Source organism: Solibacillus sp. FSL R7-0668 (assembly GCF_038006205.1).
GTDB lineage: Bacteria > Bacillota > Bacilli > Bacillales_A > Planococcaceae > Solibacillus.
The window spans coordinates 2,208,405-2,323,747 of the sequence record NZ_JBBOUU010000001.1; the positions used below are offsets into that span (position 1 = coordinate 2,208,405).

General features: G+C 37.3%; 135 protein-coding genes and 4 pseudogenes (2 of these 139 cut by a window edge). 43 read left to right on the forward strand and 96 right to left on the reverse strand.

The window, feature by feature from the left end:
- Positions 1-1,516 carry the 3' portion of an ABC transporter permease gene (locus MKX47_RS10785; protein WP_340773913.1) on the forward strand. It extends 89 nt beyond the left edge of the window, so the window shows 1,516 of its 1,605 coding nt (coding positions 90-1,605); its start codon lies off the left edge, out of view; its stop codon occupies positions 1,514-1,516.
- A 65-nt stretch (positions 1,517-1,581) separates the two neighbouring features.
- Here MKX47_RS10785 and MKX47_RS10790 read toward each other — a convergent pair whose 3' ends face one another.
- From MKX47_RS10790 to MKX47_RS10800, 3 genes are all read right to left on the reverse strand, one after another.
- Entirely contained in the window at positions 1,582-2,631 is a 1,050-nt protein-coding gene (locus MKX47_RS10790) for a 2,3-butanediol dehydrogenase (protein ID WP_340773915.1), read from the reverse strand.
- 498 nt (positions 2,632-3,129) lie between these two features.
- On the reverse strand, positions 3,130-3,843 hold the full coding sequence (locus MKX47_RS10795) for a hypothetical protein (RefSeq protein WP_340773917.1): 714 nt from the start codon (positions 3,841-3,843) through the stop codon (positions 3,130-3,132).
- A gap of 123 nt (positions 3,844-3,966) precedes the next feature.
- Entirely contained in the window at positions 3,967-4,305 is a 339-nt protein-coding gene (locus MKX47_RS10800; protein ID WP_340773921.1) for a hypothetical protein, read from the reverse strand.
- A gap of 134 nt (positions 4,306-4,439) precedes the next feature.
- Here MKX47_RS10800 and MKX47_RS10805 point away from each other — a divergent pair, with 134 nt between their 5' ends.
- Positions 4,440-5,072 (forward strand): LysE family transporter, encoded by a 633-nt coding sequence (locus tag MKX47_RS10805; protein WP_340773922.1) that lies wholly within the window; start codon positions 4,440-4,442, stop codon positions 5,070-5,072.
- 311 nt (positions 5,073-5,383) lie between these two features.
- Here the strand turns inward: MKX47_RS10805 and MKX47_RS10810 are convergent, their stop codons facing one another.
- From MKX47_RS10810 to MKX47_RS10825, 4 genes are all read right to left on the reverse strand, one after another.
- Positions 5,384-5,761, reverse strand: coding sequence for a peptidylprolyl isomerase (locus MKX47_RS10810; RefSeq protein WP_340773924.1), 378 nt, complete (start codon positions 5,759-5,761; stop codon positions 5,384-5,386).
- Positions 5,762-5,805: 44 nt separating this feature from the next.
- Positions 5,806-6,099: a hypothetical protein gene (locus tag MKX47_RS10815; RefSeq protein ID WP_340773926.1), complete on the reverse strand. Its 294-nt coding sequence runs from the start codon at positions 6,097-6,099 to the stop codon at positions 5,806-5,808.
- 66 nt (positions 6,100-6,165) lie between these two features.
- The gene (locus MKX47_RS10820) at positions 6,166-6,555 is read right to left on the reverse strand and encodes a hypothetical protein (protein ID WP_340773928.1); all 390 of its coding nucleotides are present in this window, start codon (positions 6,553-6,555) and stop codon (positions 6,166-6,168) included.
- Positions 6,556-6,596: 41 nt separating this feature from the next.
- Positions 6,597-7,103: a DUF4871 domain-containing protein gene (locus MKX47_RS10825; protein ID WP_340773930.1), complete on the reverse strand. Its 507-nt coding sequence runs from the start codon at positions 7,101-7,103 to the stop codon at positions 6,597-6,599.
- A gap of 244 nt (positions 7,104-7,347) precedes the next feature.
- Between MKX47_RS10825 and MKX47_RS10830 the strand changes: the two genes are divergently transcribed.
- The 7 genes from MKX47_RS10830 to abc-f all read left to right on the forward strand — a co-directional run bounded on the left by MKX47_RS10830 (position 7,348) and on the right by abc-f (position 14,419).
- Positions 7,348-8,322 (forward strand): phosphotransferase, encoded by a 975-nt coding sequence (locus MKX47_RS10830; RefSeq protein WP_340773934.1) that lies wholly within the window; start codon positions 7,348-7,350, stop codon positions 8,320-8,322.
- On the forward strand, positions 8,319-8,717 hold the full coding sequence (locus MKX47_RS10835; RefSeq protein ID WP_340773936.1) for a hypothetical protein: 399 nt from the start codon (positions 8,319-8,321) through the stop codon (positions 8,715-8,717). Before MKX47_RS10830 ends, MKX47_RS10835 begins: the two co-directional genes overlap by 4 nt.
- 168 nt (positions 8,718-8,885) lie before the next feature.
- Positions 8,886-9,914 (forward strand): ABC transporter permease, encoded by a 1,029-nt coding sequence (locus MKX47_RS10840; RefSeq protein ID WP_340773939.1) that lies wholly within the window; start codon positions 8,886-8,888, stop codon positions 9,912-9,914.
- Between the two features lies 1 nt (position 9,915).
- The gene (locus MKX47_RS10845) at positions 9,916-10,596 is read left to right on the forward strand and encodes an ABC transporter ATP-binding protein (protein WP_340773941.1); all 681 of its coding nucleotides are present in this window, start codon (positions 9,916-9,918) and stop codon (positions 10,594-10,596) included.
- A gap of 36 nt (positions 10,597-10,632) precedes the next feature.
- On the forward strand, positions 10,633-11,307 hold the full coding sequence (locus MKX47_RS10850; RefSeq protein WP_340773943.1) for a response regulator transcription factor: 675 nt from the start codon (positions 10,633-10,635) through the stop codon (positions 11,305-11,307).
- Complete coding sequence (locus MKX47_RS10855) at positions 11,304-12,683, forward strand: HAMP domain-containing sensor histidine kinase (RefSeq protein WP_340773945.1); 1,380 nt, start codon at positions 11,304-11,306, stop codon at positions 12,681-12,683. Before MKX47_RS10850 ends, MKX47_RS10855 begins: the two co-directional genes overlap by 4 nt.
- Before the next feature lie 281 nt (positions 12,684-12,964).
- Positions 12,965-14,419 carry a ribosomal protection-like ABC-F family protein gene (abc-f, locus tag MKX47_RS10860; protein WP_340773947.1) on the forward strand — a complete coding sequence of 485 codons (1,455 nt, stop codon included), beginning with the start codon at positions 12,965-12,967 and terminating at the stop codon, positions 14,417-14,419.
- 64 nt (positions 14,420-14,483) lie between these two features.
- On the opposite strand, the gene MKX47_RS10865 is transcribed toward abc-f, so the two are convergent.
- The 5 genes from MKX47_RS10865 to MKX47_RS10885 all read right to left on the reverse strand — a co-directional run bounded on the left by MKX47_RS10865 (position 14,484) and on the right by MKX47_RS10885 (position 16,988).
- Entirely contained in the window at positions 14,484-14,885 is a 402-nt protein-coding gene (locus MKX47_RS10865; RefSeq protein ID WP_340773950.1) for a hypothetical protein, read from the reverse strand.
- A gap of 77 nt (positions 14,886-14,962) precedes the next feature.
- Positions 14,963-15,940: a HAMP domain-containing sensor histidine kinase gene (locus MKX47_RS10870; RefSeq protein WP_340773952.1), complete on the reverse strand. Its 978-nt coding sequence runs from the start codon at positions 15,938-15,940 to the stop codon at positions 14,963-14,965.
- Positions 15,937-16,329 carry a hypothetical protein gene (locus MKX47_RS10875; RefSeq protein ID WP_340773955.1) on the reverse strand — a complete coding sequence of 131 codons (393 nt, stop codon included), beginning with the start codon at positions 16,327-16,329 and terminating at the stop codon, positions 15,937-15,939. The genes MKX47_RS10870 and MKX47_RS10875 overlap by 4 nt, the downstream gene beginning before the upstream one ends.
- Complete coding sequence (locus tag MKX47_RS10880) at positions 16,310-16,447, reverse strand: helix-turn-helix domain-containing protein (RefSeq protein ID WP_340773957.1); 138 nt, start codon at positions 16,445-16,447, stop codon at positions 16,310-16,312. Before MKX47_RS10880 ends, MKX47_RS10875 begins: the two co-directional genes overlap by 20 nt.
- Complete coding sequence (locus MKX47_RS10885; RefSeq protein WP_340773959.1) at positions 16,440-16,988, reverse strand: response regulator transcription factor; 549 nt, start codon at positions 16,986-16,988, stop codon at positions 16,440-16,442. The genes MKX47_RS10880 and MKX47_RS10885 overlap by 8 nt, the downstream gene beginning before the upstream one ends.
- Before the next feature lie 329 nt (positions 16,989-17,317).
- Between MKX47_RS10885 and hmpA the strand changes: the two genes are divergently transcribed.
- Complete coding sequence (hmpA, locus tag MKX47_RS10890; protein ID WP_340773961.1) at positions 17,318-18,526, forward strand: NO-inducible flavohemoprotein; 1,209 nt, start codon at positions 17,318-17,320, stop codon at positions 18,524-18,526.
- Positions 18,527-18,813: 287 nt separating this feature from the next.
- Here hmpA and MKX47_RS10895 read toward each other — a convergent pair whose 3' ends face one another.
- The 4 genes from MKX47_RS10895 to MKX47_RS10910 form a co-directional block, all read right to left on the reverse strand.
- Positions 18,814-19,806, reverse strand: a complete 993-nt coding sequence (locus tag MKX47_RS10895) for a hypothetical protein (RefSeq protein ID WP_340773963.1) — start codon at positions 19,804-19,806, stop codon at positions 18,814-18,816.
- A 232-nt stretch (positions 19,807-20,038) separates the two neighbouring features.
- Positions 20,039-20,458 (reverse strand): RDD family protein, encoded by a 420-nt coding sequence (locus MKX47_RS10900; RefSeq protein WP_340773965.1) that lies wholly within the window; start codon positions 20,456-20,458, stop codon positions 20,039-20,041.
- A 284-nt stretch (positions 20,459-20,742) separates the two neighbouring features.
- Positions 20,743-21,588 (reverse strand): aminoglycoside phosphotransferase family protein, encoded by an 846-nt coding sequence (locus MKX47_RS10905; RefSeq protein ID WP_340773967.1) that lies wholly within the window; start codon positions 21,586-21,588, stop codon positions 20,743-20,745.
- A gap of 40 nt (positions 21,589-21,628) precedes the next feature.
- Positions 21,629-22,108, reverse strand: coding sequence for a hypothetical protein (locus MKX47_RS10910; protein ID WP_340773969.1), 480 nt, complete (start codon positions 22,106-22,108; stop codon positions 21,629-21,631).
- Between the two features lie 246 nt (positions 22,109-22,354).
- On the opposite strand from MKX47_RS10910, the gene MKX47_RS10915 reads away from it, so the two are divergent.
- From MKX47_RS10915 to MKX47_RS10925, 3 genes are all read left to right on the forward strand, one after another.
- Positions 22,355-22,678 (forward strand): hypothetical protein, encoded by a 324-nt coding sequence (locus MKX47_RS10915; RefSeq protein ID WP_340773971.1) that lies wholly within the window; start codon positions 22,355-22,357, stop codon positions 22,676-22,678.
- 161 nt (positions 22,679-22,839) lie between these two features.
- Entirely contained in the window at positions 22,840-23,226 is a 387-nt protein-coding gene (locus MKX47_RS10920) for a membrane lipoprotein lipid attachment site-containing protein (protein WP_340773973.1), read from the forward strand.
- A gap of 270 nt (positions 23,227-23,496) precedes the next feature.
- Positions 23,497-24,723, forward strand: coding sequence for an IS110 family transposase (locus MKX47_RS10925; RefSeq protein WP_340770271.1), 1,227 nt, complete (start codon positions 23,497-23,499; stop codon positions 24,721-24,723).
- Between the two features lie 117 nt (positions 24,724-24,840).
- Here MKX47_RS10925 and MKX47_RS10930 read toward each other — a convergent pair whose 3' ends face one another.
- Positions 24,841-24,966, reverse strand: a complete 126-nt coding sequence (locus MKX47_RS10930; RefSeq protein WP_340773975.1) for a hypothetical protein — start codon at positions 24,964-24,966, stop codon at positions 24,841-24,843.
- Positions 24,967-25,212: 246 nt separating this feature from the next.
- Here MKX47_RS10930 and MKX47_RS10935 point away from each other — a divergent pair, with 246 nt between their 5' ends.
- Positions 25,213-25,536, forward strand: a complete 324-nt coding sequence (locus tag MKX47_RS10935) for a hypothetical protein (protein ID WP_340773971.1) — start codon at positions 25,213-25,215, stop codon at positions 25,534-25,536.
- Between the two features lie 161 nt (positions 25,537-25,697).
- On the forward strand, positions 25,698-26,084 hold the full coding sequence (locus tag MKX47_RS10940; protein WP_340773973.1) for a membrane lipoprotein lipid attachment site-containing protein: 387 nt from the start codon (positions 25,698-25,700) through the stop codon (positions 26,082-26,084).
- Positions 26,085-26,123: 39 nt separating this feature from the next.
- On the opposite strand, the gene MKX47_RS10945 is transcribed toward MKX47_RS10940, so the two are convergent.
- Positions 26,124-27,902, reverse strand: a complete 1,779-nt coding sequence (locus MKX47_RS10945) for an IS1182 family transposase (RefSeq protein ID WP_340773977.1) — start codon at positions 27,900-27,902, stop codon at positions 26,124-26,126.
- Between the two features lie 417 nt (positions 27,903-28,319).
- Between MKX47_RS10945 and MKX47_RS10950 the strand changes: the two genes are divergently transcribed.
- Positions 28,320-28,754: a DUF6526 family protein gene (locus MKX47_RS10950; RefSeq protein WP_340773979.1), complete on the forward strand. Its 435-nt coding sequence runs from the start codon at positions 28,320-28,322 to the stop codon at positions 28,752-28,754.
- Positions 28,755-28,960: 206 nt separating this feature from the next.
- On the opposite strand, the gene cdaS is transcribed toward MKX47_RS10950, so the two are convergent.
- Positions 28,961-29,587: a sporulation-specific diadenylate cyclase CdaS gene (gene cdaS / locus MKX47_RS10955; protein WP_340777792.1), complete on the reverse strand. Its 627-nt coding sequence runs from the start codon at positions 29,585-29,587 to the stop codon at positions 28,961-28,963.
- A 254-nt stretch (positions 29,588-29,841) separates the two neighbouring features.
- Here cdaS and MKX47_RS10960 point away from each other — a divergent pair, with 254 nt between their 5' ends.
- On the forward strand, positions 29,842-30,792 hold the full coding sequence (locus tag MKX47_RS10960) for a methyl-accepting chemotaxis protein (RefSeq protein ID WP_340773980.1): 951 nt from the start codon (positions 29,842-29,844) through the stop codon (positions 30,790-30,792).
- 48 nt (positions 30,793-30,840) lie between these two features.
- Here MKX47_RS10960 and MKX47_RS10965 read toward each other — a convergent pair whose 3' ends face one another.
- From MKX47_RS10965 to MKX47_RS10980, 4 genes are read right to left on the reverse strand one after another with little or no spacing between them, the layout of a single operon-like run.
- Positions 30,841-31,059, reverse strand: coding sequence for a DUF4083 family protein (locus MKX47_RS10965; protein WP_340773982.1), 219 nt, complete (start codon positions 31,057-31,059; stop codon positions 30,841-30,843).
- Positions 31,037-31,600 carry an AAA family ATPase gene (locus tag MKX47_RS10970; protein WP_340773984.1) on the reverse strand — a complete coding sequence of 188 codons (564 nt, stop codon included), beginning with the start codon at positions 31,598-31,600 and terminating at the stop codon, positions 31,037-31,039. The genes MKX47_RS10965 and MKX47_RS10970 overlap by 23 nt, the downstream gene beginning before the upstream one ends.
- Before the next feature lie 48 nt (positions 31,601-31,648).
- Entirely contained in the window at positions 31,649-32,212 is a 564-nt protein-coding gene (locus MKX47_RS10975; protein WP_340773987.1) for a hypothetical protein, read from the reverse strand.
- Complete coding sequence (locus MKX47_RS10980) at positions 32,209-33,003, reverse strand: hypothetical protein (protein ID WP_340773988.1); 795 nt, start codon at positions 33,001-33,003, stop codon at positions 32,209-32,211. The genes MKX47_RS10975 and MKX47_RS10980 overlap by 4 nt, the downstream gene beginning before the upstream one ends.
- A gap of 218 nt (positions 33,004-33,221) precedes the next feature.
- Here MKX47_RS10980 and MKX47_RS10985 point away from each other — a divergent pair, with 218 nt between their 5' ends.
- Both MKX47_RS10985 and MKX47_RS10990 read left to right on the forward strand, forming a co-directional pair.
- Entirely contained in the window at positions 33,222-33,692 is a 471-nt protein-coding gene (locus MKX47_RS10985) for a hypothetical protein (RefSeq protein WP_340773990.1), read from the forward strand.
- 219 nt (positions 33,693-33,911) lie between these two features.
- The gene (locus tag MKX47_RS10990) at positions 33,912-34,598 is read left to right on the forward strand and encodes a response regulator transcription factor (RefSeq protein WP_340773993.1); all 687 of its coding nucleotides are present in this window, start codon (positions 33,912-33,914) and stop codon (positions 34,596-34,598) included.
- 148 nt (positions 34,599-34,746) lie between these two features.
- Here the strand turns inward: MKX47_RS10990 and MKX47_RS10995 are convergent, their stop codons facing one another.
- The 10 genes and pseudogenes from MKX47_RS10995 to MKX47_RS11040 form a co-directional block, all read right to left on the reverse strand.
- Positions 34,747-35,685, reverse strand: coding sequence for an anti sigma factor C-terminal domain-containing protein (locus MKX47_RS10995; protein WP_340773996.1), 939 nt, complete (start codon positions 35,683-35,685; stop codon positions 34,747-34,749).
- The gene (locus MKX47_RS11000) at positions 35,678-36,184 is read right to left on the reverse strand and encodes an RNA polymerase sigma factor (RefSeq protein ID WP_340773999.1); all 507 of its coding nucleotides are present in this window, start codon (positions 36,182-36,184) and stop codon (positions 35,678-35,680) included. The genes MKX47_RS10995 and MKX47_RS11000 overlap by 8 nt, the downstream gene beginning before the upstream one ends.
- A 285-nt stretch (positions 36,185-36,469) precedes the next feature.
- Positions 36,470-36,730 (reverse strand): annotated as a pseudogene (locus MKX47_RS11005) (SDR family oxidoreductase); the annotation flags it as partial.
- A 51-nt stretch (positions 36,731-36,781) separates the two neighbouring features.
- Positions 36,782-37,177, reverse strand: a complete 396-nt coding sequence (locus tag MKX47_RS11010; RefSeq protein WP_340774002.1) for an NUDIX hydrolase — start codon at positions 37,175-37,177, stop codon at positions 36,782-36,784.
- Positions 37,178-38,107: 930 nt separating this feature from the next.
- Positions 38,108-38,389, reverse strand: a complete 282-nt coding sequence (locus MKX47_RS11015; protein WP_340774003.1) for a hypothetical protein — start codon at positions 38,387-38,389, stop codon at positions 38,108-38,110.
- A gap of 354 nt (positions 38,390-38,743) precedes the next feature.
- Complete coding sequence (locus tag MKX47_RS11020; protein WP_340774005.1) at positions 38,744-39,274, reverse strand: AAA family ATPase; 531 nt, start codon at positions 39,272-39,274, stop codon at positions 38,744-38,746.
- Between the two features lie 696 nt (positions 39,275-39,970).
- Positions 39,971-40,363, reverse strand: coding sequence for a RidA family protein (locus tag MKX47_RS11025; protein WP_340774007.1), 393 nt, complete (start codon positions 40,361-40,363; stop codon positions 39,971-39,973).
- A gap of 347 nt (positions 40,364-40,710) precedes the next feature.
- Positions 40,711-40,998 (reverse strand): hypothetical protein, encoded by a 288-nt coding sequence (locus MKX47_RS11030; protein ID WP_340774009.1) that lies wholly within the window; start codon positions 40,996-40,998, stop codon positions 40,711-40,713.
- 356 nt (positions 40,999-41,354) lie between these two features.
- On the reverse strand, positions 41,355-41,654 hold the full coding sequence (locus MKX47_RS11035) for a hypothetical protein (RefSeq protein ID WP_340774011.1): 300 nt from the start codon (positions 41,652-41,654) through the stop codon (positions 41,355-41,357).
- A gap of 271 nt (positions 41,655-41,925) precedes the next feature.
- Positions 41,926-42,777: a LysR family transcriptional regulator gene (locus MKX47_RS11040; protein WP_340774013.1), complete on the reverse strand. Its 852-nt coding sequence runs from the start codon at positions 42,775-42,777 to the stop codon at positions 41,926-41,928.
- Between the two features lie 99 nt (positions 42,778-42,876).
- Between MKX47_RS11040 and MKX47_RS11045 the strand changes: the two genes are divergently transcribed.
- The 3 genes and pseudogenes from MKX47_RS11045 to MKX47_RS11055 form a co-directional block, all read left to right on the forward strand.
- The gene (locus MKX47_RS11045) at positions 42,877-44,004 is read left to right on the forward strand and encodes a YbfB/YjiJ family MFS transporter (RefSeq protein ID WP_340774015.1); all 1,128 of its coding nucleotides are present in this window, start codon (positions 42,877-42,879) and stop codon (positions 44,002-44,004) included.
- Positions 43,997-45,040 carry an NAD(P)H-dependent flavin oxidoreductase gene (locus MKX47_RS11050; protein WP_340774016.1) on the forward strand — a complete coding sequence of 348 codons (1,044 nt, stop codon included), beginning with the start codon at positions 43,997-43,999 and terminating at the stop codon, positions 45,038-45,040. Before MKX47_RS11045 ends, MKX47_RS11050 begins: the two co-directional genes overlap by 8 nt.
- 151 nt (positions 45,041-45,191) lie before the next feature.
- A pseudogene (locus MKX47_RS11055) lies at positions 45,192-45,398 on the forward strand (PhzF family phenazine biosynthesis protein); the annotation flags it as partial.
- On the opposite strand, the gene MKX47_RS11060 reads toward MKX47_RS11055, so the two are convergent.
- Positions 45,395-45,886 carry a Crp/Fnr family transcriptional regulator gene (locus MKX47_RS11060; protein WP_340774017.1) on the reverse strand — a complete coding sequence of 164 codons (492 nt, stop codon included), beginning with the start codon at positions 45,884-45,886 and terminating at the stop codon, positions 45,395-45,397. The pseudogene MKX47_RS11055 and the gene MKX47_RS11060 sit on opposite strands and share 4 nt — an antisense overlap.
- Positions 45,887-46,029: 143 nt before the next feature.
- On the opposite strand from MKX47_RS11060, the gene MKX47_RS11065 reads away from it, so the two are divergent.
- The 3 genes and pseudogenes from MKX47_RS11065 to MKX47_RS11075 all read left to right on the forward strand — a co-directional run bounded on the left by MKX47_RS11065 (position 46,030) and on the right by MKX47_RS11075 (position 47,644).
- The gene (locus tag MKX47_RS11065) at positions 46,030-46,281 is read left to right on the forward strand and encodes a hypothetical protein (RefSeq protein WP_340774019.1); all 252 of its coding nucleotides are present in this window, start codon (positions 46,030-46,032) and stop codon (positions 46,279-46,281) included.
- Positions 46,282-46,306: 25 nt separating this feature from the next.
- A pseudogene (locus MKX47_RS11070) lies at positions 46,307-47,002 on the forward strand (insertion element protein); the annotation flags it as partial.
- A 207-nt stretch (positions 47,003-47,209) separates the two neighbouring features.
- Positions 47,210-47,644 (forward strand): hypothetical protein, encoded by a 435-nt coding sequence (locus tag MKX47_RS11075; protein ID WP_340774024.1) that lies wholly within the window; start codon positions 47,210-47,212, stop codon positions 47,642-47,644.
- Positions 47,645-47,849: 205 nt separating this feature from the next.
- Here MKX47_RS11075 and MKX47_RS11080 read toward each other — a convergent pair whose 3' ends face one another.
- The 8 genes from MKX47_RS11080 to MKX47_RS11115 form a co-directional block, all read right to left on the reverse strand.
- Entirely contained in the window at positions 47,850-48,371 is a 522-nt protein-coding gene (locus MKX47_RS11080; RefSeq protein ID WP_340774026.1) for a general stress protein, read from the reverse strand.
- A gap of 427 nt (positions 48,372-48,798) precedes the next feature.
- Entirely contained in the window at positions 48,799-49,059 is a 261-nt protein-coding gene (locus tag MKX47_RS11085) for a cell division protein FtsK (RefSeq protein WP_340774028.1), read from the reverse strand.
- 353 nt (positions 49,060-49,412) lie between these two features.
- The gene (locus tag MKX47_RS11090) at positions 49,413-49,733 is read right to left on the reverse strand and encodes a DUF6572 domain-containing protein (protein ID WP_340774031.1); all 321 of its coding nucleotides are present in this window, start codon (positions 49,731-49,733) and stop codon (positions 49,413-49,415) included.
- A 104-nt stretch (positions 49,734-49,837) separates the two neighbouring features.
- Positions 49,838-50,230 carry a hypothetical protein gene (locus MKX47_RS11095; RefSeq protein WP_340774032.1) on the reverse strand — a complete coding sequence of 131 codons (393 nt, stop codon included), beginning with the start codon at positions 50,228-50,230 and terminating at the stop codon, positions 49,838-49,840.
- A 597-nt stretch (positions 50,231-50,827) separates the two neighbouring features.
- On the reverse strand, positions 50,828-51,508 hold the full coding sequence (locus MKX47_RS11100; RefSeq protein WP_340774034.1) for a hypothetical protein: 681 nt from the start codon (positions 51,506-51,508) through the stop codon (positions 50,828-50,830).
- Positions 51,509-51,767: 259 nt separating this feature from the next.
- Entirely contained in the window at positions 51,768-52,367 is a 600-nt protein-coding gene (locus MKX47_RS11105) for a DUF2812 domain-containing protein (RefSeq protein ID WP_340774036.1), read from the reverse strand.
- Positions 52,354-52,677: a PadR family transcriptional regulator gene (locus MKX47_RS11110; protein WP_340774038.1), complete on the reverse strand. Its 324-nt coding sequence runs from the start codon at positions 52,675-52,677 to the stop codon at positions 52,354-52,356. The genes MKX47_RS11105 and MKX47_RS11110 overlap by 14 nt, the downstream gene beginning before the upstream one ends.
- Positions 52,678-53,218: 541 nt before the next feature.
- Positions 53,219-54,166, reverse strand: a complete 948-nt coding sequence (locus MKX47_RS11115; RefSeq protein WP_340774039.1) for a c-type cytochrome — start codon at positions 54,164-54,166, stop codon at positions 53,219-53,221.
- A gap of 300 nt (positions 54,167-54,466) precedes the next feature.
- Between MKX47_RS11115 and MKX47_RS11120 the strand changes: the two genes are divergently transcribed.
- The 3 genes from MKX47_RS11120 (at position 54,467) to MKX47_RS11130 (ending at position 56,188) form a co-directional block, all read left to right on the forward strand.
- The gene (locus MKX47_RS11120) at positions 54,467-54,886 is read left to right on the forward strand and encodes a hypothetical protein (RefSeq protein WP_340774042.1); all 420 of its coding nucleotides are present in this window, start codon (positions 54,467-54,469) and stop codon (positions 54,884-54,886) included.
- Positions 54,887-55,069: 183 nt separating this feature from the next.
- Positions 55,070-55,435 carry a GNAT family N-acetyltransferase gene (locus MKX47_RS11125; RefSeq protein ID WP_340777794.1) on the forward strand — a complete coding sequence of 122 codons (366 nt, stop codon included), beginning with the start codon at positions 55,070-55,072 and terminating at the stop codon, positions 55,433-55,435.
- Positions 55,436-55,624: 189 nt separating this feature from the next.
- Positions 55,625-56,188, forward strand: a complete 564-nt coding sequence (locus MKX47_RS11130) for a TetR/AcrR family transcriptional regulator (RefSeq protein ID WP_340774044.1) — start codon at positions 55,625-55,627, stop codon at positions 56,186-56,188.
- Between the two features lie 60 nt (positions 56,189-56,248).
- Here the strand turns inward: MKX47_RS11130 and MKX47_RS11135 are convergent, their stop codons facing one another.
- Both MKX47_RS11135 and MKX47_RS11140 read right to left on the reverse strand, forming a co-directional pair.
- Positions 56,249-57,739 carry a class I adenylate-forming enzyme family protein gene (locus tag MKX47_RS11135; RefSeq protein WP_340774046.1) on the reverse strand — a complete coding sequence of 497 codons (1,491 nt, stop codon included), beginning with the start codon at positions 57,737-57,739 and terminating at the stop codon, positions 56,249-56,251.
- 23 nt (positions 57,740-57,762) lie between these two features.
- Positions 57,763-59,358: an acyl-CoA dehydrogenase family protein gene (locus tag MKX47_RS11140; protein ID WP_340774048.1), complete on the reverse strand. Its 1,596-nt coding sequence runs from the start codon at positions 59,356-59,358 to the stop codon at positions 57,763-57,765.
- Positions 59,359-59,914: 556 nt separating this feature from the next.
- Between MKX47_RS11140 and MKX47_RS11145 the strand changes: the two genes are divergently transcribed.
- Positions 59,915-60,115 (forward strand): cold-shock protein, encoded by a 201-nt coding sequence (locus MKX47_RS11145; protein WP_274310091.1) that lies wholly within the window; start codon positions 59,915-59,917, stop codon positions 60,113-60,115.
- A gap of 98 nt (positions 60,116-60,213) precedes the next feature.
- Here the strand turns inward: MKX47_RS11145 and MKX47_RS11150 are convergent, their stop codons facing one another.
- Both MKX47_RS11150 and MKX47_RS11155 read right to left on the reverse strand, forming a co-directional pair.
- Positions 60,214-60,771: a DUF402 domain-containing protein gene (locus MKX47_RS11150; RefSeq protein WP_340774056.1), complete on the reverse strand. Its 558-nt coding sequence runs from the start codon at positions 60,769-60,771 to the stop codon at positions 60,214-60,216.
- A gap of 152 nt (positions 60,772-60,923) precedes the next feature.
- On the reverse strand, positions 60,924-61,934 hold the full coding sequence (locus MKX47_RS11155) for a hypothetical protein (RefSeq protein WP_340774058.1): 1,011 nt from the start codon (positions 61,932-61,934) through the stop codon (positions 60,924-60,926).
- Between the two features lie 293 nt (positions 61,935-62,227).
- Between MKX47_RS11155 and MKX47_RS11160 the strand changes: the two genes are divergently transcribed.
- Both MKX47_RS11160 and MKX47_RS11165 read left to right on the forward strand, forming a co-directional pair.
- Positions 62,228-63,910, forward strand: coding sequence for a methyl-accepting chemotaxis protein (locus tag MKX47_RS11160; protein WP_340774060.1), 1,683 nt, complete (start codon positions 62,228-62,230; stop codon positions 63,908-63,910).
- Between the two features lie 132 nt (positions 63,911-64,042).
- Positions 64,043-65,458, forward strand: coding sequence for a phospholipase D-like domain-containing protein (locus tag MKX47_RS11165; RefSeq protein WP_340774062.1), 1,416 nt, complete (start codon positions 64,043-64,045; stop codon positions 65,456-65,458).
- A 311-nt stretch (positions 65,459-65,769) separates the two neighbouring features.
- On the opposite strand, the gene MKX47_RS11170 is transcribed toward MKX47_RS11165, so the two are convergent.
- Genes MKX47_RS11170 through MKX47_RS11180 form a run of 3 tightly spaced genes read right to left on the reverse strand, consistent with a single transcriptional unit; the run spans position 65,770 to position 67,257 of the window.
- Entirely contained in the window at positions 65,770-66,129 is a 360-nt protein-coding gene (locus MKX47_RS11170) for an SLAP domain-containing protein (RefSeq protein WP_340774064.1), read from the reverse strand.
- 15 nt (positions 66,130-66,144) lie between these two features.
- The gene (locus MKX47_RS11175) at positions 66,145-66,876 is read right to left on the reverse strand and encodes an alpha/beta hydrolase (protein ID WP_340774066.1); all 732 of its coding nucleotides are present in this window, start codon (positions 66,874-66,876) and stop codon (positions 66,145-66,147) included.
- A 12-nt stretch (positions 66,877-66,888) separates the two neighbouring features.
- Entirely contained in the window at positions 66,889-67,257 is a 369-nt protein-coding gene (locus MKX47_RS11180; protein WP_340774069.1) for a rhodanese-like domain-containing protein, read from the reverse strand.
- Between the two features lie 141 nt (positions 67,258-67,398).
- On the opposite strand from MKX47_RS11180, the gene MKX47_RS11185 reads away from it, so the two are divergent.
- The 5 genes from MKX47_RS11185 (at position 67,399) to MKX47_RS11205 (ending at position 71,398) form a co-directional block, all read left to right on the forward strand.
- Positions 67,399-68,040, forward strand: a complete 642-nt coding sequence (locus MKX47_RS11185) for a hypothetical protein (protein ID WP_340774072.1) — start codon at positions 67,399-67,401, stop codon at positions 68,038-68,040.
- A 165-nt stretch (positions 68,041-68,205) separates the two neighbouring features.
- Positions 68,206-68,748 (forward strand): copper resistance CopC family protein, encoded by a 543-nt coding sequence (locus MKX47_RS11190; protein ID WP_340774074.1) that lies wholly within the window; start codon positions 68,206-68,208, stop codon positions 68,746-68,748.
- 71 nt (positions 68,749-68,819) lie between these two features.
- The gene (locus tag MKX47_RS11195; protein ID WP_340774075.1) at positions 68,820-69,827 is read left to right on the forward strand and encodes a copper resistance D family protein; all 1,008 of its coding nucleotides are present in this window, start codon (positions 68,820-68,822) and stop codon (positions 69,825-69,827) included.
- A 168-nt stretch (positions 69,828-69,995) separates the two neighbouring features.
- Entirely contained in the window at positions 69,996-70,514 is a 519-nt protein-coding gene (locus MKX47_RS11200; protein ID WP_340774077.1) for an RNA polymerase sigma factor, read from the forward strand.
- Complete coding sequence (locus MKX47_RS11205; protein WP_340774078.1) at positions 70,487-71,398, forward strand: sigma factor regulator N-terminal domain-containing protein; 912 nt, start codon at positions 70,487-70,489, stop codon at positions 71,396-71,398. Before MKX47_RS11200 ends, MKX47_RS11205 begins: the two co-directional genes overlap by 28 nt.
- Positions 71,399-71,560: 162 nt before the next feature.
- Here MKX47_RS11205 and MKX47_RS11210 read toward each other — a convergent pair whose 3' ends face one another.
- The 7 genes from MKX47_RS11210 to MKX47_RS11240 all read right to left on the reverse strand — a co-directional run bounded on the left by MKX47_RS11210 (position 71,561) and on the right by MKX47_RS11240 (position 77,741).
- Positions 71,561-71,863 carry a hypothetical protein gene (locus MKX47_RS11210; RefSeq protein ID WP_340774081.1) on the reverse strand — a complete coding sequence of 101 codons (303 nt, stop codon included), beginning with the start codon at positions 71,861-71,863 and terminating at the stop codon, positions 71,561-71,563.
- 106 nt (positions 71,864-71,969) lie between these two features.
- Positions 71,970-72,590, reverse strand: a complete 621-nt coding sequence (locus tag MKX47_RS11215) for a LysE family translocator (protein ID WP_340774084.1) — start codon at positions 72,588-72,590, stop codon at positions 71,970-71,972.
- Positions 72,591-72,708: 118 nt separating this feature from the next.
- The gene (locus tag MKX47_RS11220) at positions 72,709-76,134 is read right to left on the reverse strand and encodes a hypothetical protein (protein WP_340774086.1); all 3,426 of its coding nucleotides are present in this window, start codon (positions 76,132-76,134) and stop codon (positions 72,709-72,711) included.
- 221 nt (positions 76,135-76,355) lie between these two features.
- Entirely contained in the window at positions 76,356-76,958 is a 603-nt protein-coding gene (locus MKX47_RS11225) for an SCO family protein (RefSeq protein WP_340774088.1), read from the reverse strand.
- A gap of 107 nt (positions 76,959-77,065) precedes the next feature.
- Entirely contained in the window at positions 77,066-77,206 is a 141-nt protein-coding gene (locus MKX47_RS11230; RefSeq protein WP_340774093.1) for a YvrJ family protein, read from the reverse strand.
- 63 nt (positions 77,207-77,269) lie between these two features.
- Positions 77,270-77,491 (reverse strand): DUF2922 domain-containing protein, encoded by a 222-nt coding sequence (locus MKX47_RS11235; RefSeq protein ID WP_340774095.1) that lies wholly within the window; start codon positions 77,489-77,491, stop codon positions 77,270-77,272.
- 31 nt (positions 77,492-77,522) lie between these two features.
- Positions 77,523-77,741 carry a DUF1659 domain-containing protein gene (locus MKX47_RS11240; protein WP_340774097.1) on the reverse strand — a complete coding sequence of 73 codons (219 nt, stop codon included), beginning with the start codon at positions 77,739-77,741 and terminating at the stop codon, positions 77,523-77,525.
- 322 nt (positions 77,742-78,063) lie between these two features.
- Here MKX47_RS11240 and MKX47_RS11245 point away from each other — a divergent pair, with 322 nt between their 5' ends.
- Positions 78,064-78,498 carry a DUF2621 family protein gene (locus tag MKX47_RS11245; RefSeq protein WP_340774099.1) on the forward strand — a complete coding sequence of 145 codons (435 nt, stop codon included), beginning with the start codon at positions 78,064-78,066 and terminating at the stop codon, positions 78,496-78,498.
- A 35-nt stretch (positions 78,499-78,533) separates the two neighbouring features.
- Here the strand turns inward: MKX47_RS11245 and MKX47_RS11250 are convergent, their stop codons facing one another.
- The 36 genes and pseudogenes from MKX47_RS11250 to MKX47_RS11425 all read right to left on the reverse strand — a co-directional run bounded on the left by MKX47_RS11250 (position 78,534) and on the right by MKX47_RS11425 (position 108,513).
- Positions 78,534-79,025 (reverse strand): CcdC family protein, encoded by a 492-nt coding sequence (locus MKX47_RS11250; RefSeq protein WP_340774100.1) that lies wholly within the window; start codon positions 79,023-79,025, stop codon positions 78,534-78,536.
- A gap of 27 nt (positions 79,026-79,052) precedes the next feature.
- Complete coding sequence (locus MKX47_RS11255; protein ID WP_340774102.1) at positions 79,053-79,418, reverse strand: response regulator; 366 nt, start codon at positions 79,416-79,418, stop codon at positions 79,053-79,055.
- A 55-nt stretch (positions 79,419-79,473) separates the two neighbouring features.
- Positions 79,474-80,184, reverse strand: a complete 711-nt coding sequence (locus MKX47_RS11260) for a cytochrome c biogenesis CcdA family protein (protein WP_340774104.1) — start codon at positions 80,182-80,184, stop codon at positions 79,474-79,476.
- 112 nt (positions 80,185-80,296) lie between these two features.
- A complete protein-coding gene (locus MKX47_RS11265; RefSeq protein WP_340774107.1) occupies positions 80,297-80,674 on the reverse strand; it encodes a hypothetical protein in 378 nt (125 codons plus the stop codon).
- 472 nt (positions 80,675-81,146) lie between these two features.
- On the reverse strand, positions 81,147-81,836 hold the full coding sequence (locus tag MKX47_RS11270; protein WP_340774108.1) for a hypothetical protein: 690 nt from the start codon (positions 81,834-81,836) through the stop codon (positions 81,147-81,149).
- Between the two features lie 42 nt (positions 81,837-81,878).
- A complete protein-coding gene (locus MKX47_RS11275) occupies positions 81,879-82,676 on the reverse strand; it encodes a DUF2268 domain-containing putative Zn-dependent protease (protein ID WP_340777795.1) in 798 nt (265 codons plus the stop codon).
- Between the two features lie 300 nt (positions 82,677-82,976).
- Positions 82,977-83,438, reverse strand: coding sequence for an NUDIX domain-containing protein (locus tag MKX47_RS11280; RefSeq protein WP_340774110.1), 462 nt, complete (start codon positions 83,436-83,438; stop codon positions 82,977-82,979).
- Positions 83,439-83,543: 105 nt separating this feature from the next.
- Positions 83,544-83,747, reverse strand: a complete 204-nt coding sequence (locus tag MKX47_RS11285) for a hypothetical protein (RefSeq protein ID WP_340774113.1) — start codon at positions 83,745-83,747, stop codon at positions 83,544-83,546.
- 30 nt (positions 83,748-83,777) lie between these two features.
- On the reverse strand, positions 83,778-84,287 hold the full coding sequence (locus tag MKX47_RS11290; RefSeq protein WP_340774116.1) for a GNAT family N-acetyltransferase: 510 nt from the start codon (positions 84,285-84,287) through the stop codon (positions 83,778-83,780).
- A gap of 63 nt (positions 84,288-84,350) precedes the next feature.
- A complete protein-coding gene (locus MKX47_RS11295; protein WP_340774119.1) occupies positions 84,351-85,202 on the reverse strand; it encodes a hypothetical protein in 852 nt (283 codons plus the stop codon).
- 40 nt (positions 85,203-85,242) lie between these two features.
- Positions 85,243-85,773 carry a GrpB family protein gene (locus MKX47_RS11300; RefSeq protein WP_340774121.1) on the reverse strand — a complete coding sequence of 177 codons (531 nt, stop codon included), beginning with the start codon at positions 85,771-85,773 and terminating at the stop codon, positions 85,243-85,245.
- 357 nt (positions 85,774-86,130) lie between these two features.
- Complete coding sequence (gene cbpA, locus MKX47_RS11305) at positions 86,131-86,772, reverse strand: cyclic di-AMP binding protein CbpA (RefSeq protein ID WP_340774124.1); 642 nt, start codon at positions 86,770-86,772, stop codon at positions 86,131-86,133.
- Positions 86,773-86,982: 210 nt separating this feature from the next.
- On the reverse strand, positions 86,983-88,320 hold the full coding sequence (locus MKX47_RS11310) for a hypothetical protein (RefSeq protein WP_340774126.1): 1,338 nt from the start codon (positions 88,318-88,320) through the stop codon (positions 86,983-86,985).
- Between the two features lie 12 nt (positions 88,321-88,332).
- Positions 88,333-88,959 (reverse strand): serine protease, encoded by a 627-nt coding sequence (locus tag MKX47_RS11315; protein WP_340774128.1) that lies wholly within the window; start codon positions 88,957-88,959, stop codon positions 88,333-88,335.
- 145 nt (positions 88,960-89,104) lie between these two features.
- Complete coding sequence (locus MKX47_RS11320) at positions 89,105-90,292, reverse strand: NAD(P)/FAD-dependent oxidoreductase (protein WP_340774130.1); 1,188 nt, start codon at positions 90,290-90,292, stop codon at positions 89,105-89,107.
- 38 nt (positions 90,293-90,330) lie between these two features.
- A complete protein-coding gene (locus MKX47_RS11325; RefSeq protein ID WP_340774133.1) occupies positions 90,331-90,753 on the reverse strand; it encodes a DUF1641 domain-containing protein in 423 nt (140 codons plus the stop codon).
- Positions 90,754-91,177: 424 nt separating this feature from the next.
- Positions 91,178-92,077: an EamA family transporter RarD gene (gene rarD / locus MKX47_RS11330; protein WP_340774135.1), complete on the reverse strand. Its 900-nt coding sequence runs from the start codon at positions 92,075-92,077 to the stop codon at positions 91,178-91,180.
- Positions 92,078-92,211: 134 nt separating this feature from the next.
- Positions 92,212-93,351 (reverse strand): hypothetical protein, encoded by a 1,140-nt coding sequence (locus MKX47_RS11335; RefSeq protein WP_340774136.1) that lies wholly within the window; start codon positions 93,349-93,351, stop codon positions 92,212-92,214.
- Between the two features lies 1 nt (position 93,352).
- Positions 93,353-94,579, reverse strand: a complete 1,227-nt coding sequence (locus MKX47_RS11340; RefSeq protein WP_340774139.1) for a hypothetical protein — start codon at positions 94,577-94,579, stop codon at positions 93,353-93,355.
- A gap of 5 nt (positions 94,580-94,584) precedes the next feature.
- Complete coding sequence (locus tag MKX47_RS11345; RefSeq protein WP_340774141.1) at positions 94,585-95,454, reverse strand: ABC transporter ATP-binding protein; 870 nt, start codon at positions 95,452-95,454, stop codon at positions 94,585-94,587.
- A complete protein-coding gene (locus MKX47_RS11350) occupies positions 95,448-96,203 on the reverse strand; it encodes a hypothetical protein (protein ID WP_340774144.1) in 756 nt (251 codons plus the stop codon). Before MKX47_RS11350 ends, MKX47_RS11345 begins: the two co-directional genes overlap by 7 nt.
- Positions 96,200-96,754, reverse strand: coding sequence for an RNA polymerase sigma factor (locus MKX47_RS11355; RefSeq protein ID WP_340774146.1), 555 nt, complete (start codon positions 96,752-96,754; stop codon positions 96,200-96,202). The genes MKX47_RS11350 and MKX47_RS11355 overlap by 4 nt, the downstream gene beginning before the upstream one ends.
- 893 nt (positions 96,755-97,647) lie before the next feature.
- Positions 97,648-97,737, reverse strand: a pseudogene (locus tag MKX47_RS11360) (helix-turn-helix transcriptional regulator); the annotation flags it as partial.
- Between the two features lie 161 nt (positions 97,738-97,898).
- Positions 97,899-99,161, reverse strand: coding sequence for a group II intron reverse transcriptase/maturase (gene ltrA, locus MKX47_RS11365; protein WP_340774149.1), 1,263 nt, complete (start codon positions 99,159-99,161; stop codon positions 97,899-97,901).
- A gap of 645 nt (positions 99,162-99,806) precedes the next feature.
- Positions 99,807-100,106 (reverse strand): hypothetical protein, encoded by a 300-nt coding sequence (locus MKX47_RS11370; protein WP_340774151.1) that lies wholly within the window; start codon positions 100,104-100,106, stop codon positions 99,807-99,809.
- Positions 100,107-100,213: 107 nt separating this feature from the next.
- A complete protein-coding gene (locus MKX47_RS11375) occupies positions 100,214-100,600 on the reverse strand; it encodes a hypothetical protein (protein WP_340774153.1) in 387 nt (128 codons plus the stop codon).
- Positions 100,579-100,887 carry a hypothetical protein gene (locus tag MKX47_RS11380; protein WP_340774156.1) on the reverse strand — a complete coding sequence of 103 codons (309 nt, stop codon included), beginning with the start codon at positions 100,885-100,887 and terminating at the stop codon, positions 100,579-100,581. The genes MKX47_RS11375 and MKX47_RS11380 overlap by 22 nt, the downstream gene beginning before the upstream one ends.
- A 455-nt stretch (positions 100,888-101,342) precedes the next feature.
- Positions 101,343-102,557, reverse strand: a complete 1,215-nt coding sequence (locus MKX47_RS11385) for an MFS transporter (protein WP_340774159.1) — start codon at positions 102,555-102,557, stop codon at positions 101,343-101,345.
- Positions 102,558-102,617: 60 nt separating this feature from the next.
- Positions 102,618-103,211 carry a TetR/AcrR family transcriptional regulator gene (locus MKX47_RS11390; RefSeq protein WP_340774161.1) on the reverse strand — a complete coding sequence of 198 codons (594 nt, stop codon included), beginning with the start codon at positions 103,209-103,211 and terminating at the stop codon, positions 102,618-102,620.
- A 156-nt stretch (positions 103,212-103,367) separates the two neighbouring features.
- Positions 103,368-103,832, reverse strand: coding sequence for an NUDIX domain-containing protein (locus tag MKX47_RS11395; RefSeq protein ID WP_340774164.1), 465 nt, complete (start codon positions 103,830-103,832; stop codon positions 103,368-103,370).
- Between the two features lie 176 nt (positions 103,833-104,008).
- The gene (locus MKX47_RS11400; protein WP_445683589.1) at positions 104,009-104,365 is read right to left on the reverse strand and encodes a hypothetical protein; all 357 of its coding nucleotides are present in this window, start codon (positions 104,363-104,365) and stop codon (positions 104,009-104,011) included.
- 109 nt (positions 104,366-104,474) lie between these two features.
- Positions 104,475-105,512 (reverse strand): DUF1835 domain-containing protein, encoded by a 1,038-nt coding sequence (locus MKX47_RS11405; protein WP_340774167.1) that lies wholly within the window; start codon positions 105,510-105,512, stop codon positions 104,475-104,477.
- A gap of 13 nt (positions 105,513-105,525) precedes the next feature.
- Complete coding sequence (locus MKX47_RS11410) at positions 105,526-105,702, reverse strand: Fe3+ hydroxamate ABC transporter substrate-binding protein (RefSeq protein WP_340774168.1); 177 nt, start codon at positions 105,700-105,702, stop codon at positions 105,526-105,528.
- A gap of 408 nt (positions 105,703-106,110) precedes the next feature.
- On the reverse strand, positions 106,111-107,388 hold the full coding sequence (locus MKX47_RS11415; protein ID WP_340774170.1) for an IS110 family transposase: 1,278 nt from the start codon (positions 107,386-107,388) through the stop codon (positions 106,111-106,113).
- 324 nt (positions 107,389-107,712) lie between these two features.
- Positions 107,713-108,183 carry an HAD family hydrolase gene (locus tag MKX47_RS11420; RefSeq protein ID WP_340774172.1) on the reverse strand — a complete coding sequence of 157 codons (471 nt, stop codon included), beginning with the start codon at positions 108,181-108,183 and terminating at the stop codon, positions 107,713-107,715.
- Positions 108,184-108,246: 63 nt separating this feature from the next.
- Positions 108,247-108,513 carry a hypothetical protein gene (locus MKX47_RS11425; RefSeq protein WP_340774174.1) on the reverse strand — a complete coding sequence of 89 codons (267 nt, stop codon included), beginning with the start codon at positions 108,511-108,513 and terminating at the stop codon, positions 108,247-108,249.
- A 298-nt stretch (positions 108,514-108,811) separates the two neighbouring features.
- Between MKX47_RS11425 and MKX47_RS11430 the strand changes: the two genes are divergently transcribed.
- The 5 genes from MKX47_RS11430 to MKX47_RS11450 all read left to right on the forward strand — a co-directional run bounded on the left by MKX47_RS11430 (position 108,812) and on the right by MKX47_RS11450 (position 111,008).
- Positions 108,812-109,015 (forward strand): helix-turn-helix transcriptional regulator, encoded by a 204-nt coding sequence (locus tag MKX47_RS11430; RefSeq protein ID WP_340774176.1) that lies wholly within the window; start codon positions 108,812-108,814, stop codon positions 109,013-109,015.
- Positions 109,005-109,511, forward strand: coding sequence for a DUF3278 domain-containing protein (locus MKX47_RS11435; RefSeq protein WP_340774178.1), 507 nt, complete (start codon positions 109,005-109,007; stop codon positions 109,509-109,511). Before MKX47_RS11430 ends, MKX47_RS11435 begins: the two co-directional genes overlap by 11 nt.
- 30 nt (positions 109,512-109,541) lie before the next feature.
- On the forward strand, positions 109,542-109,949 hold the full coding sequence (locus MKX47_RS11440; RefSeq protein WP_340774180.1) for a hypothetical protein: 408 nt from the start codon (positions 109,542-109,544) through the stop codon (positions 109,947-109,949).
- A gap of 111 nt (positions 109,950-110,060) precedes the next feature.
- Positions 110,061-110,240: a hypothetical protein gene (locus MKX47_RS11445; protein WP_340774181.1), complete on the forward strand. Its 180-nt coding sequence runs from the start codon at positions 110,061-110,063 to the stop codon at positions 110,238-110,240.
- A 54-nt stretch (positions 110,241-110,294) separates the two neighbouring features.
- Positions 110,295-111,008: a DUF5694 domain-containing protein gene (locus MKX47_RS11450; protein WP_340774183.1), complete on the forward strand. Its 714-nt coding sequence runs from the start codon at positions 110,295-110,297 to the stop codon at positions 111,006-111,008.
- Between the two features lie 550 nt (positions 111,009-111,558).
- On the opposite strand, the gene MKX47_RS11455 is transcribed toward MKX47_RS11450, so the two are convergent.
- Both MKX47_RS11455 and MKX47_RS11460 read right to left on the reverse strand, forming a co-directional pair.
- Positions 111,559-112,404: a copper amine oxidase N-terminal domain-containing protein gene (locus MKX47_RS11455; protein WP_340774185.1), complete on the reverse strand. Its 846-nt coding sequence runs from the start codon at positions 112,402-112,404 to the stop codon at positions 111,559-111,561.
- A gap of 73 nt (positions 112,405-112,477) precedes the next feature.
- Entirely contained in the window at positions 112,478-113,185 is a 708-nt protein-coding gene (locus MKX47_RS11460; protein ID WP_340774188.1) for a hypothetical protein, read from the reverse strand.
- Positions 113,186-113,351: 166 nt separating this feature from the next.
- Here MKX47_RS11460 and MKX47_RS11465 point away from each other — a divergent pair, with 166 nt between their 5' ends.
- Positions 113,352-113,573: a DUF2651 family protein gene (locus MKX47_RS11465; RefSeq protein WP_340774190.1), complete on the forward strand. Its 222-nt coding sequence runs from the start codon at positions 113,352-113,354 to the stop codon at positions 113,571-113,573.
- Between the two features lie 201 nt (positions 113,574-113,774).
- Here the strand turns inward: MKX47_RS11465 and MKX47_RS11470 are convergent, their stop codons facing one another.
- Together MKX47_RS11470 and MKX47_RS11475 are read right to left on the reverse strand one after the other, a co-directional pair.
- Positions 113,775-114,233, reverse strand: coding sequence for an EbsA family protein (locus tag MKX47_RS11470; protein ID WP_340774192.1), 459 nt, complete (start codon positions 114,231-114,233; stop codon positions 113,775-113,777).
- Positions 114,234-114,268: 35 nt separating this feature from the next.
- Positions 114,269-115,343: the 3' portion of an ABC transporter ATP-binding protein gene (locus tag MKX47_RS11475; RefSeq protein ID WP_340774195.1), read on the reverse strand. It continues 704 nt past the right edge of the window; the window shows 1,075 of its 1,779 coding nt (coding positions 705-1,779); its start codon lies beyond the right edge, outside the window — the gene reads right to left on this strand; its stop codon occupies positions 114,269-114,271.

Genomic DNA, 115,343 nt, shown 5'->3' on the forward strand with positions numbered 1-115,343 from the left:
TTTGACACTGCTGACATTTACGGTTGCTCTTTCATTTTCAGAGCTTTTCCCTACGAAGCAAGAGCAGCAGGCATTAGCGGAAACGATGAAAAATCCTGCAATGACGGCGATGGTAGGTCCTGGATATGGCCTAGAAAATTATACGGCTGGCGCTATGATGGCCCATCAAATGCTACTTTTTACAGCGATAGCCGTTGCCATTATGAGCATTTTACAGGTGACGCGCCATACAAGAGCAGCTGAAGAGGATGGGCAAATTGAAATGATCCGCTCCCTTCCAACAGGGCGTTTATCTCCTTTACTCGCCGCCATGCTCGTATTATTTGCTACAAATATTGTGTTAGCGTTTGTCATTGGTTTTGGATTATCGGCTTTCACGATTGAAGGCATGAGCTTAGAAGGTTCACTGTTATTTGGTGCTGCTTTAGGGGCTACAGGTCTTTTTTTCACCGCGCTTACCGCCGTATTTGCGCAGCTTTCAGAAAGTTCTCGCGGGACAATTGGTTTATCCTTTGGCGTATTAATTTTCGCTTACCTCCTACGTGCGATTGGAGATATTAGCAATGAAACACTGTCTTGGCTTTCCCCATTTGGTTGGGTAGTCGGCTCACAAGTATTTGTCAATAATGTTTGGTGGCCCATTGCACTTACGGTTGGAATCACCATCCTTCTTGCACTGCTCGCGCTTTATTTAAATGCGACCCGTGATTTAGGTGCCGGCTTACTACCAGCCAAGCCAGGGAGCGCGCATGCATCCGCCTTTTTGCAAGGTCCACTTGGATTACTGCTCAAACTGCAGCGAACAGCACTCATTGCATGGGCAATCGGCATTTTTATACTCGGTGCCTCCTATGGCTCGGTGTTAGGTGATTTAGAATCCTTTATGGAAGACATTGATATTATGGGCGAAATTTTAGCACCGATGAAAGGCGGCTCATTAACAGAGCAATTTGTGATGATGATTCTTTCGATTATGGCCATGCTCTGTACCATTCCCGTTTTGATGACCACGCTCAAGCTCATTGGAGAAGAACGAAAGAAACGTACGGAGCATTTTCTCAGTCGCGCCATCTCTCGTACACGGTTAATGGGCAGTGCCTTAATCATTTCGATACTGACGAGCTTTGGCATGCTGTCACTTGCTGCGATTGGACTTTGGTCAGCGAGTGCCGTCGTTTTGAAAGATGGGATTTCATTCGGTGACATTTTCAGTGGGGCCATCGTTTATTTCCCTGCGCTTTGGGTGATGATTGGACTTGCGGTACTGCTCATTGGCGTGCTACCAAGAGCAACAGGCTTTATTTGGCTCTACTTAACGTATTCCTTCCTCGTTGATTATTTACAAGGGCTGCTAAATTTACCGCAATGGATGCGTGATATCACGCCATACGGGCATATCCCTCAATATCCGATGGAAGATCTGAATGTATGGACACTAGCTGTTCTATTCTTCATCGGCGCTGGTCTTATGCTGATTGGTTTTATTGGCTATAATCGACGGGATATTGAAGGGTAATCCGATTTTAAAAAAATCTAGCAATTCCCTTGTTCATGGGATTGCTAGATTGATTGAAGTGCTTCTTACATTTCTCCGCTTAATTCTACTAAAATTTTAGCTTGCGTTTTATCATTCGTTAAGGCTTCAAAGCCGCCTTCAACTATGTTATCTAACTTAATTTGAGAAGTTACAATACCTTGTGGTTTTAATTGACCTGTACCCATTAAATCCACTGTTTGTTGGAATGTTGTTGGTGAATAAGCAATTGTTGAAGTTACTTTTACCCCAGTATTTGTTAACATCATTGGATTCCACTCAATTGGGCGAGCAAAAATTGATACAATAACAACCGTACCACGTGCTTTTGTTACGTCGATTGAAGATTTAAATGTTGGACCTACGCCAGCAACTTCAAATGTTACATCTACGCCATCTGGCACTTCATTACGAACTGCTTCTGACGGGTTAACTTGTCCTGAATTAAAGATATGTGTTGCACCTAATTCTTTCGCTTTTCCTAAACGATAATCCGATAAATCGAAAACTAGGATTTTACTAGCGCCAGCTGCTTTGGCTGCAATAATTGTTAATAAGCCAATTGGACCTGCACCAAATACAGCTACCGTGTCACCAAATTTCATATCGGCTTCTTTTACAGCTTGAACTGCTACTGCTGTAGGCTCTACTAAAGCACCATCTTGAAGAGATAATGTTTCTGGTAATTTATAAATATTGGCCTCAGGAGCATTCGCGAATGTAGCAAAACCACCGTCACCATGTAAACCAATGAAACTAAAACCATCGTAAATATCTACATCTTCATGTTTGATACCATGAGTGAGTGTTGGGTTTACGACTACGCGATCGCCTACTTTATATTTTGTTACATCTTTACCTACTGCTTCAATCACACCCGCAAATTCGTGCCCCATAGTTAATGGTGCAATTTCCCCTGTTAATTCATCAGGAGCGTTTACTGGTACGAAAACTGGTCCTTCTTGATATTCGTGTAAATCAGATCCACAAATACCTGCCCATGCTACACGAACGGTTACTTCGTTATTTTTAAGAGCTTTTAACTCTGCTTCTTCAACACGAATATCCTTAACCCCATGCCATACTGCTGCTTTCATTTTTCATTCCTCCAACTACATCATATGTGTTAATCGTTTTAAACAATAAGGCTATTCCATTGCCTTACATTGCATATAGTAATACTGTGTTTTAAGAAAAACAATCATTTTGTTTACCTTTTTTCTGTATTAATACAGTTTTTTACTAGTAGAAATGAATGATATCAATGGTCAATCTATTGAAAAAAATATTAAAATATTTTTTGGACAATAACTTTCTAACTGTATTCATACACATCTAGTTTTTTGAGAATTTTTAGGAGATCCTGGCCACATGTTATATTTGAATGACATAAAAATAGCACCTCCCTCTATCGTACCGGAGATGCCTGATAGTTTTTATGCTTTGTTGAATGATGAGCTTACATATCCACGTGAAGTGCTAAATAATACCCAGATTACAACAGCTGAGCTCATGTAATCTATTATGCAAAATCCGATATATAAAAGTCCCACTAAATAGGTAGGCTAGACGTCTATTGCTTTTTGCATTTCCAATTATTTCACTATATCTTGCCCATCCCGCCTTACCCAAACCGTGTCATCTTTTGTAATTTGCACAATATCAATATTTCCGCCAACTGTTTGCTGCTCCTTACTTTTATCCACGTTTTCTTTCATCACTTCCGCAATGACGTTATAAGTAAACGCAATGAGCTCGTCGTTACTTTTTTGTATGAGTGCGGCTGCCATCTCGTCATAACTTATTGTTGGATGTTGCTCGCTACATTTAATCATACTCCTAAAAATTTGCTCATGGTCACTCCCGCTAAATCTAAAACCGTACTCATCTATAGGAATTGGGTAATTTTTAATATGCTCGCCGTTTTTGAATTCCATTGATACGAACACTAATTTCCCTTCCTCCGCTCCACCTAAATGGATTTGAGTCGTAAATCCCACAAAATAACTGCAAAATTTCCTGATGACATATTCAATCGTATCAGCGATTGTCATGTTTTTACTATTCGGATAATGCGCCAAGCCGTAAACGATATCATTAATATCCATATAGCGAGAAATTATCTCGTTCGTTTCTTTATTGAAAATCACACGCGTTAAGCTGCCAGAAAAAGAAATCGCCACTTTATTCGGTAAAATGAATATTTTCCGACATTGATCATTGTGGACTGGGCTATTTTTTCTTGATGCCCTACTATCAATTGCCATAATGATGGAATCCTTGCCCTTTATGTTTAACGCCACAGTCACTAAACCATTCCCCTTTCTCAGAAGGTATGGCTATTTTATGATTGAGCGTCAATAAATATCATCAAGTCTATACTGGAGCAAGTGAAATTGCTCACTATTCAGGTGAGCTTCCCCCTCTACTCCTCACCATAGCATAGCGTTTGTTTCCCTAATTTGCTTTTGCAATCTCATTCTGACAACAAAATAGATTAGAAAACTAATAAAAGCTCCAAGCGCAGCTGCATTGCCTGATAAAAAATAAGGTGGAAGCAGTACTAACCCAGCAATCATATTGTAGGAATAGAAAAGAATAATGCCAACTAATGCACCATTCAGTATGCCTAGCTGTGTCATTAATTTTTGTTTGATTGCACGATTCATGGAAGAATTTTGGATTTTTCGTTTATATTCAGTGTGTTTAAAATAGGCAAAAATGAAAGCGACAATAATAGCAATAACGACGAAAATTTCTATTATGTTCATATTAACCTCCTAGATATATCCTTTATGTAAATTATATCGTATTTAGAAATAATTTGCAGACTCATAATTATTCATCTATAATAATTTTTATAAACGGACGTATGAAAAGATGTTTTGTTGAAAGAAGTGTTGAAATGAGTACGTATTTTGCATATGTCATGATCGGACTGGCCATTGCAATGCCTGTTGGTGCGATGACGGTGGAAATGACAAAGCAAGGATTGAAAAATGGATTTTTACATGGCTGGGCAGTTGGCATTGGCGGGATGACCATTGATGCATTATTAATTGTGGCGCTCTATTTAGGTTTAGCAAAATTTTTAGCGTTGCCCTATATTCAAATGCCACTATGGATTATTGGCGCAATCTTCTTATTTATGCTTGCCTATGATTCCATAAAAAATGCAGATAAGGATATTAGTTTAGCCGGTGAAAAAGTGCAAAAATCATTTTTCTCCACCTATCGAAATGGTTTACTAGTGGCGGTATCGCCTGGTAATTTAGTGTTTTGGATTTCCGTATTTGGCGCTGTTTTAGCGGATTCCTATGCGGTGAACGGGGCAACTCAATTTCTCGTTGTGGCATTAGGAATCTTATCAGGGATTTTGCTGCATGATATTGGCTTACTGACCCTTGTTTCTTTAACAAGAAAAGTGATGAATCGAAATATGATTAAATGGACTTCGATCATGGCAGGAATTCTATTATTCGGATTCGCCTGTTATTTTCTTTATGAATTTTATGTGGATGTTAAAAATTTCATCTAATGTTTGAGAGGGGGTGTCCGAGAAGTGATTCTGGGACACCCCCTTGCGCCGAGGATGGAGGCCAGCACGATGCTGGTCATGAATGCGTTGTCACACGACGTGACGGTTTTAGCATTTGTACCTATTTCAACCACCGCGAAAAGCAGCCTGCAGCGGATAATTAATACACGAACGAAGCACTGCGCTAAAAGTATTTACTTTTGGCGCAGCCCCCTCTTTTTATGATATTCAAATATGTTTTTACAATAATTTATACAGGCTATATCCAATAAAAATGATTGGGGTTATTAAAGGTTCATTGATTTCTATCCTTAAAAACTCGTGCTATTATCTATAGGTGTATTTTCACCATTAACTAGGATAATTACTGTATCATACTCTGCATCGCCACGAGTAATTTTATATACGTACTGTTTTAATGCATTCCCTTCTTGTTTTACACTATCTAACTTTATGTTTAATACGTTCTCTCTTTTTTCAAGTTCGGCTGTAACTGTCTCTGTAGAATGAAATATAATATAAGTGTTGTCCTTATCACTATCATAAATTGATTGCAGTGTGTAATCAGTGTCAATCAGAGCTTGTATTCTATTCGGAACATTTTGAATTTCACTAATGCTTAATTCAGATGGAGTACAGGCTGCTACGATTATTGTGACAACTAACATTAAAGGAAATAATTTTTTCATTTTAAATTCCTCATTTCATTAGTAATTTGATTAGCTTAAAATATTTAAACCTCACTAATCCCCATTGCTAGTAATAATAGATAAGCCGCAGCTAAAACGGCTACATTTGGGGTTAACCCGACCAATCCGATAAATAATTTGCTGATGCGTCGTTTGGACATCCACGCTGATATGACAGCAAGTACAATGCCGATAATGGACAAAATGCCGAAAATAGCAATGATTAAATAAACATCCGCATTAGGTCCTCTTAGTATAAAAAACGCAATGATACTTACGAGCACGGGCAAGATTGATAACATCCCTAAGATGGTACCTGTTTTACTGTTATCCACCATGATTCCCCCCATATCTACTTTTACTCGCAACAGCTGTTAGAGTGCCTATCCCTCACTAAGCCTCCGTTAGTTCAGTAAAAGGTCTAGTAGTTCATTTGCTTGTTTATTGTTGATTTTATAGTTGTCGCGTACATCACTAACGAAAAGTGTTATGTTTTTCCTAAAATTTTCATAAACATATAAAACTTCTATCTGACCGTCTTTATACTTCAGTTGAATTTTGTAATAGTATTTATATTCCATTTCGTAATCACCGGTAACACGATTTGACCGATTAAGGATTCTAGTAATGGGCTTTATTTTTTCTTTATCAGTAGTGATTTTCCCATCATTAATTGGTTCATCATATTGTTGTATCGTTATACTTTGAATGCCTGAAAATCCGTTATAGAAAAATGAAAATACTAATACAACGATAAGAATAGCGATAGACGGGTAGATAATCGTTTTTTTCATTAAATTTCCCCTCACAGAAGTCCAGGGTAGTTGGAGTCGATTCAAAAATCTTGAACATTTATCACAAGTTCATCAAACAATTCCTCATCAAAATAAACGGCTAATTTCCAGATGCCACTTGTAGGAAACAGCATTTGCGAGGGAATGTGAGAATCGGCACCATTATTAGGGCTAATGGAAATATCAGAGTATTGCCATACGGTTTCATTATCCATTAATAATACCGGCTGCTCTTTTCCCTTTGCGTCCGTGCCAACTATTTTAAAATCACCGCTAATTATCTCGGGATTTCCCCAAAGATGCCACATATACTTATTTGCCTGATTGGCGATAATCGGTTCTGCCACTGCCTCCCCTTTTTTACCCGTTCCAACTAAAAAGCCGATTTTCCCCTCTTTCCCTAGTAGCAAATACTCTCCATCTGTCCCATCACTTAAGGTAACGGGTAATGCAAAAGTAGAATTAACCTCCAGCGTTTCACTGTTTTCACAACCAACGAGGATTGCTAATAAAACGAACGAAATCAACAGCATAAGCTTATTTCTCACAGAATTCCCCCTTTTTTTGAATGTAGGATTTGATTATTAGGAATTAAATTGTGATTCGCAAATATATTACACATATCCAATTCACTTGTGCAGACCTCATGCACATCCGCTCACTTGTGCCCTTCAAGTCATCATAGAAAATAGAAAGCCACTGTCTCCTCGGTAATACTTATGATAACATTAACATAATTATCCAAAAACAACCGCTTTATGCGATGATTTTTCTCAGGGAGTGAACGAGCATATGGAATTTCAAGAGCTACAGCCATTTATCGAAAAAACATGGAATATTACCATACAAGACGTGACAACGATTCGTAATGCAGACAAGCATATTTTTGAAATCAACACGTCCGCGCAATCGTATATTTTAAAAGGGGAAAAGCAAATAGTGCAGGAAGTCGAAGCCTATTGTCAGTTTGCCAATGCTCTTCAAAATGCACTTCCAGTTTCCGCTTATTTGCCAACAACCAATTTAAACTTCGCGGCACAAAAGAATGATTTTGTTTATACGCTTGAGCAAAAAGGCATGGGGGAAGAAATTCAGCAGCTAAACGATGCACAAATCGAAGCAATGGGCGCGCTGCTTGGTAAATTGCATGCCTATTCATTAAAACATCAATTAGCCTTACAAAAAGCAACATCCTGGTCGATGTTTGGCGGCAATGCAACAATGGCAATTGGCGACTATGATGAAAATGAATTAAGCTTTCTCGATTTTAAAAAAGCATTTCAGCATGACGAAGCCTTTCCAGCCATTGAACAATTGTATAATGCACATCGAAGCTTATTAAAGCAGCATTGGGCTACTTTACCAAAGGCCGCAACACAAGGTGACTTTTGCTATTACAATATGCTATTTGAAAATAATAATATTAGCGCCATTTTTGATTTCAATCTAGCCGGTGATGAGGTTTTAGTAAATGAATGTATCGCGGCAGCCATTTATTGTTGCTGGCATACGGCGTACCAAGGGAAGCTTTGCGCAGAGGAAAGATATCAATTATTCATAAATGCCTATCAGCAATTCCGGCCATGGACTTCGTTAGAATTTGACCTTGCCTCACCCCTTTTTGCCATCATCCGCGCCTTTCGCTACGACCGTGTTGAACAAGGCATTGCCAACAGCGCACAGCATGAACAATTTTTACAACAAACGAAGGGGATTTTAGACACCGACCATTCAAAACTAATCATGAGCATGGAGGACTATAAATGAAGTCATTTTTTTCGGTTATTCTTTTGATTGGGTTTTTCCTCCTTTCCGGCTGTTCTGACGCCAAGACACAAACGCTCGAAATGTTTTTTAACGACGCGGACATTCAAACGATTGACAAAGTCATCCTTGTCGATGGATCTACAGGCTATTCAAAAACAATGACTGATTCGGAGCAAATTGATGAGTTTATCGCTTTGATTAAGGACATCCTTTATACGCCACAGAAAAACCAAGAAGAACGCTCTGGCTGGAGATATGGTATTAAGGTTGTGGATGGGGAGAAAGAATTTGGTTTTTCATTAATGCAAATTGGTGAAACATATTATGATTCGGAGCCAGATATTCACCCGATTGTGGATGCCTATTATCAAAATTTAGACATTGAAGAAAAATAATTAGGCTCGTTTTGCCTATTGCTTTATTACAAAAAGACAATTCCCACTTGATTGGCATTGTCTTTTTCCCCTTTGGTAATCCGCTAAAAATTATTCTTCCCCCTCGTTCATCCTCCGTTCATATTCGTTTTTTATACTAAGTACATCAAGTCAACGGAGGTTTTAGATATGAATTTAGCTTTTAAAGAAATGAAAAAAAATAAGAGTAAATTTTTGATTTTTGGCGCTATCGTTTTTTTAATTAGTGCCCTTACTTTTATGATTGCCGGATTGGCGAACGGGCTTTCGCAGGACAATGCCGCCCTTATTAAGGAAATGCCAGATGGACATTTTTATATGGCAACGGATGCCGAGGATAATTATGCATTATCCACCATTTCACCCGAGCAGCAAGACAGCATTTTAAATAAGTATGAAGATGCAACAGCCCTGTCGATTCAAATGGGGATTTTCTTTAATGAAGAGGGTAAACAGCAAAGTGTGGCCTTTGCAACAACAAGTGATTCCGAGCAATTTCCACAAGTCAACAAAGGCGAAATTATTGTCGATCAATCGTTACAAGAAGATGGCTATGAAATTGGTGATATTTTAACAAATAATCAATATAGCGGGCAGTGGAAAATTGTTGGCTTTTCAGAGCAAACGAAATTCAACCATGCGGCGGTAGCCTTTATTCATCCAGATAATTTTGCCGAAATGTATCGCACATTCGATAAGCAATTAATGTATATGCCGGGGGATGCAGCGGCAATTGATGGACTGACTGCCTACTCGAACAAGGATTTTTTAAATACGATTCCAAGTTATTCAGCAGAGCAATTAAGCTTAAATTTAATTATTTGGTTTTTAGTCGTTATTAGCGGTTTACTGTTTGCGATTTTCTTCTATATGATGAACATTCAAAAAACAGGCCTATTCGGTATTTTAAAAGCAATCGGTGTTAAAACAAAAACGTTATTCGTCATGATGTGGGTACAAATGCTATTCATTACAGCTTTGGCACTCCTACTATCAATGGGCTTAAGTCAGCTCATTCAACAAATTGCGCCAGCAGGTATGCCGTTCCATTTAACACTTGATACGACATTGCTATTTGCGGTAATTTTCTTAGTAATCGGCTTTATTGGTGCAACACTATCAGGCTTACAAATTAAAAAAATTCAGCCACTTCAGGCCATTCAGCAAGGAGAGATGTAAGATGGAAATGTTTAAATTACAGCAAATCAAAAAAACCTTCTCCTTTGGGGATCAGGAAGAAGTCATTTTAAAAAATGTTGATTTAACCTTAAATAAAGGGGAATTAACGGCTTTAGTTGGTGCATCAGGCTCTGGGAAAAGTACATTATTAACCATTGCGGCCGGCTTACAGGATGCAACAGACGGACAAATTTTCTTTAATAATCAAGACTTAGCTAAATTATCCGCCGAGCAAATGCGTGCCATTCGTGCCAAAAAATTCGGCTTTGTGTTCCAGTTTTCACATCTTGTCCCCTTTTTAACAGTGGAAGAACAGCTGACATTAATGCTAGATGTGGCTGAAAAAAAGGTCAATAAAGCTGAGGTTACGCGTGTCTTACAGCTTGTCGATATGGAACATCGCAGAAATGCCTACCCCTCTTCCCTATCCGGCGGTGAAAAGCAGCGTGTTGCCATTGCCCGCGCCATCATTCATCAGCCTGAAATTATTTTTGCTGATGAACCGACAGCGAGCCTGGATTCGAAGCGCACAGAGGAAATTATGGCGCTATTAAAAAATTTAACAAAAGAGCTCAATTTAACAACTTTACTTGTCACACATGACCAAGAAGTGCTACATTTTGTAGATAATATCGTAACGATGCAAGACGGAGAAATAATTCAAGCTCCAGTCAAGGCGTAACGATGTCAAATTTTATACGATGAGGTGTTTTTATAAATGACAACTCTCCTAATAGTAGATGACGACCCAAAAGTTCGGGAAGTCATCTCCATTTATTTTTCACAAATTGGCTATACCATTGTTCAGGCTCAGCACGGCGTTGAAGCGCTCGAAAAATTAAAAGCGGGACAAATTGATGTAGCAATCGTTGATGTGATGATGCCCTATTTAAATGGTATTGACGTTGTAAAGGAAATTCGACGACGGTATAATTTGCCGGTGATTTTACTAACGGCAAAAGGACAAATTGAGGATAAAGAACAAGGCTACCGTGCTGGAACAGATGATTATGTCGTGAAGCCGGTCGATCCAAAAGAGCTGCAATTTCGTGTGGAGACATTATTGCGGCGCTATGACACGACCCCTACAGAGAGTTTGCAAATGGGGCCACTGACGATTCATCCAAAGCGCTATGAAATTCAAATTGGCGAGCAAACATTACTATTTCCATTGAAGGAATTCGAGCTATTAAGCTTTCTTGTGGCAAATCAAGGGCAGGTTTTAACGCGTGAGCAAATTATTGAGGAAGTTTGGGATCTGGATTTTGCGGGAGATGAACGTACGGTGGATGTGCATATTAAACGTTTACGCGCGCGACTGTCCCAATTAGCACCGGAGCTTCATATTAAAACTGTTCGCGGTGTTGGTTATTCCATTGAGGTAAGCAAATGAAAACATTGTATACGAAATTCGTCGTCACAACGATTGCTATAATAATTTTTAGTAGTTTAACGGCTTTTTTCCTTTCGAATTTATATTATCAATCTTCATTAAAGCCTCAAAACGATGCAAAAACAACCGGCCTTGCTGTGGAAATGGTGCAATATATCGAAGCACATCCAGAGCTCCCCTTACAAGATTACTTACAGCATAGTGCGGCGACTGGCTATCACATTATACTAATTGATAGCCAGTTTAACACTTCTATGTACGGGGAGCCTTTTCGTGACACGTCGCTTGACCAAACAACCTTGGAAATGGTGCTGAATGGGAACATCTATCACGGTATCGCAGAGTTTCCACATCAAACATTTGTCACAGGCTTTTTTGCCAATGAGGTGAAAAATTCGATTGGCGTACCTTTACAATATGGGAATGAAACCTATGCCTTCTTCTTAAGACCGAATATTAAGCTTGCCTTTAACGAAATGCATTATCTATTTGCTGCGCTCATCATCTTTACGATTTTGCTAAGTATTATTCTCGTATTATTGAGTACGAAATTCATCGTAAAGCCAATTAAAAAATTGAAAGCAGCTACATCTTCCATCGCCAACGGGAATTATAATATTCAATTAGCTACTCGCAAAGATGAGTTTGGCCAGCTGTCGGAAAGCTTTATGCATATGGCCAATAAGCTGTCTTATGTAGATGAACAGCGCAAGGAATTCATCTCGAATATTTCGCATGATATTCAGTCCCCTTTATCGAATATTAAAGGCTTTATGACATTAATCGAAAAAGAATATCATCTTGATACACCTTATACAGCTTCGATTCATGCGGAGATTGATCGACTTTCAACGCTAACAAATCAATTATTACAGCTGACGACATTGGATCAACAGGAACGTAGCGCCACATTCAAAAGCTATTCATTGGACGAGCAGCTCCAAAAGCTCATTCACCAATACCAATGGCAATTTCAGCAAAAGGAGCTTATGGCTAGTTATTCCCTACCCGCAACAATGATTTACGGCGATAGTGAATTATTAAATATGGTGTGGGATAACTTACTGTCCAATGCCATTAAATATACCAACGAATTTGGTATGATTAGCATTCAAATACAGCAAAATTCAGATAGTATTTCAGTCATTTTCCGTGATAGCGGCATTGGGATTCCCGAACAGGAGAAGCAGCGCATTTTCGATCGCTTTTACCGCGTCGATTCTGCCAGAACACGCACAATCGAAGGGACAGGCCTAGGCTTAGCGATCGTCCAACAAATCGTTCAACTGCATAATGGCACCATTGATGTAGAAAGTACACTCGGTGAAGGGACAATAATTACAGTGACGATTCCGCAGCATGACACGAATGACTAGTTGTAAAATTATGTTTGAATTTCACCTCATAACATGCCATAATAGCATTATCTAATTTGAAGGGACGATGAATGGCCAATGAATTTATAATTCTATTTTACACGTAAAATGTATACGCATTTTCACTTAAAATAGGATTAGTCTGCCCATTTATACTACCTTGATAATGCCGTTTTTTCGGCTTATTTACGTATACCTACTAATCCTTCTGATGATTCAGGAGGATTTTTTTATTTGAATAATGCGTATACTTTCAAATTTAATCTTTGGAGGTATGCTGAATGCCAATAGAAATGAAACATGTAACGTTTAGCTATGACACATTAGATCAAGCACTTTTTTATGATGTAAATCTGACATTTGATACGAAATGGAAATTAGGGCTGATTGGGCGCAATGGTCGTGGGAAAACGACGCTACTACAATTATTGATGAACAAGCGCCCATTTAGTGGAGAAATTTTTAGCGACGAGGAATTTGTTTATTTCCCACAAACGATTCACGATCCGACAAACATTACCTATTATGCAATTGATGAAGTGACGCCAGTGGAATTGTGGCAATTGGAGCGTGAATGTCAGCTGCTTGGACTAGGTAAAGAGCTGTTATGGCAGCCGTTTGAGCAGCTTTCAGGTGGTGAGCAAACGAAAGTATTACTTGCCGCGCTGTTTTGCGATGATAGCCGATTCCCCCTACTTGACGAACCAACGAATCATCTTGATATGAAAGCCCGTACTACTGTTGCGAATTATTTAAAAAGGAAAAAGGGCTTTATCGTTGTTAGCCATGACCGCGCGTTTGTTGATGAAGTAGTAGATCATCTGTTAGTTATTGAAAAGAGCGACTTGAAGCTCTATAAAGGCGATTTCACAACCTATGAGCAGCAAAAGAAACTACAAGATGAATTCGAAATGGAGCATAATCGTTCGTTAAAATCAGAAATCGACCGCCTACAAAAAACGGCGCGAGAAAAAGCCGATTGGGCGAATCAACGTGAAAAACCTTCTGGAAACGACCCATTTGGTAACGCCATCGCCAAACGCATGAATAAACGGGCTAAAGCCATCGAAAAGCGCACAACTGAAAAAGTGGAAGAAAAAACAAAGCTACTAAAAAATATCGAAACGGTCAGCGATTTAACGATCAACTGCCAGTTCAGCCACCGTAACCCAGTGCTGCGTGTAAGGAATTTTACATTAAGCTATGACGGTATTCCCCTTTTCAAACCACTCACGTTTGAAGTTCTACAAGGTGAGCAAGTGGCGATTGTTGGACCTAATGGTAGTGGCAAAACGTCGCTATTATCGTATTTGCAAGGAACATTTACCGGCGAAGTACATGGTGAAGTTACGATGCCTCAAGGACTGACACAAAGCGCAATTCGCCAGCAGCATCAAGACAATGTTGGGGTGCTGAAGGATTTCGCGGATACACAAAGCATTGATTACACATTATTTTTAAATAACTTACGCATTTTAGGTTTTGGTCGTGATGTATTTAATGTTGCCATTGAGCAGATGAGTAATGGCCAGCAGAAAAAGGTTGAATTCTCAAAATCACTTGGCTTGCCTGCCGAACTGTATATCTGGGATGAGCCGCTGAACTACTTAGATGTCTTTAATCAGCAGCAAATCGAGGCCATGCTTACACGTTTTAAGCCAACACTGCTATTCGTTGAGCATGATTATTCCTTTGTAAAGTCTGTTGCGACGAAGATTATCACACTAGAAAATTAAATTTCAAAAACTATATACCCATACTAAAAGCCTACTTATTTTTCGCAAGTAGGCTTTTAGGCGTTTATTTGTCCTCCACTGCCTTCAGTGTAAAGGTAATCCAAATAAAAATAACATAGCTAATTAATAAAATCGAACCGCCAACGATGAAGAAAATCATTGTGAATGTTTCGTTGAAGTTAAATGGATTGACATTGTAAAACAGCATGCCGACCGTTAAGCCAATTGTTCCTAGCACTGCTGTCCAACCATGCAAATGCACTAATTTTTTTGATTTCACAGTAAATGTTCGATAAAACAATGCCCAAACAGCAAGTGATAGCCAGCCGACAACAAGGATATGTGCGTGTACAGGGCGCAATGCATAGTTCCCACTGCCTGACATATCTGAACCAATGACCGCACCAATTAATCCAAAAATTGCGGCTAAACGAATGTAATGAATACTCCACTTTTTCTCTACCATATAAATACCCTCCATAAAATTGATTTATAGAAAGTATAGAATGCGTATCTGAACTCAATCTGAACAAGCAGGAATTTTCAATAAATCGGAAATGTTAATGTAAATTTCGTACCCACGCCCTTTTCACTTTGCACAGCAATTGTTCCATCATGCATATCCACCACCTGCTTCACGATAACAAGCCCTAAACCCGTGCCCGTTGTCGATCTTGCTTCATCCCCCCGGTAAAATGGCTCAAAAATCCGCGTGATCTGTTCCTCACTAATACCTTGCCCCTCATCTTGAATGACGAGCTCGATTTCTTTGTCACACACTTTTCCTATCACATTAATTTCCGTGTTTGCCTCGCTATATTTCACCGCATTACTTAGTAAATTGTCGATGGCATGGACGATAAATGGCTCACTGCCGTACATTTCTAGTGACTCAAGGTCCAGCCAGACAGAAATATTTTTTCGCTGAAGCAAAAACTGTTGCTCACTCACAATCTGTTTGACAATGGCGTCAAGCAGGAGCTTTTCTTTTTGCTCTGCTAGCTTTGTTGCACTTTGCCATAATAAGAGCTGCTTCGTTAAATGCGATAGCCGCTCACTTTCTCGCTCAATAATTTCCCCATAGTGCTTCGTGCGCGCAGCATCTGCATTTTGCTGCTGAATAAGTGACGCGTAGCCACTAATACTTTGCAGTGGCGTTTGAAAATCATGCGACACATTGCGAATAAACTCTTTACGAATTTCCCGCTGCTTTTTTAATTCCTTCGTCATTAAGTTAAAATTCGTCGCGAGCTGGCCGATTTCATCTGCACGATCTATATCAATATGCGCATCAAAATTTTCTGAGGCGACTAATTTTGTTGCTTTTGATAGGCGCTGAATCGGTTTGACTAAGTACCACGCCGCTAAAATCATTGCAATAATACTTACAGCTGGAATAAAAATGAAAAATCCGCCAATAATAAAGTGCATTTCACTAAATAAGAGCTTAATATCTAAACGCATAAACAAGGCATATTTTTGCCCTTCATATTCAAATGGCAGCCCAACTGTATTTTTCAAATCATTTGAAAAATAGCCTGTAATGAAGAGCTGCTGTGGGTATTCCCAACTCCGTGATATATTTCGCCAGCTAAAACGCGGTCGATTTCAGCTGTTGCTAACTCCTTTAATCGGTATTCCTCCCCATAAAAGGCACGATTTCCAACTTCATCTGCTAAATAAATTTGATAGCCAATTTGACCAAGCTGCGTTAAATACGCGTCTAGCGAGTCTGGCGTGTGCGTTTCAATGTATGTTGTAATATCAGTTGCAATCTGGACGTAATTGGCATCGTTTTTTTCCTTCATCACCTGGTGGTAAAATGCGTTCGTTATTAAAAAACTAAACATGGCGCTAATGACAAAGGTCGCCAGTGTAAAGATAATAAATTTACTGTAGAGTGTTTTCATGAATGACCTCAGTTTGATAGCCGACATTGCGAATCGTTTTAATGGACACATTGCTTTGTAAGCGCGTCAATTTTTCTCGTAGGCGCTTAATATGGGTGTTTAATGTGTCATCACTCACAATATCCCCCCCATACAAGCTCCATAATATGGGCGCGTTCATATACACGGCTTCGGCTACATAAAAGCTCTAGCAGCTCAAATTCTTTATTCGGCAGCACAATGGAAATATGTCCTTTGGCAACCTCAAACTGTGCTCGATTTAATGTTAAATCACCTATTTCTAACTTGGCAATCGTTAATTTATCGTAACGTCGCAAAATCGCCTGCACCCGAAAAAGCAGTTCCTCGGATTCAAATGGCTTGACAATGTAATCATCCGCACCTGCCGAAAACCCTTCCCGCTTATCCTGTAATTGGCCTCGCGCGGTAAGCAGTAGCACCGGTATTTCCCAATCTTCCTTTAAACGCTTCGTCAATTCAAAGCCGTTTAAAACTGGCATCATCACATCAACAACAGCAATATCCACCGTTTCGTCCATCAAATCCAGTGCCTCTCCCCCGTTGCTCGCCATAATTGTTTCATAATGCCATTGCTTAAAATATGTCGCCAATAAATTTAATATTGCTTCATCATCATCGACTAATAAAATCTTTCTCATCTATGCCAGTCTCCCTTTTCGAGTTGTGCACTGGGCGCAAATACAATAAGAATCGCGCTTATTACTGCTAAATCTATTTTTCACATTAGCATGACAAAATTTGGATTGCAACTTCCATCTAAGCATTTTTTGCATTTAGTTGGATATACTATGCTCGATGCCATTATCAACTATATCAAAATAATAAATTAGGCAATGTAAAGTGACATCTTTTAAAAGAAGTATTTTTCATACACCTTTGTGTCTATTTCGTTAAAGATGTATTTTGTATATTGCTTTAAAAAAGGAATAGGCATATATTTTAGTTATCACGAAAGGACGTGTTCAGCATGTTAGACAAACATACAATCGACGTTATTAAATCAACAGTACCCGTTTTAGAAGTACACGGCGTAGCCATTACCAAAACTTTTTATAGTAATTTATTTAAAGACAATCCGGGTTTATTAAATATTTTCAACCATACAAACCAATCACAAGGTCGTCAACAAACGGCATTAGCCAATACGGTATATGCCGCTGCCAAACATATCGACAACTTAGAGCCAATCGTTCCTGTTGTTGTACAAATTGCACATAAGCATGTAAGTCTGGGCGTTTTACCAGAGCATTACCCAATCGTTGGGAAATATTTACTTGCAGCAATTAAAGAAGTATTAGGCGATGCCGCAACAGATGAAATTATCGAGGCATGGGGCAAAGCATACGGGGTGATTGCGGACATCTTCATTTCTGTTGAAGAGGATTTATACAAGGCAGCTGAGAATAGTGGCGGCTGGCGTGCATTTAAGCAATTCAAAATAGCGCGCACAGAAGAAGAAAGTGATGAAGTAACATCCTTCTACTTTGTACCTGTGGACGGCTCAAAAGTACCAGCGTATAAGGCGGGGCAATATGTATCGCTCCGTGTAACAGTACCTGGTGAAGAATACATGCTAAATCGCCAATATACATTATCTCAACCAAGCAATGCACAGGAATTCCGTATTTCTGTCAAGCGTGAAAATGCTGATCATGTAAAGGGGAAAGTATCCAACTTCCTACATGACGCCGCTGTTGGCACGATTGTTGATATCAGTAATCCAGCAGGTGTTTTCATTTACGAGCCGACACAAGCACCTGTGTTATTCATAAGTGGCGGGATTGGTGTAACGCCTTTAAACGCAATGTTCCAATCAATCGACCACAAGGAAAATGTAGCATTCATCCAATGTGCTCGTAACGAAAAGGTTTTGGCATTCCACGAGGATATCCAAAACAAAATGAACGCATTAAATGGTCCAACTGGCTTAAAGAAACTATTTAGCGCATTCAAAAAAGACAGTAACGCACATCATAAAGTATTATACTCAGATAACAATGAGTTCATTAATGCTAATGTATTACGTCCGACTTTAGCAAAGGATACACAAGTCTATCTGTGCGGACCTGTGCCATTTTTAGAAGCATCGATTAACGCATTACATGAATGCAACATACCTGACAGCCAAATTCACTTTGAATTCTTCGGCCCAGCGATGCAATTGAATACAAAATAAAAATCGAAAAAGTATACTAGGGCACTCATTTCTTTGTGCTAGGAAAGATATTTGCGACTTTTGGATTTTATTTGGGAAAAATCTAGGATATTTGCGATATTCTAAAGTTATTTGCGAAAATATGAAGATATTTGCGATTTTCTCCATATATTTGCGAATACCCAAAAATACCCATTATCATTTAATAAAACGGCATGCTATCCCCAATTTATGGTGATGACATGCCGTTTTTGTGGGTATGCAATTTACATAGGAAAAGACAGTAGCTTCCTAATTAGCTTTCCCCATCACTTCTCTTCCAAACACGCACTTCGAATTGCTTTTACTTCCTTAACCGTTTGCTTGGCAACATTGGCAATCACCTCATCGGTAAAGCCATTTTCGATTAAGCTGATAATTATTTGTTTAATGCCTTGTTCTATTCCTTTTTCTATTCCTCGTTCAATCCCTAACTCTATCCCTTCTCGGCGCTCCATTTCCAAAATCCCGGCCAATGTTGGGGGTAAATCTTCTTTATAGGATTCTAACATGATTGCATCCTCCTTTCGTATTTCTGTGCGCATTTCTTGTTGTAGCTTCTCTGACATTTCCTTTGGGAGTCTCAATAGGTAATCGACAAAATAAAGCAACGCACTCATTTCTTTACGGTTGATATTTTTCAAGGACCAAACCTCTCGCAATAAGGCTCGTTTGTAGTTGCTTCGCAGGCTCATCTTTTTATTCGAGCGATTCATGTAAATTGAGGCTAGTAGCGCTTTACTAAATAATTTTGGTGAATTTTTTAACTCTTCTTCGTCAAAATCCGCAATTACATATTTATTAAAAGTATATGATAATTCTGTGCCGAAATACAAATAGTTGTACGTGTTTGTACTAATTTTACTTGGCCTAGTAAACAGTACAATCGCAACAATTTTCTTGTCGTAACGATCAAAAATGCGGTAGTAATATTGGAACATGCGCTGTGGGAAATCCTCGGAATCATTGGTTTGCACTTCAGTATGCACCAGCACCCACTGTTCCTGTCCATTTTTTAATTGAACCTTCGCAATTTGGTCGGCCATTTTGCGCCCTTTTCGTTCGTCAATAATTTCTTTGAAAAGCTCTTGTTGCAAAAAATCGATGGGCTTCGAAAAGTCGACTTCCGAATGAAATTCTGGTAAGAAAAACAACAAAAAATCTTCAAACAAATCCGCAATTACCTTTTTCCATAAATCATCCTGGTTGACATGCATCTGGACATAATCTATTGGCTTTTCTAACACTTGCGATAGTACCAATGAATAACCTCCCCTCCATTTTTATAAGCATAGCCAATTTTAATAGAAAAATCAAAGTGCGTTTTGAGCTGAAAAGCCGCTAGAAACAGCCGAAATAGACGGTTTGATAGGTTTATGAATTGCAAAGTGACAGTTTCGCGTGTAAAGTATTGCGAAAAAAATTTTTTGAGCGTAGTTTCTATTGATCTATCGTGCACAGGATGCAAACGATGATTTTATTTAAAAAGATCATTTAGTCTCTACTCACATAGGTTCCACCAATGAAATCATGAATGCCTCTCTTGTCTTCGCGAAAGATAACCATAAGTCCACTAATTATTACTGAAAGTCCAAAGGTAGCCAATACAACGATAAATTTACCAACCACTTCTCGCATAATCATATTAAGTATTGTAACGTTTTCATCGTCGTTAAAACGTTTGATTTTAATCTTGCAAATTCGCTTACCGATGATGTAGCCGCCCCATAAAACCGGGAGTACCGTCAAATACAAAGTATATAAAAGCTGAAAAGTTAATCCATTCGTCCATTCACTAGAATAATTACCGTTCATAATATAAAACACGATACCAAGTAGTGACGAAATAATAAAAAAATCAATAATACTTGCTAAAAACCTTATAACAAATCCTGCTGGTCTCTTTGAATTCATCTAATTCCTCCAATGAAATTAAGTACTAAGTCCACTTCTATCTACTTACCTTTATTTTTGATAATTAAATATGTACATACTGCCACTACGCTTGCTAAATACAAAACTGAGAAACCGATAAAACCTAAATAGGAACTTCCGATTTCAGGTGCACCCGAACTAAAAATATTTGAGAGAAAGATACTTAATATAAGCCCTATTAATAATGTTCCAATCCCGATACCCAATCATTTCAAAATATCCACCTCCCTTTGATTTCAATAGCATAATTTTTATATCCCCTTCTAAAAAGCTATCGATTCACGATACCACCTCGGCACAACGCGCGTAAATCCATCATGGTCTGCAGTAAAACGGTTGGCATGTTGTAATAAATTTGCGCCATCCTCCATCTGCTGTCCCCACACAATAGCCGAAAACACACTCATCGCTAAATAGAGTGCGTATAGCTCCCAGAACGCCTCGCTCGGCTGCCCTCCATAATAGCCCTCAAGCAAGCCTTTGCAAAACGGCACACTGAGTTCAGCACTAAACATCCCAAGCTTGATAAAATCATGCACAGGATCGCCGTAATCAAAGTTACCGAAATCAATAACGCCGTTGTAGTGCCCATCACGCACAATCAAATTCGGTAGATGAAAATCATCGTGCTGCAATACACTCGGGCGGTATTTCATCAAATGGATTCGCTCCTCAATAAACTGCATAATTTGCGTATCCCCTTCAATTTTCAATGGCAGTTCCTGATAACGCGCTATGTATCGGCGATATTTCGCGACCTGACCTTCATACCAAGTATTTTCACTCGCCTCAATCGTATGAATTTTACGTAAGTCCGCACTTGCTACAACACCAAGATCATACTGTTGCTGAGCGGATAGTGTATGTATTGCTTCTTCCCCATCGATTCCTTCTATAAAAGACGTCATCATTTTGCCTGTCTCAATTGTAATCGGCTTCGCACAAGTTACACCACGTCGATATACCTCTTTCATAACCGCATATTCTCGTTCTTTACGTTCCTGATTATCAAACAAGTGGACCACTACTTTTTCATCATTCAACTCTGCAACATATTTTTTATCCTTCGAAAAGCCTTTCGTAATATCATAGAGCTTTGTTTCGGTCATCCCTTCCCCCCCAATGTCTTTCAATAGAATTATTGAATACTCACATCGAAATTTCTTTATTGCCATTACGTTCTTCAAAAAATTGTTTATAAATAGCGGATACTTCGATTTTCTCTGGCCGTATCCAGCAGTCTCGCATATCATGAAGAATATCATAGTCGAGCAAGTTGAATAGACGCATTTGTGCCGTATTACATAGTTGACCTCGCTTGTTTTGATACGTCATATCTTGTTCCCATTTTGCATAGCTCTCTAATAATTCAACCGCATCCATCACACGATAATTCATACCAATCGCTTCAGTAGCCATCTCTATTTGGATCGATGGATAGTTTGAGTCATGCAATAATTCATCAATGATTGATTGAAATACAAGAGGCTCTTGGGCTAGTTCTTTAAAAACCTCGCGTGTAAGCTTTGAATAGCTTTCTCCTGACTCCTCAAAACGGTGCAGTTCATTCAGTTTTTCAACCTCATTCATTAACTGAATAATCGTTGTTATGTATTTGCTTCTCTTCATTTCACAAAATCCCTTCTGCCAAAGCTGAATATGCTTGGTAAATGATGTTAGATATGCTTATAGCTATAGTTTATCATGCCAAAATATGCTCCAGTGTAGGAAAAATGAAAATCCATTACAGCAAAGCAGAAGCGTCATAAAAATTATCCGCAATTAAAAAAACTGCAAGCCCTTTGAAAGTCTAGGTTGGAATAACATCCCATCATATACTATTTTGAGATTTATTTTATAATGGAGGTGAGTATTTTGACATATTATTCGCGACAAAATAGAATGCCTATGCCTGGGCAGCAATTTGGTCCTCCCCCATTGGCTAGACAACCATTTGGCTATCCAATGCAAAGTCCTTATCAGCCACCGAGGAGTGCTAATTATCCAATGTATCCGCAAAATCCTTTTCGTTATGGGCAGGGACAGCAGCCTTTTGCGCCCTATCAGCAATTGCCTATGCAACGTCCTGCCGAAAGACCCGATCATTTAAATACGATTATCGGTCATATGGGAACTATTAATAATGGGCTGAATATGATTAAGCAAGTTAGTTCGATTATGAGTCTATTTAGAGGTTAGTTTTTCACAATAAGTGAATTGTCTAGAATATGTTAGCAATTACACCTCGGCATATGAAATGAATGGATTTCATATGCCTTTTCTCAATTTGACCATGAATGGTTTTTAGTAGCATGTATTTCATAAGTTATGGTAGCTTTATGCTAAGGTAGGTGACAAAAATGAAAAAATGGCTATTCGTACTGACAACCGCCCTATTACTCGCGGCATGTAGTGAAAAAGAAACACAGGGCCCCACAATTGAAATCGTAGAAAAAGTCAATGAGGACGTGCAAGCATTAGTCGATATTACAGAAGATGATAAATTTGCGTCATTTATTTACAGTGCAACTGGCACGAGTTACTTATTACTCAATGCAACAGGCACAGTATCCGTTGACTTAGAGCCAGCAGATACGATTTTAAATGTACAAATTACGCAAAAGGACGATCAAACTCCAGATGAAATAGATGATCTTGTCTATGCGCTCGAATTAGATCGTGAATATGAAACGATTCATATCTTTGAAAATGGCAAGGAAATTGAATTTGAAGTTTGGTATGAGTAAGGGCACATTGGATTAACCGCGCATACAAAACATACTAACATTAGTAGTACAAACCAAGGCCATGGTTTGTGCTACTATTTTTTATAGTAGAAGTGAAGGAAAGCCGAACAGCCCCTGGGATCATATCAGAATCCGTATTAAAAACCGGCTAACTTCACACCCTTATGTGAATCAGTTTAGTATGTTGGGTCCAAGAGATCGTGTATAAGAAAATGGAATCGATAAGGCAATGTGAAGACTTCTATGATTGGCTAAAAAGGAGAAATCTTAATGAAACATGTTGTGGCGTTAGATGTAAGTAAAGGAAAAAGTACCGTTGCGATTTATGATCAATATCGACAATGCGAGTTTGAAGGTGAACTCAATCATTCACGTATTGACTTTGAAAAATTGCATGAACAAATGAAGGAAATTAAAGTGCGAGATGGACAAGCTCCTGAAATTGTTTTCGAAGCAACAGGTGTTTACTCAAAACCAGTGGAAACATTTTTAATTGATTATGGCTATACATATTGTCGGATGAATCCACTTGAAGCGAACCTACAAATGGCTTCAATGCGCCGAAATAAAACAGATATTAGTGACGCGCATGAGCTAGCGAAAACCCATTTTAAAATGGAACGTGAGCCAACTTATGTACAAGATGATTATTATGAACAGATGCGTGGACTTACACGTTATTATGACGAGATGGATGAGGAAATCACATTATTAAAAAGCAGAATGCATGCGCTTTTACACCTTAGTTTTCCAGAGCTTGAACAATTGATCACACCACGTTCAGCGCTCTTTTTAAACATTGTTCAGTTGTATCCTCATCCAACTTTTTTATTAGCACATTCAAAAATGGTGATTAAAAATCGGTTAAAGGCCAATACACGAAAAAATTTGTCATTAGCACGTGCTGAGGAAAAAGCTGTGCTATTACTAGAGGCAGCTAGGAATAGTTATCCAGCGATTAAAGAGACCGATATTCGCTGCGATCAAATTCGTGATTACGCATCTCGTATATCCGATTTAGTGGAGAAAAAAGAATTACTTGTGAAACAAATGACGAAGATGTCGCAGGAACGTAATGAATATCAAGTGCTTCATTCAATTCCTGGTATTGGGGATACAACGGCCTGCCGAATCATTGGTGAACTAGGTGATATAAAACGCTTCAAAAACGCGAAACAATTGAATGCATATGTAGGGATTGATATTATGCGCTATCAGTCTGGTAACACACAGTATCGTGACCGCATTAATAAGCGGGGCAATAAAAAGTTGCGAAAAATCCTTTTCTTTATGATTCAGACAATGATTACATTACGAAAAAAGACAAGGAATCACCTTGTAGATTATTACGATAAATTAAAAACGCAACCTCAGAGGAAGCCTCACAAGGTCGCGATTATTGCTTGTATCAATAAGTTTCTGAAAATGGCTTTTCAGTTACTGACACAAAACATTCTGTACGATTATGAGTCCGCACTACCAGCTCAGAAATCGTAACTACAGTAAATTAACTATAGCATACAGACCTTTCGAAAAAAAGAACATTCGCTAGGTCTCTTTGGTATGCGCAATTTTTTTGTGAGGGTGGGGGTACCCCCACCCTCACAAAAAAATCTATCCAACATACAAATTATTTTCATAAAAACTATTGACTGGAGGTAAGAAACGGTGCAGTTCATTCAGTTTTTCAACCTCATTCATTAACTGAATAATCGTTGTTATGTATTTGCTTCTCTTCATTTCACAAAATCCCTTCTGCCAAAGCTGAATATGCTTGGTAAATGATGTTAGATATGCTTATAGCTATAGTTTATCATGCCAAAATATGCTCCAGTGTAGGAAAAATGAAAATCCATTACAGCAAAGCAGAAGCGTCATAAAAATTATCCGCAATTAAAAAAACTGCAAGCCCTTTGAAAGTCTAGGTTGGAATAACATCCCATCATATACTATTTTGAGATTTATTTTATAATGGAGGTGAGTATTTTGACATATTATTCGCGACAAAATAGAATGCCTATGCCTGGGCAGCAATTTGGTCCTCCCCCATTGGCTAGACAACCATTTGGCTATCCAATGCAAAGTCCTTATCAGCCACCGAGGAGTGCTAATTATCCAATGTATCCGCAAAATCCTTTTCGTTATGGGCAGGGACAGCAGCCTTTTGCGCCCTATCAGCAATTGCCTATGCAACGTCCTGCCGAAAGACCCGATCATTTAAATACGATTATCGGTCATATGGGAACTATTAATAATGGGCTGAATATGATTAAGCAAGTTAGTTCGATTATGAGTCTATTTAGAGGTTAGTTTTTCACAATAAGTGAATTGTCTAGAATATGTTAGCAATTACACCTCGGCATATGAAATGAATGGATTTCATATGCCTTTTCTCAATTTGACCATGAATGGTTTTTAGTAGCATGTATTTCATAAGTTATGGTAGCTTTATGCTAAGGTAGGTGACAAAAATGAAAAAATGGCTATTCGTACTGACAACCGCCCTATTACTCGCGGCATGTAGTGAAAAAGAAACACAGGGCCCCACAATTGAAATCGTAGAAAAAGTCAATGAGGACGTGCAAGCATTAGTCGATATTACAGAAGATGATAAATTTGCGTCATTTATTTACAGTGCAACTGGCACGAGTTACTTATTACTCAATGCAACAGGCACAGTATCCGTTGACTTAGAGCCAGCAGATACGATTTTAAATGTACAAATTACGCAAAAGGACGATCAAACTCCAGATGAAATAGATGATCTTGTCTATGCGCTCGAATTAGATCGTGAATATGAAACGATTCATATCTTTGAAAATGGCAAGGAAATTGAATTTGAAGTTTGGTATGAGTAAGGGCACATTGGATTAACCGCGCATACATAACGGGGCTGTCTAATAAGTCCCTAAAATAAACAGGTGTAGAAAAACGAGTCGTTTTTCTACACCTGTTTTTGTGTTTTTATCCAGATCTCTTGAAAGTAGCTGGCGGATGCCCGCTACTTTCAAGAGATTGTGAGCCAATGCCACTATCCCAAATTCTGTGGAAACCTTATCGATGCCCCGCAGTAAAAATCTGCGGAACGACCGATTGCCCTTGATGTGACCAAAAACACTTTCTACGTCGATTTTACGTTGCGCGTAGATTCGTGATTTCTCTTCACATTCAAGGGCTACTTTTGCCTTTGCTTTCATTTCTTCAAAAATCGGATTCCATTGTACTTGGCGATTGCCTTTGGCTTTTGTACAGAGCGCCTTCAATGGACATTCAGAACAGTCTTCACATTCATAAACTTTTAGACTTTGTTCAAAACCTGAGGCATTTTTTTTATTTAGATATTTTTTAAACGTAACTTTTTGCCCATTTGGACAAATAAAATGATCTTCTTGTTCGTTGTAAGCCCAATTTTTCGCATGCTTGATATTCTTTTTATAGCTACGTGATTTTTCTTTTAAATACATGCCATATGGGATTAAAAAATCGAATCGAGGTTCTATTTCGTCACCTATCGCATAAAGATAATTTTCTTCACTTCCATAACCAGCATCCGCTATGACTGTTTTCGGCATCGGCAAACTAGACGCTGCTAATTTCTCTAAGTGTGGAATAAAACAGCGCGTATCAGTTGGACGTTGATGCATGGAGTAAAATAAAATAAATTGATTTTCTGTAGCCATTTGAACATTGTAAGCTGCTTTTAGTTGCCCATTTTTCATGTGATCATCTTTCATCCGCATAAAAGTTGCGTCATGATCTGTTTTCGAAAAGCTATTACGGTCACCAAAGATTTCATGTTGTTTTTTGTATTTGTCCAAGCGAGGGAGGAAATCTTCGCGAATTAATTTGAGTGGTTTCTTTAGTACACTACGCTGTGAACGGATTTCTTTACGTACAGTGACATTTTCTTCAGCTTCAATTGCGTCTGTTAAGGCATTTACTTGTGCTTCTAATTCCTGCGCTATCGTTTCTAATTGTGCTGGTGTCGCGTCTTCTTTCAAATTATCGACAGTAGATTGTATGCATTCAGATTCTGTTATTTCTTGAATATGTAGAATGGTTTCTCGAATCTTTTCTTTTAGTTTCTCTTCAAAATTTTTAGTCGATTTCTTCCATACAAAAGAATACTTATTGGCATCAGATTCAATTTTTGTGCCATCCAAAAAGTAATTTTCCATTGTAATATAGTTTTGTTCGATAAGAAGGTGAATCATTTGTTCAAATAGCGAATCCATCATATTTTTTAATTGATGTGAACGAAAACGATTAATTGTACGATGGTCTGGTTTCTGTCCTGCCGCCAACCACATTGCAGGTAAATTCTCATGAAGCAATTTTTCAATCCCACGAGAAGAGTACACCTTTTGTGAATACCCGTAGAGAATCACTTTCGTCATCATTTTTGGATGAAAAGAGCTACGACCGCCACCTTTGTAGTGAGAGAAAAAGACTTGGTCATCTATCAGTTCAATCATTTCGTCAATTACACGTGATATATGTTTTGTAGAAATCGTGTCTTGAATATCAAAAAGGGAAATCCCTTGTTTATTGTTATAAGGAATAAATGTAGGAATGGAATGACCTGTTTTAGGAACGGTAGTTTCTTCTGAAAGCTGGAGTGGAAGTGATGTTTGTTCAGTGTTATAATTTTGGTTAGTAGTTTTAGGATTACTCATAAAAATCGTCCTCTCTGTAAATGGTGTTGTGGTGACTTCATTTTACAATAACGGACGATTTTTTTGTGCTTATTTTTAAATTTAAAATAGGGCTGCCACCAAAAGTCATTTCAATGACTTTTGGGACAGCCCCGTTTTTTCTGTTTATGGTTGATCACCGAAGTATGGGGTGGAATTTTACAGCGGCAATGCTGGAAATTTTTTGCGTGCGAATTTTCCGAGTTTATGTGCGGTTTTGCGTCAGATACGTGCGATATTTTAATTTTACGTGCGTTTTTTGAGAAATGCGTGCGTTTTTGGACTATTTACGTGCGAATTCCCAAAAATAACCACAAAAATCCCAATACAAAAGCATATTCATCGCATCGAATAATCAAAACCGTTACAATACCCCTATTGGTATATGGAGGTGATAACATGAAACAACAATCTGCAAGCAATCATACACGCTATCAGCCATTACAGCAGTTTATTTGGTTGCCATTAAGCGTGATACTACTGCTTTCAACAATCGGCTATCTAATTTATCGCATTGCGAATGGAACATTTTCTGCTGCGCTACTCTTACTGCTCGGCGCGGTTGTGTTAGCGATTATTCCAGGCATGCTCGCACGTATTTATGCGCTTACATTGCAGGATCGATTAATTCGAACAGAAGAGCAATTGCGCTACTATATGCTTACCAATCAGCGCATCGACTCCCGAATTACAATGAAGCAACTCATCGCATTGCGTTTTGCATCGGATGAGGAGTATGTGGCATTAGTTGAAAAGACAGTGAAGGAAGACCTATCTCCAGAAGAAATTAAAGCCGCCATCATAACATGGCGTGCTGATCATCAGCGTGTGTAATTGGCGTTTATTTATAGGGTGCTTAGGGGATTTTATTGATTTCTCGGCACCTAACTTACTTGCTACATATTCCAGTTATCGCTTAACCTAGCATCAAGAATAGAATTGGAAAATTAATTTTGTATAAGAAGAGCCGCAAGCTGACCTAATGATAGCTTGCGGTTTCATTGACTTTAAAAGAAGTCTACCCGTTCCGTTGTTCAACTCTAAATAGCCCCAGGTACATGAGAATTGATGGGGTGAAGCTCTCCATTTATCGCAAAAGAAACTTTTCCCGTTTCTTCAGATACTACTAGTACCAGAGCATCACTCTGTTCTGATAAACCCAATGCCGCACGATGGCGAGTACCGAGTTTTTTACCACCTGTAAATTTCCCTGATAACGGTAAAACATTGGCTGCCGAGACAATTTGATTTTGATTGACGATTACCGCACCATCATGAAGTGGATTTCCCGGGAAGAAAATGGATTCTAACAAGGGTTGTGTCAATTCTGCGTGAATCGAAACGCCGGACTTCACCAAATTTTCAAGCGCATCCTCGCGTTGAAATACAATTAAGCCCCCATGCCTTTGCTTGGACATCGTTTGTATGCCTCTCGAAACATCTGGATATTTTTCTGTAAAGGGTGACAGATAACAGTTCAAATAGAAGGTAGCCGCCTTCATTTCAATTTTCAAAAAGTCTTCTTTAATTTTCTCTAAATCCGTAAGAAGACAATAGGTTTCATTTTCCATCGATGCCACCTTATGTTGCAATGCTATAATTACTTGACGAATATCCTCTGTTAATATTTTATGCATCGGCGAAAAGTCACAATTTATCTTATCTATGGAGACGCACCTCCCCTTTTTTTCATCATTCTTCGTTATAAATTTACTCATTTAAAGTTTGTACCTTTGACAGTTTATTATTCCTTTTAAGTCTGAAACAATCTATATTGGCGCGTTTTTTAAAAAATAGGTTCGTATATTTTTTGTCACAAAATTTATAAATGGTTTATCAATACTTCCGCCTCTACTAGGTATTATGTGGTATACTTTTTCTAAAAAGATACATCGAAAATACATCTTATGGAGGTACGGCAATGGTTTCTATTTTCACATCAAAAAAAGAGGATATCGCATTATTTAAGCAAAAAATTGATGATTTAAATGCCCAATTGGACGAAAAGGATCATGCCTTTCAAATTTTTTTGAACGACTTACATAAAGAACTGATTAGCGCGATTGAGCAGCATGATAAAGTCAATAGCCAGCACATTACATTGGGTGCAATGGTGAAGGATATTCTAGCCGAATTTAACCGTGTGGAGCAAAGTACGATTCAATCCAATGCCATTTCATTGAATGCGCTCGATAAAGGCAGCAATCTTATCGATGTATCGAAAGTCATGGTCGATGTCTCACAAAAAAGTCGAGAGGCGGTGGCTGATGTCAAAACGATCATTGATGAATTGGGCCAGGAATCGAAAAAGAATGCGCATAATATGGACGAATTAAGCACGCGCTCAAAGGAAATCGAGGATATCGTTACGGTCATTAGTACTATTTCAAACCAAACAAACTTGCTAGCGCTAAATGCGTCGATTGAGGCTGCACGCGCTGGGGAGCATGGCAAGGGCTTTGCGGTTGTGGCAGAAGAGGTGCGAAAATTAGCGGAAAGCACGAAGCAAAGTGCGGAGAATATCGTGAGCCTGACAAAGGACACGCAGCTCCAAATTGCCAAAGTCTCTGACAATACCAATCGCAATATGCAGATTGTGGAGCAAGGCATGCAGACAACCTCTGAAACGTCTGATAAAATCGAGCAGTTACTTTCGATGATTGACAATGTACAAGGCGAAATCCAAGCATTGCTCAATTTAATTGCTAATCAAAAAACATCCAATGAGGACGTGCTCAATAATTTCAAGCGCTCTACCGCAATTTTTGACGAAACAAACACCATCCTTACACAACATATCGAGGAATCTGATGTCGTAACGGTCAAGCTTTTAGATGCAGTGGATAAGGTGAAGAAGTTTACATTAGCATAAATTATAAAGGGGTGTCTGAGAATTTATGAGACACCCCCATCCTTCATGCTACGAACGGTTATTCATTTTCTTTAAAAGCTCAATAATCTCCTCATTTTGCTTTTGAATAGTTTGTAGTGTTTCCTCAACATTTTGCGTGCTTCTTTGCTGTTGGCTACTGCGTTTGATCATATTTTTTATAAAGAGAAAAAATGAGATAAATAGCAGGACCCACAATGCCAATACTACGAAAGTAGCAATGATATCACCGAGATTTACTTGTGTCATTATTGTCCCCTCCTGCCTCTTTTTGAACATATTCCATTACGATATTAATATAATTATGTAACTGTTCCCCGCTATTCACCAAAAGAAAATCGTTCGGTGCTAGTTTTTTACTTTGGGTAAGAGTTGCTTGAAAAACCTCGGTTGATTTCACCTCTGCAATTTGACTTAATCGCTTTTGACGACTTTTCAAACGACGATTGATTTCGGAAAAATCAGCAAGATAACATTCGATATATTTATAATTCGCTCCGTATTTGCGAGAAATTTCCGTGCCTCTTACAATAATCTCCTCGTATAAACAGGGACTATCTAAAATAACACTTTTCCCTTGGGCTAAATAAAAATCCACTAATGCAAAATCAACGTTATACGCTATTTTTCCAGTAGCCCTTTCGTCGATTGCCCCTTCCTTAGCCGACTGCAATAAGGCTGTTTTCGTAACGTCATGATCGACAATCACACAGTCTGTTCGTTTGGCAATTTCGAATGCGAGTGTAGATTTCCCCGAACCAGGAAAACCAGACATTTGAATAAAAAACATCGTGCTGCTCCTTTACATAGCTATTTCTAAATAATAATTCAATCTCGCCTACAGCAAATCACTCGGCACGGGCTGTTCGTCTTTCTTCTGAAGCTCCAGCTCGATATATTCCCGTCGCCACAAAAAGCCACAGAAATAGAGATAGAAAAGAAAATAAATGCCGAACCAAATAAGAAGATAGTCTTCCACATCATTGACATTCAAATGGATGCCTACCGAAATAAAGAGCAGTGTCAGGATATGCATGCCGATAAATAGCTTGGGGAAAATCGATTTTTTGGTTTGTACAAGTTCTTTTGACACGCTGAAAATGCAGGCTAAAAAAACAATATAAAGTAATCCCATTACACTCATCACTAGCTGCATCCATAACGAGGTCGGCTCAACTATTGACAGCCCCAGCGCTTTTGGCTGAAACATTTCGAAAAATGCATTCACCGTCAACAGCACCGCGCAATACATCCCCATTGTCGCGTACGGAACTTGCACCTTTGAAAATGCAAAAACCGCAATCAAAAACCCAATAACATCCGGAATGATATCGATGCCGTTTAAATCAATATCAACGAACTGAAACACCATGCCAATTAAAATACGTCCGTGAAAATTCATCGTGCCCCACGCTCCTTCACGATTTCCTCTACCCACTCCGCACTTGGAGGACTATTCAAACTATCGGTGTACGTTAACACCACTTCTTGATTATGTTGATCTAAGCCGACCAATTCAATTGTAAATTGATCCATTTGAAAGCGTGCCATGCCATTTGTTGTCGCAATATAAATCGTATCTTTTCTTTGTAATTCAATCGGTTTGGTTAAAGGTAGTGGCACTTCCTTGTTATTAATTTGGAAGTTTGTCAGTTCAACTCGATCGTCTACTACCCTTACATCTGTTAACGTCAACGCTTGACTTAGCCGATAGCGTGCATCCGTGCCATCTAAACCAGTAGAGCCCCTAATAAACTCAAGATAATCATAATACGTTGATTTGTGATAGGTTAGTGTCACTTGCTCTGAATGCCCATCTGTAAAAGTAACATTGGCCTCTGTTGCGTCCGCTAAATGATTGGCTACTTCTTCCGATTGTAGCCCAATAACAGATGCAACAATCGTATAATACGCATACTTGGCATAGCTTAGATCTTGAATGGGCTGCATTGAAAGTTGCTGCCCAAACCAATCAAAATTTCTCGGATAATACTGCACCCCGTCAATTTCAAGTGATTGCAGCTCACTCGGACGCATCGAATTCGTAATATATGAGATATTTATTTGATTTAAATCGCCATTCACTACACTTGCAATGATAATCGGCTTCTTCAGCATTTTTGATTCATAATATACAATACTCGCCATTTGAAACAATCCTACAACAGCGAGAATTATCAGTAATTTTTTCACCCTACTCCCCCCAGTCTGAATTGGAATTATTCAGCATTAAACAAAGCCCTTAGTGAAAATTATATTCTTATTTCACAAAAATTCAAAATAATTACAAATCATTGTATACCAAAATTTGGTTTTTCGCATTCCTTCCCACTGCACCTACCACAATAATTGTAAACAAATTTCCAATATTACCGATACTATTTTTAGATAGTAGTGAAAGGATGATTCCATTGATTCAGCAAATTGGCAGTAACCAACAAGCAATACACGCGGCAACAAAGCAACCCCAGCAAGCGACAACGACTTCTTTTGAACAGGTACTCACTACGAAAATCGAACAGGCGCAATTAGATGAAACGATTTATAGCGAACTAGCGAATGATTATGACATCCGCAATGCGACATTTGATGAAGTAAAAAAAATCGCCAACAAATTATATGATGCGGGTGCCATCAAGGTGAAGGATTTAATGACATTAACGTTTGATTACGGTAGAGCTACGCAGGACATAAAAGCTGCCGCGAATGGCCAAGCCTCACCAAACTTCTCGATGTACGAAACAGCAGCAGATGCAGCAGGCAAAAGAGATTGGTTAGCGGAATTTGAGGCGCGTGCCGCAAAAGATCGACAATACGGCAATCTCATTGGGCACGCCAATAAAACGAAGATTATTCAGATTTTGCAGTTGATCGAGCGTTAGGTGAGAGAAAAAATACAAATCCGAAATAAGTGGTTAGGACAAAAGAAAATGTTAAACCAAACGTGTACATGGTCTAACATTTTTTTGCATTATCTTTCGTAAAAATGACTAATTCCCTATCCCCTCCCCCTTATATCCTAAAAATTAACTCTTCTAGGAAATGGATGAATTATTATGGTAGACTAGTCAAAAGCTTATGAAATAAATGAGGGAATTATTATGCAACAGCAAATTTTATTAGTGGACCCGGATAAACAATGGACCGATACATTGGCGGCTTTTTTATGCGACAATAATTTTACGGTTATGGTGACGACCTCTGCGGAACAAGCGATGGACGTATTTCATCAAACTTATCCGTGCATGGTGATCATGGAGCTAAACTTGCCGAATGGTTCGGGTGAGATGCTTTGTGAATGGATTCGTGCCAATCAAACGGCCGATGTGTCGATTGTTATGGTGACCGAAAAAAATCATGTTGCCGATAAAATTAACGGCTTAACAATCGGTGCAGATGATTATTTGACCAAGCCCGTTCACCTAGAGGAATTGCTGGCACATATGCATGCGGTGCTGCGCCGTACAGGATTGTTTTGCCAAAAAATCATACATAATGGGCTATGCATGAAGCCGCGCAAAGGTGAGGTATTATTAAACGGTGAAGTTGTAAAATTAACGAAGCATGAATTTATGCTGCTCTATTTTTTCATGGATCACCCCAATCAGGTGATATCCCGTGCATCCTTAATCGAGCAATTATATCCAAATACTGAAAAGGACATTTTCGACCGTACGATTGATGCGCATATTAAAAAGCTGCGTGCCAAAATTGAAGTTGACCGCAAACAGCCAAAGCGCATTGTTACGGTGCGCGGGGAAGGTTATAAATACATACCTGATGAATAGGTTGTTATTAACATGTTAAAAACGAACTCCCATTTATCGGAAGTTCGTTTTTAGTTTTGCTATTTCAACTACCTAGGAATACCATTCACCCTCTATTAGCATGCTTTTTTAATACTTGATAAAGCAAAGCAATCGAATTTATTTTATCCTAATAATTCTCAATAACTCCGCCTAATGATGAAGCTTTTATAATTGGCTCGTTTAAGATTTCTTCTAATTCTTCCTTTGTTCCATAAACGACTGCTCCTAATATTTCTACATCCTCTAACTTAACATCTTTCATCTTGTAAAAAGCATTCTGGTGATCCGAGGAAATACTCATTGGCAGTAATTCTAAAAACTCTTCATACTCACCTTTTAAATCATGGATTGAAATATAAGGCCTGTTTATGGAGAAGCCTAGCGCATCATATTCACGTATAAATGTTGAAGACCAATCGTTTTCTTTTGCCTTTTGTTGAAACTCATTTAATTGCTCACTACTATAAGTGTCTATCCAAAACCATGTCATTTCGGGAAACTGCATGAACAGTTCCCTTGGTTTGTAAGGCTGATCAAAGGAAAGGGCCACTTCATAAATTTTATCTCCTTGCATACGCTCAATCAGTTCTTCCTCATCCTTATATTTTTGATAAGATACATTCGGATGGAAAAACATCATTTCCCGCCAACCATTTTCTTTATAGCCAAATTGCCAATCATCACCTGTACTACCTATTTTACTACCTCTGAATCTAGATGTTAAAACAGGTGAATTCAGACCAAATGAGTATTGTTTTCGTTCAATAACAACCGGTTTAATTTTAAAGTCTTTCGAAATTTCATAGTTACTTATTCCACCCAAAATACCTTTGGAATCTACGGTTTCACTTATGTAACCATTTGGCGTGCTGAGACGGACATAAGCATCCCATTGCTTAAATGCCTTTTGACTATAATGTACCGATATTGCAGTATTTGCTATGTTTAACACTACGAATACTACGATAGAAATCATAATAACGGTCATGATTGTCTTCCATTTTCCTTTTCTTACGGCTTTCTTGATTTTCTTTTCATCAAAAAGATCATCAGAAAAATCATTCATGTAGCTCCCTCCACTTCTTTTGAAATTCTTTTCTTGCCCGAAACAAATAAGTCCTAACCGTTTCTTCCTTCATACCCAGTAACAAAGCAATCTCCTTATAACTAAGTTCCAGCTCATATTTTAGTAGTAAAAGCTGCTTAAAGATTTCTTGAATACGGTCTAAAACAAGTGCGATTTCATGATTCATTTCGTTCGTTAATACAATTTGTTCCGTATCCTGATCATTAGCAAAATTGTTCCAAAAGTGAGCATTGTCAATCGATATGGATTGTTCCTTGCCCCGTTTCCTTAACAGTTTTTTAAACTCATTCATGGAAATCGTAAAAATATAGGACAGCGCTTTATCGGAAGGAACACCACTCCTACAAGCAATGAATTTCGTATAGCTTTCTTGAACAATATCTTCTGCATCTTCATGACTGCACCCGTTCTTTTTTAAATAATAATAAATCAACTTTGCTTGCTTTCTGTAGATTTCCAACAAAAGATGCGAATCCATAGGCACTCCTTTCTAAAGCCTTCATTAATACAGAGTCTATTTGGAACAAAAAGTTTACACTAAAATAAAAAAAGCTACTCTTCTAGTGAAGATAGCTTCCGTTAGTAACTTTTTTAATCCAACTATTATTGAATCCATTGCATCACAAAAATTTTTTGTTCCTCCGCATTTGAAATTGCCAGGATGTAGCTATTATCTTCTTCCGATTTATAAAAGTATTGATCCTTAATATCGTAAGTCACGGGGTGCTCTTGAAATAATTCATTAAGATTCTGCGTATCCAGATGCATCTTGTTGAGTTAAATCCAACTCCATATATGATACCTTAATACCTTTTTTTATTAATTCTTCTTTTAATGTAACGGGTTCATCTAATTCAATGCTCCATGGCATTTTTTTATCATATTCCGTCCAATAAGTAAAAAATATATGATAACCTGAATCAGCTAACTCCTTACAAATAGCAGCTCCAATCCCTTTCAGACGGCTTACACCTGTAACAATAGCAATTTTCCCCTTTAATTGGCTCACTATGATCTCTCCCATGTCTAATACTTTACCATTATTAACCGAATTATTTATTTAACTAAAGTGAGGTTAATTGAGTATGTAATGTATCATCTTTGCAATTTCTTTAGGTCTGACATCTATTAATAAAAGTCTTTCTATGTCTACCCACATCGGCTGATACGTACCTCTATTTCTGTTTTCATCTGTATATTCTTCACCTTGCCCAGTCCCAAAAGAACCATCAATAATTTCAGCTAAGAAAAAGTATTGTATACCGTTAAATTCAACTTTTGCAATGCACTCATTAACTTTTACTTTAACACCCAATTCTTCAAAAGCCTCTCTTTTTGTAGCTATTATAGGCGTTTCACCATTTTTAATCCCACCACCAGGAAAGACAAAATAAATTGAACCTTCTCTAACTCTTTTAATTAGTGCGACCTTATTATTTTCTATAAGTACTACAGAGCCTCTATCTCTCAAAATGAACCTCCTAACCCATAGTCTAATGATTTATCGTTCACAATTATCTAAAATAACCCACTTTTCCCTTTTAAGAAGAAATTAGATGATTCCTTTTAATGTAGTCTATTTATATTTTATTTAGTTTCAAATCGTCATTTCATTAGGTAATGATATTTAAGTTTATTTCGTAAACGTTATAAATTCTTATTTCACAAAAGGACACCGTTACTTTGAAATGTAATATTCCGCAAGAAGCATTTACTACAGTCAAAAAATAAAGATTACATCTAAGGGAATTCATTACATCATATTTGGAATAAATACATCTATAAATAGGTAGTATCCTAAAGCACCAATGGCTAAGCCAATAAGGATTAAAACAATTGATAAAGTTTTAGTTTTCATGATTTCCACCTCACCTAAATTTAAACAATATATTTTTATAATTATCTATTTTCAAGGATAATTAAACTGCCCCGTTAGTTGATGTCTAACCTTCCCGAAGCGTCGTTTGATCACATTTCATTGTAATTCTATTGAACCCAATAAACCTCATTTAGACTTAGTTTATGCTCCTCTATAAAATAAATATTTCTAGGAAATTGCGTATATTCTTGAATAAAAGGTTCGATGTTTGCGTACATGTCAATATTTTGTAACTCTAAAATAGGTATTCATTTAACATCTATTTGATTTAAATGTGGGTTTTCTGGGAATCTTGGTGTACTAGGGCTTTTTATTTTGCATTCAAACATCATAACGAATATATATGTTTCCAAACTTCGCAGCGTTAAGATGAGGTGATATTTATAAACCTCTTAAGTAGATATATTATTGATTCTAGAAATTGCTAATGAAATCCTTTATATATTGTCAAATCGATGTTTGGTGACCTATTTTAAAAAGCAACCAAGACAAGATAATCCTGTTTGCTGGATTAATAAGTAATTATTTTTTATTTTTTAACTCTAAAAGTATCGGTGCTATATTTAGTAAGATAGAAACCATTGTCAGAAACCAAAACGCCTTATTCATATTAGGTACTTCGCTTAAAGCGGACCAATCTTCATTTTTTATCCAAGTAGAAACTAGACTTTGTTCTACACAGAGTGTTAATGCTGTAAACGATAACCCCATTGCCATTGCCAATTTATAATCTTTGCCTGTCCCGTACAAATATAGATTTATAAAAGTTGCTACGATTGCTATAAGGCCTAAAATTACCCACATAATAATGTCTCCTCCTTTTCAATATAGACATAAATTGTAATTATATGGTTCCCGGACTGTCATTTGATTACATCTTTTAATTCAGCATTGTATATCCCGCATTTACAACGTTAAGAAATATAGATGATTTTATGGAAAGTGAGGGACAAACTAGACAAGTGAAAAAAATGCTACATCAACCGTTTGCGCCACTTGTATAAAAAGACGTATAAATAATATTCATAAGAAAAGCCACGAAACGTTGATTTAACAACATTCGTAGCTTAATGGTGTATCCCCAAGTTTTGATTTGGGAACGTTATTTGTAATTGATATGTATAAACAAATTACCAATTGATTTAGTAATAACATAGTTTAAAAAAGATTTAATTTTTCTTTTATTTCTTGAACAATAACATTGATACCAACTTTTTCAGTATCTATATAATCTCCAAAATCATATTTATTGTAGGCTTTCAAGCATTTATCTGTTTGTTGAAAACACCAATTGCCTTCTTCCTCGCCACGCAGTCTTAACCTATCGTAAATTGTCTCTTTACTTGCACTCAAACAAAAATGATAGGTTTGTTCATCAATACTTTTAAATCCGTTGTGCATGTAATGAAAGTATTCTATTTTCCGAATCGTCATCGGCACGATTAGATTAATTTTATATTTTGTTATTAACCGTTTTGCCACATCAACGGTTAACTCTTTCCATAAATCTAAATCTTGAAAATCCCCTGTAGAGGATTCTATTCTTTTTATATCCATTGGAATAACATTTCTTAACATATAACCTATCTCTTCAGGGTCATATATCATACTATTTTTAATTTCGTTTTGAAGTATATTTGCAATAGTGGTTTTACCCACACCAAAAGCTCCATTTATCATTATAATCATTTCACCATCTCCTCGCATTTTTTAATATAAATTTGAACTGAAAAGCTACTATAGCGTTGTTTGGGGACATACTGATTATAAGCAGCCAAAGCCCCCATTTAATTGAATGAGTGGCTTTGATTCCCTAACTTTCATTTAGTAACGTTTATTAGGTTTATAATGTATAGCTTATAAATCCTTGTTGCACTAAAGAACCCCCGTTAGTAAAAAATAGAGTTAAAATTTTCTTTTCAATAAATTTATTAAGTAGTACATGAGTGAAATTAAAAATGATAGAAGTATAACAATTATTGTACCGAATGTATAGACTGCTGTTTCTGCAGGATTACCACCGTCAAACAAATTAGCAAATAGAAAAAAGAAAATTAGACTAATCATTAAAGATAAGAAAAAAATACTAATATATTTTGACATGTCCTCCCCCCCCTTTACAAATCCCAATATACTATAAAATAACAATATTTACTCAACTATTCTGCCTCGTTTATTGAAGTAAACAAGTTACCAAAGCGAGTTGGGAAGGTTTGATACGTTTTATCCAATTGCCAATAACTAGTGTTATGTTAACAAAAAAATGTATCGGATTGTATTAGATCTACTCATTAGGTAAGCATCCAAACAGCGTAGGTTAACTTAAGTAGAAACAAGAGCAGAATATGAAAAAGGAACAGTGTTTTACTGTTCCTTTTTTTGTCATTAACTTTTAGCACACCAAAGCTCAATTTCTATTTTTAATTCAGGTAATCCTAATGCTGATATATATGCAATTGTCATTGAGGGGAACTCATTATCAAAAAACTCATTCCATTTAAGGTCGAAATAATCCCAGTCTATCTCTTCAGTCGCCCAGATATTAACCTTAATAACGTTCTTTTGAGACAACTCCTCTGATTCAAGAACCTTTTTCATGTTTACAAAAGTATTAGTTATTTGGTCGTTTAAACTCTCCGGAATATTGCCTTTCATATCTGTTCCTATTTGACCCGATGTTACTATTAATGCTGCCCCTCTAGGCACTCTAGTGATATGACTGTAGTCACCTACTGGTTTTGGCATTAACGTAGGGTTTTTTCTAATAATTTCTTTCATTCAATTACCTCACTTTTTATAAATTTTCTGCATATCTTTTTAAATAATTAGGCGGACTCCACCAATTACTATTTTTCTAAAAGAAAACTGCAGTCGAGTACCCATACCCCATAGATAAATGCACAAGTATTTTCTTTTTCATGGTATGAACACTCCCTTTCTTTATAATGTGAGCGAAATTATATATTACAAATTTGGTAATATTTTTAATATAATCAATTTTACCATACTAGAGTATGTGGTAACAATTAAATAGAATCTGAATGAAATGTTACCAAAGTTAATTTGGGAACGTTCTTTCAACTACCTATGTATATTTATTCTTCCTATTTTTTTCAAAGTATAAGCTACTCACCTGTGTGTGAATCGAAAAGCTTTCCTGTCTTTAAATCGTAAATTTTATAATCCACTGTCCACATATGATCTTTGGTCACTGTAACCTCACAATAATAAGGAATTGATTTGCCATAAGCATCGAGTTCAGGAATCTCATTGAAACTAAATTGTTCGTCTGTTTGAAGCATATTGAAAGTCGAATCAGAAGAACGACCAGATGAAGATATTTCTATCGTGCATTTACCATTAACAACATCGAAGTCTTTCGTTATTACATATTTTAAACTTGGAACAGTCATCCATAAAATTAGGAGTCCTATTAAAAAACCGCTCAGCATTTTAATCGTCGACCAAAACTTAATTTCTCTCTTTCTATATATAAGAATTAAAAAAATCGCACTACCTATAACTATTAACACACCTAAACTAAATAAAAAATAATAATCAAAAACAATAACCGCCTCCCTACAATAAGTCATTACTCTATTTACTTTAATTCAATTATAAAAGTTTCAAAAGTTATCCTTATAACATTTCCAAAGCGTTTTTGGTAACTTTTCATTGGATTCTATTTATATGTTACCGCCATTCAGAACAAGTGGATCGAACAGTCTTCTTTAAAATGATTTCTCACAGCTTAACCATAGGAAATACATTAGTCAGCTTTTTTCAAAGGTAATATAGGTTCTTCTTCACTATATCTTGAATAAGTCGAACCTTCATTCGAAACGTCTGTACAAGCTTTATCCGTACAGCTAAAAATATACGTCTGCTTTTCCGTTTTTACATAAATTTCATAATGATAAATAGACGATGGATTCGCAACATTAAATCGATTAACCCCTTGTTTAATGGCATAAACCGTTTCTCTTAAAGCAATCTCCTTATATTGTTTACTTTGAATGACCATGCTTGTCATTTCCGCTAAAATGTCCTGGTCATCTAAGTTCGGCATATATGTACTTTTGATATAACTGTTAATTCCAGAATATAAATTTAATACTAAGCTGATGACAAGTAGGATAAAAATTAACTTTGATTTTTTTTTGCATTTATACACCTCATTTCAAAATTACATTTACACCAAATTTAACATGATATTAATTAAAACTAAGTAAATGGAGTAAAGTGCCCAAAGCAATGTTTGGACACTTTCTTTGCTTAACGTTGTAAATCCGCATTTTTCTGACGGGACTCCCTAAAAGATTAAAATTCTAAGTGTGAATTTACTTTTTTAAATTCTCAAGTTTCTCTATAAAAAATCGCAATGCAACAGATGGGTTGTCCATTCTGTAAATAAATTCGGTTGGAATTTCTTTATACATGTCGGACGTTTTTTTATATTGTAAATCAAAGTAACGTGAATAACGTTCAAAGACCGATTTTGGCAATAATGTTGCGCCAAGCCCTGCCTGTACACAGCCTAAAATTGCTTCAAGAGAGCCCATTTCCATTACTTGATATGTTTTAATATGCTGTTCGCGTAAATATTTTTCCATTTGAAAGCGGTATGAGCAGCCAGAGCGGAAAACTAAGATTGTTATGTTTTCTAATACTGGTTCTTTTCCATGTGCAAATATAAAAACAAGTTCCTCATTCACAACTATTTTTTTACTAAGTAGACTATGCTCCAGAGGCCCAGAAATAAAAGCGCCATCTAGCTGATAGTTTAGTACTTGCTCAATTAGCATCGCTGTAGGTTGTGTGCACACATTTAACGACACCTTTGGATAGTCTTCGTGATAATCCATTAACACATTCGGTAAATGAATGGCTGCGGTCGTTTCAATGGAGCCGATTTGCAGCGTCCCTTTAGGCAAATGTTCTTCTAGCATTGCATTTTCTGCCTTCTCCATTAGCAGCAATATTTGAAGTGCATACTCATACAATTCCTTTCCTTTATCGGTCACCTCACAGCCTCGATTATGTCGATGTAATAATTTCGTCTGCAGTTCGTTTTCAAGCTTTGCCAGTTTCGTTGTTAAATTGGACTGAGAGTAATTTAGTTTTTCGGCTGCTTGTGAAATTGTACCTAGCTCTACGATATATCGAAATGCCTTCAATGCTTCAATATCCATAATAACCCCCTTGTTATCGATTTCATTTATACCTATTATATATTATTTGAATTTTTATTTATATCCAATAATTGTTAGGATATGTTAAGGGGGATTCACATGAGGGAGATTTTTGGAGGAATCTGTTTATTAGCAGTAGCAATGGGTATTGGGCGATTTTCGTATACGCCACTCTTGCCATGGATGCAAGCTGAGTTACATTTAACAAACAGTATGGCAGGCTTTATTGCTTTAAGTAATTATGTCGGTTATTTAGTAGGCTCATTGCTTTGTACTTTTAAAGTATTTAAAAATCAGCGAATGACACTAATATGGATGATTGTAATCAGTACGCTGTCATTATTTATCATGGGCATGACAGATCGAATATGGTTAATCGTTTTCGCTCGATTGGTGTCTGGTGTAACAAGTGCAGTGCTTTTCATTTTCACGACACAAATAATTTTGACGTATATTCAAACGATTCAAAAGCATCATTTTGCTGGGTATTTATATAGTGGGGTCGGGGTTGGCATTGTCGGCTCAAGTCTATTAATTTTGTTGTTTTCACCTCACTTACATATGAAGACACTTTGGATCCTATTAGCGGCTACAAGTTTAGTCATAGGGATATTAGGCTTTTATTTGATTCAAGTGGTTCCTACTATGCCTTTACAGAAAAAAACGAAGGGTAAAACGCCGCCAATTTTGTACTTGCTATACATTGCCTATTTTTTAGAGGGGCTCGGCTATATTATTACAGGTACTTTCATTGTGAATGTTGCCCAAAGCTTATCAACGATCGATTTCGATAGTGCACTTATTTGGATCATTGTAGGCACTGCAGCTATTCCGTCCTGTCTGTTATTTGTATGGTTAGCAGAAATATTTGGTTATTCGAGGATTTTGAGTTTCGCACTCCTCTTGCAAGCAATAGGCATTGTGTTACCCGCAATTAGCATCACAAACTGGAGCTTCATAGTGAGTGCTTTTTTGTTTGGTTTTACTTTTATGGGGATTACGGCGTTGACCAATGCCATCGTTAAACAAATCAATGTGTCGGCAATCGGCTTTTTAACTGCACTATATGCATTAGGACAAATTATAGGCCCAGTTGTAGCAGGTTTTCTGTTAGATCGTACACATTTTAGTGTGGCATTTATAGTTGCAAGTGTTGCCGTATTATTAGCAAGTTTATTCGTTGTTGTTTATTCCATTATGGAAAGGAAGGGGAGCGTACATGTTTAAGCATTTCAAATATCCAATTATTCAGGCACCTATGGCAGGAGGTGTATCTACTGTTGATTTAGCGTTGACAGTATCGAAAAATGGAGGACTCGGCTTTTTAGCTGCCGGCTACAAAACGCCAGAGGCACTAGAACAAGAAATTGTAACATGCACTGCAGCAGCATTACCATTTGGTGTGAATATATTTGTGCCGCAAAACGATGTCGAAGATGCCACGCTAGAGCTGTATCAGCAGCGACTAGAGGAAGACTTTCACATGAAATTACCACTGCAAGAGCCACATGATGATTTTTGGATAGAAAAGCTAGCAATTGTGATGAAATATAAAGTACCTTACGTTTCATTTACGTTCGGTTGTCCATCAACAGCAATTATTAAGCAATTAAAAAGCTTTGGTAGTCAGGTCATTGTAACTGTGACAAATTTGTTAGAGGCGAAGGTTGCAGTAAGTTACGGAGCGGATGCGATTTGTTTACAGGGAGTGGAAGCTGGCGGACATCGTGCAACATTTGATAATGTAGGCGAAGCGTCTTATATTTCGTTAATGAATTTAATTCATACGATTCGTAAGGAAGTGACGATTCCGATAATTGCTGCAGGTGGCATTATGAATGGGAAGGATATTCACCTTGCGCTCTGTGCAGGAGCGGATGCTGTACAGCTTGGAACAGCTTTTCTATGTACAGAAGAAAGTGGAGCAAACCAAGTTTATAAGCAAGCACTTTTATCCAATGAATTCTCAGAAACTACACTGACACGAGCCTTTACAGGTCGACTAGCACGTGGCTTGAAAAATGATTTTATATCGACATATGAGCACATAGCACCGGCAATTTACCCAGCTGTCCATACATTAACGCAGCCAATTCGAGCAACAGCGTTAAAAAATGAAAATCCACAGGCGATGTCGCTTTGGGCTAGTGTTCATTTTAAAGAAATAAAGCAAGGCTCGGTAAAAGACGTGTTGGAGCAGCTCATAACCGAATTAAGCGTATATCAATCACCATCAAAATTCGGGTGCAATAGCTATGAATAACGATTTTTTAAGTTTCATAATAAAGGAGAACAACTAATTGAAATACTATATGATAGACGCTTTTACGAACGAAAGATTCGGTTGTAATCCTGCTGGTGTTGTCATTTATCAACAGACAGATGAAGCTTTTATGTAAGCATTTGCTAAAGAGGTTGTTTTTTCAGAAACAGCCTTTGTGAAACAGCTCGACAGTGATACGTTTGACGTACGCTTTTTTACGCCAAATACAGAGGTAGCGCTTTGTGGGCATGCAACAATTGCTACATTTAAAGCGTTACTCCACGAGAAAAAGGTGCAAGATAATCACACCTATTTCATGATAACGATCGCAGGCACATTGCCTATTACTATTCATTAATCTTTAATCGTCATGGAGCAAGGTAAATAGCTTGCCAATTTAACATCTGCCTCATGTAATAGGTGAAAAGAAAGTGTCGATGATTTCGTTAAAAATTTTCGACTAATTGATTGGAGTAATACCTCATTAAAAACGGTATCCTTACGCCAGCTACGTGCTATTGCTAATGGTAGTATAGCGATATAAACGGGTGTCACGGCTTCAATCGTATGCAAAGTATCCACTTGTTGAATGAGCTCTACATCCCCAAATAATTCAATCGGTTTGTTAAAGGCGACAATTAATTGTTTTCCTTCTTCTGAAGTCGTGTGTATTTTGACCTTTCCCTTTACGAGAAAAGATAGAAAGGGCAGTGGGAACCCTTGTTCATAAATACATTCTCCAGGAGAAAAAGAACGCCACTCAAGGGCAGTCATTTCGATTGGATACTTTTTATGAATTTGTTCTTTGTATTGTGTAATCACGTTTTGATCGTTTAATAGTTTCACTGAAATCCCCCCTTTTTACCATACGTTATTTCTATCATATCAAAAAGGACATATGTCCAAAATGAAATATAGGGTTGTTGGGTGATGGGGAAAAACATAAAAAAACAAACTAATTGGGGACACAATTCACAAATGAATTGGTGATGAAGTTCATTAAACCCAAAAATCACAATGCAGAGAAGGTAGATTGGCTCGTATCGGAAAGGGCAAGGAATATCGTGAAAAACTATGCAGAGTACACAGAGCATAGTGAAAATGAAGTAGTTAAATTATTTCTTCTCAATCTTGTGGAGGACGAAGACTTTATCGCTTGGATTGAACAGAAGAGGAATAACAGAAGGATAGTGATACAACTCGGGATTGAAAATTTAGTAGGTGACGAAAAGATTGGCTAAATTAAAGCGTTTGGCTACCAAAGAAGATAAGTGGCGTTTCTTGACGGATGAAGATAGTTCTCTTATGACTTCGATTAATCGGGTATTCTCAAAGGAAATACGACTTTCTGACGCTCATCATTTTCTGTGTCAAACAGATAAGACTAAAACCCGAAAACAGGCTCGTGAAGAATTTGAACAAGCGAAATATGATTTAATAAATTGGGGAAATATGAGAGGTTATCGAACAAGGTCATTAAGAAAATTAGCCTATTTACAAATGGCGGAACTATTCAAAACGCATACATTCCACAAAGAAGTGATTACTGCATTAGGGACACACCTAGAATATGCCGACAATCCCATTCTACACCCCCTTGCTACAATTGATAGAGGACTGCGATCTGTTGATTGTACAACAAACCTCTCTACTTTGGAGCCGAAAGACGTCGCTGCTTTAATGATGAATGTGAATGACAATGCAACGAATACTTTTATTCAACAAATACGCAGAAGGTTATCCATTTTAGAAAGACCTTTAACTACTGCTCGTCGTGACGGGAAAAGTTATATTTATTCCAATTTCAATCCGAAATATGCTCAAATGGCGATTACTATCCTGCAAACGTATTACAATTTTTGTTTCGCCTTTAAATCAAATGGAGAAATGAAAACACTTGCACAACGATTGGGAATTACAGATAAAAAATTCGATTTAAAAGATATTATTTATTTAAGGTAAAATTTATGTTAAAATAATCATATGGTAAAATTGAACAAATTTGAAAAATATTAAAATGGAGTGAGGTGATAATTCTGAAAAAAATAGTATTAGCGTTCGGGTGCATTTCCCCATCAACTGAACCTATTACTATTTTATAAATCTTTTTTGCTTTGAAACTCGTATAACAGATAAGTAAAAATATAAAAAAAAGAAAGAGGGATGAGAATGTCGAAAAAAACATTGGTTATATTGCTTGGTGGGATAATTTTGATTTTAATTTTGATATTTACTTTTCTGCAAAAGAACAATAATGTTACATCGGAATGGGAAGGATTTTATCTAGAACAAACAAGCAAAACCAGTGCTACGCAATACGCAATCTATTCTATTGATGGGACGCTCGTAATAAAAAATTCATTTATGGCCTCTCCTCGTATTATTGGTTCTACCAAAGAAGATTTCAACAAGCATATTACAATCACTGAAACGGAACTAATTCCTGGAGAGTATAAAAAATACAGTGTATTAAAGAACAAAGACACTTATACGATTAAAGTGAAAGGAAATCCAAATTTTAGTTATACTTTAAATAAAGTTGCACCAAGAAAATATATAGGTGAAGATGGGATTGAATATTCAACTAGTTTATATTTGGAATAACTGCCTCCAGATAATTCATCACTTCCCATCGGGTAGATGAAATTCAAATTAGCTAATAAAATACAGCATAAAACGCTCAGAAACTGAGCGTTTTTTATTGTCAATTATAGTGTTAGTGTGCTGTTGAAATATACGCTGATTAACCTGTTATTTACGTGGTTAATTGTACTTTTCTCCCCATCAACCGAACCTGTTACTTTTAAAATCACAATTTTTTAATTCGGTTAAAATCCTTATTCATACATGAAGTCTTCAATTTTCTATTTCTTAACAAATTTTCAATACTAGAGATGTTGTATGAGAGTTGAATATAAAAATAATTAATAAACTCTAAAATTGCAAAAACATATATAAGGAAAGCAACTATTAAGCCACCTATTGGCAAAGATGGATAAAATCTTATGAGATCAAAGGCAAATACTATAATTGTGATTACAATTATAATCAGATTAACTGTTTTTAAATTATGTAATTGTCGCACAACCTTAATCGGAGTTGTAGGGTTATTCCCGTTTCTAAATCCTTTAAATTTTACATACCAATAAATTGTTCCTTGTAACAAAAGAAACTCTAAAAGGATAAACGATATCCAAAATGAATATAGAGAATATAAATGTAGATTGGGAAATGCATAATTTATTAGATAACTAGTAGGAATAAAAGTGATTATAGAAAATAATTCTCCTGTATATAAATAAGTCAACCTATTTTCTAATGTTTTTTTCAAAGTTATTCCTCACCTCTTTCTTAATAAGAAAACTACTTTTCAATACGAATATACCAAGAAAAAGTTCTATTTTCCCATAACTATTATTTACAAAAATAGTATTCAATTACTTATCGCACCCAACCCCCGTTTGTTAAAATTTCAGTGAATGCACCTGGTCAGTCCTTCTTCTCACTTTTTCTTTCGCTCGGCCTTCACTCATTTCACCCGGGAAAACTTTTGCACATGATACACCTCCTTCCGAAAAAGGAGTCAGCTGAAAAATGCTGCCTACATATTGTAGCATGAAAGGTTTTGAAATAGAGGGTTTCAATCAAAAGGAAATAGGCTATCCGATTCTGGAAATCGGTAATAAAAAGAAGTTTGCTAACAAACTTGATTTGGGAATGTTATTTAACTATGAGGTGTATAGGCTATTATCATAAAATCAAACTATGATTTCGTGTGTTTCGCCTGTAAAAAACAACTTTAATCCAATCAATGAAATTATGATACCAATATAAAATGGCCATGGGTTATCTTCTTTTTCTTTATCAAATGTAAAGTAGGTAAGTATACAAAAAATCAGAGTAATTATGGATAGACCGTATTTCGGGAAAAGAAATGCCAATATACTAAGAACAAGCGCTATCATGCCATATGGATTTTGGATTCGAATATGCTTCATTTGTTCCTCAGTTAATTCCACATCTGTGTCTCCCCAAATATCAAATTTTTTCATTTTGTTAAGAAAATCAATTATTTTTTTAAAGATATGCATAATTCTCCTTTACATTAATAATTATTTCTTACCTACATTACGAAATAACAAATATAAAAGTTTCAAAATTTTAGGATTTATATTATGAATACAAGCGTCCAATCTCGTTCCCAAATTCGTATTTGGAACGTTATTTAGTATGGATGTGTATTATTTACTAATCAAACTTTCTTTTTCACGAATCTTCAAAAATACCTTAATCACAATATAATCTGGTGGACTAATTCGAGAAGGTAAGTCTGTTAAATCGAAAAAATGGTGCAACAAATTAAATCCTTACTTTACACGTTAATTATTTTTATACCAATATTATATAAAAATAATTGATTAGAAATAATATCAATAAATTTCAAACAATTAATAGTTGTATGATACTTAAAATGAATTTCGATAATGAATTCCTCGTAATTTACATCTTCGTATAACTCGGCATACTGTTTTGACTCAATGTAACCTAAATAGGCATTGATTTTATCCTGTAGCAAACTTAAATGTTCATATTCATTTTCCCAACTTAGATGATCCGTAATTAATAAAATTATCTTTTTGTCGTCCTCACTTTTTGCTATACCATCAATTATATTAGCCTCTAATATTGACATGGATCTACTCCTATTCAATTGAATGAGTGTGGTCGTTCCCTAAGCAGTGTTTGGGGAATTTTTTAAACTATTTGTTACACTAAAGCACCCCGTTAGTTGAGTTATTACAAACTAATTTCTTCACCTATACTTATAGCATGAAAAGGATTTCTTTCCTTTGATTTTACCGATTCAATGAAGTCTGAAGTTAAGTCCTCTTTGTTAATAATTATTCTTGTAGAACCAGATACTCCACCGTTAAAAAAAATGGGTTCAATAGATTCTGGATTCTTAAGTCGTTGATAAAATAAACTGTCTAAAACAATAGTAGCATAACTAAAATTGCCTGTATTGTTAGTAAATTGATAGTTAACTTCAAAAATAAGTTCGTCATTATTTTCCTCTATCTCATAGGTGAAACTTTTTACTTCTGCACTATTATTAGGAAATAAAATCCACAATAAGCACAATAAAAAAATCACAGATATAATGAAAATTATTACTTTGTTTCTTTTCAAAATTTCACCCCCATTTTATTTTATTAAACTGCTGCGTTAGTTAAAGTACAACCTTCCCAAACCCTCGTTGAACGATTTTTAAAATGTTTGTTACACTAAAGCCCCCGTTAGCCATCCCGAAATAATCAATCTTTATTATAAAAACCAAACTATATAAAAAAAAGAAACCAAGCAATTCCATATGACTTCTGCTTGTTTCAAAAAGATAAGACGGACAGTAAAATCAAATTGTCCATTGATTTACTCAGCGCTTTACTACAAGTACCGCAACCTACATATGTGTTATGCGATAGCTGGTATGCATGTCATTGGTGCAATCAGAACAAACCGTTTTATTTACCCCAGTGGTATTCGAATACAAGTCAAAGAAGTTGCGACACATATAGACGAAAAGAATACCGATCTCATGACGGTCGGAAAAGAACAAGATCGTGTGTATCACTACGAGGGCACTTTAAATGCTCTTGAGCTCGGCGAAGTTGTTCTCTATTGATTTGCAAATGAACTGTTGAAACTAAAGAAGTTACATTGTTTTTTAAACACGGATACGGAATTAACTACGCAAGAAATTTTGAATTATTACAGCGAAAGTTATTTTTAAAATTTTTCGTAGAACATGTTCACTGTTCGTAAACTCCATTCTACTTTCTGTGGTAAAGCATCTCCGTTTTTCAACGTCACTCCGTTGAATGTTTTATTACTTACTTCACAAGTTACGCTTTTCCTTTTAGGAGCGCATTCGAAGCTTAAATGAACGTTACCTTTTACGTCTTCATCCATGTATTTAGTTTCAAAATTATACTCGTATTCGAAAAACACTTTTTTCATCGCTACTTTTTCATCAGCAGCGAACTCTAATTCTTCTTCTGAATATGTCCCTTTTACCAGCTCTAATTTTGAATCTGAGTTCTTTTCGCGGAACTTTTCGTCAATTTCCGACACTAGTTCCTTTTCACTTCCGAAAATCTCAATTAAGCGTTCGTATTGCTTTTCTTGACTTAATAATTCATTTTGTGGCGCAACCATTAAACCAAATAGCATGTACCCCGTTGCAAGCGTTACATACAAATAAACGATGTTATTCTTAGTTTTCGCGCTATTCTTTAGCATGAGCGCGATTATTAACAAAACAGCGGCTATACCTAATAGAAGTAGGTTCGTTCCCATGACGAGCATGAAATCCATCCCTTTAGCACTCGGCATACTCAGCAGTACTCTGTAAAAGCCGAATATAGACATGATGACAGTTAATATGATAGCAATTATCCTTTTCTTCATATTCCCTCCTAATCTCCGTTTTAGTTTTAAATTTTAATCCTTTTACATATTTATTTAAGGATTATATTTATATGTTACCGCTATTCAGAACAAGTGGATCGAATCGTCTTCTTTAAAAATATTTTTCGCAGCATCACAGAGCATTATTTTCTATTTAATTTTATTTTGCATACGTTATAAATCCATTGGTGAAATAAAAACTCCATTACCAATCTGGATCATCATTTCCCCCTAAAGTATATGACTAATATAGTTTATATTAAACAACCTTGTCTATTTCCTTTTTGTATTTAAAGTACGTATTAAAAAAGATGACAGCAAAGATTAGTGTTAGCCATGGTGAGCCAAATCTTATAAGGGCAAAGGGTGTTTCGAATAAAAAGGCACTCCAAAAATCAAAGCCATTTTTGTTCCATAATCCTGGTGTCAAATAAGCGGCTTTAATATTTGTAAACTGTGATGAATATTGAAATATACCAAATGTAAGTAAAAGGAAAAAGGCTGCACATGTCCCGTAAATTTTGCTAAGACGTTGTAAATAATGATTTTGAGATGATTGATCGGAAAATAACGCATCGTCTTTATTGCTTGGGTTTAACCAGTACTGTAGCAGAGATGAACGCGAGCCATCTACATGTACCCAGCCAAACTCTTCATAAAGAGCCTTATATTGCTTAAATTTTTCATTAGACGCAAATGATTGGCAATCTATTCGTAAAATTTGCTGCTTGTTTGATGTTTTTTCAAATGAATACACATTAATACCATTTACACTTTTAAATTGCCAACCTTTTTGAAGCATTTCATTTAACCATTGCTCTTCTTTTTGAGCATTAGTAAATATTTTAAGCTTTTTCATCATTTACCCCTCCTTCATAAAGTGAAAGAATATGCATGAATCGTTTCTTTTCTATTTCTAAAATGCCTAAACCTTCTTTTGTAATGCGATAGGTTTTTCTACGTGGATCATCTGAAGGAACAAGGACAATCCAGTTGTATTTTAGTAAGTTTTCAATCGCGCCATATAATGTGCCAGCAGCTATACGTACTTCTCCATTGCTCATTATTTCAATTTCTTGCATGATGGCATAACCATGCAAAGGTCTTCTCAAAGCGAGCAATATATAGTGCATGGTTTCCGTTAATGGTAATAACTTATGTCTTTTCATTACATCCTCCTTGTAAATATACAGTTCAACTATATATCATTATATACAGCCCAACTATACATTTCAACTGTATATAAAATCAAGAGCTTAGAATGTGAGACATTGTATTAAATTATAGAGCTTTATAAACATTTACTTGACTTTTAATAAAATAATTATTAAATATTTGGCTCATCACCATAAGTTGGGGATGACATGCAAATCCACTCCTCCTCTGTGCATTCAATTCGTTTTCAAAAATATTTTATTGGTACGTTAATACTGAAAATATTGGTAAAATAAGGGTAATCGAGCGTAAATTTAAGAAATCGAGCATAAAGTTCCCAAAAACGAGCATAAAACTAAACACTCGAGCATAAATCACTTGAAATTGAGCATAAAAATCAAATATCGAGCATATTTCCACTTAAAGTACCCATTCATACCGCCTGTCTATAAATAATGGTGAAAAACAACCCCAGAATTCAGTGATGAATCAAATATTTTACTTTAATAAAAAAAAAGGCTGTGCAACCAATTTCGCACAGCCTTTCACCATATTTTATTGATAATCCGCTAAAACTTCTGACCAATCAATTGTGCCGCTTTGCGCTTGCTCACGGCGTTCTTTTGTCATAATATCTGACGGTCTATCCCCTTTTGGCCAGTCTTTATCATGCTTGCCCCATTCTGGACGATCCTGCATTAAAATGTAGGCTGCTAAATCCGAAGCTTCTTGATCCGTTAATGTCATTTCCTGACCAATTGGCATATACGCTTGGATGAAGCCGGCCATTTTTGACATACGCGCCATACCTGCTCCGTCATTAAAGGAATCCTCACCCCATAATGCTGGACCTGTATTGGCGCCAATGCCTGAACCATCTGCTGCGTGACATGAGATACATGATTTATTGTATAATTTTTCACCATCTTGCACGTTTGGTGTTGGGACTTGTTTCATATCAGCTGATTTTGCCCATGGACGTTTTTGCCCTTTTTCTACATCCTCCGAAATGTAATCAAAATACGCGACCATTGCGTTTAACTCCTCTGAATCTGCCTCAAACGCCTCACCATTCATACTACGCACCATACAGCCGTTAATACGTTTTTCAATTGTCACAATATCCCCTGCTCGTGCAATATATTTAGGATAATCAGCCGTTACACCGACTAACGATGCTACCGTATCTTGTAAGCCAGCACCCGCGTGACAGCTCGTACAAGATAAATTCGCGCCGACCTTATCTTCCGCATAGACATTTGTTTCATTCGTTAAATTATAGCCATAAATAATCTCATCGTATTTTTCATGATCTTTTGGAATGTCATCCATATTAATTTCGGGGAATTTTGGTTCTCTTTCCTGTGCCAACGCCATTGCATTTTTCGGCGCATCTTCTTCAGAAACCGGTGCTGGGTCCACACTAACAAATTCTTTGTACACTCCTACACCTAAACCGATGGAAATAAAAACACCTATGATTGCTGCAACTACACTCTTCATTGCGCTCCCTCCTTTGACTATATTGTACGAAAGGTACTCACAAAAAGGGGGCATATTTCAAAGTCGTCGCAATGCCTTCAAGAGAATATTACAAACTCATTTCAATTACAAAATTTTCATCATATTTTCACATTGGGGGTGTATGATTTATCGGATAGACTGTTATTTTTCGTTTTAATGGGTATTTTTGAGGAATCGCACGTATCTTTCATAAAACCGCACGTAAATTCACAGCACGAGTCATTTGTAAATTTTTTTCCATTTCCAATCGTAACCTAGATAGCATAGGAGGAGATTTTCATGAGAAAGAAATCAGATTGGCAGCTATTCGCCAAAATTAGTTGGATGATTGGATTTTTACTCGTCATTTTCGGAAGTACGACCATCAACAACCAAGCGAAAGTCTTAGCTAGTGCTACATATAACCTCGCTCCGTATTTATGGACGTCTGCGATTACTTCTATTATTATTGGAGCCTATATTGCCCTTCTTTTTCTAAAACAATTAAAGCTAAAATTCAATCTGGGCTTATTTGTTTGCGTAACGATTCCATGCCTTACTTTGACATTGTACTATCCAATCCTTGCCTTCACCCCAGCGTTTTTAGAAAACCTTGAATTTTTAGCATTACCGCAATTACTTGGCTTAACCTCCGAAACCATTTTCGGAGTAGTCGCTGGATTGACGCTTATTTTGAGTTTGTTTCAATGGCGAGAGTAGAAATGGTAGCCTATATTATCTATTGATATAACATTCAAAATATTGTAAAATAAAAGTATCAAATACCTTTTGGAGGTAATGAACGATGTTGTTATTTTATTGAGATCACCTTCTATTTCAAAAAATGAATAGGAGCTGATTTACTTGAATTATCAAACACATACTGAAACGATTACAGAAAACATGCTAAATGGCTTTTTCGTTGATTGGCCAAATCCACCAAGTCCTACTACACATTTGAAGCTTTTACAAAACAGTTCACATATTGTCTTAGCGATTGATCCTGAAACGAATCAAGTTACTGGCTTCATCACAGCTATTAGTGATGGTGTGCTAAGTGCCTATATTCCGCTGCTTGAAGTGTTACCCGCCTATCAAAATAGAGGCATCGGGAAGGAATTAGTGGAGCGAATGCTTGAACAGCTAAATGAGTTGTACATGATTGATTTATGCTGCGACGAAGATTTAGTCCCTTATTACAAAAATTTTGGCATGACGCAAACGAACGCTATGATGAAACGCAATTATGCAAGACAGTCTGGAATATAATAAAGTATAACGAAACAATCCAGTATGGCTTTGGTAAAACAACGCTTGCTGGGTTGTTTTTTTGCACAAAATTAATGACATGCAAGATTGTAGCTCTAATTTTGAAAATGATTTGATACTTTCAGAATAATACTCTTCTACCCGTATTCTAAATATTTGCTATAATGCTCATAATGAGGTGAATACAGGATGTCTAAAAGGGAGTTAAAAAAACAACAAAATCGCCAGCAAATGATTCAAGCTGCTATCGAATTATATAGTAAAAAAACGTTTTCAGAAGTAAGTGTGCGTGACATTACAAAAAAGGCAAATGTTTCCCCCGCACTCCTTTATCAATATTTTGATGATCAGCAACACTTATTTTTAATCGCCATGCAGCATGAAAATAAAAAATTATTACAGGAGCTCGCACAATACACAACCATTGATGAAGTAGCAAAAGGTTATATCACCTTTTTTTTTGAGCATGAAACACTGTTCCAAATGATGTCACACTTTATGCTTCAACCAAAGGGCGACGAAACTTCACAAATTTTTGTTGAGGAGTCCTCCAAGTTATTTCAGGTATTTAAAGAGGCCTTATCAAATGTTGCAACAAAAGAACAACTTCAAGTCGAAACACAGCTGCTATTTTCAACTTTAAATGGTCTGCTGATTACTTATAAAAACTTACCACAGTATTCAAAAGAGCAATCCTTGGCACATATATTATCGTTAGTGAAGCATACTCTTCGAAAAATCCCCACTAAATAAGCCTGAAGAATATTTTCAAAAATAGAGGATGTGCAGCAAAATGACTGCACATCCTTCACATCAAATATTTTGTAAATCCTTTAACTGCATTTTCAAAATTTTCCCTACTGCATTGCGTGGTAATGTATCGACGAACACAACATCCTTCACTGCTTTATAGGAAGCGAGCTTGGATTTGCAATGCGCAACAATGTCCTCACCGCTTACCTCGCTCTCTGCCTTTTTCACAATGTAAGCAACAGGTACTTCTCCCCATTTTTCATCCGGTCTACCAACAACCGCAACCTCTTGAACGGCTTCATGTTGGGCAAGGACAAGCTCTAGCTCAGCCGAATAAATATTTTCACCGCCACTAATAATCATATCTTTTACGCGATCCACCACATATAAAAAGCCATCCGGATCTAAGTAGCCAACATCACCTGTGTAAAATTCATTGTTTTCAACCACAGTATGATACGCTTCATCATTTTTATAATAGCCAACAAAAACTTGCGGACCCGTTAACACAATTTCGCCAATTGCCCCTATCGGTAATACGTTTTTTGTTGTTAAATCTTTAATTTGAACCGTCCCTTGCATCACTACTTTGCCCATCGAATCGAATTTTTCTTCCCCTTGACTCGGCTTCCAAAACGAAACCGCTCCTGTATATTCCGTAATGCCATATACTTGTTGCACTGGAATACCAAGCTGACGGCAGCCTAAAATAAGTGGTGCTGGAACGGCTGAAGCGCCACAAGTAATATAACGTAACGATGAAATATCGGATTTTACCATTGGATACGTTTGTAGTAAAAACGCAAGCATTGCCGGAACAGTCATGGAAGACGTCACTTTTTCCTTTTCAATTAATTTCCATGCTTCAACTGGGTGGAAATCTTCCATTAATACCATTGTTGCACCGGTATGGACATTCGTAATTAATGGTGCAAAGCCTCCAATATGGAAGAACGGCGCAACCATTAAAAAGCAATCCTGCTCCCACCAATCAATCGTATGGGATAAGCCAATTGAAGCCGCCTGTAAATTATTATGCGAAATTAACGCACCCTTTGGACGACCTGTCGTGCCTGAAGTGTACATCATTAAAATCGGGTCAAACGAAGAAGTATGCTGAACCGGTTCAACGGCTGCTTCTTCATAAATCTCTGCTAAACTCGGTGTAGATTGATGTGAAATGGCCTGTGATACAACGGTTAATTGGTCAACAATCTCCTGAAACGCAACATCATGGATTAATAGTTGCGCATCACTATGCGAATAAATATAATCCAGTTCCTGGGGTTGTAAGCGATAATTCATTACGACCGTCACTACCCCAATTTTGGCCGCGCCGAAAAACGTTGCGACAACATCTTCATTGTTTTTGCAAAGAAGTGCGATTTTATCTCCGCTTTGTAAGCCTTGTCTTTGCAAATAAGCCGCAAACGCATTGGCACGATTGTTCATTTCAGTAAATGTAATATGCTTATCTCCGTTAATAAAACCAACTTTTCCCCCTGTTAATGAAGCGCGACTTGCTAAAATTTGTCCAATATTCATTCCCATCTAAATACACCCCTTAAATGAATTTAAATTTGTGCTAACAATTGGTCTGGCAAAATCGATGTTTCTTCTAAGTTCTCTACAATATTTTGTTGATAGGTTAAAAATAAAGCTTCCCAAACTTGTTCCCATCTTCGTGCTGCTTGGCGATTTTCCTTTGTAGGCATTGCCGTTAAATCAATTTGCATAATACTTTGCAATTCCTGTTGTGCTGCTTGTAATTGCTCCAGCGATACATTTGGAAACATCGCTTGTAAAATTCGTTGCAATGAGATTGTTTTCGTTATTTTGTGTAAATCACGATAGATTTGTGCGAGCAATACATTGCGCGGCCCTTCCCATAACTCATTGACCATACTATCTCGGAATAATCTTGGAATCGAAGAAAAGTCTTCAATTGCGCCATGTCCCCCAAAGATAGAAATGGCAAGACGTAATTTTTCAACGGCTTCTTTTGAGGCAAATATTTTTTGTAGTAAAATAATTTCACGTGTGGCAAACGCTTGAACGGCATCCTCATTGTCCGTTTGTAAAAAGCGCTCATAGATCGTAAAGGCTGTTGCTGCCATACGTTTTGCCGCATCTTGTAAATCCTCTAGCTGAGCTGCTGCCATTGGAAATTCATCAATTTTCCGGTCAAATACTTGGCGGAATCGCGCGTACAGCATCGCTTCACGTGCTGCTCGCATCACAAAGGCTGCACTCGAAAAACCAATATCTAAACGAGAGCGTGTCAATACAATACTTACCGCAAGCGCAACCCCACGATTTTGCGGCCCGATGCGATAGGCAACTGCCCCATTATAATCAATTTCCCCTGATGGCAATTCACTCGTGCCAAGCTTCCATTTCAAACGATTAACCGTATGATGATTGCGTCGCTCGAGTTCTTTATCCCCCGGTAACCAAGTCGGTACAACAAATACGGCGATATCCTCGGTTCCTTCGATTCGTGCCGTTACTACAGAATAGTCAGCATGAACAGCAGAACAGAAAAACTTATTGCCATATAATAAATAATGGTCATCATGCGCAACCGCGCGTAATACATTTGCTGGGATGTTCGACCCGCCTTGAATTTCGGACATAAACTGCGCTCCAATTGCAAATTGTCCATTACGTCCATTTTTCGCATGTTCATAAATATCTCTCACCGCTTGCGGCACCTCATCATAAAACATTTCAATTAACGCAATGAGTCCATCCGTACAAGCAAGTGGACATGTAATGCCCGTTTCCCCATTGCCGTGTAAAAAATAGCGTTTCACGATACCCTTATACGGCTGCTGATGTGCACTAAATAAGCCATCATTGAAAATTTCTTCGGTTAATTGAATTGCCTCTAACGGACGTACAATTCGGTCAATTCGCTCATTGTAGGCATTATAATGGCGAATGGTTGGCGCATTTTCAGGTCGTGCAATTTCATTTGTTGTATTGCGCCATGTTGTAGACAACCTTTTTATATACGGCTCTAAGTCCGTTGCAAATTGTTCGTAATCCTGTTGCAGTAATTGTTGGAACAGCTTTTGTAAAAAGGGATTATCCCAATCATTCAAGCTATTTCGGAGTTTTAAAAATTGCTTAAAGGAATAATCCTGTACTTTCGTTGCCATTTCCATTGAACCCACCCCCTATTTTAAAAATAGTTTAACAATATAAACAGAAAAAGTAAACACTGTTTATTTTTATTTTTCTGTTTTACAACATAATTCTCTTCGAATAAACTCAAAATTACTCTCTACAATAAAATTACAGGGGTGAAGCATTACGTATTCAATGGGAATTATGCCGTTAAATTCTCAAATATTATCGATGATTTCATGTACACAATCTGTACAATTCAAAAATAAATGAAAGGATGATGGTTTTTTGGTTTAATAACGGAACCGTCACTAGAATAAGCAACATTTGAATGTGCCGGAGTTATTTTATACAATGAAAAATATAGGAAATGTAATACAAAACCACTACTAAAGCACTATTTCGGTTTTTATAGTAGACAATTCCTCTTTTTAAAGGTATACTGAAATCAATAAGTCAGCTATCCAATATTGATAAATTCACCTATTACAAAGAGTATTCGCGTTTTAGTTGGTACTTTTTGCAATACGTGAATTTTTTTCTTTTTAGAAGCAAATGATCTTATTAAATAAAACAATATGGAGGTCATTTACAATGGCACAAGGTACAGTTAAATGGTTTAACGCAGAAAAAGGTTTCGGTTTCATCGAAGTTGAAGGCGGAGCAGACGTATTCGCACACTTCTCAGCTATCCAAGGTGAAGGTTTCAAATCACTTGAAGAAGGTCAAAAAGTTGAGTTTTCAGTAGAAGACGGTCAACGTGGACCACAAGCTGCTAACATCGTAAAACTTTAATTTTTATTGAAGTAACGACAAAAGAGGTTCTCTTTCATTAGAGAGCCTCTTTTTTTAATTCTTGCGCACTACCGTAATTTAATAGGTGTAATTTATCGCTAAACTTTCTTTGATGTAGGATGATTTTGCAACAAATACTCTCGATGCTTTTTACTACTTGCTAAAAGTTCGAGCTCCCCTTGCTTTATCTGTTTTAGTAGTTGATTAAACGTTGCATAAGCAAGGTCATATTGTGCTTTTGAGATCCATCCGTTTTCGAGTGCCTGCTCTATTTCATCCTCATCCTTCTTAATCACTTCCCTTGTTGGAAGTACGATAATGTCTAAAAACAAATCTTCCATATAGGGCTCGCCTTGATCGACACCATTCTCATTTGTTATATCGATATACCACTGAATAACTTCCCCTTTGTCATTGAACATTGTCGTTACCGCAAAGTTCTCATTTAATGGGAGCTGCTGTAGCCATGAGTAATCTTTGTCTACAATACGTAGCTCTTGCCCTGCTTGCGTTGTCACAAGAGGTGCTTTTACTTCATGCATTTCGATCAGTGAAACATAGCCTGTAAAATCAGGTTCCTCTATCCACTGCTGAAAATAATGATGACTTGTTATTCTACTCCAATCATTGCGATGCAAATAACGTTTTTTCAGCATACTATTATCCCCCTATTTTTGTTGATACATATAAGAATGCCAGTCTGTTTATTTTCAAGCTTTAATAGCTCTGCTTATTATGCCTATCAAATCTAACTCAACCTAAAAAAAATCCAGAAAACACGAACATGCATATTTCCTGGATTTATAATTTACCTATAGCTTTCTAACTGCTTCCTTAACCCGTGTGCATCATCTGCGTACACACCTAAATAGTTCACCTTTTTCTCAAAGCCACCGACAAAATGAATGGTTTGTGGTGATTTGAATTCCAATACAAACGCAGGCTTTTCATCGGTATTGCCGAGCACCTTCATTTGGTAAACCTCTTTCAAATCGAGCACATCATGGATTGCCTCGATATGCCCTACATAAATTTCAGCACGCTTCATCAATCCGTTTGAAAGGTAGAGCTTGTGCCCATCTACTTTTGTTGGATTTAGGATCAATGCACGTGCATCTGCAAGTAAAAAAATCAGCCCGTAAATTGACAAAATCGTATGTCCCCACGCAAGTATTGGCATACGGTCATGGAAAAACCAATGGAACGCCACCGCTTCAAACGTCGCCGCATGAAATACCATAATTAGCATTGCCATATACATCGTATTTTTATAGACGGTATGCCCTTCCGAACTAGGCTTTTTGCGCCAACTTAAGCAGGCATAGTAAAATACTAGCATTTCGGATGCCAGCACCTGAATAATCGGATTGCCCTTTGCCTTTTCGGCTACTAACTTCGGAAAGGCAAATAGTAATGGTTCCTTTTGTGCTTGAACCGATTGGATGATTGCAGGAATATATCTCAAAAAAGTACCGATTATAAGCAGCTCCACCGCGATTAAACATCCCTCAATTGCGAAGGCCGTCCATGTAATACTTTGAAAGGGTGCAATCAGATTAGCCGGAATGATGAATCGCGCTATCACAATCCCACTTGCTGCAAAAATAATGGCTTTTTTTATGGACCAGTTTTTTATATGAAGTAATACTAGCGCTGGTGCTAGAATCGCACAATCAATTAATGAGCCAATGACCATACCAAATGCCTGCTCCTCTGATAACGTCTCGATAAATGACAATTGATACACGATGATATTCCCTACTAAAATAATCAAACTAGCAATAAGCCATTTATAATGTCCTATTTTATCCAGAATCATCTTATTCCCCTCTTTTCTCATACTTTAAGTCAATTATAAGCGAATCCACTAACCATACTTTTGTAATTCTAACAAATTATTGAACAAAGGAAAATTAAATTTCCATTATTTTTCAATTTTTAACGTTATTTTCTGCTTAGCGTAAATTATTCACACGTTTCTGTAATTTTCTGCTTCACCTGGCAATTTTCTTTTAAATTCGCTACATTGCTTATTTTTTATTCTTTTTCGACAAAAATCTACACCCCTATGTCATAATGAAAAAAAATACAAAAATAGAAAGGATAATTTTTATGAGTATTGGAAAAAAATTAAATTTGGTGCTTGCGCTATTAATTACCGTAATTGCACTATCCACAATTATTAGCTTTATCAGCTACAATACGATCCAAAATCGTTCAAACGAAGCGACGGATAAGCGTATGACACAGGTAGCAATGATTGATGATATGCGCTTTAATTTATCGATGCAAGGCTTATATGCGCGCGCAATTATTATTGACCCAACTCAAACGAACGAAGAAAATTTACGCACCTATGCTAAAAAATTAGATGATAATATTGCGTACTTGCAAGCGCACGCCGATACAGATGAAATGAACAAGCTTATGCAGCAGGTCAGTACATTCAATGATGAGTTTAATGGACAGGCTGAGCAAGTGATTGCCAATTATAAAACAAATACCAATGAGGCAAAGGATATCGTGAACAACAAGCTACAATCCGCGAATGTTGGTATTTTAACAACTGCTTTAAAAATGTCTGAAATTGAAAAACAGCGTCTAGAAGATATCAAGGCAGAAACAGGGAAAGCCATTCTGAATGCAAAAATCGCATCGCTTATTGTATTAATCATCAGCTTGATCATTAGCGTAGCGGTCGTTGTATACATCCGCAAACGAATTACACAGCCACTTGTTCAAGTATCCGATGAGGCTGCAAAAATTTCAGAGGGCGATTTAACAGGTCAGGATGTTGAAGTACGCACGAAGGATGAAATTGGCAAATTAACAAGCTCATTCAACACAATGCGTTCAAATTTACGTAGTTTAGTGCATAATGTCCAGCAAAATACCGAGCAATTAAGTGCTGCGTCTGAAGAACTCTTTGCAAGCACACAGGAAATTACAGCAACAACGAATGATGTCACACATCGCGTGTTAGATACTTCGGAGGCTGCACAAAATTCTAGCCAAATCGCCGGAGATAGCGCAACCGCGATGGAAGAAACCGCGATTGGCGTACAGCGCATTGCCGAAGCAACACAAACCCTACACAGCAAGGCATTAACGGCAAGTGAAGTAGCCGCAAATGGTCGTAAAATTATTACTGAAGCAAAAGATCAGATGACAACGATTGACGGTTCGACTGTCACAGTGAACGCATTAGTGACGAAATTAGCAAAGCAAACGGAAGAAATCAACAGTATTTCACAAGTCATTACGGATATTACCGATCAAACCAACTTACTCGCTCTAAACGCTGCAATTGAAGCGGCACGTGCGGGTGAACATGGTAAGGGCTTCGCAGTCGTAGCCGATGAGGTGCGTAAACTTGCTGAGGAATCGAAAAATTCAGCTACATCCATCGTTGCTTTGACACAGGAAATCAAGCGTGACACCGCAGAAGTTGAAGAGGCCGTTCGCCATTCATTAGCCTCTGTGAAAGAAGGCGTTGCGATTATCGAAAAAGCTGGCGAATCATTCAATCAAATTGAATTTGACGTAGAGGATATGAAAAATTCAATTCAAGATGTGTCCGCAACGTCCGAGCAATTATCCGCAAGCGCAGAGGAAGTGACTGCATCGGTGAATGAAATTGCCATTGGTGCAAACAAAGCCTCAGAAAGCATCGAAATGATTGCGGCCGCGATGGAAGAACAGTCTGCAAGCATGGAGCAAGTCAATGATGTAGCAGCAGCTGTCACAGAAAACTCGCAGCAGTTACAAACACAAATTCAGCAATTCCGCGTATAATAACAAATATGCACCTCCCCTATGCTATTGGGAGGTGTTTTTTATTTGAAAAAAATGCAACCTTTTTTCGTTTCATACGTATTTTAGTAGTAGGTATTAATAGTAATTACTTATTTTGAAATGAGGGATTTTTTGAAAACTTTACGAAAAAAAATTATTGCACTTATCGCACTCCTACTCATCATCCCACTTATTGTTGGTATCGTTTATGCGCAAAAACAACTCCCCATTGATGTATCGGTCGATGGCGTGCTGCATGCCGATAGCGATGTGCGTTTCGTCTACGATTTAACGTACGACAACAACGGCCGCGTGATGGAGCACCATTTATATGATGAAATGCTGCGAATTATTGAGGAAGCAGAGCATACATTGGTCATCGATATGTTTTTATACAATGATGATTACGACCGTTCTAAAGGGGACTATCCAGCACGTGCCAACGATATTACAAACGCGGTATTAGCGGCACTTAAAGACAATCCAGCATTAAATGTTACGATCATTACCGATGCCATAAATACAGTGTACGGCTCGACAATGCCTGAAAACTTTTCGAAATTACAGGACGCTGGTGTAGAGGTCATTTTCACTAATATGGAGCCCCTGCCTGATTCAAATCCAGTGTACTCAAGCGTTTGGCGCACGTATTTACAATGGTGGCCGACATCTCAAAATGGCTTTTTACCAAATGCCTTTAACCCAGACGGTGCAAAGGCTTCGTTCGGCTCTTATTTCGACATGCTCAACTTTAAAGCGAATCACCGCAAAGTTGTGTTAAATGAACAGCAGGCACTTGTAACATCTGCTAATATTACCCATGACGGCAGTAGCTATCACTCCAATATCGGCTTTGTGGTAACAGGTGCTATTTTAGAGGATTTGTACGCCTCTGAGCAAGCTGTCGCCAAGTTATCTAATATTACACTTGAAGATGTTGAGTGGAACTATCAAAACGAGGTATCTGATATTCAGACGAAAATTGTAACAGAGGGTAAAATAAAAGAAACAATGCTTGCGATGCTAGGTGACGCAGATGCAAACAGTGAAATTAATATCGGTGTGTTTTATTTGGCTGACCGTGATGTTGTAAAGGCAATTAAAAAGGCTGCGAAACAAGGGGCTACGGTCGAGGTAATTGTAGATCCAAACAAGGACGCATTTGGCTTAGAGAAAAACGGCATTCCCAATCGTCAGGTAGCGGCAGAGCTTGAAAAAAGTGGCGTCGCCGTTCGTTTTTACAACACGCAAGGCGAGCAATACCATAGTAAATTTCTATATGTAAAATCAGGTAACCAAGCCGAGCTACTAGGTGGTTCAGCTAACTTCACCCGCCGAAACATTGCCGACTATAACTTAGAAACCAATTTGTATATGACCATGCCGGCAACAAGCGAACTGGCGACAACGGTAGAAGCTTATTTTGCGCGGTTATGGCAAAATGAAAATGGACAATATACGGTTGATTTTGAAGTGTATGAGGATCAAGCACTGTGGAAAAAAGTCTTCTATCGCATTCAAGAAGCGACAGGGCTATCCACGTTTTAGCTGATAGTGAATATTTTTTAATTCGAGGCCAATAGGTGATTTCCTAAAGTAATAAATATGCTCCTGTCGCTGGTATTTTCGCTGGATACAAAAGGTAAAATATGGTTAATCGATCATATTTTTTGAAAATCGATCACAAAACGTGGAAAATCGAGCATAAAATTGAAAATTCGATCATAAAACAAAAAAACCGATCACATTTCACACACCAGTGTGCTAGAGTGCATATCGAACTTTTTATGCTCCTTTACACGGTGGGAATTATAACAGATAAAAGGCATGGTTTTGTACAATTTACAAAACCATGCCTTTTAAAATTGAATCGCCAGTACTTCTTCCACTGCGACGTCAATATTTTTGAAAATAAATGTCCATGGCATGCTTGTTTTACCTAGCACAATGAGCTTTCGTTCCGTAAAGCTTTGTGTGTATGTAGCTTGCTTCGTTTGCAGTGTGACCGCGCGATCCACCCACTGCATATCATGGTCGCTTTCATTATGAATCAGCACCGTTACAAGCAGCTCCCCGCGGTGATTGTAAGCCGCACGAATAATGGCTGCATGAACTGTCCCCTCCTGAATGATACGTTGCTCAAATGCTTGGGCAATTATCAGCCGGTCTTGCGCACTAATCGAGCGCTCCCAGGTTTGTTCAAATTGCAATGTTTGCATGAGCGATTCCCCCCCTTACAACTTCTTTAAAAACGCAAGAACATCCTGTGCAAGCTTGTCCCGTTCCTTGCCGAGCGTTAGTAAATGACCACTTTTTTCGTAGCATTTTTTTACAATTACTTCACTTTGCGCGGCATCGGCAATGAGGTCGATGCTTTCCTGAAATACAACATCATCCAGCATCCCTTTCGCTAAAAACAACGGCTGCTTGAGCTCACTCATTTCGCGCTGTGAGCCGACGATGAATCGCTGCAGGGCAATCATTTTTTCTGCTGGACGAGGGAAATGTTCACTTAGAAAATCGGCAAGCTCCTGTTCTGTTGCGCCATTGTTTTGCAAATAACGCTGTGAATAAAATTTCACACGTTTTTCTAAACCAGCAATTGGACGCTCCAAGACGGGGGATGATAGGATTGCCAATGCATGACACGTCATATAGCGGTTCGCGAGGCGCATCCCTAGCACGCCACCAAGCGATTGCCCAATGACCGCAATTTGCTTATAGCCGTCATCAATAAGCTGCTCAAAAGCTTGCTGTGCCCCCTGCCAAACATGCTCCATTGACGAGGCGAATAATCGCTCTGGCGCGGCACCATGCCCTGCTAAATTGGGCGCATACACCGTGTAGCCCGCTTCAAACAGTACCTGTGCCAAATGCTTCATTTCTCTGGCATTACTCGTAAAACTATGTAGTAATAACACCGCCTGTTTCCCGCTGTGCTTGTAAATATCTTCAACCTGTTGCATCTAAAAAACCCCTTACTTTTCTTGTAACCCGCGCTCTACATATGCGCTGATACCACCGCGCACGTTCGTTACTTTTTGAACTCCAAGCTTTTTCAGCTTTTTGCACGTTTCGAGCGAGCGCATACCCGAACGGCACATCACGACAATTTCCTTATCCTTTGGTAATGCTTCAATGCCCAGCCCATTCGGATCATTAATAAACGGGGCGACATGCATTTTATTGAAATCACGCGCACTCCGCACATCAATAAAAATTTTATCATCGTCACGTAGCATCGTTTGTAGTTCATCTGTTGAAATCGTGTGAATCCCTTCAACCGGACGCTTTTTCCAAATAACAACCGCCGCACAAATGGCGATCAGTATAATTGTTTCAAACATAATGTTTTCTCCTTTTTTGTCTGTTCCCTATAGTTTAGCACGAAATAAATTTATCGTAATATAGTAACTGCATATTTTATATCACCAAACTTTGATATGGATAAAAATTACAGTATAATAAAATGAAATGAGGTGATAAAATTGGCGATTCACATATTAGATTACGCCGTTATTATTTGCTTAATCGCACCAATGCTAATTATTGCAGCGAAATTCTATCACGATAAATCTGTACCAATGAAATGGTTTACATTGGTGATTACTACTGAAATTTTGCTTCAAAAAGTAATCTTATTAAATGAGGGCGAATGGTTTTTACCAAATTTTTTGATACATATCTTCTTCATTTGGCCTTTAGTACTCGCCTTTTACATGCAAAAGGCTCAACTTTCGACACTAAAAGAGCTTATCGTTTTTACAAAGTCTATGAATCAAACCGCACTTTTTGTCATTTTGGCACCGATTGTTATATATGCCGCGACTGTGCCATTTATTTCGCAGCAGGTAAAGGAACAGCACAAAGAAATGCTAGACCTACTCATCATGTCAGACAATCCTTATGAACTATTACTGACATCCAATGCGGACGCATCATTAATTAATCTCCCGCAAAAAGCACCGTTATTAAAGGATGCGAAAACACGAGTCCTCGTATATCCACATATGGCACTTGTTATCGTTACTGGCGATAACTGGCGTGAGGAAATGACGTATTTTCGTTCCTACGACCAATGGCAACTGACTAGCAATTCTGGCAGTAGCTTTATCAATCCATCAGAATGACTGATATTATTTCATCCTTTATACAATTCTTACCTTTCATTCGTTTCTCGGGTCATAATATTATCATAAGCAACAGGTTTTCAATACGTGAATGATGAAAACTAGCACAAAATTCGCTACAATGAAACAGGTGGAATTTTTATCTAGAAAGGACTAAATTTACGTATGAAAACAATGTTATTTTCGATTTTAGCTGCATTATTACTATTCGTGCCAAATGCAGCGGCACACACGTATATTAGCGAAACAACCCCACAGGACGGCTCAACGGTCACAGAAAATGTACAGCAGGTTGTGCTTACGTTTGAAGGGAAAATTGAGGAAGGTAGTACGTTTAAAGTAATCGCAGCGGACGGTACGGCATACACACCACAATCGATTACACTCGTAGATGGTGTGTTAACAGGGACTTTTGAGCCGGCACTGCCAAACGAAACGTATACGGTAAAATGGGATACGATTAGTCAGGACGGTCACCCTCTATCCGGTGAATTTGGCTTTACCGTCAATGCCCCTGTAGAAGAACAGGTCATTGAGAAGGAAGAAGAGAGCACCGAGCAAGAGGCGGCTCCATCTGTTGAATCGACACAGCAAGCAAACGATGAGGATGCCGAAAAGTCGACTTCTCCGTTACTGCTTGTCGGTGGTCTTTTAGTTATCATTATCATCGTAAGTATCGTTGCCTTAGCAAAGCGTAAAAAAGCGTAATGATGGCGCTCATTGTAGGAAGTCAATTTCTTTTATATGCAAGCTTGAGTGTCGTAATGGGGGCAATGATCATGCAATGTATCCCGACCATCTACCGCCCAGGCTTTCAAATCGCACCGAAATGGCTCGTATTCAGTGTAGTTGTCATTCCGATTGCAGCCTTTCTTCCTAATTTACAGCTGCTTTCGATTTTAATGCCACAATTTGGGCTAGCGGATTCGTTATGGATGATTGTTTCGAAGTATAAGGTGGGACATGCTTGGCTAGCGATTTTTGCCTTTTCGTTACTGCTCCTCGTACTTGTGCGCCTAGCCATTAAAAAAGCATCCACTTCGCTTTATGTTAGTTCTATTTTCGTCTTAATGGCGATCATGGCGGCAATCGGCTATGCCAGTCATGCGGGTTCGATGGCTGGAATCGCGGGCTCGTTTCTCGATTTCATTCATTTACTAGCGGTCAGTGTGTGGCTTGGTATTTTAGTCATCGTTGGTTATTTTTCAACGGACACAAAAAATTGGAGTGCCTTTTTGCAATGGTTCTCCCCTACTGCCCTTGCTGCCTTTACGTCGATTGCGATTAGCGGTGTGCTGATGATGGAAGTTATCGTCCCGAAATATGTCACAAGCTGGGCCGGTACTTATGGCCAATTTTTATTTATTAAGCATGTGTTACTCGTTCCATTAGCCATCATTATTTTAGCCAATGGACTACTGATAAAATTAAAAATCAATCAGCCGTTATTTGAACCGCGCACTTGGGTAAAAATCGAGCTGACATTACTTGCGGCGATCCTAGTAGTAACAGCGATTTTTACCGAGCAACAGCCGCCAAACTTTACGGTTGAAGCCATTTCACCGTTTTTCGAGTTATTTTACCAGAATAGCGTTGCAACGGGTATGCATGCTTATTTACAAATGACGGGGATTGGCATTATGTTCTTCGTATTAACAGCTGTATTTATTGGATTGACGATGGTCAGCTATCTAAAGCAATTGCCAACCATCTTTGCAGCGGCGATGATTGTTGCGACCGCGCTCTGCTTTTACATGAGCTTTATGTCGATTGTGTTTTTTAAATAAGTTGAAGATTTTTTAGAAAATTAGAGCCCTTTTACGAACAAGATTGTTCAAAAAGGGCTTTTTTTCATAATCGAAATTTTTCGCTCCACGTTGGATCAAAATATTAAATTATTTTATTTTGTCTACTTTTTCAACACGCCAATCGTTGTATTAATGAGGGGGAAAAATATGAATCCAAAAGACACGTTCACCTCCTATCTAATACAAGTTGGAAAGGAAGTGTTTCTAGTTTTGCGCTCAAAAGGGGCATCAAAAGAAGATGCAGAAGACATTATTCAAAATACATTTTACAAAATCTACTCAATGTTAGGAGACCTGGACGAAAAAACCGTTCGCCCATGGTTTTACCGAGTTGCCTTGAACGAATTTATTGATCTAAGGCGAAAAAAATTTCAGCATCATCTACCGCTATCAGATGAAATCCAATCAAAGTTAATTAGCGGGAATGCCGATTTTGAACAACTTTTTAATCAAGATGAAATTATGCATTTATTAAAAAATGTAAAAAAGGAGTACCGTGAGATTTTTGTTTTGAAATATTATTATGACTTATCTTACGAGGAAATCGCTCAATTACTCCATTTGCAAGTGGACAATGTAAAGCAAAAACTATACAGAGCAAGGAAATCAATTCGTACAGAAGCTGGAGGGATTATGGCATGGATTCATCGATTCAAAAAGCATTAAAGAAAGCAAAAAGAAAACAATGGGTTATGATTACCCTTATTTCTATGGTCGTTTGTATCATTCTACTTTTTACTTTCAATAGACTTGGAAATTATTTATCAGCTCAAAATACAGCTAGATTACACGACAGCCTATTTTTACAACACAGTATATCTCAACCAAATGTGAATATTGACTCTCAGGTAACAGCCAATTCTTCCATGTTTGGCGGTAATATTGTTACAAACCGTTCCAAAAATATAAATGGTTATCTAATTCCTTGGAGTACATTAACGAGTTCTTATTCGTGGTTTGGTGCTTCCATCGACCACAATGAACTGATTCCTGGCTTTCACTCCAGTGGGAATAATAATTATGAATACGATAAACAAACGAAGCAAAAAGTGGCAACATTTTATCATCCAGCTATTAAAGAATATTATGACGGGGTTCAAAATCAACTTGAAGCTGTTGTTCAATTAGAAAACCATGTAGCTGAAGTAGCAATATCCTTCAAGGAACCTTTAACAATGGATCAAGTACGTGAAAGCATACCTGAAAATTTAAATATAGCGTGGCTTTATATGACGTCTAAAATTGTCGATGAAGCTCCAGGCCCTTCAGGTATACGGGTTTATGGTTATCCAGATTCTGAACTTTCAAAGGAATCCTTCGATATGTTTATTAAAGACCTTAAAAAATATGATGAAAGAGGATCAATGGAGGAAATCCAAAAATATATTGAAGAGAATGAAAACAAACCATTTAACGAGGTTACTATACTGGGTGTTATGCTAACAGGTCGTACTGAAAGCTTTAATGAATTAATAGGCAAAGACTTTATTCGAGGAGCATCTGTAGGAGTAACTGCACCAATTGTTCCGTATATCCAACCAACAAAATAATCTATGCCAATAGTGTCAACCCAAACTTGGATTGGCACTATGCAATTTCTAATGATGGGAAGAATTTACTTTTTAATAATCTGCCTTGTAACTCCATAATCCTCATGTAAAGCCTCCATTAGTGAAACAAGAACGATGCAAAAAAGCCAACGAATCGTTGACTTAATTTGCTACAGTATTTCCTTGTACCTTCTTATTTTTTTCCTTCTTACTTTGATATTGTATTGCGACGATAATGATCGCCTGTATAGACATTGCAAGAACTAAAAAAAAGAGATGTGTAGAAACGTTTGTTAGCAATGAAAAAACATAGAATACTGGTGCTGCTGAAAGATAAGATACATACTGATTTTTTGTTAATAAAAATATAATCGTCGAAACGCAGGAAGTAACTAGTAAAAGTTCCAGTAATATTGCTAATGAATTGAAGTCTAAATAATTTCGAAATTCATTTATATAGGACATGTCAAAATCCCCCTTTTAAACAATATATTCAATTTCACCCCTCGATTATCCTCCTTGCATTTCCAATACAAAACTCGATGATGAATACTAGTTGCTAGCTAATACATCACGCCTTCTCAAACGCCAGCTTAATCCCAAAGCCAATAAGCACGATGCCCGTCACCATTTCAATCATCGCCTGTGTAGATGGACGCTTCATAAATGTGCGGATTTTGTCGAGTAGCACCACATAGAAGAAAAACCATGCCAGCGTCAGCACAGTATACAAAATGCCCATCACTAAAAACGCCCAAAACGCATCCGCGCCTGGTGCTAAAAATTGTGGTAAGAACGTTAAGAAAAAGACCGCGACCTTTGGATTGGTAATATTCGTGATAAACCCCTGCTTAAAGTATGAATTGCCCTTCGCTTCGACCAGCACTTCCTCTTCCACCTGATTTTTCTTGGCACGCATATTCATCAGCGTACGCACGCCTAAATAGCATAAGTAGGCAGCTCCGACATATTTAATCATCATAAAGGCAACCGCAGATTTGACAATAATAGCAGATAACCCCGCAACAGCTGCAATCGTATGGATGGACAGCCCCACACAAGAACCAATCATCGTCTGCATGCCACCTTTCCGCCCACCGATTACCGTATTTTTCGTCACAATCGCCGTATCTGGCCCCGGTAAAATAATGAGCAGCACACAGGCGATGATGAATAGCGTAATACTCGTCATGATTCACACCACTTTCTCTTTTAAGTTTTCTGATTATTTGAATTATAACAAGTGTGGTGGGGTTTGACGAGATAAAAAAAACACCCCAAATGCATGAAAACATTTAGGGTGTAAATTGCTATGGTTGTTGTACTAGGTCATATAATGATTTCTGCTCAACTGTTAGCCTATTCTTAGCTTGCTCTATTGGACTTTTATCTTCCGCATTTGCAAGTTTTTCCTCTAGCTGAATTACTGCACGTACTGCCTTTAGATCCTTTTCAGCGTTCTTAATGTACGAATAGTTCACCACTAATTTGCGCTCTTTTGAATCCAAAGCCTTGTATTCTTTCGTAAGGTCATCTAATTGTTGCTCGAAATCAGCTAATTTCTCTAACGATGAAGCACCATCTAGAATAACAGAGTATTTACCACTGACAATGATTGCACCGATTCGAGAATTTAAATCAGTTGATGCTCCCTCAGCTGCTTCCATCCATTCGAATAATTTTTTAGAGTACGTATCTTCATCTACTATTGCATCAGGTGTTTTGTATGTTCCTAATAATTGCTGCTGTACTCGCGTTAATTTTAAATAGCTCTTATAAATCGAGTCTTTTTGTGAGTATGTTGGATTCTCACCAAGCTTCACCATTTTAGCAACAAAGGAATCGACTGCTCTTACATCCTTTACCAATTCCTGGTATTTTTTGTAGTTTGTTAATGTTTTCAGCTCTTTTGATGAATACGGTTGCAATTGTGTTTGAATCTCTTTAAATACTACAATGTCATAGCTTCCATCCTCGAAAAATCCCGTTAACAAATCACCTAATTCTTGTAAGGTTGACGAACCTGAAGAATCTGATGATGTATATCTCTCCCTTATATCTGCGTAAGTTTCAAAAATTAAACCTTGTTGGACGGGCTGTAGTTTATCAAATGATTTTTTCGCACTGATAAATTTTTTCTCGTCACTCGCAGCTAATAAGCGTTTTTTTACAGAACTTGCCTTTGATAAATGGCTAGATGCTGTTGAAATAAGGGCATAATTATGCACAAGCTTTTTCTCGAATGAGTTTAAAGATTTATACATTGATTTTGCTGTATTAATTGCTTGCTGTAAATCCGCATCCGTATCAATGCCACCACTATCCGCTAGCGCTGCATCTTCCGCCGTCTTTAATAACTCAGCGATTTTTTCAATCTGTGACACTACTTCACTACTTTTACCGCTATCATACTCATCTTTACCAGCAAATTCCTCATCATCTATAATCGCAGTAATACTAGCGATAGCACTCTTTAACGCATCACCATCTACTAAGCTTTTTTGTTCGATTGTAAGCTTTGTATAGGCTTTATAGGCAGAATTGTATTTACTGTGTGCTGATTTCATTTTACTAATATACTTTGAACGGTTTTCATCCCCATCATAGCTTGTCGCCTCTGCTTCTGCTTCCTCAGCCTTTATAACGGACATCGCTACACGCTTGGCCGCAGATACATCTCTTTTCACTTGGCTTACAGATTTATAGTTTGTCACTAGCTTTTTCTGATCCGAAGTCAGTAACTTATACTTAGCGGCAATATCAGCTAGCTCACTCTCTAATAATTCAATATCAAGTGAGTACTCTTTACCTGCGCCGGCTGGTAAAATATCATTAATTTGAACAATAAGATCTTGTGCCGCTAGTTTAGCATCTTCTTGACTCTGTTCTTCATCGGCTGTAAATGGCTCAAATAACTTTTCCTTTGTACTATCAGATATTAATGTTGCTTGAGCAATGTTTAATTTATTATAGGCCTTTTCGGCAGCGATAATAGCACTCGCCTTCTTCTTGCCAGTTTGTGTACTAATTTTATTGATTTTTTCAATAACCACACGTACTTTTTTCACATCCGCTTGTGCTGTTTTTAGCACATCTGTTTTGAGCAGTGGTTGGTACGCCTTATCGAATGTTTTTACTTCATCTAGATATTGCTTAATTGTTGCTTCAAAAGCTGTTAATTCCTCTAGTTCATTTGAAGGATCTACGTAATTTATTTTATATTCGCCCTTAAAAATATTACCTGCAACTTTTTCATTAAATTTTTCGACTGCTTCGTTTGTTACATAATCAGTATTATGTTTATCATCAATTTTTACAATCAATTCATACAATTGAGCGATTGATGGATAAGCATTATTTGTTTCAAATAATTTATAAATCTCCCTTTGTTTTGCTGTTAATATATTATAAGATTGGCGCAGTGAATTCATCGATTTTAATAATTCCGCTTGTTTAACAGTCGAATTTCCCTCAGCTTTAAAGTTTTTATAATCCGTATAAAGTTTATCGAATTCCTTTGTTAATGGATCTACAACTTTAAAGCCTTGTACATACTCATCCAGCTTTGCGTAATTCGTAATGGTCGCTTTTGCACGGTCATTTAGCTGGTTATAATCTGCTAATAATTTATTTACTTCATTTTGTAAATCTGTATAAGATGTCTTTTCTATTAATTTATTAATATCACTGATTAAAGTAGTAATTGGTTTGTTATTAGTACCAATTTCAATTAGCTCACTATCGACAGTTAACTCACCATTTGCAGTCACGATGCCCGGAACAGAAATCGTTACCGTTACTTCAAATCTTTTATACCCCTGCTTTTCACTATCTACTGGAATTGTGAAGGTGTTCCCTGTTGCATTTGGCAAAGTGAATTGGTTGTCATTTCCATTAAAGGCTACCCATTTATAATGTACCTCGTAATCTTCAGCACTTAAAATCTCGCCACCATCCCCAATAATTTCCGAATGGCCAATCTGAATCTGATCGCCTGGTAAAAGCTCATTCGAAAGTGAGAGTTCTGTTAGCTTTCCATTTACTTTTACTGAATAAGTAACTGGATTTAAGCCAAATTTAAGCTCTTCAATTTTTACGTTTTCCTTTATCTTATAAACTTTTCCCGATTCTGTTCTTACAACAAAAAGAATCTCTTTTCCCGAAAATTCAATCGGAATTTGTAAGTCAATAGCGTTTTCACCGACTAATAATTTGTATTGACCTCCATCCATTAAATACCATTCATAAGCTGAAATGACTTCATCTTTGTCCAGAATATTTAAGTTTTTCATTGTAATAATTGTATTAACTCGGGGTGAAGTAAAGCCTTCTTCATATCCAACATCAGCTGTAAAAGTATCCAGTGCTTCTACAGGAATTTCTTCAAAATATTTCTTTTTCCCCTCTGTTGTAACAACAAGCTTTATCTTTTTTTCTTCTGCATGCATTGGCAGCTTGAATTCCGCTGTTTTTGAGCTAGCTGTTGTAGCATCGCCAACAAACCATTCATAAGAAACAATTTTATCCACTGTTTCAGTAGTTGTTCCATCTCCAGCATCAACAGACGTTTTAATTTCTGTAAGTGCTGCTTTAACCGTATCTCCTACTGAATATGTACCGTCTGCAATTAAATCATCCTTTGGAACAGATACAATTTCCTCTGCTCCAACCATTACCGGCACAACAAATGCGGCTGAGGTCATGGCTGTGGCTGCTAATAATTTTTTATAATTCATTGGACATCTCTCCTAACTTTTCCATTTAAGTATACCTAATATTTTCTACATACTGATTATTAATAGGGATATTACTAAAATTTCTGAATAAAACAGGATATATGCAACTGTTTAAATATATAATCTACCTATATTATCGGAAATATTTTATAAAAAATTAGTATAAATACCTATTTCCCCACAAAAAAACTGTACCCTTTAGGAGTACAGTTGGTGAGTTGCTATTTTCCTTGTTTGATTAATGCTTCGAGGTCCGTCACAATTGTGTCATACGGTACTTCGGTATTGCCTGATTGGACGCCGCTGTAGTTTTTCACTGCCACACCGTTTTGGTCTACTAGGAAGAAGGTATTCGCGTGAATGATGTTACCTGGCTGTGCGACAACCGCTGTTTTAAATGAGCTCCTAGCATATTGCTCGATAAATTTTGGGTCGTAGCCGTTTAGTAAATACCATTTGGATTCATCGGCTACTCCATAATTGGCGATGTATTTTGTTAATGCATCCGTTGTGTCTGTCGTTGGATCTACGGTAAAGGCCACGATTTTATAGTCCTCAATGCCTTTTTCAACGAGCTCATCTTGAATCATTTTCATGTTGTATGTCATTGGTGGGCAAATATCTGGGCATGTTGTATAAATGAACATCGCTAGCCATGGCTCACCCTTTAAATCATCCAGTGAAATCGAGTTTCCTCGGTGATCTTGTACATCAAAATTGTCGAGCTCGAAATTGGTCGTTGCTTTGAATTGGTAGTTGCTGCAAGCGCTAAGTACAAGCACCAGCATACTTACTGCCGCTAGTAATGCGAATCGTTTTGTCATGTCTCTCTCTCCACTCTTCCAAACATTACCTCCATCTTAAAGCAAGTTCCCAGGTTGTACAATAGGAAATGCACGAAAGTTTCTTTGCAAATTTGTGAAGTTCCTTTTCACAAATCACTGCGTGGTGCGTTCAATGAAACGAGCGCGGTATGAATCGCCTCAAGCTTCGTTTCAATACGATATAGCAAATAAAATGAAATAAAGATTGGAAACGTTACATCTTGAACAAGCGCAAGCCACTGTTCCATGAAATTCACCTCCTCTTACAGTCTAAAAGCCGGCAAAGTAAGTCACTTCACCGGCTCCATTGGTTATGCGTTTAATTCGAATTCCGTCACATTACGCTCGACGATTTTCGCTGATTTCTTCACATCGAACAACAGCCCCTCATATGAGAAAATGCCCTGATCGATAATCGTCTGCATCGCTGCATTTACCTCGGCCTCCGTTAAGCTCGCTTTTGGATTTGCGACATTGAAGATCATCTTCTTCCCTGCTGCATTGGTCAACGTCATTTGCAACACCTGTGTCATATGCTTCACCTCCTTCCTTTAGTAGCCCAGCTTATTCCGCCACTAGATCTTTTGTTGTTTTCACCGTTTCAATATACGTATAGTCCGTTAAAGAGACTAACGCCTGTGCAACGGCTTGAATTTGAGCAGCCGTCACATTGTTTGAAACGTTGCGGTACGTAGAGCTACCGATGACTGGCTCATCATTTGCGTCTACACCGGTTTGGTAGTACACCGTGATTGTCGAACTTAAAAATCCGAAATCGTTCATGTTCATCACCTCCTTACCCTATATATGGCATGAATATTTGAAATCGGGGAACGGCTGATGAAATTTTTTTATTTTTTGTTTTGGGCTTGAACAGCTGCTGGGTGGATGCGTGCGAAATTTCGGATTTTATGTGCGCTTTCCGAAGTTTACGTGCGGTTCTCTATGGTTTACTTGCGATTTCCCAGTAAACCCCATTGAAATACTAATTCGCACAAAATAATGGCTTTGCTTTGTGAAATTGTGGGGATTATTGAAAATATTATACTTTCAGCCATAGAAAAATTATATAATAGACATTAGTGAGAAAAAGAGGTGAGTAATTGTGGGCTTAGAAGGTTGGTTTTTATGGTTTATCTTATTTTGGGTAGTCGTGTTAGTGGGACTTATGGGCATCGGAGGCTTCTTCATGTTCCGCAAGTTTTTAAAATCGCTTCCAAAACAAGATGGCCGATCTGATTTAGATTGGCAAAATATATATTTAGATAAGACGCTTCATCTATGGGGTGAAGAGGAAAAAGAGCTACTGCGAGAGTTAGTGAGCCCTGTACCTGAGCTGTTTCGTCAGGTAGCCAAGGAAAAAATCGCGGGCAAAATTGGCGAAATCGCGTTAGAGGAGCATGCCACGAAAATTAATACCGACTTAATTATTCGCGGCTATATTATCGCGTCACCAAAGCGCGATCATAAATTTTTACGCAAAAAATTAAATGAAATGCAAATTGATACAACGCCATATGAGCATTTATTTGAAGCATGAAAAAGGTCTGTCCCCACATCTAGGGACAGACCTTTTTAAGCTACGATATGTGATTTTTCAAGCTTTTTGTATTTTATGAGCATGCCGATTCGCCAAGGTAATAGCATTGCGAACGCCAAAATGAAGAACATTCCCGCTAATTCGCCGACATCAAAGCTATCCGCAAATAACATTTTCATAATAATACGGAAAATTAATAATCCCACTAATATAAAAGGAAACGCTTTTGATTGTTTCATATAAATGGCGCCTTCACGAACTTCAAATCTCGACGTGGCAATTAAAATCGTAGAAAAAATTAAGCCTACCGATACCGCCTCTAAAATTTGTAGCGGTGCAACGCGAAATTCCTCGAAAAGAAACATCAAAGCACCTGATGACATGGCAATTGGTGGAATGAGTATTTTTTTTGCGCTTACCGGCTTTTTTTGTGCACGTAAGCGAACAAATAATGCCAATGTTCCCATTACTGCGGCCAAAATCGTTGTACCTATTAATAAATAGTGAGAAGGTATGCTGTCAAACATCCTATTCCCCCTCTAATGTTGACTGAATTACGTTAAGCTAAGGACGTTAAATGCAACCGTCTTTAATTGCTCTGGTTGGAAAGGCTTCGTAATAAAGTCCTTTGCCCCACTTTCAATGGCAGCCTTGATCTTTTTTTGTTGACCTAGTGCCGTAATCATAATGACCTTTGCCTCGGTATCCTTTTCAACAATCATTTTCGTTGCTTCAATCCCTGTCATTATAGGCATTGTCACATCCATCGTGACAAGGTCAGGCTTTAGCTGGTCATATAACGCGATGGCTTCTTTGCCGTTAGCCGCCTCACCGACGACCTCAAAGCCCCACTCTTTAAACATATTTCCGATCGTGACACGCATAAACAGCGCATCATCCACAATTAAAACTGTTGGCATTTAACAATCACATCACTTTCATTAGTATAACACGCATAAAGGGCGTACGAAACTACTAGAAGCCTTTAAAGCCACCAGTAATCGTCGTAAAAATCGAGATGATGTATGTTAAACCATCGAAAAATAGTAAAATTCCGACCGCAATCATAATGTAGCCACCGATTTTCACGATTTTTTGACTATGCGTACGAATCCAACTCATACGAGAAATGAAGAAGGATAACGTAAAGAATGGAATCGCAAACCCTAAGTAATAAGCTAGCATATACCAAATCGAAGAACTAGGATTTGTCGCACCTAACGCGATAATCGACATTAAAATCGGTCCTGTACAAGGTGTCCAGCCCGCCGCAAATGCTAAGCCGATTAAGACCGAGCCAAAATAGCCAGATGGACGGTGTTTAAATTGAAATTTACGATCTCTCATTAAAAAATCAACCTGCAATAAGCCGACAATCATTAAACCAAATACGACAATTAAAATCGCCCCAATTTGGCGCATTAAATCTTGATATTGCACGAAAAACTCTTTTGCAAAGGATGTACCAAAGCCAATCGCAATAAAGATAATTGAAAAACCGAGTAGGAAAAATAAAGTATGTAAGATGGCGCGTTTTTGCATCATCCCGCGCTCGCCCTTAAGCTCGTCTAGTGTCATGCCAGTAATATATGACAAAAAAGCAGGATAAAGCGGTAAGGTGCATGGCGAAATAAAACTCAGAAATCCAGCACCAAACGCTAGGAAGATATTTAAATCTGTGTTCATGCTGCTCAAATCCCCTTCACATTGATGCCTCCATCGTACCAAATTTCCGCCCACATTACCCCTTTTTCGCTTGTGAACTTTTTTTGTCTGATTTGTGAGGAACGCTTAGCCCTCAACGAATCATATCAATCACAAATAGACTAGAGTAAATAATCGACGTAAACACAATGACAATCAAAATGGTAATCGTTTGAAAACGCAGCAGCCACCGCCAACTGCTTTCATCCGGGTGATTTTCCTTCCACTTCATCGCGGCTTTAAAATTGATAAACCAGCAATGAAGCGTAATAATCAGTGACGGCGCCGTATACAAAGCGCCTAACAGCATCACTTGCTGCCACGTCGAAACCGTATACTTGCCATAGCTGATGATGAAGTATGGGACAACAAACCAAAAAACCGATGTAAAAACAAGCACAACTGCGACTAAAAAATGGAGCCACAAATAATCCTGATGCGTTTGCCGAAAATATTTGAACGCTGCTTCCATGCCCTTCACCTACTTTTTTTATTTACTATTCCCTGCATTTTATGTATTTAAAACGGGATTGGTGTGTGAAATGTAAAGAGAGTTTATTGATTCATCAACGGAACATGACGAATTTCGCGATTGGCTGTAGATAGAGGCCCATGCATGGTCAGTTTGATTGAAATATGATCGGTTTTTGAGTTTTATGCTCGTTTTCGAGTGATTTGCGATCGAATTTTTATTTTTATGCTCGATTTTTCGAATTTTATGATCGATTTCCGAAATATACGCTCGATTAACCATATTCTTCCTTAACGTATACCCACGACACGTTTTGTTTCCAATTGAATTTACAAATTAATGTAAAAGAGCCAACCACCTATTTAGATAGTTGACTATTCATGAAATTTATTAAAGATTGGAGTTCGTTCACTGGAGGTTTACAGATTTCCCCTTCATACAAAGTAAAATAGATTTCCATTCCTTAAGAATACTAACTAATGCCACCAGTTTTATCACAATCGAATGCTAATGATATTGTATGTGTAGAGATGATCCCGTTTTGTGAATAATTCCCTGAAACTTCGACTAAATAAGTGGCCCCATCATCTTTTAATAAAGCTACATTTCCAAATTGATTCCAGTTGCCATGAGAATCCACCGCTGCCGAAGAAATACCATTATATACTGAAAATATCTGTCCACCACCTGGTACGTTAAAGGTATGTTGTGTATCAAAAGAGCCTTCAAAACGAATATTCGCTTTTTCGGAACCCATTTTTAATGTCACTGTTTTTGGCACTGATGCTGGATGATAGCGCTCTTTATTTTCTAAAACCACAATTGACGCATCCGCTCGCTCTTGTGCTAGCTTTTCAAAATCGTTTACTTCAATCCAATGCTCATCATGAAATGCTGTGATTGGATTCAATTGTAACTCTGCATCGCTAGCAGCATTGATATTTTCTATAATAGCTGCATACTTTTGATAATATTGCTCTTTTTGCTCTTGCGTTAAGTTTAAAGGAATGGGTGTTGCCTCATCTCTATTCTTAGCATTCGCCTCAGATTTCTCTGTAGACGATTCCACTGTCGCTTTTTTGCTAACGGCTTCTTCATTTGTACAGCCTGTTAAAGCAAATGCTCCTATTAAAATACTTGTGTAAAGGATTTTTTTCAACATTGCCACCTCATTTGATAGTAGTGAAACATTCTATTTAGAGCATTATAAATTATAAGAAAGTACAAGTTCTTCGGCATCTAGTTCAAATAGTTGATTTAAGTGTTCAATTGGAAAACGTTTCAAATAGTCTTTTACAGCATTATAAGCAAATGAGTAACCAGCCATATATGGAATATTATTTTTTAAGCTACCAAAACAAAGGGGACCTTTTACATTGTCATCAATTGTATGTAAAAACCTTTTTGCTTCTGAAATATATCGTTCTTCAACCTCTGGCGTAAAACTTTCTTTCCACCAGCGTTTATCTTCAAAAATTTGCAAACTAAAATACTCCGCAGTTCCCTCCATTTTATACCAATCCTTCAAAGGAAAGTGGTCAACTTTTAACTGATAAATTGGATTTTGAGGGGCTGCGTGATGTAATTCATGAGCTAGTAGATAGCGTAAAAAGGGAATATCCGGATTCGGTGGTATCGCAATCCAAATACTTTGACTACTATTTGTAAATCCATTTATCCAAATAGACTGTTCAAGATTTTTAAACCAAGGAAAAGGAAGTGCAGGAACAATTGTAATTTGAAGAATATCATCTAGTTCAATATATTCTTTCACGACCTCTATCGTTTCACTAACCACTTGATGAATTAACTGTTCATCCCAGCTATGAGATCGTATTTCCTCAGTTAATAATTCTAAAAATTTTTCGAGTTGAAAGCGAAGTGCAATGTCTCTCCCCTCTTTCATCCAGCTATTAGGGGTGATCGTTGCTTCAATCATATTATGTAAATACCGTTCAAGATTATTTTTATTCTTGAATAACAGTTGCGGTGTTAATTGCATGATTTTCAATATGACTTTCCCTCCCTTTATTCTAAAAAACCAATACACTTGCTGTGGAATTACGTCAGATTGCTGAAGATCATCATTCAAAGGAAAATCAAAAAAACGTATGGTTCACAGCATTTCTTAGCTTTATGTGTATCTTGAAAATTTTATTTGAGAACGTTATTTAGTAATATGATGTATATTAAATACAAGAGTATAAAAGAGATTGGCTTATATGAAGAGTACTTTGTATCAGCGAACTTAATAGAAAATTACATCTAGATAACAAATATATCTTCAATAAGTAATACGCATTTAATTTCTCAATAACTGCGTTTTACCATTTCTCATATCTTCAAAAATTGGTCTTTGAACAATACTTATTTGCTCGATATCAATATGTTGCTCCTCGAAAAACTCTAATGTTAGTGATTCGTTGTTTTTATCTTGATAATCCAATGTCTTCCCATCATTTAATAGCATTCCTTGTTCATCAATTTTTACTTCAAACAAAAACATTACGAAAACGACTTCGTTTCCATCAGGATATTTGTACATCATTCTTTCCCCTGTATAAACAGAAAGAAAATCATATGCTTCAACACTTATTCCGGTCTCTTCTCTTACTTCTCGTATCATCGTTTCTTCAATTGATTCTCCTGGTTCCATTGCCCCGCCAGGTAATCCCCAGTCTCCGTAATCTGACCTCTTCTGTAATAAAATTCTCCCTTTAGTATCTTTTATTAACGCGCCGCCAGTGACTAAAATTTTTCTCATATACGACCTCTCAATTACGAATTTACTAAATATGGTATTTACTAATAAACTTTGTGAATCAAAAAAATATCATCAAACCAAAAGCACTCGATAGTCACATAAGAACTAGGTTTTCTTCCTTGACTGTATGTATTTTTCCGTCAATAAGCCTGCATTAAATACCGCTACAATCATAGTGAAGAAAAATAATATTCGAACGGATAAAAGGCTCTTATCCACATGAAACTCAATGATAGAAAAAGTAGTATAAACAAAGCCAATCGCAACAAAAATAGATAAGATAAATTGTCCCTTTAAAGACTTAATCATAAAATCCCCCTGTCTACTGTTAACATAGAATTAATCTGCTATTTTCCCATCCAGTTTTTTATTCGCATGCACCGAATTTCCCTGAATAATACCTGATTCTACAAAACCAAATGAAGCGTATAATTCTTTCGCTATGACATTACTTTTATGATAAAAGAGATCGACATATTGTGCTTCCCCAAGTGGCATCATTTCAATATCCGCCAACATTTTTTCAAAAGCAAGCTTGCCATATCCTTTCCCCTGATGGCTCTTATCAATCATAAAATGCCAAATGAAATAAGTCTTCTTCCCGAAATAAACTTCATTTTGAAAGGATTCATGGTCCGTCGAATCGTAAATATACATCAAAAACCCAACCATAATATCATCAGCATAAATGGCTAGCGGGGTCGCTGGTATCCCATCTGCGTTCAACATATGCGCATCAGCAAAGCTTCGGAGGTTCGTAGTTTCTATGAAGTCTTTCTGGTTTTCTCCAACGTCGAGTGCTATTACTTCCTCTATGTTATCCCCGTCTATCTTTCTTAGTTCAATCATTTTTTCAGCTCCTTCTGGCAATGTAAGTAGTCTTTGTGCTCTATAAACATGCATCTTACCAATCTATAAATAATAAGAATTCCAGCTTTTTTTCTGTTCTAATTGCAGTATTGCTGCGAATTGCCATGCCATATGGTTCGTTGTGTCGATTTCAAATTCGACGGTTTTGACACCTTGACGTTGTAATTCGATAAGCTGTTGCTTCAAAATAGGCAGAAGATTTGTGGGGTTCTTCATGCCAACCCAGCCTATTTCGTAATGGTCTGTTGTTATGGGATGAAGAAAAATATAGGCCGTTACGTTATTTTCTTCAACTGCTACAAAACTTAAATGAAAATCTGGTGTATCATCTACTAAAATTTCTTTCCAAGTTTGCCAAGAAACATCCTTTACTGGGTTATCTAAATGGGTTTGCTCATAATTGGTTTTTAGTAGTTGAAAAAGATTCTGCTCTAAAGTTGGCTCATTTAAGATTTCAAGTAATGGGATGAATGTTTGTGTTGATTGCTCTTGTTCTAGCTGTTCTAATAATGTGCTGATTTCGTACGTTTCCATATATGTTTTGCGGAACAGCTTGAACTGAAATTGCTTCAATAACTGGATTTTTTCTAATTCATAGTCCCAGCAGGATAAAATGATTTTATCGTGCGTAGCAGTGCCAGCAAGTAAGTGGTTCATCAATTCATCAGCTGCATCTTTCGCGATGACATCAATATATTTTGCATAGGGGTGAAAAGCGCTAGTCCAGCTCATGCCAATGCCTGTTACAGTATCCGCTGAAATTTGGGCAAATAGTTCGGTAAAGTTATTAGATTGAAAACGCCATTCGAGTTCGGCTAATTTTTGCTTGAGTGTATCATCTAATTTAAAGTCATTGATGGTATCGATTTTTTGGATTGTTTGATTTGTGTTCATGCTCTTTCTCCGTTCAAGTTTTGTTAAAGGAAGTGCAGGATTACTTTGCGTGAAATTCTTGATAACGATACCAAGCCACTGCGTTTCGTTCAATTTCTAATGCTAGCTGTTCCTTTCCTTTTATATACGATGCCACATCATATGGAAATCGTTGGGACAGTTCCTTTTTCAAGTCTCCATACTTTTTCGAAACATCTGGATTAGCTCGCAGATAATCTCTAAATGCCAGGTGGCGATCAATTTCTGGACTGCCTACTTCATAAATATGCACATGATGCGTTCGATTATCTCCACCTTTTTTGAAGTATCGACGTCCGCAAATCCCGTTCTCCCCTTTTGGTTCATAACCGATTGCTATCATCGCTGAATTGTACTCATCAATCTTATGAATGTCCTTAACTACAGGCATCATATCAATGATCGGTTTTGCCTTTAAACCGTTTACTGAGGTACTCCCGATGTGATGAATTTTAATAATTTCACGACCGAATATACTATGTAATTGTTTTGCTTCGATTTCAAACAGCCCAATCCAATGCTCATCATATGGCTTTACTTCGATTTTTCTCATGCATTGCCTCCTGTTGATTTTCCCAATCAGCTATATTAGATAGGCTAATGGATGATTATTCTGCGGAAAATATGCTCGGTATTGAAATTTTATGCTCGAATTTAAGTGGTTTGTGATCGATTTCCTGATTTTATGCTCGATTTTTCGAGTTTTACGATCGGTTTTTCAAATTTATGATCGTTTAACCATATTTTTACTTTCACCTTAATGTAACTATCCGTGATAAACCCGTATTTTCAAATATCGCACGTATTTCCAAGTAATGCGCCACCCAATAGCTTTCACATAGCAACAAAAGCAATTGTGAGTATAAAATCTGCGCTCACAATTGCTTTTTTTACAATCTTCTATGCTGAGTTAAAAGTTTTCCTTATCAAACACTTCAATATCAATAATTCGTGCGCCTTGTTTGACCATCGCTTGCTCAAGCTCGTTGACAGTTGCTTGCTTGGCACCTTTTGTGAGGGTAATAATGACGCGGCGTAGATAGGTTGTATCGTCATCCAGTGAGAATACACAGTGCAATGGCCAAATCTTTTTCACCGCCGTTAGTACCTTGATTAAAATGCCATCCGTATCAGGTAAGGCAATAGTAATCGCGCAGCTGCCTGTACGATAGCCCCATGCTTCCTCTAGCAGCTCGAATACTTTGGAGTGCGGTAAAATGCCTGAAAAATGGCCCTTGGTATCAACTACCGCTAAATAAGGTAATTGTTTGATCGAATGAAACACCTCAAAAAATGAGCTGTTTTCATGAACGAAAGCATCATTATCAAGTGCTAGGCTTTTGATTGGCTGCTTCATATCGCCATCCTTTAACTTGTACTCGAGCACCTCAACCTTATAAATATTACCGACAAATTTTTCGCCGTCGTCATCTAGTATCGGGATACAGCGGAAACCATTGTCATTCAATTGCCCTAACACCTGTGAAATCGTGTCCGACGCTTTGACATAGCTTACATCCTTCTTCTTTACAGTTCTTTGTTTTACTAACATAATGATTCCCCCTTCGATGTCATTAACTCTATTTTATAGGGTTTGTCCACAATACGAAAGTTATTTTTAGAATTTTTTGTTTTTTGTGACAAAAGCTTACTTACCTTAGTTGGGGGTTTGCTCGCTTCCAGGGTTTATTTGCGATAATTCCAAAATATTTGCGAATCCCCAGTAATCCCCCTAAAAAGCTCAAGCTCACCCTCTATTTAATCACTTATAAAATTCATAGTAAATATACGCATACGCTAGTTTTCGGCATTGCTCATAGGTTGTCAAATGATTTTCCACATTGTTCACCGCTGCAAAATAGATGGCGGTTAATGGGCTTGTCTCTTTTGGATACAGCTCCCGAACCTCTTGAAAGGCTTGTGCACTCAGTACCTCCGTCCCCAATTCTGTATGGCGAATCAAGTAGCCAATGGTCGTTTCATCAATCCTCGTCTTAAGCAATAGCCGCTCGCCAAGGGCATCCTGGATTTTTTCGTTGACACAATACAGTATTTCATTCGTTAATTGCCAATCTGCTTCACGAATGTTTAAATCGATGATGACAACAGATAGCCCTTCTGGTGGTACATGACTTAATTGATCATTTGCCTCGCGGATGAACTGCTCATAGTTCAACGGAAAATTGTGATCCACAAAATTCAAGCAGGACGAACTCATCACTAAATGCTTCTGCAAATAGGCTTTATCGATTGTCAGTTTTTTTATGAATTGATCGTAGGTTTGCTGTACTTCTAAAGATAGCTGCGTGTCGTTTAATTTTTGACTAATCATTGAAATGCGATCATATAAAGTAACGATTAAATCACGATAGCTGACTTCCTTTACGCAGATTTCCAGCAAATCATGATACAATATCAGCGCCTCATCATACTTATTTAAAGAAGTTAAAATATCCACCTTTAACCCTTTCAGCTGTAGCTCAAAGCGACGCGTTATTTCATATTGAATTTGCTCAAAATATTTATTATAAATTTGATAAGCATACTCATTTTTCCCGAGCCTTAGTGACAGCTCAATATGTCCGATAAAGCGAACTAAAAAATCTTTATTATACGCACCTTTATGTTTCACAAAAAAAACTGATGGATATTTACTACTCTCCCACAAGATTCTATCGTTCCCTGTATCAAACATGGATGCATTATAATTATTCAATGATAAAGATAAAACAGCAAATTGTTGATATTCCATGGCATAGCTCGCTGCTAATTGATAGTATGTTCGCGCATTCTCAAAATTTAAGTAAAAGTAAAAGCAATGACCGATAATCAGATAGACCGTTGCTAAATGCTCTGGATATTCTTCCTTCATCATCTGCTCTAGTGAAAGCATTAAATCTAGTACGACTTTATTGGACCTTGAAAAAATAAAGGGTTCACTTTCATTATTAATAAATTCAATGAGCTGATCAAATTGCTCTTGGTGAATACACTCCTGCACAATCATCTGATAATGCTCTAATTGTCGTTCCAATGATTCAAATTGTTGCTTTTTGTATGCCAATATTTCATCCTCAACACGCAATTGCTCGCCCATCATTTTCATCACCACCTATTCTAGTTGAAACTCGTTATATAGCTCTTTTTCAATAATAGAAATTTCATCTAGCATGCGTACGAGTTTTTGTACATTTTCTGCAAAAAGCTCTTGATTTTGTTGAATCCAACTTCGTAACGCCTTTAAAATTGTTGTTTCCAATTGAACAAGACGCTTAGGGTAGCCCTCGCTTTGTAAAAAACGTGGGTCATGTAATGGCAAAGAATTGTTCGCGTATTTTGAGAAAAAAACCAAATCCTCCTTTGCCAACCCGCGATAAACGTCACGTAAGCCATCTAAAAAGAGATTTGTCGTAGCAGCCGCCGCAATTAAGGATTGAATTGGATTGCCTACCGTAACCGCTCTCATTCGTTGGAGCTTTGCGTTTTTTAAAACGGTATCTAACATAAAGTGGCGCAATAAAAAAACTAAGGCATTTTCAGAATTTATAATGGGTAGGCTTTGATCATCATAATAATAAAATACACCAAAATCCGCCATAGTCAGCATGACATACGGGGTATTTAAAAAATCATGGCGCAATAAGCTAAAATAATAGTCAAAATGATGCCACTGCGAATAATTCTGCTCCTGTACTTCATTTAAAAAAAATAATGAATCATTTGTTTCGAATACATTCATCGCCATCCCTCCCCGTTTATATTCCATTATACAGATTTCAGAGAATATTGACATATGAAGAGGAGCCTTTTTCAGAATTTTTAGATAAACAAAAAAACCACTTAGAAAATAAATTCTAAGCGGCTTTCGTTGGTTGATTTAGGAATTAGTACGCTAAACCGAATAGTGCTTTAATATGCGTCATGTAACGGATATTTGAAGCTTCTTTCATTAATGATGCTGGTAAACCTACTAATTGAGTATTGTTTGCACCAATTGTAGCGATTCCGTCTTTACGTCCTAAAGAACCTAAAGTACCAGAGTTCGTGAATTGGAATGCTTTCATGTCGTGACCTTTAATTTGAGCGAAGATGTTGTAACCAGCTTGCTCACCTTGTTGCCATGCTACTTGAGCTGTTGGTGCGTACGTTGGACGGTCACCTGGGTTTGGAATGTGCGCAGAAGCATCACCAAGTACAAATACATCTGGGTGAGATGTAGATTGTAGGAAATCATTGATTGTTGCTTTACCGCGGTCACAGTTCAGACCTGATTCACCAACTAATGGAAGTGGCGCAACCCCACCAGTCCATACTAAAGTGTTTGCTACGATTGGCTCACGGTCTTTTAATTGAATGACATTGCCTTCAACACCTGTTACAGGAGTTGAAGTGATGAATTCAACACCGCGTTTAGCTAATGATTCTGTAGCGCGTTGGATTAAGTTGTCTGGGAATACTGGTAAAATCTTTGGACCAGCTTCTACTAATTTGATTTTTAAGTCTTCGAAAGGCACGCCGTATTTGGCAGCTACTTTCGGGAAGTGGTCTACGATTTCACCAACAAGCTCAACACCTGTTAAACCGCCACCACCGATAACGATTGTTGCATCTGCTTCATTTTTTGATTTTGCATATTCTGCAATGCGCGCTTCGATGTGCTCACGGATTGCGTTTGCTTCGTCAACAGTTTTTAAGACAAATGAGTTTTCCTCTAAGCCTGGGATACCGAAGAATCCTGTTTGAGAGCCTAAAGAAACAACTAATGTATCGTATGATAAAGTTTTACCATTTGAAAGTTGCACTTCTTTTTTGTCTGCGTTAAAGCTGTTTACTTTTGCGATTTCAAGGTTGATGTCTTTACCTTTAAAGATTTTTTCTAAAGATAGAGAAACCGCGCCCTCTTTAATCGTACCACCAGCTAAGCGGTGTAATTCAGTAATGATTTGGTGCGTTGGGAATTGGTTGACAACTGTAATGTTTGCCTCTAGCGTATTTAAATATTTACGAGCTGTTTGGGCAGCTAAAACACCAGCAAAACCAGCACCTAAAATAACGATATCTTTTGTTACCATGATAACATCCTCCAATTAAATTAGATTGTGCGAATTAATTAATTTGATTTTTTCTCAGCTGCTACAGCTAAAAATGCGTTAGCAAAACGTAAAGCGCCTTGAACTTGTGGGTCTTTTAACATTTTTAATAGACCAAATACACCTACTGTTTCCGTTGTTACTTCTGCGCGGTCCTTTGCTTCGATCGCTGTTTGTGCTAATGATTTTGCCGTATCTACAACTGGGCTCGCCATTTCCGTAACGGCTGCAACTGTATCTTTCTTTAATGTTTCGTCTGTAGCTACAGCTGTTGCGAAGTCATAAGCCTTTGTTAATAAAGTTGTCATTTCTGCTAACTTTGGTAAATTGTCAACTAAAGTCGTTAACGAAGCTTGTACCTCTGGCTTTAATAGTTGGTCTAATACGTCTAATTGCTCTTGAGACACAGACGCTTTTTCTACCTGATTATTCATTTCTGACATAATAACTCTCCTTTGCCAACACTTAATATTTTTTCTTTATGAAAAGTCCGAAACTATGTTTAAACTTTCACATACCATCAATAAGCTATCCTAGCACAAACATTCGGTAGATACAATTAGAAAACCGAAATAAATGACGGAAAAATTAATTTAAAGATAATTCTGAATTTTTAACAGAGTGGTGCTGACTATTTTTTTCAATCTCTGTTTATGAATTCAGCGTTTATTAATAAGAAGAAACTCGTTTTAAGTAGTTATTCTATGCACATTCCTCCGCCGAATAAACGCACGTTCGATGAAAAGTCACGATTGACCTTTACCCTATTTTCCCACCTTTTACACGTTCCATACGGGGATTTAATTAAAAAAATGAGCCTACTTAAATAACAAGTAGACTCCTTCTGTATTACTCACAATACCTTCACTAAATCGCATGTCGCTTTCTTGCTTCGACAAGTTTAGCAGCCGAGAAAATAAGCACCGCTAACCAAATGCAGCCGAAAGTAAAGAATTCTGTCGCTGTAAACGGCTCATCAAAAATAAAAATGCCGATAATTAAGCTCATCGTTGGCGATAAAAATTGGATGAAGCCCATTAAATACAGCGGGATTTTTTGTGCGCCCTTTGCAAAAAGAACGAGTGGTAATGCCGTAATAATTCCGCTGCCGATTAAGAACAGATTGGTTTTCATATCCACCTGTAAAAAGGCAATATCCGTCGTTTGCATTAAATAAATATATCCAACAATCGCAATTGGTAATATAAACAGTGTTTCAATCGCTAAGCCGCGCGTTGCATCGAGCGGGATTTTCTTTTTCAATACACCATAAATAGAAAAGGAAAGCGCCAAAGTTAGTGACACCCATGGGATCGTCCCACCTAAAATAGCTTGATAGCCTACACCAATTGCTGCGATAATGACCGCTACAATCGTTGCACCTGATAGCTTTTCTTTAAAAAAGAGCAAACCAAAGAGCACAGAAATAAGCGGATTGATGTAATAGCCAAGACTCGCCTGTAGCAAGTGATCATTATTAACTGCCCAAATATACACACCCCAGTTGACACTGATTACGAGCGACGCAATGAAAAGCGACCAAAACTGAGCTTGTCTGCCCCATAGTGTTTTAATATCCTCCATTAATTCCTTACGCTGCTTTATCAGTAAGACAAAGAGCGCCGTAAAAACAAATGACCAAATAACTCGCCCCGCTAAAATTTCGAGACTCGAAACATGCTGCACCTGCTTCCAATAAAGTGGAATAATCCCCCACATTAAATAGGCTCCTGCCGCAAACAGGACACCTTGTTTTTGTTCTGACATACTTGCACCTTCTATAAATATAATAGAACTCATTATAGAGGTCGGAACGTGAGATGTAAATGATCGTTTGTGAACATAAGAAAAATCCGTAAACGTCTAACGAACAGCGTTTACGGATTTTCCCAGTATATAGGTTAGCTAATATCCCTTTCTAACTCTCGCTTCCAAACAACAAGCATCGCTACAATCGTAACTAGCGTAAACCCACCAACGACACCAGGGACGAAGAGTTGGCTAAGATAGAAATCAATGGCACGCTGAACCACGTATGATGCCCCAACCGCAATCATTAAAAAGAGCACAACAATTTGCACGCCGATTAAGGCAATGCGATTCGGTACAACAGTTGAAATAACCATTGTTAACATCGTTAAAACAACAGAAAGTAAAAAGATCACCCCGACTGAAAGCAGGATATATTGCCAAAACGTCATGTCATACCAATGATAATGCCAGCCAAATGCGGTTAATGGTAAATCAAAATGTGATTGAGTATCATTGGACTGATAGAGCCACATATAAAATGCTAATAAAGCCGTTGTCAGCAAAGTACCACTGAATAGTCCTGCCAACCATTTCGTTCGGTACAATTGGCGTCCCTTGGCAGAAGCATACTGTAACGGTACAACATTTGCGATTTTATCTCGAATAAAAATCGGTGAAATAAGGATGGCGATACTGACAAAAATCGCAATCGCAATCGATGTTTTATACGTTTTAAAATTACTTGTCACAATATCTGTATAGACAGCAAATCGCTGTTCATCTAAAAGCTGCTGCAATCGCTTTTTCTGACCTTCAGATTCATAATATCTCATATCGGCTAGCATCGATTCTTCCCGATACTGATTCTCCGTTAAATACCATTCATAGGCTTGCAGGCGCCAAGGGAAATCGAGGTCACTTTCAAACGTAATTTTACTATGATAAGCATATTGCTCCTCATTTTCGTCATCAAAGTTATTGAATTTTTCATAGCTATTTAAGCCAGCCGCAATGGCTTCTGGGTCATTTGCTAAATAAGCATCCGCAGCCGCCACCTCTGCTTCATACATTCCTTGAAACTCGGATAGCTCCTCATCATCCCACTCCGCACCGAACATCGGAATAATTTGCTGTTCAATATCAAAATGATCTCCTGTGGGTCGTCCATTTGGAAAATAGTCTAAATCAAATTCGATTAACAATTTAAATAGAATTACGTTCACCAATAAAATGAGCACAAGCAATTTCCAAGAAAATATTTTTCGTAGCTCATAAAAAAATAACTTCATCTCACACGACATCCTTCCGATTGAAATAACGAATTGCCCCGTACACACCAACACTCACAATAGCGAACGAAATAAGCAGCGTCCACACTTCATGGTACTTTGTTTCAATAAACGTGATCCCTCCATCAAAATAGAGATGTGGATTCATCATCAAGCTCGAAATATTGAAAGTTGTAAGCCACAAAATGACGGCATTTGAAAAATATGCGGGCACAATAAAGATGACCATGAGCATGAGCACGACGATGATCCATGTATAATAGCTATTTTTCACGAATACCGCGATGGTAAATGTCAGCATCCCGACAATGAGTAAAATGGCGAGTAAAACCGCTAATGCCAACATGAAATACTGTCCCACCGACACGTCCCACCATGGAATATATGGTAGCTTATACTCCCAGTTGAAGCCGCTGCTAATTGAAGCTTGCCACACAGCCGAGTAATCATAGACGGTAAAGTACGTTGCCAAGGTGACACCAAACAGAACCGCTATGACAAGGAGGCTTCCTAGTAAACTTGCGAACCCTTTATTTAATAAAAGTTTTCGTCCTTTTTTAGTCGGATATATAACAAGTTGTGTGCGCTGCTCGAACTCATAATTTGTAATGAACGCTGTCAATAAAACGACAAGCAATACCCCTTCAATTGCCAGTGTTTTCATATGCGAACGAAATAGCTCGGAATGCATGCGATAATCGCTCAAGAAAAACCATTGCTTATATTCATTCGTCGCAACAATTTCATCAAAACGACTTTCCCACTGGTTAAACTGTGCGACCATTTTTTCCTCAAGCCAGCTCGGCATGGAATAGCGCTTCAACAGAGCATCGATTTCACCGCTCAAATCAATGGTCTCATAGCGTCCCTCTAAACCTTTTGCTACTTGCAAATAAGTAAACTTCAGGCTTATTTCATCGATTTGCTTTTGCTCAGAAGCATCAGCCTGCTCGTACTGCTCATAGGTCATATTGTCCAAAAAGCTCACCGTATCCGTGGCACCTAGCTGCTGCACCTGTTTTTGAATATCGCCCTCCATTGTTGCGAGCACCTCATCATCAAAGGTCGGTCCGTATGCTGCGATAATATCGGTCACAATCTTCAGCTCTTCTTTATGCTGCGCGTTACTCATAATGGAAAATAAATTAAAGCCCAGCATCAAAAGCAGGAGAATCATCATAACCGGTGACAGCAAGGCCTTTTTCATTTCAAGCCATGTAATTGACATTGCCCTCACCCTTCCTGCTCATCGGCGTACGCGACTAAAAACACATCCTCAAGCTGTGGAGCGCTTGCTTGCCAATCCTTTAGTGGCGCTTGCTCTGTAAAAAAGCGCACGAGCATTTGGCCATTATCTTGTTTTTCCGATAAGGTTAAATACTGCTTTCGGAAGCTATGAAAAGCATCGAACGGCATCGTTGTCTCATAGATTTTGCCTTCGATTGACTTGCAAATCGTTGCCGGGTCTGCTTTATACAAAAGCTTCTGATTTTTAATCATGACGATTTCGTTGGCGATTGATTCCACATCCGACACAACATGTGTGGAAATGAGAATAATTTTATCGCGCGCAAGCTCCGAAAGCAGCTGACGAAAGCGCGCACGTTCTTTTGGATCTAGTCCCGCAGTTGGCTCGTCTAAAATCAAAATAGGCGGATCGGCTAAAAGTGCCTGTGCAATCCCAACACGCTGAATCATGCCCCCTGAAAACTTACGCATTTTTTTATTTTTCACATCTGATAAGGCCACAAGCGCTAGCACCTCATCAATCCTCTTGCCCACTAGCTGATGGTCCATCCCCTTTAATGCCGCCAAATAGCGTAAATATTGGGCTGGCGAATAATGCTTATAAAAGCCGAATTGCTGGGGTAAATAACCGACCTGCTCGCGGTATGCCTCGCCCATTGCTACAATCAGTTGTCCATTAAAGGAAATCTGTCCTGATGTTGGCGCAATTAAGGTCACCAGCATTTTAATGAGCGTTGTTTTGCCCGCTCCATTTGGCGCAAGCAGCCCATAAATTCCTTTATCAAATTGCAAGTTCAAATCCGTCAAAACTTGAAAATCCTTATAGCTTTTACTAATATTTTCTACCTTTAACATAGCAGCACTTCCTCCTGTTTTCGTAAATACATGCGTTTAAATGCCAAGCCAAATAAAACGATTAAAATAACGACCAAGCCCCCATAAAGAACGGTTGGTAATGTTTGAAGCACTTGCACATAAGCCTCGTCTGCTAACCATACAAGCCCACTATTGATGATAAGCCAGCCACTCACATAGCCAATCACTTTCGGAACGACCTGACCTTTGCGCAGCGCTACTAACAAGCCTGTTGCAAAAAGAAATAAACCGGTTAACGACAGCATCCATAATCGCATAAAGGATAATTCATGCGTAGAGGCCAGCCATAGCGCAAGGCTCGTATTGCTAACAATCGCCAGACTGCTAAATGCCAGCATGCGAACGGCAATGATTTGGAAAACGGTAAATTTCGTCGTCATTTCGAGCTCAAATGTATGCGCCTCGCGTTTATCAAAAAAGCTAAATAACGACAGGCTCATAAATAAAAACGGGGAAATCATAAAGAAGAGCGCCATTTCCGTTGTCGTTAAAACTCGATCACTGCCAAATGTAACGCCAACGATCAAAAGTAGCGCCACAAGCGCGATGACCGTAAAAATCCATTCATTTTGATTTGGCAGTATATAGCGCCAGCCCATTTGCTTATATAAGCCTTGTATTTCACTAAAAAAGGATTTCTGCTTAGGCAAACCTTTCGTAATAATTTGTGTAATTTGCTGGTCAATCTCCTCTTCTGTTGGATACGGAATCCCGTCCTGCTCCTTCATTTATTGAGCACCTCCAATTCACTTTTTAACTGTTTGATTGCTTTATAATATTTCGTCTTCACCGTAGACAATGGAAGGTGTATTTTTTCCGCGAGTTGGGTGAAGGTTAAATCATCAAGCAGTTTGCCAAGTATGATTTGCTGATCTTGTAGATCGAATGCTTGTAAGGCCTTGTGAATTTCGGCGAGCTGCTGATGATGCAGCACAAGCGAAACGACCTCATCTTCCCCATCCATCTCAATTTGCTCTACCACATCTGTCTGCTTGGAGGTTTGGAAAGCTTTGGAACGAAAGTAGTCCGTGCAATGGTTTTGCGCAATTTGATAAAGCCATGTCCGAAATGAAGCTTTCTTTTCGTCAAATTGAGGAATGGCTTGCAAAGTGCGAATAAAAATTTCCTGCGTCAAATCCATCGCAAGCTGCTGGTCAAACACCCGCTTATAGGCAAACGCAAATATTTCTTTATAATATTTTTGAATTAGCTTATTGGCACTTTCCTCATGCCCATCCTTTTGAATGCGCCGAATCCACCGCTTTTCTACATCAAACACACGCTCACATCCTTTTACATTCATATATTCGTAACGTAGCTGAAAAAAGTTTTCGTTTTTTCGCAAAAATTTTTTTGCGTGGTGTTTTTGCTAGATTTCTGTGGACGATAATGATTAGTCTTCATATTTTGTACAGGGCTTTATTATTAAAAGCTCATTTAGTGACGGTACTTTAAATAGTTGCTAAGTTGGATTTTAACACTTTGCAGAAAAAGGTGTGTAGACAATATTGCATTAAAAAGACACAAACGCTGATAATGCGTTTGTGCCTTTTGGTGTTTTCTAGCTTTGATTTGGGAAGGTTATTTGGTTTATTTATGTATACGTTATTAATCCTTTTTACATTAAATCCTCATACTTATAATCAATTCATTCTTCTGTCTCTATAGCCCTCGTTAGTTAACGAGCGGAATTCACTATTTTCGCTTATGCAGAAAACTAAAACATAGCAAAAAGGAAAGAATCACAAGTAAGGCATAGAACCATACGGAACGAAACCAAATTTTCTTTAATTCTATCAAAAAACTCATTCCCCCATGTTCTGGAGGAAAGGGGGAATTTAATGACAATTCAATATAGAACATTACAAGAAAAAATAAGACTAAAGGAAAAAATAAAATCCACATCAAAAGTTTTATATTCATAAAAAGTCCTTTTCCATTTCAGAATTCTATTCAATACTTAAACTGTATTCTTTAATTTACGATTGAAAATGTGTTAAGGTTTGTTTGCTATTCCATCCAATCACCATATGGAATTACTTTAATGGTTAGTTTGTATATCCATACTATATAGAGCTATTGGCACGTCATTTTTCTATAAGCGGTTCACTATCGTTACCACTTATTATCATTTTTATATTTTTTTCATGAATGTAGACTTCATTCTCCATTTGTTTGTCTTGTAACACCCACTCGGCTGGCTAATTCAGATTGAGTAAAATTATACCTAGCCCTTAATTCTTTCACACGATTTCGAAGCATTTCAAACTCCTTTCCAATCATTTCATTACCCTTATTGTTAAGTATTATTAACATTATATCAAGTATCATTAACCTATTTTTTAGACAATCGAGTAGGAGGGAGTGATTAACTCCCGACCTCTCACACCACCGTACGTACGGTTCCGTATACGGCGGTTCAATTAAGATGAATAACGCAAAGTTTCGTAACGAACTTGCAGACTTTTCAGCCCTTGGCTTTCCCAAAAGGAATTGCCGAGCGTTCTGTGTAATATGGGGCTTTTTGAGATGCGCCAGTACCCTTTCCGGGTATTTCCCCATTCGTATGCTTTCCCATACGGTACTTTTAGACGAATGAGGTTTCTGATTCTTGTTCGAGGTTTCTTCCAATTCTTCCACAGACACATACGTAATCTTCTTTTAATCCAACTATCTAACAGCTTAAATATAGAGAGTGTGTCCGCCAACGCAAAGTACCCACACCATCCAATTAAATATTGGTTTAACTTCTCGATTCTGTCCTCCATAGAATATGGTTTCTTTCTTGAGGTAATTTCTCGTATTTTCTTCTTCATTCGTTCTAAACTATTCTTCGCAATTCTAACCTTCGGTTCTTTATGATTTGTAAAACTAAAGCCGAGAAATTTACAATTCCATGGACGGTCTACGGCAGATTTCTTTTTATTTACCTTTAATCGAAGTTTACCTTCAATGAAACGTTGTACGCTTGCCATCGTTCGTTCTCCAGTACGTTTAGTCTTCACATAAATATTGCAGTCATCTGCGTAGCGAACGAATTTGTGACCACGACTTTCTAATTCTTTATCAAGCTCATCTAACACGATATTCGAAAGCAGGGGGCTCAAAGGACCACCTTGTGGTGTTCCTTCGTCTGTATTTACTACTACGCCATTTATCATCACGCCTGCTTGAAGGTATTTACGAATCAACTTGAGGAGTGATTTGTCCTGAATTTTCCTCGCTAGTACCGCCATAAGTCGGTCGTGGTTTACTTTATCGAAGAATTTCTCTAAGTCCATATCTACTCCCCAACGGTATCCTTCTTTTATATAGCCTTTCGCTTTTCGGATTGCGTCATGTGCACTCCGCTTTGGGCGAAATCCATAACTATGGTCAGAAAATGTTGAGTCATATTGTTTTGATAAAATCTGCGAGATAGCTTGTTGAATCAAACGGTCTGTCACGGTTGGTATTCCTAATAGGCGCACACCACCGTCTGGTTTCGGGATTTCGACACGACGTACTGGCTGCGGTTCATAGGTTCCATTCAAAATCTGCGATTTTATGACTTCCCAATTTTCGAGGATGTGCGGTCGTAGGGTTTCTACGGGCATCATGTCTACTCCATGGCTTCCTTTATTCGCTTCAACTCGCTTGATTGCTTGTATCATGTTTTGCCGTTCTAGAATTTGATTCAACATCACCATTTCGTTCCTTTCCGTGAATAACTGGTCTTCTTATACCTAGTTGAACTACACCCTCCGCAAATACCCTCATGGGATTCACCATTACTTTCTAAGCGCGAGGTTTCTCCGTTTTCTGTGCTTCAACGTTCCAACTAGAATGCCAAGGGCTATTCTCTCTTAATTGTTCGGTCCTTCCAAGAAACTCTAGATTTCCTTGTACTATGACCTCTGCTGACTTCTGACAGTTCAGTTACTTGTCACCAAGTAGGTTATGAAGGGTACTTCACATTTCTGTCAGACCTCCCCGGGTAAGCACATGCACTTTCACACCATCTATCCGCCTCATTTACTTGATATGACCTTCGACAGAAAGAGCTTTGTTTTGTAATGCAAACTCACTCAATCATACCTAGCCTTGTATGAGATTCGTGTTCCTCGGACCGGTGTTTTGCCTCCAGCTTCCTTCAGATTCCATGTCACCATGGACACCCTTGCTCTTGGCTAACCTCTACTTCTGTCTTCGTGGTTCGGGACTTACACCCTATAGTTCATGCACATGCCGGGCGCACATTCAAAAAGCAGCTAAGACTGGTTAAAAGTCTTAGCTGCTGGATGGGACGTTCACCTATGCGGTATTACGAACATTCTATTTGATTGCTGATCTCACGAGTAAAATGCTTTTAATTTTTCGGGCAAGGCTTTATTCATAATGAACCCAGCACAAGTTAATGCGATTAAAGCAATCATAATCCTTACCGTTTTTTCTAACCAACTTATTAGAATAAGATCCGTTAGTTTGAAACCACCAATAATGATGATCCCAACTACAGCAAATGCCAATAAAAGGACTACGATATACTGGAACCATTCCTTTTTTGAAAGCTGTTTAAAGGTCTCTCTATTTTTATAAAATTTGATAATCGCAAATATCAAAAATAATCCTAATAAAATATTTCCAATCATTACAAACCCTCGCCTTAGAATATTTAGATTTAATCGGTATCGTTACAAATAAATATTCAACTTTACTATAACAAGTCATCCAAACATTGGATAATAATAATAATTCCCTACTTGTCCCAATATACTCCAATCTCTTCAAACGAAACCATACTTTCACTCAAGCCTTCAGAACTTTCCGTTCCAATTAATTTAATCTCACTTTTTGTCAAAGTGATAATTCTATGAGAGTTAATTATTTTTCTATCATATATAGACTTTAACAACTCTACTTGTTCGGAAGTCATCTCATAATAATCTCGCCAAGCTTCAATCGCATCTTCAATTGCCATAAACTGCTTCTCTAATAAATATCCTCCACATTGAACTATTCTAACGATATTATCATTTGAAGTGATAGTATCATTGTCACCCCAAATTGCAGTCGTGATAAACGGAGAAATTGTACCATCTTCATCCTCTTTAAGAAGGTATTCTAAAGTTTCATTCTTAACCAACGTAATGATATCTTTTGGTGCACCTGAAAAAAATCTATAGCTGTAGAGATATCCGTTCGGGGAAAATTGTCATTTCGAAATGCCCCAACAAAATAGTTATCTTTGAAAGTAATTGTTCCTCTTCCTCCCGAATCGTCGACAACACTATAGTTATCGCCATCCCATGAATGTTCATATGATAATTCAGGATAATGAGCAACCATTATTGCATGGGCTACTGATGCAAGTATACAACCACTCCATAAATTATTTTTATTTAATTGACTATTTAATATTAAAGGCTTCATTTTTTCTCCTTTTCGCTTTAGTTGGTGTTCTTATCGTACTTAACTTATCAAGTTCCGAGGGTAATTTATTCAATTTTTCTCTATTTTCTTTTCTAGAGAACAATTGTGCGTTACTGTATCTGTTAGTACCACCTTTATCTCTAGGAATCACATATTCGATTTTCCCTTCATTGGGTTCAGGTGTAATCCCTTTTGTACTTTTTGATGTTTAGTTAAAATTTCAACGGTTTGGTCAGATTTAGGTTAATCACCGTAACTTGGGGGTTTCCATTCAAGATACATTCATTTTAACATAAATATCCAGATGATGTTTTTTATAATCCGAATATTCCGCCAATCCAAGTGAAACGTCACCCTTCATTTGGTTATTTATCTTAACTTAGCTTTGTAAATCTCCATAATTATGAAGGTATTATTTATCTTAAGTATTCAAACGTAATCCCTATTTTTCCCCATTAAACTTCTATTTGATTTGTCTTTTTAAGATAAAATACCACCAGTAAAGTCAATATACCAATTGCTGCGTATAAAATCGTAATCCCTATTGCCGAAAAATAATCAGATAGTAAAATAAAGAGAGCAGCCAGTAAGCCCCCTACCGTTGAAACAACCCCCAAAACTCCTGAATATGTACTTCGGGATTCATCTGGAATAATTTCTGCAGTGATTGCTTGTGTAGATGGCAAAAAGATAATTTCACCTATTGTTACGATTGCCATTGCTAAAAATAAAACATTCGAAACCTCACTTATACTTAATACGATATAGCCCGTGAAAAAAATGATTGCGCCTGTGATTAAAGCATTGATATCACTTATTTTTTTAAGAAATCTTGTAATAAATACAGTAAGTCCTACTGCTAATAGTGTATTTTCAGTACGTAAAAATCCTAATATTGTATAGCCTTCATCTCCGAATAAGCTAATATAACGAATACTTAAATAGTACGATAATTGTTCATCCATTAGTGCAAAAATCAACGTAATATATGCTAAGGAAATAAATACGGGGTCCCTAAGCATCCTTCTATAGACTTTTAATGTAGAATGCTTTGATTGACCTTTGATCTCTGTCGTTGCTGTGCTTTCAAGAGTGCTTTTATACTTATCGTCTACCCAAATCAATACACAAACGAACGAAAAAAACGAACTACATGCTACCACTACAAATAATATAGTGGCATATTGATTAAAGAGAAATCCTCCTGTTACACTCCCCAAGGCAAAAGATAAATACGCTGTCCACATAAGAGCTGTGTATACATTTTTTCGATTTTCTTTTGTCGTTTCATCAATGACAAAAGCACTGTAGGCAGGATTGGCAATACTTGAAAATAAATATATGAGAATAAAGCCTATAAAACTTACATATGGTCTGCTGCCTAGTGGCATATTGCCATATGCAACGATGATAAACCCTGCTCCCGTCAAAAGCTCGCCTATTAAAATAAGCTTTTTCCTGCCATACGGATCGGCCATTTTACCACCAATTAAATAACCAATAATTCCTGAAATACCAATACAAAGCGTCATCCAAGTTGCTGTTTTGGCCCCCACTTGCTCGACAAAAAAGACGACTATATACGGCATTACCATCGTGTATGAAAAATTTGTGATAAAGCGAAGTACGATTCTCAACTTGATTGCTGGACTAAATGATCTAATATCCATTGGAACCTCCATTTTGATTGATTAATCAATCATTTATGTTTTTAAAAAAAGACCAAAATACTATTTCGGTCCAAATAAACGTATTGCTATTTCTGAAAATTCATGCCAATTATGCGCTGACGGATCATCTGCATAAGATAAACGTAGCCCAAAGAGTAAACTAACGTAAGAGATAGCTATTTTTTCAGCATTTCCTTCTGCTAGCTGATTTTCCTGCTGACCGTTTACGATTAACTGAGCCACTTTAGCGTTTAATTTTTCTGTCTGTCCATTCACTATTTTAAAAGCTTCAGAAAAGCGTTCATATTGTCCAATTAATTGAACAATTAATCGTAAATAAACTTTTTGAGTAGAAAACAATTCAAAGTGCTTTTGGATAAATGTTTGAATTTCCTCTCTGTAGGAGGCTGGCTGTGTATCGAACTGCAACAGATGATTAATAAAATCCTCCATTGGTTGCTCAATACAGGCCATAAAGAGTTCTTCTTTATTACCAAAATAAATCGAGACACTACCAAAACCAACATTCGCCTCTTTGGCAATCTCAGCCATCGTTGTTGCATCATAGCCTTTTTCTGCAAATAGTCGGATTGCAGCCTTTAAAACACTATCTTTTTTCATTTCAATCGTTCTTTTTTTCGTTTCATTATTCACAACTCATCACCTCAATAACTACAATATACAAAGATGATTGATTAATCAATCATTATTTTGCATTATCTATAAAAAACAGCGGCAAACACTATGAAATTAATGTTTGTCGCTGTTTGAAATGTTTAGCGTTTGAACGTTTTTGAAATTAAGATTAAATTAATTAATATCACCTACATAAGTTTTCGCTTTGCCATTCTCAAAATAAGAAATCAAATGAGTTCTTAGTGCTTGTGGAAATAATTTATAACTTAATAACTCCTTAATTGGTAACCATTCTGTTCCAGTTTGCCCTTTGTCTAGATTTGTTCCATTATCAAATGTATCTTGATGAACCTGACATAAAAACATAAACTCTGTTTGATGAGCATGAGTGTGATAGGCAGCTAATTCATGATTTTTTCCAATATATTCTCTTACAAATATTAATTCACCAACTTCAACTTCAGTACCTAATTCTTCTCTACATTCTCTTTCTAAAGCTTGGTGAAGATTTTCGCCATGTTCTTGACCACCGCCAGGCAAAATATAATATGTACCGCCATTTTCTTGTATTTTTACTGCTAATAACTTGTCCTCTTTCACTATTACCGCTTTGGCTGAATTTCTTATGCTCATTTGCATTCGTCCTTACTCCTTCGCACATAATTTTCTAGTTAACTTATATTCTAAATGCCTTTCAGATAAGTTACCTTTAGTTGTTAGCTGCTGAATCGAATATTCCCTAAGTTTCATTTGGAAAGGTTATTTAGTTTCAACTAAATATTTATTCATTAACTAAATTTGTATTCTATATTTAATTATTTTTCTCCGTACTTTCCATCCCTAATTGCTTTTCTGTATTTTCCTTTTTCTTCAACAGCAATTGCTTTCTCTGTGCTTATTCCTTGAATAGCGTAATACTTTGTGCCTTTTTTATATGTATTTGAGAAGTTTTCGGAGTAAGTCCCCTCCATATCTGAATACTTTGTTACTTCACCTATTTTTTCATCTATGTTTTCTACATATTCATCCGTTAATTGATAAATATAATCATTCCAAACAACAAACTCAAATGCCCAGTCTGCTGATGAATTATCATTATGATTAGAGTTGGAGCAACCTGATAAAAGGACAATTGATATTGCTACACAGAGGAAATTGTATTTTAACCCCAAATTATCCACTCCTTTATCTACCATTTTAATAATAGTATAACCATCCCAAAGCGAGATTGGGGAACATTGTTAAAATAACAGTTGCGCTATATGTTAGTAAGTTAATGTATTATCGGATTTTAATGCTATAATGACGCATTGCTGTCGGCACACCTTCCATGTCCAATATGCCATTCATGATTAAGCGAATTACGCGATATTCGATAAATTGGGCGCCAATGTATTGATTTAAATGCCCCATTACTTCGCCGATGATTCTGGCTGATTTGATAAAATCTTTATGGTTATTCTTTTCGTGGAATTCTTTTACTGTCTCGATGATGTACTCGTCATAATAATTTTCTGGAACATTTACGATTTCGTTATTTTCCCAGATTCGTAATACGTCTTTTTGTTGACATAGTTGTAGCCATTGTTGCTCAAACACTTTACGTTCTAATTGTGTAAGTACATGACCCTGCCCCTTGTTTCCATACATTTGCTTTAATTGTTTGACTAAAATTTCACCCATATGTCGTGGGGGAAATTCCATCTCATCTAGTTCAAAATGCATTTTATAGGCTTCATTGATATTGATTAGCACGATATCATTTGTTTTTTCTTTTAATACATACAGGATTAATCGTAACGCAGCTTGCTCGTGGGCATTTTCGCCAATCCAAATGATAATTTTATGATCGTTTGGAATTTGCTTAAGCGATAATAAATATTGCTCAAAGTGATACTCATACGTCATTAGTTGTTTTTCATCTATATTAATATGTGTACGCAGCCAATTGTAGCGATGATTAATTCCTTCAGGAGTATGTAAATTCCAAAGTGGCCCAATTGAAAATAAATCAGACACGTTCATGATGTTTTCTTGTTGTGTTAAATCGGACTCTATTAAAGTGATTTTTAAACTACCCGCAGCTGAATCACTAAAGACAATATGTGTCGTTTGAAATTGTGCTTGTTTGCTACTTGTTTGATTATTTTTAGATGCTAACAGGTCGTTATATGTATTTTTTACATCTAAAAAGAATTGCTGCTCTGAATATCCTTTTCTCTCCTCAACAGTTTGCATACGCAAAAAGACTTGAAGTAATAATGTTTTTAATTCTGTATCTTCCAAATGATTGATCATGTCTTTCATCTCATTAAACAATTAATAACCCCCTTCATTCAAATTTCATTTTAGACGAACATCTTTGGCAAATAAACTTACCTTCAAGATTCAAATAAGCTTTGATTTCAGTAAATCCTTTTCTTTTTGGATATTTAAGTTGGACAAATACTTCTTCGTCACTTTTAATTTCGGTATTACATTTCATACATTTTGGAATGATTAATGCCATTCTCTTTCCTCCCTCTATAAATGTTGTTGTATCAATGTCTCACGCCATTTTTGAGTGTCTAAAAAAATATTTTTCGACACGTACACCTATCTTTATTTTGTAATTATTGATTTTTCTTACAATCCGTTCGAACGCTCCGCTAAAGGATGAACCATTAATTGGTAATGATCCTCCTGATCCCGTGCTGTATATTGATGCACTTTTGGATCTCTGCGTTGCTTATGATGACGGACCCTCCCATGTCTCTAGGCGTCTGTTTGCGCGTACATTCCTTCGTTCGGTCTATTCATAAGGCAGAGGCTGGCGATGCTCCTATAGGGACTCGTTTCAATTCATCACGGTCGGATGGAATAAATAATGCCGGCTTCTCCGTGTCATCCTTTTGACTTTCACTGCTGATGGTGCCGCTTATGCAGCCGTTTGAAGCTGGGTGAAATCCTTCATCATTTGTTGTTCGTTAAACATCATTTTCTTGTTGCACAAAGCGTGTAAAATCTTGAGTAATTTACCACACAGGACGACAATGGATTGTTTTTTACGCAGTGGATTGACGGCGCGTGTGGTGTAATGTTCGTGTAACGCTTTAAATGCTGGATTATGGCGAATCAAAGGCATCATCACGCGGAACAGAAGGGCTCGTAGCTTCCGTCTGCCTCGTTTGGAAATCCGCTTTTGTCCTTTTTGCTTACCAGAAGAGTTTTCGCGCAATGTAAGTCCCGCTAGCTTAATTAATTGGCGTGGATGCTCGTATTGCGTGAAAGAACCAACTTCTGAAAGTAACTCGACAACGGTTACGTCTCCGATTCCTGGTACCGATACTAAATAATCATAATCGGTCATTTGTTTGGCTAGCTCTGTGAGCTGAACCGTTAATTCATCGAGTTGAGCCTGCATCAATTTGATTTGGGAAAGCAGTGTGGCGATTTCATATTTGGCCATCACTAAACCTTCTGTTAGTCCAATTGAGTTTTGGGCTACTTCAACTAATTGCTTTGCCTTTGGTAGTTGAGGGCTTTTCATTCCCTCTACTTGGCGATATAAGAAGAGAAGCTCTTCGGGTGATTTCCCTTGAATATCCGAGGGTAATGGCGTCATTTCGAGCGCCGCATACGCCATTTTCCCAAAGTCCTTAAAGACTTGTGGAAACTCGGGAAAGAAGCGATCTAACCAACGAATGAGGCGATTTTGAAGCGCGTTTAAATCTTCTTGAATTTTAGAGCGCAATGTCGCGCCGTTTCGTAGTTCGGCTTCCACGCCTTCTAACAGCCGTGGATAGCTAAAGCGTCCATCTCGCATTAAACGTGCGATGACAAGCGCATCTTTTTGGTCATTTTTCGTCTGCAGGTTGTCGTCCAGTTCTTTCGAGCGGTTGACGTGCATTGGATTGACCATCACAAACGGAATTCCGTAATGCGTTAAAAACGCTGCTAAGTTCATCCAGTAGTGACCTGTTGGCTCGAATCCAACGAGGATTTCCTGTTTTTCATGCGCTACTTTTATGGCAAGCAAACGCTCGTAAAACCCTTCAAATCCAATACGAGATTGCAGGATTGGAAACGATTTTTGGAGCACACGGCCACGATCATCTACCGCACAAGCGAAGTGTTTGTGCTTGGCGATGTCGATACCGATTACTAAAGTATTTTCAGAAACTTGATTAATTTTTTGGTTCGTATTACTATTCATATACGGGTTCCTCCTGTGTGGTGATTGGGTCAATGAGCGTTGACACTCAAGCATCATACAAGAGGACTTTTTTTATTTCAAGCCCCTGAAAATCCTTCTAACAGGAATGCTCCTATATTCATCAATTTTAGATTTATAATTTATTACGATTGAGGTGTGCAAAACGTTTCATTTGCGTGGAAGATTTTGATTCCTATGTGTCATTAAGGTAAGTTTATTAGGTATATTTTATCAACCCTTGTTGCACTAAAGAGGCCATTTTTTTGTATCTTAGAAACGTCTAAACCAACACTACAATCCCTCTAGCGATTATTGTAAAATAGCTTATCCTCTTAGGGTTGCACTGATTCTACTTGGTTTCAAGATCAAATCAAAAGCTTCTTCAATAGTCTTACATACAATGTCAGCCTTCATTAAAGATTTCGCTGAACATCCTTCTACTCCCATGACTATAATTGATAGGTTGCAAGCTTCAAACATTTGTCCATCATTAAAGCCATTTCCAATACATATGCAGTATTCTGCGCCGAGTTTTTCTACAATTTCTCGTTTGTTTTCTGCAGCATTTGAGTTATCGAATATTTGTATTTCAATAGGCATATTCGCGCATTGATTTCTTACAGTACCATGCGTATCAGCAGTGACTATATGTACGCCTATTCCTTTTTTATGTATCGCCTCGATTTTCTCCTTTACTGAAGGGATAATCTTACCATCACAAGCTATAGTTCCATTATAATCTAACAACAGATTTTTAATTTTTATGATTCCTCTTCCTGGTATAGTAATTTCCACTATCATCACCTCCTTATGTAACTTAGGGCAATTACGAAATCCCTTCATTTGATTAAATTTGTATCATAAATTCATTTGTTCAGTTAAAAAATCCTCTCCAAAATTTGTAAGTCTGACCTTTGATAGATCAACAGAGTGAACTCTTTCATCATAATATGTATCATCATCCCCGAACCAATAAATGGTAACGCTATCGATATATGTTCTATCATGCATATACTCAATAAGATCTGCCCACATGCCTAAATTTAAATTGTAATCTGTGTAAACAGGTATATTTCCATTTTTGATTTCATTTAAGATATTAAGTATTATTTCTTCGTATTCCAATTAACAACATCCCCTTTCCAAAATACTTTAAGAATTCCAGAATCGCTATTTAAATTTGAAATTTTGAAAATCGAACACATTCAAAAATATAATTAACCTCAAACTTAATAATCATTATTCCAAAATTTAGGTTATTAAACAAGAAGAATCGTTCTGAAAGCGATGTTTAGGTGTTTTTCTTACTTTAATATTGTAAATCCACATATATCTGGCTCGTTCCCTTTGAAATAAATTGTCATGTATAATTGACATAACATAAAATGTCATATATATTATACTTCAAATAGGTGGTGTTTTTTTGAATAAGGTTAAGGAATTTCGAAAATTACGAAAGTTGACGCAGATGGAATTAGCACGTGAGGTTGGAGTGGCACGTCAAACGATTAATTTAATTGAAAATGATAAATACAATCCAACATTAGCACTCTGTATTTCCTTAGCTAAAGTACTACAAACCGATTTAAATACATTATTTTGGGAGAGTGAAGATCTTGAAAGATAGCATTTTAAATCATTTTATTGGAGCATTTGATGAAAGGGACGAGTATCAAAAACAAGAGATTTTTAAAGAGTTAGCTTACTCAGGCATTATTTTTTATTACTTATCGATGCTATTAATGCTCGTAAGTTTAGTTATTGATACGTTTAATAATGAAATGTCCATCATTACGCTACTACTTGTCATTCTTAATATTGGTTATTCAGGTTATATCGGCTATCGATTAAGAACAAAGCAATTGGACACATCCGATTGCGCAACACCAGAGGAATATGACGCCAAAAAAGCGAAATTAAAGCGTTCTTGCAGCGTTGCAAGTATACAATGGGGATTTGGGATGATTGTCATGATGGAATACGTATTTCCATTTATCGGTGGGGATGAACTTTCTTTATCATGGTTCAATATGATTGTATGGCTAATCGGCGGGATAGCTTTTGGCTTCTTTCTTTATCTCCTATCTAAGTCAAAGTTACAAAAACAATTCAATCAAGAATAATTTCCTTTAAAGGAAAAATATGGTGGTAGTATGGCATTTCATTCGAAACGAGATTATTTAAACTTATCAATCGTTACTTTTATGACACTTATTGCAATTTTTAATCCTACAACTGTACTTTCACTCAAAGTATTATGCGTCCTAGCTTTTCTAACAGTTTTCTTTTTCGCCATGATGACACGTACAGCAACTATTAATAAGGATTCCATTAAATATGAGACAAATTTTTTCTCATTCACGATCTCACAACGCTTAATATGTCTTGCATCGATTGAGAAAATCGAAAAAATTAACTATACAATGAAGTTGCATCATAAAGACGGGAAGAGTATTCATTTCGCGATGCACTCACCCGAATTTATTTCAGCTATGGAGGAATTTTGCGCAGAGCATACTATCTCTATAGTGGATAAAGAATCGAAAAAAATTGCGTTATGATGGTCTACTTATTGCCTTTGCTCGCTCTATAAAATTTGCTTAAAATAAATATCGAATCAGATAAGGAATAAATTTACAATAATTAATAATTTGTATTTGCGGAGGGAAAAAATGCGAAAAAAATTGTTAGTAGCCGTTTTGTTAACGTTCATTTACATACTTATTGTAGGCATCATTAATCTAGCTTTACCTAATAGTGACATCCGCTTTATTCTAATTGGTTTAAGTGCAATGACATTTTTATACGTTTCAAAAAAAATCAATAAAAAGCTTTTTCCTGCAAAAGCTTAGTTTTCATCTCCCCCCTAAAATTAAACTAAAAATTTTTGTAAAAGGAGCGTTTACATGGAGGTTTTATTAGTTGGTACGATTCACTTAGGTTACACACCGGATATTCATACTTTATCAAAGGATGATACCGACAAATATAGTGACATGCATTTTGACCAATTAACATCGGATATAGCCAAGTCTCAAGCGGATCAAATCTTTATTGAGTATCCAATCCACTTACAGCATGAATTACATGCCATGTATCACTCAGATAGGGTGAACGATGCATTTAAGCAAAATGAAATTTATCAAATTGGGTATCGATTAGCAAAAAAGCTTGGGCATGAAACGATTTATGCAGCGGATTGGAATGAAGAATTAGATGCTTCCATAGATTTAGCCCTTGTTGCAAAAGGAAAATCAAAGGATGCATATGAAAAAATAATGGCACGTATCCCAATCGCCATTAATAAGCTATCTACTATTGTTCAAGAAAGAGACATCATCAAATTATTTAAATATATAAATTCTGAAGAGTACATAGTCAACGATCACAAAGTTTATGTTGACCTTATGCAGTTAGAGGATGAAATGGCCTTCGAATGGGTATCAAAATACTGGTATTATCGTAATTTACGAATCGTAAATAATATAAAAAAATCAATAAAACCTGAAACAAAACGCATTGTAATCGTATATGGTGCTGCACATAACTATTTAATAAAGCAACAGTTAGAGGACGATGCATCCTTTAAAGTAACTCCATATGGGGATTGGATGAAATAGCAGAAAAATTTATGTACTTTTTCAACCGCAAATGAAAGTACCTCCCCCACTGACGATTAAGGACATATCCCTGAAAAGATCGAATAAAGTATCACTAAGAGCGATTCGAGATGGGGGATTTCTTATCTTTTATTTGCTTTATACACATTGATTTTTGGTTTGCTTCTATTTACGGGAAATAATCCCTTTAAACAACGGCTTACATCGGTATTCTTTTGGCTTCTTTTTATTGGTTCAAATTATATAGTTTTTGTCCCTTTTGTAAAAGGGGAAAATCCATTTTAAGCAAAAATAAAACGGCGCTTAAAATGCCGCAATCATTTATAAAACAGCAATAGTATTGATTATCCAAAATTATTTGATATGACTTCCGAAGAAACGCGAGTATTTCCTTATTGCCCATCCGTCATTCAATTGGCAAGCTAGCACAAAGAAGCTGGTGCAAGAAAAAAGGTTCCATTGCCCAGCATTCATTGTACATATTAGCGATTCCCTCCTGTGAAATCACATTTTAAAATTGTGTGAAAATCGTGGTATTCGGAAGCCTTCCCTATACCACCGTATTACTAATAACCGTCACAAAGCCGTTCTCCCGTGCCTTATAAATGAATTGATCAATAGCTAGACTTCCAGATTCATTAAACAAATACCATTGATCTTCCGTAGGCTCATGAATCAAAACAAGCGGGGACTTTGGCGACGTTTCTTCAAAACTATGAACTAACGTATAAATATCAAAACGGGCTATGCTGTTCCCTTCCTGGTCTAGAAAATCAAATTGTCCACCCTTATAATAACTACCAATTGAGGCGTTGTGAAAAGACCATGTGTAATCTGTTGGAGGCTCGACCTTACTTCCTTTATTTTTTATGAAAATATCATAAATGGCCTCGTTATAGCCATTTCCTTTGATTTGCTGCACAACCCCACCCATCGTCATATGATATTCATGCTGCAATGCTTTTACCTTTACACCATCAATGACAAATGGCTTTGTATCAATCGTTACGATCCCATTCTTGTACTGAACATTGCTGCCAAAGGTTTCGGCAATAAAACGCATCGGAACAAAAGTTCGATTATTCTTCATATATGGCTTTACATCAAGTAGCTCCTCTTTACCATTTTTCATCACCTTATTGCTATTAAGTTTTAAGATTACTTTCATATCATTTTTAGTAAGCGTGACTTGCGAATCCGACCAATTAACAGTAGCTCCTAAGTTTTCACTAATGACACGTAACGGAACCATTGTACGATTATTCTTATTTTCTGGTTTCACATCAGAAGTAATCGTAACACCATCAACTTTTATTTGAATGTCGGCTGCATAAGTAGGTGAAGAAGTAATGATTAAAATCAAGGCAAGAAAAATTCCCGAGAACACTTTTTTCATTTTTTAAACACTCCCTTTATAAAAGTAAATATACATTTTCATTTGTCACCCTACAATTAATTCAATCGTTATGTTATTCAGCTTCAAAAGCGACATCTTTATTTTCATATAAACTCGCAATACTTGCATTTGTTTTTTTCATTTCCAACAAAAAGTCTTCTTTTGTATTTACCCCTTTTAATTTTTTCATATCAAATACGAAGGTTACACGCTCATGTGGCTCCCTCATATCTGAGACAAGGATCATTTCAAATAATGCCCCACTCTGTTTGATTAATTTATATAACTCGAATAAACGGTCTAAATCATTTTCTTCAAAACTTGCCAATTCCATGTGAGATTTCGAATAAAAAAAAGTCCAAATCGCTTTTTTTCCACCAACTTCTCCTATAAACACTCGATTTTCATCATTAAATGATTCTTTAAATCCAAGTTTATTAATATTGGGAATCACTTGATCTAATTTGTGGAGTTCCGTATCCGCTTCCAATGCATTTAAATAATTGTCTTTGATTAAATACTTACTTTTGTAATTAATTTCAGCTTCTGATGGACTGTCATATACCACAACTTCAAATTCCATTTCTTGATGGTCTACAGGAGCAACAATGTATGAATCCTCCCCCAATTCTAATGAATTTTTATATGAATCTTTTACAACGATATCAATTCCATGTGCATCTTTCACATAATCTTTTATTAGCTGATCGTTAGAAAGAGAACTACATGCACTTAAAATTATGACTGAAACGAAAGAAAAAACCATTACTATTTTTTTCAATTCTTCCCCTCCTAATGAGTTTATAATATCATATAGTAATGATAACAAAGGAAAATAACTTCAAAAAATTTGTAACAGTCAAAATAATTTTGTGGCGATGAAGGTGACATTACAAGTCATTTCAACGCATATTCTGTTAAAATTTGGTGTAAACGAGGTGTATACAATGGAATTTCTTTTTGTTTTGATCATCTGCCCAATCCTTGTCATTATCGTTACCAAAATTGGGGCACGGGTGTTTCACAACTGGCTTATCGTGCCAATTATTACGTTTCTTTTATTTACAGTGTTAACGTTTACCGTTTTTAATATCTCCTTCTTTTTATGGACAATCGTATTTACTGTCCTTTCCATTGGAGTTAGTTTTAAGACGAATATCAAAGCGTAAACATCTTCATGTGGAACTATCATGGCAGTGTGTGACCTATGCTCGATTTTTCGAATTTACGCTCGATTTACCAATCATTAGATTTCATACCCAATTAATAGATAAATCCATGAAAAATCCAGAAAATAATCCCCCTATTATGAATGCTTATTGCGCGTCAGCATTATTTATAGGGGGATCTATCATTTTATTTGTAATCCATTATTTAAGATGGGGAGCGATGGCATAAAATTCTTGCAAAAATCGTTTGTCATCCTTAAGTTGCAAACAAATGTCTTCAATTAAATAATCATGATTATAGGTAATAATAATTTCTTTATCTTGCACTTGTACCTGTGTAATCTCGCTTATGTTAATCGTATTCCCCAAAATCCTTGTCTTGATGAGTAGCTTATCTTTTGTTAATACAACATGTCTTGTTAATACAAAATAAATAAGAACAAGAGCAATCACAATAATTAGACCAACCACATAATATCGATACTCACTACCTTGAGGCCCTAAATTATACCTACCGCTAAAACGAGTACCATCATTATAGGAATAATACTTCCATGCTAAAAAAATAACTGGAATCATTGTCCACGTTGCTTTCATTATTGAACTGATAGTAAACCTTACAAAAAACTTCATTTCCTCAGCACCACCAACCTTTAACATCTACTCGTTACCTAATAAACGTTTCGCACTGTCCCCTACTCCACAATCCCATTTTGCAGCAGGAACATCTTCTCGTACAGCCCTTTATGCGCCAGTAGCTCCTGATGTGTGCCGCGCTCGACGATTTCGCCTTTATGCAGCACTAAAATTTGCTCGGCATCTTGAATTGTTGACAGGCGGTGTGCAATGGCAATTGTCGTACGGCCTTTGCGCATTTTTTCCAGTGATTGCTGAATGCCCACTTCGGTTTCCGTATCAATCGCTGCCGTGGCTTCATCCAACACTAAAATTTTCGGATTGGTCGCGACCGTTCGTGCAAAGGCGATCAACTGACGCTGACCACTTGAAAACGTCGAACCGCGCTCTGTCACACGACTATGATAGCCATCTGGTAAGCTTTCGATAAAATCGTTTGCCTGCACAAATTCCGCCGCATGCTTGACATCAGCCAAGCTTAATTGCTCATTATGCAGTCGAATATTCGAATCGACCGTGCCGTAAAATAGGAACGGATCTTGTAGCACAAGCCCCATTTTGTCGCGAAGCTCTTGCTGTGAATAGTCTTTAATCGATTCGCCATCTATGACAATATCGCCGCGCTCAAATTCATAAAAGCGCATGAGTAAGTTGATTATCGAACTTTTCCCACTTCCCGTGTGCCCGACAAGTGCCACCGTTTCACCCGGATTGACCGTAAATGAAATATTTTTCAGCACATCACGTTCCCCGTCATAGCTAAACGAAACGTCTTTAAATTCAATGCGACCATCCGTTACGGCAAGCGCCTGATCTTTCTGCGCTGGCTCCAATTCCTCATTATCCATTAACGCAAACACACGCGATGCTGCAACAATTGCCTGCTGGAATAAGGCCAAGCGCTCCATCATTTGATTAATCGGATCAAAGAAGCGGTTCATATACGTAATAAATGCATAGACAACCCCAACTTCTACGGCTGTTTCAAACGAAGTCCACCCAAAATAGAATAATAAGATAATAATCGCCGTGAAATACACTAAGTCAATAATCGGGCGCAATAATAAACTATTCATCTTCGTATTGGCCATCATCGCTTCAAAATGCTCTTCATTAATGGCATCAAAATCATCA

Bases quoted from the DNA above. Each gene is read 5' to 3' on its own strand.
- MKX47_RS10790 (WP_340773915.1), bottom strand. From the start codon at position 2,631: ATGAAAGCAGCAGTATGGCATGGGGTTAAGGATATTCGTGTTGAAGAA.
- MKX47_RS10800 (WP_340773921.1), bottom strand. From the start codon at position 4,305: ATGAACATAATAGAAATTTTCGTCGTTATTGCTATTATTGTCGCTTTC.
- MKX47_RS10805 (WP_340773922.1), top strand. From the start codon at position 4,440: ATGAGTACGTATTTTGCATATGTCATGATCGGACTGGCCATTGCAATG.
- MKX47_RS10810 (WP_340773924.1), bottom strand. From the start codon at position 5,761: ATGAAAAAATTATTTCCTTTAATGTTAGTTGTCACAATAATCGTAGCA.
- MKX47_RS10815 (WP_340773926.1), bottom strand. From the start codon at position 6,099: ATGGTGGATAACAGTAAAACAGGTACCATCTTAGGGATGTTATCAATC.
- MKX47_RS10820 (WP_340773928.1), bottom strand. From the start codon at position 6,555: ATGAAAAAAACGATTATCTACCCGTCTATCGCTATTCTTATCGTTGTA.
- MKX47_RS10830 (WP_340773934.1), top strand. From the start codon at position 7,348: ATGGAATTTCAAGAGCTACAGCCATTTATCGAAAAAACATGGAATATT.
- MKX47_RS10835 (WP_340773936.1), top strand. From the start codon at position 8,319: ATGAAGTCATTTTTTTCGGTTATTCTTTTGATTGGGTTTTTCCTCCTT.
- MKX47_RS10840 (WP_340773939.1), top strand. From the start codon at position 8,886: ATGAATTTAGCTTTTAAAGAAATGAAAAAAAATAAGAGTAAATTTTTG.
- MKX47_RS10845 (WP_340773941.1), top strand. From the start codon at position 9,916: ATGGAAATGTTTAAATTACAGCAAATCAAAAAAACCTTCTCCTTTGGG.
- MKX47_RS10850 (WP_340773943.1), top strand. From the start codon at position 10,633: ATGACAACTCTCCTAATAGTAGATGACGACCCAAAAGTTCGGGAAGTC.
- MKX47_RS10855 (WP_340773945.1), top strand. From the start codon at position 11,304: ATGAAAACATTGTATACGAAATTCGTCGTCACAACGATTGCTATAATA.
- abc-f (WP_340773947.1), top strand. From the start codon at position 12,965: ATGCCAATAGAAATGAAACATGTAACGTTTAGCTATGACACATTAGAT.
- MKX47_RS10865 (WP_340773950.1), bottom strand. From the start codon at position 14,885: ATGGTAGAGAAAAAGTGGAGTATTCATTACATTCGTTTAGCCGCAATT.
- MKX47_RS10875 (WP_340773955.1), bottom strand. From the start codon at position 16,329: ATGAAAACACTCTACAGTAAATTTATTATCTTTACACTGGCGACCTTT.
- MKX47_RS10885 (WP_340773959.1), bottom strand. From the start codon at position 16,988: ATGAGAAAGATTTTATTAGTCGATGATGATGAAGCAATATTAAATTTA.
- hmpA (WP_340773961.1), top strand. From the start codon at position 17,318: ATGTTAGACAAACATACAATCGACGTTATTAAATCAACAGTACCCGTT.
- MKX47_RS10900 (WP_340773965.1), bottom strand. From the start codon at position 20,458: ATGAATTCAAAGAGACCAGCAGGATTTGTTATAAGGTTTTTAGCAAGT.
- MKX47_RS10905 (WP_340773967.1), bottom strand. From the start codon at position 21,588: ATGACCGAAACAAAGCTCTATGATATTACGAAAGGCTTTTCGAAGGAT.
- MKX47_RS10910 (WP_340773969.1), bottom strand. From the start codon at position 22,108: ATGAAGAGAAGCAAATACATAACAACGATTATTCAGTTAATGAATGAG.
- MKX47_RS10920 (WP_340773973.1), top strand. From the start codon at position 22,840: ATGAAAAAATGGCTATTCGTACTGACAACCGCCCTATTACTCGCGGCA.
- MKX47_RS10925 (WP_340770271.1), top strand. From the start codon at position 23,497: ATGAAACATGTTGTGGCGTTAGATGTAAGTAAAGGAAAAAGTACCGTT.
- MKX47_RS10930 (WP_340773975.1), bottom strand. From the start codon at position 24,966: ATGAAGAGAAGCAAATACATAACAACGATTATTCAGTTAATGAATGAG.
- MKX47_RS10940 (WP_340773973.1), top strand. From the start codon at position 25,698: ATGAAAAAATGGCTATTCGTACTGACAACCGCCCTATTACTCGCGGCA.
- MKX47_RS10945 (WP_340773977.1), bottom strand. From the start codon at position 27,902: ATGAGTAATCCTAAAACTACTAACCAAAATTATAACACTGAACAAACA.
- MKX47_RS10950 (WP_340773979.1), top strand. From the start codon at position 28,320: ATGAAACAACAATCTGCAAGCAATCATACACGCTATCAGCCATTACAG.
- MKX47_RS10960 (WP_340773980.1), top strand. From the start codon at position 29,842: ATGGTTTCTATTTTCACATCAAAAAAAGAGGATATCGCATTATTTAAG.
- MKX47_RS10965 (WP_340773982.1), bottom strand. From the start codon at position 31,059: ATGACACAAGTAAATCTCGGTGATATCATTGCTACTTTCGTAGTATTG.
- MKX47_RS10970 (WP_340773984.1), bottom strand. From the start codon at position 31,600: ATGTTTTTTATTCAAATGTCTGGTTTTCCTGGTTCGGGGAAATCTACA.
- MKX47_RS10975 (WP_340773987.1), bottom strand. From the start codon at position 32,212: ATGAATTTTCACGGACGTATTTTAATTGGCATGGTGTTTCAGTTCGTT.
- MKX47_RS10990 (WP_340773993.1), top strand. From the start codon at position 33,912: ATGCAACAGCAAATTTTATTAGTGGACCCGGATAAACAATGGACCGAT.
- MKX47_RS10995 (WP_340773996.1), bottom strand. From the start codon at position 35,685: ATGAATGATTTTTCTGATGATCTTTTTGATGAAAAGAAAATCAAGAAA.
- MKX47_RS11000 (WP_340773999.1), bottom strand. From the start codon at position 36,184: ATGGATTCGCATCTTTTGTTGGAAATCTACAGAAAGCAAGCAAAGTTG.
- MKX47_RS11015 (WP_340774003.1), bottom strand. From the start codon at position 38,389: ATGTGGGTAATTTTAGGCCTTATAGCAATCGTAGCAACTTTTATAAAT.
- MKX47_RS11020 (WP_340774005.1), bottom strand. From the start codon at position 39,274: ATGATTATAATGATAAATGGAGCTTTTGGTGTGGGTAAAACCACTATT.
- MKX47_RS11025 (WP_340774007.1), bottom strand. From the start codon at position 40,363: ATGAAAGAAATTATTAGAAAAAACCCTACGTTAATGCCAAAACCAGTA.
- MKX47_RS11030 (WP_340774009.1), bottom strand. From the start codon at position 40,998: ATGACTGTTCCAAGTTTAAAATATGTAATAACGAAAGACTTCGATGTT.
- MKX47_RS11035 (WP_340774011.1), bottom strand. From the start codon at position 41,654: ATGCCGAACTTAGATGACCAGGACATTTTAGCGGAAATGACAAGCATG.
- MKX47_RS11040 (WP_340774013.1), bottom strand. From the start codon at position 42,777: ATGGATATTGAAGCATTGAAGGCATTTCGATATATCGTAGAGCTAGGT.
- MKX47_RS11045 (WP_340774015.1), top strand. From the start codon at position 42,877: ATGAGGGAGATTTTTGGAGGAATCTGTTTATTAGCAGTAGCAATGGGT.
- MKX47_RS11050 (WP_340774016.1), top strand. From the start codon at position 43,997: ATGTTTAAGCATTTCAAATATCCAATTATTCAGGCACCTATGGCAGGA.
- MKX47_RS11065 (WP_340774019.1), top strand. From the start codon at position 46,030: ATGAAGTTCATTAAACCCAAAAATCACAATGCAGAGAAGGTAGATTGG.
- MKX47_RS11075 (WP_340774024.1), top strand. From the start codon at position 47,210: ATGTCGAAAAAAACATTGGTTATATTGCTTGGTGGGATAATTTTGATT.
- MKX47_RS11090 (WP_340774031.1), bottom strand. From the start codon at position 49,733: ATGTCAATATTAGAGGCTAATATAATTGATGGTATAGCAAAAAGTGAG.
- MKX47_RS11100 (WP_340774034.1), bottom strand. From the start codon at position 51,508: ATGAAGAAAAGGATAATTGCTATCATATTAACTGTCATCATGTCTATA.
- MKX47_RS11105 (WP_340774036.1), bottom strand. From the start codon at position 52,367: ATGAAAAAGCTTAAAATATTTACTAATGCTCAAAAAGAAGAGCAATGG.
- MKX47_RS11110 (WP_340774038.1), bottom strand. From the start codon at position 52,677: ATGAAAAGACATAAGTTATTACCATTAACGGAAACCATGCACTATATA.
- MKX47_RS11115 (WP_340774039.1), bottom strand. From the start codon at position 54,166: ATGAAGAGTGTAGTTGCAGCAATCATAGGTGTTTTTATTTCCATCGGT.
- MKX47_RS11120 (WP_340774042.1), top strand. From the start codon at position 54,467: ATGAGAAAGAAATCAGATTGGCAGCTATTCGCCAAAATTAGTTGGATG.
- MKX47_RS11125 (WP_340777794.1), top strand. From the start codon at position 55,070: ATGCTAAATGGCTTTTTCGTTGATTGGCCAAATCCACCAAGTCCTACT.
- MKX47_RS11130 (WP_340774044.1), top strand. From the start codon at position 55,625: ATGTCTAAAAGGGAGTTAAAAAAACAACAAAATCGCCAGCAAATGATT.
- MKX47_RS11135 (WP_340774046.1), bottom strand. From the start codon at position 57,739: ATGGGAATGAATATTGGACAAATTTTAGCAAGTCGCGCTTCATTAACA.
- MKX47_RS11140 (WP_340774048.1), bottom strand. From the start codon at position 59,358: ATGGAAATGGCAACGAAAGTACAGGATTATTCCTTTAAGCAATTTTTA.
- MKX47_RS11145 (WP_274310091.1), top strand. From the start codon at position 59,915: ATGGCACAAGGTACAGTTAAATGGTTTAACGCAGAAAAAGGTTTCGGT.
- MKX47_RS11150 (WP_340774056.1), bottom strand. From the start codon at position 60,771: ATGCTGAAAAAACGTTATTTGCATCGCAATGATTGGAGTAGAATAACA.
- MKX47_RS11155 (WP_340774058.1), bottom strand. From the start codon at position 61,934: ATGATTCTGGATAAAATAGGACATTATAAATGGCTTATTGCTAGTTTG.
- MKX47_RS11160 (WP_340774060.1), top strand. From the start codon at position 62,228: ATGAGTATTGGAAAAAAATTAAATTTGGTGCTTGCGCTATTAATTACC.
- MKX47_RS11170 (WP_340774064.1), bottom strand. From the start codon at position 66,129: ATGCAAACATTGCAATTTGAACAAACCTGGGAGCGCTCGATTAGTGCG.
- MKX47_RS11175 (WP_340774066.1), bottom strand. From the start codon at position 66,876: ATGCAACAGGTTGAAGATATTTACAAGCACAGCGGGAAACAGGCGGTG.
- MKX47_RS11180 (WP_340774069.1), bottom strand. From the start codon at position 67,257: ATGTTTGAAACAATTATACTGATCGCCATTTGTGCGGCGGTTGTTATT.
- MKX47_RS11190 (WP_340774074.1), top strand. From the start codon at position 68,206: ATGAAAACAATGTTATTTTCGATTTTAGCTGCATTATTACTATTCGTG.
- MKX47_RS11195 (WP_340774075.1), top strand. From the start codon at position 68,820: ATGCAATGTATCCCGACCATCTACCGCCCAGGCTTTCAAATCGCACCG.
- MKX47_RS11200 (WP_340774077.1), top strand. From the start codon at position 69,996: ATGAATCCAAAAGACACGTTCACCTCCTATCTAATACAAGTTGGAAAG.
- MKX47_RS11205 (WP_340774078.1), top strand. From the start codon at position 70,487: ATGGATTCATCGATTCAAAAAGCATTAAAGAAAGCAAAAAGAAAACAA.
- MKX47_RS11210 (WP_340774081.1), bottom strand. From the start codon at position 71,863: ATGTCCTATATAAATGAATTTCGAAATTATTTAGACTTCAATTCATTA.
- MKX47_RS11215 (WP_340774084.1), bottom strand. From the start codon at position 72,590: ATGACGAGTATTACGCTATTCATCATCGCCTGTGTGCTGCTCATTATT.
- MKX47_RS11220 (WP_340774086.1), bottom strand. From the start codon at position 76,134: ATGAATTATAAAAAATTATTAGCAGCCACAGCCATGACCTCAGCCGCA.
- MKX47_RS11225 (WP_340774088.1), bottom strand. From the start codon at position 76,958: ATGACAAAACGATTCGCATTACTAGCGGCAGTAAGTATGCTGGTGCTT.
- MKX47_RS11230 (WP_340774093.1), bottom strand. From the start codon at position 77,206: ATGGAACAGTGGCTTGCGCTTGTTCAAGATGTAACGTTTCCAATCTTT.
- MKX47_RS11235 (WP_340774095.1), bottom strand. From the start codon at position 77,491: ATGACACAGGTGTTGCAAATGACGTTGACCAATGCAGCAGGGAAGAAG.
- MKX47_RS11240 (WP_340774097.1), bottom strand. From the start codon at position 77,741: ATGAACGATTTCGGATTTTTAAGTTCGACAATCACGGTGTACTACCAA.
- MKX47_RS11250 (WP_340774100.1), bottom strand. From the start codon at position 79,025: ATGTTTGACAGCATACCTTCTCACTATTTATTAATAGGTACAACGATT.
- MKX47_RS11255 (WP_340774102.1), bottom strand. From the start codon at position 79,418: ATGCCAACAGTTTTAATTGTGGATGATGCGCTGTTTATGCGTGTCACG.
- MKX47_RS11260 (WP_340774104.1), bottom strand. From the start codon at position 80,184: ATGAACACAGATTTAAATATCTTCCTAGCGTTTGGTGCTGGATTTCTG.
- MKX47_RS11265 (WP_340774107.1), bottom strand. From the start codon at position 80,674: ATGGAAGCAGCGTTCAAATATTTTCGGCAAACGCATCAGGATTATTTG.
- MKX47_RS11270 (WP_340774108.1), bottom strand. From the start codon at position 81,836: ATGTTGAAAAAAATCCTTTACACAAGTATTTTAATAGGAGCATTTGCT.
- MKX47_RS11275 (WP_340777795.1), bottom strand. From the start codon at position 82,676: ATGCAATTAACACCGCAACTGTTATTCAAGAATAAAAATAATCTTGAA.
- MKX47_RS11280 (WP_340774110.1), bottom strand. From the start codon at position 83,438: ATGAGAAAAATTTTAGTCACTGGCGGCGCGTTAATAAAAGATACTAAA.
- MKX47_RS11285 (WP_340774113.1), bottom strand. From the start codon at position 83,747: ATGATTAAGTCTTTAAAGGGACAATTTATCTTATCTATTTTTGTTGCG.
- MKX47_RS11290 (WP_340774116.1), bottom strand. From the start codon at position 84,287: ATGATTGAACTAAGAAAGATAGACGGGGATAACATAGAGGAAGTAATA.
- MKX47_RS11295 (WP_340774119.1), bottom strand. From the start codon at position 85,202: ATGAACACAAATCAAACAATCCAAAAAATCGATACCATCAATGACTTT.
- MKX47_RS11300 (WP_340774121.1), bottom strand. From the start codon at position 85,773: ATGAGAAAAATCGAAGTAAAGCCATATGATGAGCATTGGATTGGGCTG.
- cbpA (WP_340774124.1), bottom strand. From the start codon at position 86,772: ATGTTAGTAAAACAAAGAACTGTAAAGAAGAAGGATGTAAGCTATGTC.
- MKX47_RS11310 (WP_340774126.1), bottom strand. From the start codon at position 88,320: ATGATGGGCGAGCAATTGCGTGTTGAGGATGAAATATTGGCATACAAA.
- MKX47_RS11315 (WP_340774128.1), bottom strand. From the start codon at position 88,959: ATGAATGTATTCGAAACAAATGATTCATTATTTTTTTTAAATGAAGTA.
- MKX47_RS11320 (WP_340774130.1), bottom strand. From the start codon at position 90,292: ATGGTAACAAAAGATATCGTTATTTTAGGTGCTGGTTTTGCTGGTGTT.
- MKX47_RS11325 (WP_340774133.1), bottom strand. From the start codon at position 90,753: ATGTCAGAAATGAATAATCAGGTAGAAAAAGCGTCTGTGTCTCAAGAG.
- rarD (WP_340774135.1), bottom strand. From the start codon at position 92,077: ATGTCAGAACAAAAACAAGGTGTCCTGTTTGCGGCAGGAGCCTATTTA.
- MKX47_RS11335 (WP_340774136.1), bottom strand. From the start codon at position 93,351: ATGAAGTTATTTTTTTATGAGCTACGAAAAATATTTTCTTGGAAATTG.
- MKX47_RS11340 (WP_340774139.1), bottom strand. From the start codon at position 94,579: ATGTCAATTACATGGCTTGAAATGAAAAAGGCCTTGCTGTCACCGGTT.
- MKX47_RS11345 (WP_340774141.1), bottom strand. From the start codon at position 95,454: ATGTTAAAGGTAGAAAATATTAGTAAAAGCTATAAGGATTTTCAAGTT.
- MKX47_RS11350 (WP_340774144.1), bottom strand. From the start codon at position 96,203: ATGAAGGAGCAGGACGGGATTCCGTATCCAACAGAAGAGGAGATTGAC.
- MKX47_RS11370 (WP_340774151.1), bottom strand. From the start codon at position 100,106: ATGATTGGAAATATTTTATTAGGATTATTTTTGATATTTGCGATTATC.
- MKX47_RS11380 (WP_340774156.1), bottom strand. From the start codon at position 100,887: ATGAAGCCTTTAATATTAAATAGTCAATTAAATAAAAATAATTTATGG.
- MKX47_RS11385 (WP_340774159.1), bottom strand. From the start codon at position 102,557: ATGGATATTAGATCATTTAGTCCAGCAATCAAGTTGAGAATCGTACTT.
- MKX47_RS11395 (WP_340774164.1), bottom strand. From the start codon at position 103,832: ATGCAAATGAGCATAAGAAATTCAGCCAAAGCGGTAATAGTGAAAGAG.
- MKX47_RS11410 (WP_340774168.1), bottom strand. From the start codon at position 105,702: ATGGCATTAATCATTCCAAAATGTATGAAATGTAATACCGAAATTAAA.
- MKX47_RS11415 (WP_340774170.1), bottom strand. From the start codon at position 107,388: ATGAATAGTAATACGAACCAAAAAATTAATCAAGTTTCTGAAAATACT.
- MKX47_RS11440 (WP_340774180.1), top strand. From the start codon at position 109,542: ATGGCATTTCATTCGAAACGAGATTATTTAAACTTATCAATCGTTACT.
- MKX47_RS11445 (WP_340774181.1), top strand. From the start codon at position 110,061: ATGCGAAAAAAATTGTTAGTAGCCGTTTTGTTAACGTTCATTTACATA.
- MKX47_RS11450 (WP_340774183.1), top strand. From the start codon at position 110,295: ATGGAGGTTTTATTAGTTGGTACGATTCACTTAGGTTACACACCGGAT.
- MKX47_RS11455 (WP_340774185.1), bottom strand. From the start codon at position 112,404: ATGAAAAAAGTGTTCTCGGGAATTTTTCTTGCCTTGATTTTAATCATT.
- MKX47_RS11465 (WP_340774190.1), top strand. From the start codon at position 113,352: ATGGAATTTCTTTTTGTTTTGATCATCTGCCCAATCCTTGTCATTATC.
- MKX47_RS11470 (WP_340774192.1), bottom strand. From the start codon at position 114,233: ATGTTAAAGGTTGGTGGTGCTGAGGAAATGAAGTTTTTTGTAAGGTTT.